The following is an 82,423-nucleotide window of genomic DNA, read 5'->3' on the forward strand; positions in this document are numbered from 1 at the left end:
CCCCGGCGCGCCCGGACCCCCTCCCGACGGGACCGGCCCGCCCGGGCGCCCCCCCACCCCCACCCCCCGCCGCGCCGCGTCCGAAGGCGCCACGTAGGGCGCCGCCGCCTCGGCCAGGATCGCGGCGCGGACCGGGTTGCCGATGTGGTGCCCCTCGACCCCGAAGGGCAGTTTCGTCGGCCAGGTGCCGCAGGCCACGGCGTCGACGCGCCGCGCGAACAGCTGGTTCACCCGGCCCAGCACGCCGTTCTGCTCGTGGATCAGCCGCGGCAGGCGCAGCATCGCCGCCGCCGCCATCGCCGGGATCGACGGATAGCCGCCGAAGCCCGCCACGACCGCCGGGCGGTCACTCCGCATCCGCCGCACCGCCGCACCGACGCCGCCGGCGATGCGGAACGGCACCGCGAGCTTCGCCAGCGGTCCGCCGCGGGCGAAGGTGGCGCTGGCCACCTCCTCGATCTCCACGGATTTCGGAAAGCCGCCGGTGTAGCGCGCGCCGCGGGCATCGGTCGACAGCCGCACCCGCCAGCCCTTCGCCAGCATCGCTTCGGCCAGGGCCTGCGCGGGGAACATGTGGCCCCCGGTGCCGCCGGCGGCGATGACGATGAGCGGGGCGTTCACCGCGCCGCTCCGCGCGCCGGGACTGCCGGCCTGCGCAGCGCGTCCACCGGCCCGGCCGGCGGCAGGCCAGGACCGCCCCGAAGGCCGGGGAGGCGTGCCGCTTCCCCGGTCATCGCACCAACGTCCCCAGACATCTCAGCGCCCCCGAGACAGGAGGATGTCGCCGATCTCGCCCTGGGGACGGGTCCGGGTGAAGGCCAGGAGCATCCCGACGGCGATCCCCCCCGCGATCAGCGAGGAGCCGCCATAGGACACGAAGGGCAGCGTCATGCCCTTGGCGGGCAGCAGCCGCACCGCCACGCCCATGTTGATCATCGCCTGCACGCCGAAGACGCAGGCAAGACCCGTGCCGGCCAGGCGGATGAACGGATCGCGCTCGCGCATCAGCCGCATCAGCGATCGCACGACGACCGTGGCGTAGAGCGCGATGATGCAGAGCACCAGGATCAGCCCGTATTCCTCGGCCGCGACGGCGATGATGAAATCGGTATGCGCGTCGGGCAGCGACCACTTCACCTGCCCCTCGCCCACGCCCACGCCGAGGAAACCGCCCTCGCGGATCGCGTCGGTCGCATAGCCGATCTGGGTCGTCGGATCGATGTCGGCGGAGAGGAAGCCGTCGATCCGGCGGGCGAAGTGCTCGGAACTCTCGTAGGCGAGCGTTCCGGCCCCGACCACCAGCACCGCGAGGCCCACCAGCAGCAGCATCGGCGCGCCGGCGACGAAATACATCACGCCCCAGGAGAACAGCACGAGGCAGGCCTGGCCGAAATCGGGCTGCATCGCCAGGAACAGGACCACGACGAAGCACAGCGCCGCCGAGAAGCTCTTGCCCGGAGGCCCGCCGACCTCCTGCGCCGCGGCCATCATCCAGGCCGAGACGACGATGAAGCCGGGTTTCAGGAACTCCGACGGCTGGACGCTGGCGAAGCCCAGCGAATACCACCGGACCGCGCCCTTGCCGAAATCGGTGCCGAGGATTGGAAGCAGCACCAGCGCGACGAAGGAGCCGAGGAAGCCGATCACCGCCAGCCGCCGCACCAGCTGCGGCGACATCAGCGTGGTCAGCCAGAGCGCGACCAGCGCGGCGCCGCCGAAGACGGCCTGACGCTTGACGTAATAGAACGGCTCGAACCCGTTGCGCGCGGCCAGCGGTGGCGACGAGGCGAGCCCGAGCAGCAGCCCGACCCCGAACAGAAGCAGGATGCACGAAAGCGACCAGCGGTCGATCGTGTTCCACCAGCGTGGAAGAATCGGTTCGCCGTCCTGCACGGGACTCGTGCCATAGACCATCTCAGTCATGGAAATGCCGCCTGCTGCCCTGCCCGTTTTCCGGGTCTGGCTGCAACACTAGCGCCCTTTCTCCCGTCACGCCAGTGTTTTGCGAATCGAGACCGCGGCCGGTGTTGCAGAAGGGTCGCCGCTTCCCGGCGTCACGGCGCGCCACGGCGGCCGCGGCTCCGCGACGCCGCAACGCCGCTGCCCCGGAAGGCGCCCGACCCGTGCCAAGGCCCGCTTCGTCGGCGCGAAGCGGCAGGGTCGCAGGCAGCGTGCGCCCCGTTGGCGCAACGCGGCAGGGTGGCGGTCAGGCGACCGTCCCGCGCCGCGCCGGCGCGCTGCGACGGCCTATGCTCAGGAGCGTTCGCGGACGATGCAGCGCGCCACCCTGCTCGGCTCTGCACCGTCCGCCCGGTGCGGAGCCGAACCGCCCGGCGGGGCCGCCCCAGAAGCCGCGGTCGTCGCAGGCCCGTCCTGGTTGCGAGCCATCGCGGACGGCGCATGGTCGCGCCATGGCCGGCCCGGACCTTGCGGGCCGCGTCGCACGCAGCGGCCTGCGGCGGCCACGGGCGCGGTCCGACGCCAAGCCTAGGCCGACATCGCTTCGCGCGACTGCGCCTCCCCCTCCTCCCCGACTGCCATGCTCCGGGCGTCCGAGAACAGGGCGACCGTGCGGTCGAGTTGCAGGGCCTCGTTCCTGGCGGCAGCGGTTGCCGCCGAGACCTCCTCGAACATGGCCGCGTTGCGCTGCGTGGAGGTGTCGAGTTCCGCAACCGAGGTGTTGATCGCCTCGATGCCGGTGGACTGGTCGACGGTCGCCTCCACGATCTCGGTCACGCGCTCCGCAACGGTCCCGATGGCCGCCTGGATCCGTTCCAGCGCCTCGCGGCTGCGCGAGACCGAGGAGACGCCCGCGGCGACATCCCGGGTGCTGCGGCCGATCAGCGTGTTGATCTCCTGCGCCGCGTCCGCCGAGCGATGCGCGAGCGCCCGGATCTCGCTGGCAACGACGGCAAAGCCGCGGCCCGCCTCGCCGGCGCGCGCGGCCTCGACCCCGGCGTTCAGCGCCAGCAGGTTGGTCTGGAAGGCGATTTCCTCGATCACCCCGATGATCCGCGCGATCTGCTCCGAGGACTCCTCGATCCCCCGCATCGCCTCCACCGTCTCGTCGGCAACCTCCCGGCTGAGGGCGGTCTGATGCTTCGCCGCCGCGGCCGCCTCCTCGACCGAGCGGGCACCGCGGGCGGTCGCCCGGACCGAGCGGGACATCTCGTCGAGCGCGGCCGAGGTCTGTTCCAGGGAGGCCGCCGACCGTTCGGTCCGCCCGGCCAGCTGCTCCATCGCCGAGGCGATCTCGCCCGAGACGGCGTTGATGTCGCGGCTGCTGCGGGAGATCTGTCCCATGACCGTGGCAAGCCGGTCCGCCGTGGCGTTGAGGCGGCGGGAGATCCGGCCGAACTGGCCCCGGTGCCTTTCGGACATCCGCGCCGTCAGGTCGCCCTCCGCGATCGCCTCGAGCACCGACGCGATGTCGCCCAGCCCGTCGCGGGCCGCGCGGTTGATGCCGTTGATGCTGTCGCAGAGCACGCGCAGCACGCCCTCCCTGCCCTCGATCCCGATCTGCCGGTCGAAATCGCCTTCGGCGCAGGCGGCGGCCACCGCCGCGATCTCCCGCGTGATCGCCTGCTCGTGTTCGCGCTCGGCCTCGAGCCGCTTCTGGCGGTCGAGCCTTTCGCGGTCCTCGGCCCGGCGCGCCTCCCGTTCGCTGTCGCGCTGGCGCCGCTCTTCCTGCTGCTCCCTTACGCGGAACTGCTCTTCCCGTTCGCGGCCGTCGGCGATCGACCGGCGGAAGGTATCGAGCGCCGCGGCGATCCGACCGATCTCGTTGTCGGTGGCATCCGGGAGCGTGGCGTCGAGATTGCCCGCCGCCATCTCCTCCGCCGCATCGGAGACCGCCAGGAGGGCCCGGCGGATCGCGTTGCCGACGCCCAGAGCAAGAAACAGCCCGCAGACGACGGCGCCGAGCGCGACCAGCGCCGACACCGCCGCGCGGATCCACTGCGACCTCCGGTGATCGGCCACGGTGGCAAGGATGTCGTCGGCGATCCGGTCCTCCAGCGCCTTCAGCATGTCGATCCGCTGTGTCTGGCCCTCGAAGAACTGGCGGCCGGTCACGCCGCCAGGCCGTTTCCCGGGGCCGGCCGACAAGGCCGCCTCGCGCATCCGTTCGACCGCCTGCGCGGCGTCGCTCTGGGCGATCTCGGCGAAGAGGCGACGGTTTTCCGGGCTTGTCCCCTCGAGGAAGGTCGCGAAATGCAGCTCCTGCCGGGCGATCAGCCGGTCGAATTTCAGGTAGGTCGGGATCGGGAACTCCGCCACCGCGAAGGCACCGGAGCCGACCGCGCGCTCGATCCCCGCAAGCTCCTTCGCGGCGAGGAACTCGGCGAAGGCGGACACCGCGCGGTAGACGTCGAGGTCGTTGCCGAGCCGCGCCGAGGCCGCGATGGCCCCGAGCATCCCGGTGTTGAGCCGGGTGTAGAAGCCGATCGCATCCGGCGCCGGAATTTCGAGCCGGTCGACCCGGGCGCGCACCTGGTCCAGCTCGCCCAGATCGGCGAGGATCGTCTTCAGCCGCTCCCGCATGGCGGGGTCGCGCGCGCGGTCGAGGAAGGTCCGGATCCGCCCCGTCGTGGCCGCGCGCAGGCGGTCGGTGTCCTGCCGCTGGCGCTTCAGATCCTCGCCGAACTGCGTGCCCCCGCTGGTCAGGAACACCGAGGTGGCGCCGCGTTCCTTCTGCTGTTCGTGCACCAGCGTCGACATCTCCGACGCGAGATCGACGGAGTCGTGCAGGCGACCGAGCGACAGCGCCTTCCCGACCTCAAGCTCCAGGATCCAGAGCGACAGGAACAGGGCGCTGAGCAGCGGCAGGGCGATCACCGCGTTCAGCGCGGTGCGGATCGGGCGATCCCCAAGAAATGTCCGAAGCATGATCGCGACCTCGACGATTGGTGTTCCTCCCGCCTACAGCACGAGTGTTCACCAATCCTTGACGCGCGGCGACATCGGGGGTCGCCGGGACGTTTCTGGCGGGCTGCCCGCATCCGCCCGCGGGCGGCGATCGCCCCGTGTCCTGCCCGCCGGGCGGCACGGCGCGGGAATCACACCGACCTCCAGGCAACGCAGCATTGCAGAAGGCGTTCACGACCCGTGCAGTCGGTTGATTCCTGTGTGGAAAAATGGTGGGTGATAACGGATTTGAACCGCTGACATCTTCGATGTGAACGAAGCGCTCTACCACTGAGCTAATCACCCAACGGGGCGGTCTTTAGCCGTCCTCGTCCGCGGGCGCAAGGGGGTCGTCGGGTTTCGGCATCGCGGACGGCTGGCGGATCTTCGCGACGACCACGGTGGCGTTGGCCTTGTTCATCGTGCGGTTGACCGAGACCTTTCCGAGCGGCGGCAGGTTCATCTCGCGCCCTTCGGCCAGCCCCTGGCCGAGGATCGCCAGCGCCGCCTCCACCGCCAGTTTCGCGTCCTTCTTCTTCAGCCCGGTGGCCACCGACACGGATTCGATCAGCTCGATCTTCTTCATCGGCGCGGCGGTTGCGACGGGGCTCACCTCCTCGACCACGGTCATGGGGGCGGTGCCTTTCGGCGCGTCGGGATCGAAGTCGTCGGTCATGTCGCGGGGCCTTTCGAATGGGTTGCGCGCAGCCTAGACCATCTCGTTGCACCTGTCAGGGGGGGGGCCGGAGCGGGCATCGCCGAATGGCGGGGACGTCAAACGCGAAAAATGGTAGCATCGCAGAGAGCTGACCAGATAGAGTCGATCCCGCCCGGAGATCACGATGGCTGAGCACACGCGCCACGATGCCTGGCAGGCCGGAGAGGCCTACGACGCCTACATGGGGCGCTGGAGCCGGCGGATCGCGCCGCTGTTCCTCGATCTGCTCGACCCCGCGCCACGGGCGGACTGGCTCGAACTCGGTTGCGGCACCGGGGGCCTGACCGGCGCCATCGTCGACCGGTGCGACCCGCGCCACGTGACCGCGCTGGAGCCGTCCGAGGGCTTCCTGCGCACGGCGCGCGAACGGATCTCGGCGGAGCGGGCGACCTTCGTGGCGGGCACGGCCGAGCGCCTCGCCACGCTTCCCGCGGCGGCGTTCGACCTGGCCGTGTCGGGGCTGGTGCTGAACTTCGTGCCCGACCGCCTGGCCGCGCTCGGCGAGATGCGGCGCGTGACCCGGCCCGGCGGCGCCGTCGCCTTCTACGTCTGGGACTATCCCGGGGGCGGCGTGGGGTTCATGCGGGCCTTCTGGACGGCGGCGGCGGCGCTCGACAAAGGGGCGGGCGACCTGACCGAGGACAGGCGGTTCCCGTTCTGCACCCGCGACGGCCTGCTCGACCTCGCGCGGGCCGCGGGGCTGACGTCTCCGTCCGTCGCGCCGCTCGAGGCGGCGTCGGTCTTCGCGGATTTCGACGACTACTGGCACCCGTTCACGCTGGGCACGGGGCCCGCCCCCGGCTATTGCGCCAGTCTTCCGGACGAGGCGCGCGCGCGGCTGAGGCAGCGGCTTTACGACACCCTGCCCCGGGAGCAGGACGGGTCCATCCGCCTTGGCCTGCGCGCCTGGGCCGCGGTGTCGCGCGCCGGATAGCTGCGGCGCGCGTTCACCGGACAAACGAAAGGGGGCGCGCCCCGCAGGACGCGCCCCCCTTTCCCTGCTCCGGCCGGACCGGATGTCGCGGCTCAGTGCGCGGTGGCGCCGGTGCCGCTTTCGCCCTTGCGCTCCAGCGCGGCCTTGGCGGCGGCGGCTTCCTCGGCGGCCTCGTCCCATTCGATGGGCTCGGGCTTCCGAACCAGCGCGTGCTCCAGCACCTCCGAGACGTGGGTGACCGGGATGATCGTCAGCCCCTCTTTCACGTTGTCGGGGATGTCCGCCAGGTCCTTCACGTTCTCCTGCGGGATCAGCACCGTCTTGATGCCGCCCCTCAGAGCCGCCAGCAGTTTCTCCTTCAACCCGCCGATCGGCATGGCATTGCCGCGCAGCGAGACCTCGCCGGTCATGGCGATGTCCTTCCGGACCGGGATCTGCGTCAGCACCGACACGATGGAGGTCACCATCGCCAGACCGGCACTGGGCCCGTCCTTCGGCGTCGCCCCGTCCGGCACGTGGACGTGGATGTCCAGCGTGTCGAACTTCGGCGGCTTCACCCCGATCTTCGGGCTGATCGAGCGGACATAGGACGACGCGGCGTCAATGGATTCCTTCATCACGTCGCCGAGTTTCCCCGTCGTCTTCATCCGACCCTTGCCGGGGAGGCGCAGCGCCTCAATGGACAGCAACTCGCCGCCCACCGACGTCCAGGCCAGGCCCGTGACGACGCCGATCTGGTCCTCCGTCTCGGCCAGGCCGTAGCGGTGCTTCTTCACCCCGAGGTATTCTTCGAGGTTGTCCGGCGTGATCACGACCTTGGTCTCGGCCTTGCGGACGATCTTGGTCACCGCCTTCCGCGCCAGCTTGGCGATCTCGCGCTCGAGGTTCCGCACCCCGGCTTCCCGGGTATAGGTGCGGATCATCTCCAGCAGCGCCTCGTCAGTGATCTCGAACTCGCCCTTCTTCAGGCCGTGGTTCTTGATCTGCTTGCCGATCAGGTGGCGCTTGGCGATCTCGGACTTCTCGTCCTCGGTGTAGCCCGCCAGCGGGATGATCTCCATCCGGTCCAGAAGCGGCCCCGGCATGTTGTAGCTGTTGGCCGTGGTCAGGAACATCACGTCGCTGAGGTCGTATTCCACCTCGAGATAGTGGTCCACGAAGGTCGAGTTCTGTTCCGGATCCAGCACCTCCAGCATCGCCGAGGCGGGGTCGCCGCGGAAGTCCTGGCCCATCTTGTCGATCTCGTCGAGCAGGATCAGCGGATTGGTCGTCTTCGCCTTCTTCAGCGCCTGGATGATCTTGCCGGGCATGGAGCCGATGTAGGTCCGACGGTGGCCGCGGATCTCCGACTCGTCCCGGACACCGCCGAGCGAGATGCGGATGAACTCGCGCCCCGTGGCCTTCGCCACCGACTTGCCGAGCGAGGTCTTGCCGACGCCCGGAGGGCCGACGAGGCACATGATCGGCCCCTTCAGCTTCTTCGAGCGCTGCTGCACCGCCAGGTACTCGACGATCCGCTCCTTCACCTTGTCGAGGCTGTAGTGGTCGTCGTCCAGCACCTTCTGGGCATGGGTCAGGTCCTTCTTGACGCGCGACTTCACGCCCCACGGGATCGACAGCATCCACTCGAGGTAGTTCCGGACCACCGTCGCCTCGGCGCTCATCGGGCTCATGTTCTTGAGCTTCTTGACCTCGCCTTCCGCCTTTTCACGGGCTTCCTTCGAAAGCTTGGTCTCGGCGATGCGCTTCTCCAGCTCGGCGACCTCGTTCTGGCCCTCCTCGCCGTCGCCCAGCTCCTTCTGGATCGCCTTCATCTGCTCGTTCAGATAGTATTCGCGCTGCGTGCGCTCCATCTGCGACTTGACGCGGGTCTTGATCTTGCGCTCGACCTGAAGGACCGACATCTCGCCCTGCATCAGGCCGAAGATCTTCTCCAGCCGCTCGGCGACCGACAGCGTTTCCAGCAGGTCCTGCTTCTGGCTGACTTCCACGCCGAGATGCCCGGCGACCAGGTCGGCCAGCTTGTCGGCCTCCCGCGTCTCCGAGACCGAGGACAGCGCCTCCTCGGGGATGTTCTTCTTCACCTTGGCGTAACGCTCGAACTCCTCGCCGACCGAACGGACCAGCGCCGCCACGGTGTCGGGATCGCCCGTCTCCTCCTCCAGGACCTCGGCCCGGGCCTCGAAGAAGCGGTCGTTCTGCAGGTATTCGGTGATCTTCACCCGCGCGCGGCCCTCGACCAGCACCTTCACGGTGCCGTCGGGCAGCTTCAGCAGTTGCAGCACGTTGGCCAGGACGCCGACGTTGTAGATGCCGTCGGCGGTCGGATCGTCCACGCCCGGGTCGATCTGGCTCGACAGCAGGATCTGCTTGTCGTCGGCCATCACCTCCTCCAGCGCGCGCACGGACTTGTCGCGCCCGACGAACAGCGGAACGATCATGTGAGGAAACACCACGATGTCGCGCAGCGGCAGCACGGGGTAGGAATGGCTCAGATGCTCGGTCATTTTTTTATCCCTTGTTAGCGAAAAGGCGCTTGTCCCGCTTCGCGGCAACGTAGTCCTTTTCCGGTCTCGGTCGAATATCTGGTATGCTGAACCGGTCAGTTCAACCACGTCCTGTGATTTCTGCCGGGCATCATGCCCCCGCGGCTGCGGGGCCACAAGGGCGTTGAGGACGGCGGTCCCGTCCGGCCACGGCAAATGCGGACAATGCGCTGGAATCGCGCGCTTCTTGTCGCGGCCGCGATCACACGGGGGCTGCGGCGCGATTCAGAGCGGAGGAATGTCGCCCTCGGCCCGCGCGGCGTGGAATCCGGCCTCCCATGCGGCGAACCCTCCCGCCGCGATGGCGTCGCGCATTCCCTGCATCAGGTCCTGGTAATAGGTCAGGTTGTGCCAGGTCAGCAGCATCCCCGAGATCATCTCCTGCGCCCGGAAGACGTGGTGCAGGTAGGCGCGGGAGTAGTTGCGGCAGGCCGGGCAGCGGCAGTCCTCGTCCAGCGGGCGCGGATCGTCCTGGTGGCGGGCATTCTTGATGTTCACCACACCGCGCCGCGTGAAGGCCTGCCCCGTCCGCCCCGACCGCGACGGCAGCACGCAGTCCATCATGTCGATGCCGCGCTTCACCGCGCCGACGATGTCGTCGGGCTTGCCCACCCCCATCAGATAGCGCGGCCTGTCCTGGGGCAGCTCCCCCGTGGCGTGGTCCAGACAGGCGAACATCGCCTCCTGCCCCTCGCCCACCGCAAGGCCGCCCACCGCGTAGCCGTCGAAGCCGATCCGCTTCAGCTCTGCCGCGCTCTCGGCCCTCAGGTCCGGCTCCAGCCCGCCCTGCTGGATGCCGAACAGCGCATGGCCGGGCCGGTCGCCGAACGCCTCCCGCGACCGCTCGGCCCAGCGCATCGACAACCGCATCGACTCCTCGATGCGCCCCCGCTCGGCGGGCAGCGCGGGACATTCGTCGAAACACATCACGATGTCGCTGCCCAGAAGCCGCTGGATCTCCATGCTCCGCTCCGGCGTCAGCTCGTGCCGCGAGCCGTCGATATGCGACTTGAACGTGACCCCCCGCTCGGTCAGCTTCCTGAGGTCGGCCAGCGACATCACCTGGAACCCGCCCGAATCCGTCAGGATCGGACCGCTCCAGTCCATGAACCTGTGCAGGCCGCCCAGCAGCGCCACCCGTTCCGCCGTGGGCCGCAGCATCAGGTGATAGGTGTTGCCCAGCAGGATGTCCGCCCCCGTCTGGCGCACCGAGGCGGGCAGCATCGCCTTCACCGTGCCCGCCGTTCCGACCGGCATGAAGGCGGGCGTGCGGATCTCGCCCCGCGGGGTCGAGATGACGCCGGTGCGGGCGGACCCGTCGGTGGCATTGAGTGCGAAGGAGAAGCGGTCGGTCATGCCCCGCCTCCTACTCCGCCGCCCGAAGCGGCGCAATCTCCACGCCCCCCGATCGAGACAGTTGATTTCCCCGCGGCGATGCCCAATCCTGAAGCTGACTTCCGCAACGTCACCCCGCCGCAAGGACGCCGCCCGTGCCCCGCATACCTCTCCTCACCGGCGCCGCGACCCTCGCCGCGCTCCTTGCCGCCGCGACGCCCGCCCTCCCCCAGGGCTACGGCAACAGCTACGGCAGCCCCCAGGGCCGCCCCGCAGCCCCTGCCGCCTCCGCCGACATCGGCGGCGTGCTGGGCGGCTTCCGCGACGGCACGGATCGGCTCTGCGCGAATGTCGACCCAGCCTACCGGGTCGACTGCGTCGCCGATTATTTCAACTGGCTCGCCGACCGCCTGCCGGCATCGGCGGAATTCGGCGAGGCCCAGAGCATCGTGCGCAACGCCGCGCGGCAACTGAACCAGGTCGCCCGCCAGAACGCCTCGCGCACGCAGGCCCCGGCGGTGATCCGCCAGAGCCGCTCGGCCTCGGCAAAGAAGACAAGCCGCCCGGTGGTTCCCGTGGCGCCGGAACGCCAGGCCGCCGCCCGCGCCGCCGCCGCCGCCATCGTGCAGGAGACCCGGACGCTGCTGCTGCGCGCCGCCGAGGGCCCCGCCCGCCGCAAGCTCGCCTTCACCCGGATCGCCGAGGCGGTCGGCGAGTCCCGGAAGATCCTGCTGCGCTCGACCTGAGGCACCGACCGGCGGTGTCGGGCCGGACCGGCAGAGCCGTGCAGACTCCGGTCTGGCCTTCGGAGCCGTGTTTTGCTGGCCCCGCACCCGGTTCCCCGCTAAACCCCGTCCAGCCCGAAGCAGCGGAAAGCGCCCATGTCCGACAGCCCCGCATCCCCCTTCCGCCTCGGCTGGGAAGAGTGGTGCGCCCTGCCCGCGCTGGGCCTTCCGGCGATCCGCGCCAAGGTCGATACCGGCGCCCGCACCTCCGCGCTCCACGCCTTCGACATCGAGCCCTTCGGCCCCGCGGCGAAGCCCAAGGTGCGCTTCGCCGTCCATCCGATCCCGGGCCGTCACGACCTGACCATCGCCTGCTCGGCCCTGATCCACGACCGCCGCGAGGTCACGTCGAGCAACGGCGAGACGGAGTTCCGCTATGTGATCCAGAGCGAGATCGCCATGGGCGGGCGTAGCTGGCCGGTGGAACTGACGCTGACCGACCGCGGCTCCATGGCCTACCGGATGCTGCTCGGCCGCCAGGGGATCGCCCCCGACATGGTGGTCGCGCCGTCGGAAAGGCTCTGCCAGCCCGAGCTGAGCTTCGACGTCTACAGCAGCGCGAAGGTCCGCGCCACGGCCCCCCGCCGGTCCCTCCGCCTCGCCATCCTCAGCCGCGAGGCGAAAAGCTACACCGCCCGCCGCCTCGTGGAAGAAGCGGAATCGCGCGGTCATACGGTCGAGGTCATCGACACGACGCGCTGCTACATGGCGATCAACGCGATCCAGCCGGAAGTCCACTACGACGGCAAGCGCCTGCCCCGTTACGACGCCGTGATCCCGCGGATCGGCCCCGCGCTCACGCCCTACGGCACCGCGGTGATCCGCCAGTTCGAGACGATCGGCACCCATTCGGTCAACGGCTCGGAAGGGATCATGGCGAGCCGCGACAGGATCTTCGCGCAGCAGGTGCTGGCCCGCTACCACATCGGGATGCCCGCCACCGCCTTCGCCGCCTCGCCGAAGGACACGGCGAACCTGATCGGCCTCGTCGGCAAGGCGCCCCTGCTGGTCAAGCTGCTGGACACAGGCCAGGGCGGCCCCTCGGTGCTGGCCGAGAGCCGGGCGGCGGCGGATTCGGTGATCGCCGCCTTCCGGGGGCTCAGGGCCAACTTCCTGGTGCAGGACTATCTGAAGGACGCCACAGAAAGCATCCGCTGCCTCGTCATCGCGAACAAGGTCGCCGCGTCGATCCGCCGCCCCCTGCCCGGCAGCGAAAAGCCCCTGGAAACCATCAGGTTGCGCCGCAGCGAGCGGGAGGCGGCCCTGCGCGCCGCCCGCGCCTTCAAGCTGGGATTCGCCACCGTGGACCTGCTGCGCACCGCGGAGGGGCCGAAAGTTCTGGACCTAAACGCGACGCCGGGACTTGAAGCCCTTGAAACCGCCAGCGGCCGCAACCTTGCGGCGCCGCTGGTCGATGCCATCGAAAAGCGCGTCCGCCCCGCCCCCGTCCGCAAGGGAAGGGCCGCCGCAACGGAGAGCTGATGCACGCACGCCGTCTTGTCCGCCTGCTGGCGCTGACCCTCGCCCTTCTCGTCGCCACCGCCGCCGCCGACACGGCCCGCGCGCAGGACACCGAAGCCTGGTTCGAGATCCCCGAGCTGAACGTCGGCCTGCCGCCCCCTGCGGATCACGTCGACCGGCGGACCGCCTATCACGCGATGGCGACCTTCATCGACACCCTGGCCGAGAACCGGGACGTGAGCGCGGCGCAGGTGCTGAACCTCGACGTGGTCCCCGAACAGCAGCAGCTGGTGCGGGGGCCGGAGCTGGCCCGGAAACTGGGCGAGGTGCTGGACCGCAAGGTGATCGTCCCCTGGCGCAAGCTCCTCGACCGGCCCGACAACCTGGATGCCGACGCCGGCACCAACACCGCCGCCGCCGGGCAGGCGCGCCGCTCGATCCTGATCGCCTACATCGACGGGCCGCGGCGCGAGGTCGAGATCCGGATGAACCGGGTCAAGACCCCCGAGGGCGACCCGGTCTGGGTCTTCTCGCGCGAGACGGTGTCGCTGATCGAGCCGCTCTACCAGATGCACGGCCCGACCCGGCTGGAAGAGATGATGCCCGACATCCTCCGCCGCGACTCGATCATGGGACTCGCTTGGTGGGAGTTGCTGGCGCTGCCGCTCCTGCTGCTGGTGGCCTGGCTTGCGGGGAAACTCAGCTACCGCATGTTCTCCTGGCGGTCGGAGAAGGCGAACCACCCCTGGGCCGAGCTGGCGCTCGACGCCATGCGCTGGCCCTCGGTGATCGTCGTCGTCTCCACCGTGCTGCTCTTCGCCACCCAGTGGCTGCTGGTCTTCTCCGGCCCGATCTCGGCCATCTTCAACCCGCTGGTCGTCGTCGGCTATGTCGTGGCCGTCGTGATGTTCCTGCTAAAGGTCATCGACACCGCCATGCGCCAGTTCGTCACCTTCGACATGGGCGAGCTGTCGAGCCACGACCAGGCCGACAACCGCACCCTCGCCACCGCGATGAGCGCGGCGCGGCGGGTGATCGTCATCCTTGCCACCGTGGTCTCGGCGGGCTTCATCCTGTCCGCGGCGCGCCTCTCGTCGATGCTGGGCCTGTCGCTGCTGGCCTCGGCCGGGGCGGTTACGCTGATCCTCGGCTTCGCGGCGCGCCGGGTGCTCGGCAACATCCTCGCCTCGCTCCAGATCATGCTGAACCGTTCGGCCCGGATCGGCGACCAGATCAGCTTCGAGGACCAGTGGTGCACGGTCGAGCGGATCCACTTCACCTATGTCCAGCTCAAGGTCTGGAACGGCGACCGGCTGGTGGTGCCGGTCGAACGGTTCATCTCGGAACACTTCCGCAGCTACACGCTCGCCGACTCGGCGCAGGACCGGACCGTCAGGATCACGCTCTCGCACCTTGCCGACATGGACGCGGTGCGCGAGGCGTTCGAGAGGATCGTGCGCGGACAGGAGGGCGTGACGGACCCGGACGAGGCGAAGATGCTGCTGGTCGAACACGATGCCTTCGGCCCGGTCGCGCGCTTCCAGTTCCCGGTGTCGAACCCCAACGACGGCTGGGATACGGAATGCGCGATCCGCGAGGAGCTGATGACCGCGCTCCAGTCGATCCAGGACAGCACGGGCCGTCCGACCCTGCCCCGCGCCGCCTTCGACCAGCCCGACGGATAGGGCGCCCTCCCGGCGCGCGCACTGGACCTTTCCCGGCGAAATCCTTATATCTTTGCTCAACTATTCCCGACGAGGACGCCATGACCGCAAATCCCGACACCCCGCTGGAAGGCGCGCCGCTGATCCGCCCCTCGACCACCGACCACCCGCTCTACGACCAGGTGGTGGAGGCCTGCCGCACCGTCTACGATCCCGAGATCCCGGTGAACATCTACGACCTCGGGCTGGTCTATACCGTCGACATCAGCCCCGAGAACGACGTGCTGATCCTGATGAGCCTCACCGCCCCGGGCTGCCCCGTCGCGGGCGAGATGCCGGGCTGGGTGGCCGAGGCGATCGAGCCGCTGCCGGGGGTCAAGACGGTGGACGTGCAGATCACGTGGGATCCGCCCTGGGGCATGGAGATGATGTCGGACGAGGCGCGGCTCGAACTCGGCTTCATGTGAGCCGTCGCAGAACCGTCACGGGGACGAGATGCGGCTGTCACACAAGGGCGCGACAAGGGGCGTACTCCTTTCAGACATCGCATTCGTTTCCGGAAAGGGCGGTCCCCAAGCCGCCCTCATTCCGTTCCGGCCTCCCTCTTGAGAGGGTGCCGCGAAGGGCCTAGGTTGAGAGCAGACCAGAAAGGACATCCCATGTTCGCGATCCCCGGAAAACAGGCCGTCACGCTGACCCCCGCCGCACAGCGCCAGATTTCCCGCCTGATGGCGCGGGACGGGCACAAGGGCCTGCGGATCGGCGTAAAGAAGGGCGGCTGCGCGGGCATGGAATACACCATGGACTACGCGACCGAGATCGACCCGATGGACGAGGTGGTCGAGGTCGAGGGCGCGCGGGTGATGATCGCGCCCATGGCGCAGATGTTCCTGTTCGGCACCGAGATCGACTATCAGACCTCGCTGCTGGAATCGGGCTTCAAGTTCCGCAACCCGAACGTGGCCGATGCCTGCGGTTGCGGCGAATCGATCAAGTTCAAGGAAGTGAGCGAGCTGGCCGCCGAACAGGGCGCTAAGTAGCGCCCTGCTCCCGCGCCCGCATGGCGTTGCGGGCGACGAAGGGAATCGAGATCAGGTAGGCCAGCGTGCTGACCGCCAGCGTCACCCAGGTATAGGTCAGCAGCGCAGCGATGAAGCCGATCACGGCGATCATCAGGTAACGCGCCTTTTCCCGCGCGATGGTGGTCTTCTTCAGCGACAGCGTCGGGATCCGGCTGACCATCAGCAGGCCGACGGCGACGATCCAGACGCAGATGGCGAATTCCGGCAGCGGCTCGTCCGGCGTGAGGTCGAAGGTGAAGGCCAGGTACATCGGCAGCATCACCAGCACCGCCCCCGCGGGGGCCGGAACCCCCACGAAGTAATCCGACGCCGGCGCCTTGTCGTCGCTTGCCGCGCGCGCGCCCACGTTGAAGCGCGCAAGGCGGATCACGCAGCAGACGGCGAAGATCAGGAGCGCGATCCAGCCCTCGTTGCGCATGTCCTGCAGCGCCCAGAGATAGACCAGCAGCACCGGCGCCACGCCGAAGTTCACGAAATCGGCCAGCGAATCGAGCTCGGCACCGATTTCGCTCTCGCTCTTCAGGATCCGCGCCACCCGCCCGTCGAGCCCGTCGAGGACGCCGGCCAGCAGGATCAGCCGCACCGCGCGCTCGAAATTGCCCTCGATCCCGAAACGCAGCGCGGTGAGGCCCGCGCAGATGGCCGCGAGGGTCAGCAGGTTCGGCAGAAGCTGGATGATCAGCATCTCCGACTTCGGGGATTTCTCGGGAAGCTGCTCGCTCATGCCGCACGTCCCTCGCGCCGCGCCTCGTCCGAGGTCAGGTCCGCCAGCACCGTCTCGCCCGCGACCATCGCTTGTCCCACCACGACCAGCGGCGCGACGCCCTCGGGCAGGTAGACGTCGACGCGGCTGCCGAAGCGGATCAGCCCGAACCGCTCGCCCGTCGCCAGAACGGCATCGGCGGCGGTGAAGCAGACGATGCGCCGCGCCACCAGCCCCGCGATCTGCACCACGGCGATCCGGCGGCCGTCGGCGATTTCCAGGCACAGCGAGTTGCGCTCGTTGTCCTTGCTCGCCTTGTCGAGGGAGGCGTTGAAAAACTTGCCCGGACGATAGGCCACCGTCTCGACCCGCCCCGCGACGGGGGTGCGGTTCACGTGGCAGTTGAAGACGTTCATGAAGACGCTGACCCGGGTCAGTGCCGTTTCGCCCATGTTCAGCTCGGCCGGGGGCACCGCCGGTTCGATCAGCGAGACGACGCCGTCCGCGGGGCTGACGATCAGGCCGGGCCGCGTGGGCGTCACCCGCACCGGATCGCGGAAGAAGTAGTAGCACCAGACCGTGGCGCCGACGCCGAGCCAGCCGAGCGGTTCCCACAGCAGGAACAGCACCAGCGCGATCGCCGCGAAGATCGCCACGAAGCGGCGCCCCTCGGGGTGCATCGGCTTGACGAAGGTGGACATCATGTTCATCGGCTGGACTCCTGCGCCGGCAAGGGGCGTCTCCGTCTCGCAGAAATCGGCGGCGCGCACAATGCGGCGCACCCTCTGACGCTGCGCCGATTTGCCCCGCCCCCGCGCACGCGCTATGCCTGAGGCAACGCACAGCGAAAAGGATGGACCCATGAGCACGCCCCGCAAACTCGCCGCCGGCAACTGGAAGATGAACGGCACCGCCGCCGAGCTGTCGGAGGTGAAGACGCTGCTGGCCGAGCAGGCAGCGCCGGGCTGCGACGTGCTGCTGTGTCCGCCCGCGACGCTGATCCACCGGATGGCGCAGGCGGCGGAGGGCAGCATTCTGAAGGTCGGCGGGCAGGACTGCCATGCGCGGCAGTCGGGCGCGCACACCGGCGACATCTCGGCGGCGATGCTGAAGGATGCGGGCGCGAGCCACGTGATCCTCGGCCATTCCGAGCGGCGCGCCGACCACGGCGAGAGCGACGAGGACGTGCGCGCCAAGGCCGAGGCGGCGCTGGCGGCGGGCCTCGTCGCGGTGATCTGCGTCGGCGAGACGCTGGAGCAGCGGGAGTCGGGCGCGACGCTCGACATCGTGGCGGCGCAGCTGGGCGGCTCGATCCCCGACGATGTTTCGGCCGGGACGCTGGTCGTCGCCTACGAACCCGTCTGGGCCATCGGCACCGGGAAGGTGCCCGAGACGGCGCAGATCGCCGAAGTGCACGATTTCATCCGCGCGCGCCTGTCCTCGCGCTTCGGCGAGGCGGGGCAAGGCGTGGCGCTGCTCTATGGCGGGTCGGTGAAGCCGTCGAACGCGGCCGAGATCTTCGCGGTGGAGAACGTGAACGGCGCGCTGGTCGGCGGCGCCTCGCTGAAGGCGGCGGACTTCGGCGCCATCGTCGCGGCCCTCTCCGACGCCTGAGGCCGCGCACCCCGCCTTGCGGATGGCCGCGGCGCAGGACTAAGCTCCGCGCGACCGCCCAGCCCCCTCACCCCGGCCCTCTCCCCGTGGGGGAGAGGGAGCCCCTCCCAGATCCACGAGGATTCGCCCGCGTGACCAAGACCGTCTTCATCCTGAACGGCCCGAACCTGAACCTGCTCGGCCAGCGCCAGCCCGAGATCTACGGCCGCGACACGCTGGCCGATGTCGAGGCCACCTGTTCGGAAGTCGCCGCCGCCTTCGGGCTGACGGTGCGCCTGCTCCAGAGCAACTGGGAAGGCCAGATCATCGACTGGATCCACGAGGCGCGCCACGAGGCTGCGGGCATCGTCATCAATCCCGGCGCCTTCACCCACACCTCGGTCGCGATCCTCGATGCGCTGAACACCTTCGAGGGGCCGGTGCTGGAGGTGCACATCTCGAACGTCCACAGGCGCGAGAGCTTCCGCCACCACTCCTACGTCTCGCTGCGCGCCGATGGCGTGATCGCGGGCTTCGGCGTCGAGGGCTATGCGCTGGCGACACGGCGCATGGGCAGCCTTCTCGGCGCCTGACTTCCATTCCCCTACCCCCGACAGGAAAGACACCGATGCAGAATCCCGAGAACACGTTCAAGGCCGCGCTGAAGGCGGGCCGCTCCCAGGTCGGGATCTGGAACTCGATCTCCGAGCCCTCGGTGGTCGAGATGCTGGCGGGGGCCGGGTTCGACTGGATGCTGATCGACGCCGAGCACACGCCGCTGTCGGACCTTGCCGTGATGCAGACGCTCCAGTGCGTCGCCGCCTATCCGACCGCGCCGGTGGTGCGCGTGGTGGCCAACGACACGGCGGCGATCAAGCGGCTGCTCGACATCGGCGCGCAGACGCTGATGGTGCCCTATGTCGAGACCGCGCAGCAGGCGCAGGCGGCGGTCGACGCCATGCGCTATGGCCCCGAGGGCGTGCGCGGCTTCGCGGGCCTGACCCGGGCCAGCCGCTATGGCCAGGTCGCAGGCTACGGGCAGACGGCGTCGGACCAGCTCTGCCTGCTGGTGCAGGTCGAGACGAGGACGGGGATCCAGAACCTCGACGCCATCGCGGCCGTCGACGGGGTGGACGGCGTGTTCATCGGCCCGGCCGATCTTGCCGCCTCCATGGGCCATCCCGGGAACACCGGGCATCCGGAGGTCGTCGCTGCCGTGGAAGGTGCGGTGGCGCGGCTGAAGGCGCTCGGGATGCCCTCGGGGTTCCTCAGCCTCGACGAGGCGATGAACGCGCGCTGCATCGAGCTTGGCACCACCTTCACCGCCGTCGGCGTGGACATCGCCCTGCTGATCTCCGGGGTGAAGGCGCTGCGCGCGCGGTTCTGAGGCTGCGGTGCAACTGACGGCGCGCCCCCCGCGCGGGCGGGCGCGTCAGAAGCCGACGTTCCCCGCCCCCTTGGTGCCGAGCATCGCCCGCGCCTCGTCGGCGCTCGCGATGTCGAGCGACAGCTCGGTCAGGATCGTGCGGATGCGGGTGACCATCGCCGCGTTGCTCTCGGCCAGCTGACCCTTGCCGAGGTAGAGGTTGTCCTCCAGCCCCACGCGGCAGTGGCCGCCCAGGATCGCCCCCATGGTGACGAAGGGGAACTGGTGCCGCCCCGCCGCCAGCACCGACAGGTAGTAGTCGTCGCCGAACAGCCGGTCCGCCGTCGCCTTCATGTGCATCAGGTTCTCGGGCTCGGCGCCGATGCCGCCGAGGATGCCGAAGATCGCCTGCACGAAGAAGGGCGGCTCGATCAGCCTGCGGTCGGCGAAATGGGCGAGGTTGTAGAGGTGCCCGACATCGTAGCACTCGAACTCGAACTTCGTGCCGTGGGCGCCGACCTCGGTCATCGCCCGCTCGATCTGGTCGAAGGTGTTCGACATGATGTTGCCGGTGGTGCGGGCGAGATAGGGCTGCTCCCAGTCGTGCAGGAAGGTGTCGATCTTCCGCCCCGCCCCGGCGATGTTGAAGTTGAACGACCCCATGTTCATCGACGCCAGCTCGGGCCTGGCCCAGTTGGCGGGGGCGAGCCGTTCGTCGAGGCTCATGCCCAGCCCGCCCCCCGTGGTGATGTTGAGGATCGCGTCGCAGCGGTCGCGGATCTCGGGCAGGAACTGCCGGAACAGCTCGGGGTCCTGCAACGGCCGCCCGTCCTCGGGATCCCGCGCGTGGAGGTGCAGCACCGCCGCCCCCGCCTCGGCCGCGCCGATGGCGCTTTCGGCGATCTGCCTCGGCGTCAGCGGCAGGTAGGGCGACATCGACGGCGTCGCGATGGCGCCCGTCACGGCGCAGGAGATGATGACCTTGTCGGCGCGGCGCATGTCGTTTCCTTCGGTGTCCGGGGGCCTTGACGCCCCCGGACAAGGGCTATCACCGGTCGGGCAGCGGCATCCAGTCCGGCGTGGCGACGTCGGCATGGGCGAAGGCGGGGATCTTGGCGCCCAGCTCCTCCATGTTCTTGATGTCGCCGTCGTTCAGCATGGCTTGCGTGATCAGCGTCGGCGGCACGATCACCTGCGCGCCCGGATCCTCGCCCGCCAGCATCATGGCGAGAGTCCGGACCGAGACCTCGCCCACCACCGCCGGGTTCGTCGCCACTGTCGCCGCCCAGGCGCTGTCGGGCTCGCGCATGGCCGAGATATCGGCGGTCGAGATGTCGGCGGAATAGATCTTGATGTCCTGGCTCAGCCCCGCCTCGTCCACCGCGATCTTCACCCCCTTGGCGAACTCGTCATAGGGCGCGAACATGACGGTGATGTTCGGGTTCGCCTGCAGGACCGAGCGCGCCTGGTTCGCCACGGAGTTGGCGATCGGGTTGTCGAGCGTGCCGAACTGCGCCACCTCCTCGATCCCCGGGTGCGCCTCCTTCACTTCCTTCCAGGCGACGTCGCGGCGGTCCAGCGGCGCGATGCCGGGGACATAGACATAGCCCGCCTTGAAGCTGTCGCCGTTGTCCTCGATAGCCTGCTCCAGCGCCAGCTTGCCCAGCTGGTAGTCCGACTGCTCGATCTGCGGGATCGCGTCGTTCTCGACGTTCACGTCGAAGGCGACGACCTTGATCCCCGCATCGACAGCCCGCTGCGCGACCTCCTTCATCGATTCCGTCAGTCCGTGCTGGATGATGATCCCGTCGACACCAAGCGCGATGGCCTGGTCCACCATGTCGGCCTGCAACGCCGCGTCCTGCCGGCTGTCGAGCACCCTGAGGTCGACGCCAAGGGCCTTGGCCTGCGCCTCGACCCCCGAGAGGTAGGCCTGGAAGAAGTCGCCGGTCGAGAGGTAGCGCACCAGCGCGATCTTCACCTCGCCGGGGTTGTCGAAGGGGGCGGGCATGCCTTGCGCGAAGGCCGCGCCGCCGGTCAGGGTGAGGGCGGTGGCGCCCATCAGCTTGAAGAACTGCCGTCTCAGGATGGTCATTCGGTTTCCTCCCAGTTGAACCATAATGTGAATGTCGCCCGTCAGCCTCTTGTTTTCACGGCATTTGACAGGGCGAAGGTGAAGACGAGGGCGACGACCAGCACCGCCCCCTTGACGAAATCCTGCGTGTAGTAGGGCGCGTTCATCATCGTCAGCCCCTGCAGCAGGATCCCGACGAACAGCGCGCCGATGGCGGTGCCGAAGGCGTTCGGCTTGGCCGCACCCAGCACCGCGAAGCCGATCAGAGCGGCGGCGACCGAGTCGAGCAGCAGGTTGTTGCCGCTCGCGATGTCCCCCCGTCCGAGCCGCCCCGCCAGCAGGATGCCCCCGACCGAGGCCAGCACCCCGGAGATCATGTAGGCGGCGACCTTGTAGCGGTTGACGTTAGCACCGGCGAGCGCGGCGGCCCGTTCGTTCGACCCGATGGCGTACATCATCCGGCCGTGCCTGGTGAAGGTCAGGAACACCCAGATCAGCAACCCTGCGGCGACGAAAACGACGACGGGCATGGGGATCAGGTTCTCGAGGATCAGGTCAAAACGGTGCCGCCCAAGCCAGAGGAAGGCCGGCGCGAAGGTGCCCTCGGCGGTCGAACCGTCGGGCAAGGTCATGCCGGTGGATATCGAGCGCCCCTCTGTCGGGATCCGCTGCGCCCCGATCAGCAGGAACATCATCCCGAGCGTCGCCAGCAGGTCAGGCACCTTGAACTTCACGATCAGCAGGCCGTTGACCAGCCCCACGACGGCTCCCATGACCAGGCACAGCGCGACGGCGGTGACGGCGGAAAGCCCGGTGACCACCATCGCGTAGGCCGAGAGCATCAGCGCCGAGGTGGCGACGGAACCGATGGAGAGGTCGAAGCCGCCCACCACCAGCGTGCAGGTCACGCCGAGCGCGAGGATGCCGGTGATCGCCACGGACTGGAAGATGAATACGGCGCTGCGGGGCCCGAAGAAGCCGTCGGCAAAGACGCTGAAGAAGATCAGCAGCCCGGCGAGCAGCGCAAGGAAGCCGTAGCGGATGGCGAGGCGGGTCATGCGGAGAGGTCTTCCTTCTGGTCCTGTTTGTCCGGGGCGCCCTGTTCCGAGACCTGTCCCGAGACCTGCGCGATGATCGCGGCGGTGTCTGCGGTGCCCCCGGCGTGTTCGCCGGTGATCGCGTGGTCGTGCAGGACAAGGATGCGGTCGGCGATTTCCAGCGCCTCGTCGAGTTCGGAGACGAAGACCAGCGTCGCGCGGCCCTTCGCCGTCTCGCGGATGCGGCGGCCGATGTCGCGGCGGGCCTGGATGTCGACGCCCTGGAAGGGTTCGTCCAGCACCAGCAGCCGGCACGGCTCCAACAGCCAGCGCGCCACGATGACCTTCTGCTGGTTGCCGCCCGACAGCGCCGCGATGTCGTCCCGTTCGGACCGGCAGACGATGCCGAGATCGCCGATCAAGTCCGCCGTGCGCCGCCGCTGGTGGCCCGCGCGCAGGAACGACAGGCGCGAGAACCGCTTCAGGAACGGCAGGGTCATGTTGCCGGTCAGATCGAAGGCCGGGATCACCGCGTTGTCCGCCCGATCCTTCGGGCAGAGATGGACGCCCTGCCGGATCGCATCGGCGGCGTCCTCCGGGCGATAGGGGCGGCCTTCCAGCCGGATCTCGCCGCCGGCGGATTTGCACAGACCGAACAATATCTCGGCCGTCCGCGTCTTTCCGGCACCGACAAGCCCGGTTATCGCGACAATCTCGCCCGCATGGGCCGCCATGGTGATCGCCGGCGCTCCGGGCCGCAGGCGCAGGCCGTCCAGCGTCAGCACCTCCGCGCCCCGCGCAGCGCCCGAGAGGTTCACATCGGTCATCGCGTGGCCCAGCATCGCCGTCACCGCGCCCTCGTAGTCCAGCGGTGCCGTCTCGAAGACGCCGGACACCTGCCCGTCGCGCATCGACACGATCCGATCCCCCACCGCGCGGATGTCCGAGAGCCGGTGCGAGATGTAGAGGATCGCGACCCCCGTCTCGCGCAGCCGCCGGATCAGCGCGAACAGCCGCTCCGCCTCCTTCGCCGAGAGCGACGAGGTGGGCTCGTCCAGGATCAGCAGCTTCGGATCGCGGGCCATGGCGCGGGCGATGGCGATCATCTGACGGTCGGCCAGCCCCAGCCCCGCGACCGGCGCCGTGACGTCCAGATCGAGCCCCATCAGCGCCGCCACCCGCGCCGCCTCGGCCCGCATCGCCTTGCGGCGGACGAAAAGCCCGCTCGCCGGGTCGGCCAACCGGTCGAGCAGCAGGTTCGACGCCACGTCCAGATCGGCCACCACGCCGTCGGCGATGGACTGGTGCACGGTCACGACGCCCTGCGCGATCGCATCGCTCGGCCCCTCGGGACGATAGGGACGCCCGCCCAGCGTGACGGTGCCCGCATCCGCATGATGAACGCCGCACAACACCTTGACCAGGGTCGATTTCCCGGCACCGTTCGCGCCCATCAGGACGGTGACCTTCCCGGCCGGAAGGGACAGCGAGATGTCGCGCAGCACATGGGTCGCGCCGAACGATTTCTTCACTCCCACGATGTCGCAGGCTGGGTTCATCTGGTCTCCTCCGCGGCCAACCGTATGCGGGGTTCGGCAAAAGTCAACCAGATTGACAACTGACGGATTTTGCCCTGTTCTGGACTCCCGAAGACGCTGGGAGGCACGGATGAAGGAAGGTTACGAGGCCCTGAACGAGGACACGCTGCGCGGCCGCATGGGCGCGATCGCCGCGGTGGCGGATCGGCTTGGCGGCGATCCGGCCGACTGGCAGGTGAAGGAGGTCGGCGACGGCAACCTGAACCTCGTCTTCATCGTCGGCGGCCCGGCGGGCAGCCTGATCGTCAAGCAGGCGCTTCCCTACGTCCGGCTGGTCGGCGACAGCTGGCCCCTGCCGCTCTACCGCGCCTTCTACGAGTACCAGGCGCTGACCCGGCAGGCCGCGCGCGACCCGGGATCGGTCCCGGCGATCCATCATTTCGACGAGGCGCAGGCGCTGATCGTGATGGAATACCTCTCGCCCCACGTGATCCTTCGCCAGAAGCTGATCCGGGGCGAGCGGGTGGACGGCCTCGCCGATTTCCTTGGCAAGTTCTGCGCCCGCACCGCCTTCCGCGGCTCCGAGCTTTCGATGGCGAGCGCCGAGAAGAAGGCCGATGTCGCCCTCTTCTGCGGCAACGTGGCGATCCCCGCGATCACCGAGGCGCTCGTCTTCACCGATCCCTACTATGCCGCCGACATGAACAACCACACCGAAGGGCTTGATCCCGTGGTGGAAAAACTGCGCAACGACGTCGCGCTGAAGGTCGAGGCGCAGCGGATGCTGCAAGGCTTCGCCTCGAACACCGAGACGATGCTGCACGGCGACCTGCACACCGGCTCGCTGATGTGCACCGATGCCGAGACCAAGGCGATCGACCCCGAGTTCGCGCAGTACGGACCCATGGGCTTCGACACCGGCATGCTGATCGCCAACCTGCTGATGAGTTTCTTCAGCCAGCCGGGCCACCGGAGCGGCGCGGAAATGACCGGGATGCAGGACTGGATTCTGGGCGTCATCGGGGACATATGCCGGGTATTCGACGCCGAGTTCCGCCACCTCTGGGTCACCGAGCGGACCGGCATGCTCTACCCGAAAGCGCTGTTCGAGGACCAGGGCCACGACAGCGCCCCCGCCTGCGACCGCGTGCTGCGGGATCTCTGGGCGGATGCCATGGGCGCCTGCGGGATCGAGATGCACCGCCGCTGCCTGTCCCTGGCCCACAACGCGGATTTCGAGGCGATTTCCGACCCGGCCCTGCGCGCGCCGCTGGAAGCGCGCAACCTGATGATGGGGCGCGAACTGGTGCTGAACCGGTTCGACCCGACGACCCCGGCAAGGATCGCGGAGATCGCCCGCCGCCACAACGAGGAGGACTTCCTGTGAAAGTCAACGGCACCCCCTATCGCTCGCTCTGGTGGAACACCGACGCCGAAGTGCTCGAGATCATCGACCAGCGCTGGCTGCCCCACGATTTCGTCACCCAGCCCGTCGAGACCATGGAGGATTTCGCGGACGCGATCACCGAGATGCGGGTCCGCGGCGCGCCGCTGATCGGCGCGACGGCGGCCTACGGCATCGCGCTGAAGATGGCGCTGGACCCGTCGGACACCTCGCTGGAGCAGGCCTGGACCTTCCTGAACGGCACGCGGCCCACGGCGATCAACCTTCGCTGGGCCCTGAACCGCTGCCGCGCCCAGCTGATGCCCCTGCCCGAGGACGAACGCGCCTCGGCGGCGCTGCGCCTCGCCCACGAGATCGCGGACGAGGACGTGGAGATCAACCGCGCCATCGGGCGCCACGGGCTCGAGATCATCAAGGAGATCGCGGCGAAGAAGGACGGCGAACCGGTCAACATCCTGACCCACTGCAATGCCGGCTGGCTGGCCACGGTGGACTGGGGCACCGCGACCTCGCCCATGTACCACGCCCACGATGCGGGCATCCCGATCCACGTCTGGGTGGACGAGACGCGGCCCCGCAACCAGGGCGCCCTGACCTCGTGGGAGCTTGGCAGCCACGGCATCCCCCACACCTACATCACCGACAACGCCGGCGGGCACCTGATGCAGCACGGGCAGGTCGACATGGTGATCACCGGCACCGACCGGACGACGCGGGCGGGCGATGTCTGCAACAAGATCGGCACCTACCTGAAGGCGCTGGCGGCGAAGGACAACGGCGTGCCCTTCTACGTCGCCCTGCCCTCGCCCACCATCGACTGGACCGTGTCCGACGGGGTGGTCGAGATCCCGATCGAGGACCGGAAGGAGCGCGAGATCACCCATGTCTGGGGCCGCAACGACGCGGGCAAGATCGCCGAGGTGCAGGTGACGCCCGACGGGACCCCCGGCGGCAACCCGGCCTTCGACGTCACGCCCGCGCGCCTCGTCACCGGCCTCATCACCGAACGCGGCGTCGTCGCGGCGGACGAGGCGGCGATGATCGAGATGTTCCCCGAGTTCCGCGCGGCCTCCTGAGCCATGCCGACCCGCCCGCGCGCCAGGGCCGAGGGCCAGATCGCCGAGGCGGCCTGGCTCTACTATCACGAGGACGTGAACCAGGGCGAGATCGCGCGCCGCCTCAACGTCTCGCGGGCGACGGTGGTGAACTGGCTGGCCGAGGCGCGGGCGAAGAACCTCGTGCGCGTGTCGCTGCGCCCCGAGGCGTTCCGCGAGCGGGAGCTGGCGCAGGATCTGGCGGCGCGCTTCGGCCTTGCCGCGGCGCTGGTGGTGCCCGCGGGGCCGAACGGCGAGGCGGCGGCGCTGGCACGGGTGGCTCGGGTCTGCGCCGACTGGCTGCCCGAGCTGATGCAGCCCGGCGACCGGCTGGGGGTCAGCTGGGGCGAGACGGTGTTCCTGGTCTCCGAGGCCGCCGAGCGCCGCGTGCTGCCCGACCTGACCGTGGTGCAGATGGTCGGCTCGCGGGCGACGCCTCTGGGCTTCGCGGCCGAGACCTGCTCGGCCAACCTCGCCCGCCGCTTCGGCGCGACCTGCATCAACCTGCACGCCCCGCTGGTGCTGTCCGATGCCGACCTCGCCGCGCGGCTCCGGGCCGAGCCGGTGATCGCCGAGCAGCTGGCCGCCATCGCCGCCTGCAACAAGACGCTGTTCGCCGCGGGCTCCTGCACGCTCGACAGCCACATCGTGCGGATCGGCGTGGTCAGCCCCGAGGGCCTTGCCGATTACGTCGCGCGGGGGGCGGAGGCGGTGATCTGCGGGCGCTTCATCGACGCCGGCGGGCGGCCGATCCCCGGCGAGATGGACGCGCGGATGATCGGGGTGGAGCTGCATACCATGCCGGGAAAGGACCATGGCATCCTTGTGTCCTCCGGCGCCGCCAAGGTCGCCCCGATCCGCGCGGCGCTGCGGGGCGGCTTCGCGACCCACCTCGTGACCTGCTCGGAAACGGCGCAGGGGTTGCTGGCGTGATGCCTTGAACCGGACCGCCCTCCGTTACACCTCGCCCCGAGGACAACCCCGCCGGGCGGAGGCCGGGCCAGCCATCTTCGCCGGCTCGACATGCCGCCCGCGCAGACGGTCCCGATCGGCGTGCGCCGAAGCGGGCTTGGAAACGGTAGGGCGGCGAAGACCTCGGCCAGGATGTCTCGGCCCGCCCGGCCCGTGACACTGCCGAAGCGCGACCTCGCACAGGCCGGATGCCATGTTCCGGTCCCCCGATCCCCTATCGGCATTGGCAGCGGCGGGCGCTCTGCCTAGACTGGTGCGGCACGGTGGCAAGGCGGGAGGGCCCATGACCGGCAACGTGATGTACCTCTACCCCTGGGATCTCAGGGCGGAAGGCACAGGCGACGTGCTCTCCCGCCTCGGCGACGCGGGCATCGACGGCATCGCGCTGGCCGCCGCCTACCATTCGGGCAGGTTCCTGCGCCCCCACGGCCCCCGCCGCAAGGTCTACTTTCCCGAGGGCGGCACGGTCTACTTCACGCCCGACCCCGGCCTCTACGGCCGCCTGCAACCCCGCATGGCCGAGGAGGCGCGGTTCTTCGACGGCTTTGCCGAACTCGCCCGCCACGGCGGCTTCGCCGTCGCCGCCTGGACGGTCGGCCTGCACAACAGCCGCATGGGCCAGCAGCACCCCGACCTCGCCGCCCAGACCCCCTATGGCGATCCGCTGTTCAACAGCCTCTGCCCCGCCCAGCCCGAGGTCAGGGACTACCTCGCGGCCCTCTGCCGCGACGCCGCGAACCAGCCCGGCGTTTCCGAGATCCTGCTGGAAACCCCCGGCTGGCAGGTCTTCCGCCACGGTCACCATCACGAGTTCGAGCTGATCGAGCTGCCCGACCGGGTGCAGCTCCTGATGGGCCTGTGCTTCTGCACGGCCTGCCGCGCGGGGCTGGAGCGGTGCGGAGTGGACGCCGACCGCCTGGCCGCCCGCACCCTTGAAGAGCTCGACAGCTTCTTCGAAACCGCCGCGCTGCCGCCGACCGATCCCTGGAGCGATCCCGACTGGCAGGGCTTCCACGACTGGCGCGAGGGCTGCGTCGCCTCCCTGGTGGGCGAGGTGCGCGCAGCCCTGCCCGACGGCACCCGCCTCGCCGTCATCCCGACGACCCGGAACCCGAACCGCCTCTGCCGCGCCGAGGGCAGCGACCCGGCGAGCCTCGCGCGGGCCGCCGACCGGCTGGAGGTGCAGGCCTACTGCCGCGGCGTCCCCGGGATCGTCGAGGACGCCGTCTGGGTGCGCGAGACAGCGGGCCCCGACGCGCGGATCGGCTTCGTCCTGCGGCCCAGCTGGCCGGACCTGACCGACGGCGGGCAGGTGCGCGAGGCGGTTTCGCGCCTGCGACAGCTGAACCCGACCTCCCTCGCCTTCTCAAACTACGGCCACATGCGCCTGCGGTCGCTCGACTGGATCAGGGCCGCCCTCGCGCCCTGACCGGGGTTCCGCTGCCGCGCCATCGCGCCGCTCCCCGCGCGCGAGGACCCGGCGCTCGGCACGCGCGACACGACGACATGCGCGGCCTGCGCCCCCCGCGAGGCCGCGCCTCCCGGCCCGAAATCCTGACCTCGCCCGGCAGCAAGGGACCGACGCCGCCGCGCACCGGCCACCTCTGCTCCCGTGGCCCCGGTCCGTCCCGCTGTCCCGACGATCCGTCCCCCCTGCCCCCCCCATCTTTGCTTTCCAAATATCCTCGGGGGTCCGGGGGCAGACAGCCCCCGGTCCGACGCCGGAAACCCGGGACGACCTCTCGGCGGGTGCGGGAGGCGATCCGCATGCAGTCGCCCCATCCGTGCAGCAGACCAGCCTTCGCCGCACGGGCGCGGCGTCACCCGCCCATCAGGTCCGGCACGATGGTGACGACCCAGGGGAACAGCGACAGCAGCACCAGCGCCCCGACCTGGATCAGCACGAAGGGGATGATCCCGCGATAGATGTGGCCGGTCGTGACCGAGGGCGGCGCGACGCCGCGCAGGTAGAACAGCGCGAAGCCGAAGGGCGGGGTCAGGAACGAGGTCTGGAGGTTCACCGCGATCATGATCGTCACCCATTTCGGATCCAGCGTGCCGCCGTAGATGACGGGTCCGACGATGGGGATGACGATGTAGATGATCTCGAGGAAATCCAGCACGAAACCGAGGAAGAACAGCACCAGCATCACCAGCAGGAACACCGACCACTCGTTGTCGAAGCTCTTGAGGAAGTCCTGGATATAGGCCTCGCCGCCGAAGGAGATCACCACGAGGTTCAGGAGCTGCGAGCCGATGAGGATGGTGAAAACCATCGAGGTGACCTTCGCCGTCTCGCGCACCACCGGCGTCAGCACGCCCCCGGCGAAGAGCACCCAGCAGGCGTAGAGCAGCCCGAACAGCGCGAAGAGGTACGCGGCCTGGGCGACGAGGTTGGCGATCACGTTCTCGGCCGTCACGACGTCCTGGTTCACGCGCAGGTCGAAGTTGATCCCGACCAGCAGCATTATGACCAGCGCATAGGACGACAGCACGATGATGCTGCCGGACCGGCCCTCGTCCCGGAGCTTGCGGTAGGCGGCCAGCATCAGCGCCCCGCCCGCGCCAAGCGCTGCGGCCGGCGTCGGGTTGGTGATGCCGCCAAGGATCGAGCCCAGAACGGCGACGATCAGCACCAGCGGCGGGAAGACGACGCGGATCAGCTCGTTCCGGGCCAGCCGGCGCCCGCCCTCGCGCAGGCCCCAGAAGACCAGCGCCAGCGGGATCAGCATCAGCACCAGCATGGTGCCGGGACTGGTCAGCGGCCCGACGAGGAAGATGTCGACCAGCACCATCAGGATCAGCCCGATCCCGCCCACCAGCAGCGGACCCGCCTCGGCTCCCGGCGCGACGCCGCGGGCGAACAGCAGCGTCAGCCCGAGAAGCGTCACGAGCGTGGCCAGCCCGGTGCCCACCGGCGCGGCGCCGGCGATCTTCTGCGCCCGCGCGGCGGCGATCTCCTCCTCCGTCAGGCTGTGGGATTGCTGCACGCCGCCCGCGTCGTCGATCGCCTTCTGCTCGGCCAGCGCCCGGTCCCAGGCCGCCTGCCCGTGCAGCTCGATCATCGCCGCCTGGCAGTCGGGCGAGACGTTCGTGCGCAGCGATGCCGTCTCGCCGAACTCGGAGAAGGACGAGACGCGCACGCCCTGGTCGCCGACCACGTCGAACTCGGCCAGCACCATCACGCCGACGATCAGCGCCACCGGCAGCGCGAGGAACCAGGTCAGCCCCTCGCCGCGGGTGATGATCTCGCCCGTGCCGCTGTCTTCCAGGTCGACGGCCGGGGCCTTGGACGGGTTGAACAGCGCATAGCCGAAGGCATAGAGGCCATAGAGCAGCGCCAGCAGGATGCCGGGCAGCAGCGCCGCCTGGAACAGCGTGCCGACCGAGACCACCGCCGGCTCGCCGAGGTAGGTCAGCGCGTCGGAACAGCCGAGGCTCTGCGCCCGGGCCTCCTGCGCGCGGGAATAGAGATCGCCCGCCAGGGTGCCGAGCAGCACGATCACGATGGAGGGCGGAATGATCTGCCCGAGCGTTCCGGACGCCGCGATCACCCCCGTGGCGAGTTGCGGCGAATAGTTGTTCCGCAGCATCGTAGGGAGCGACAGGAGGCCCATCGTCACCACCGTCGCGCCGACGATCCCGGTCGAGGCGGCGAGGAAGGCGCCGACGACCACGACCGACACGGCCAGGCCCCCCGGAAGGGGTCCGAAGACCCGGGCCATGGTGGTCAGCAGGTCCTCGGCGATGCGCGAGCGTTCGAGCGTGATGCCCATGAGCACGAACATCAGCACGGCGAGCAGCGTCTCGATCGACTGGCCGGCCAGCACCCTCTCGTTGATGCGGTTGACGATGAACGACAGGTTCCGGTCCATCGCCTGCAGCCAGCCGCCGTCGAACACCGGCTGGGCGATCCGCGGCAGGTCGGGGTATCGGAAGATCGAGATCGTGTCCTGCCTGACCCCGCTGTTCAGAAGGGCCGAGTATTCGGCCGAATTGTAGTCGATCGCCTGGTGGATCAGCAGCCCCGCCGAATCCAGCGCGGCAATGATGAAGAAGGCGATGACCCCGGCGCCGCTGATCGCGAAGGCCACCGGGAAGCCGGTGAGGATCGCGCCGAAGAGGCAGAGGAAGACGATCAGAAGACCGATCTCGACGCCGTCCAGTCCAAACAACATGGCTATGCTTTCCCTGCCCTAGTGGCCCTGCGCGGCCGCTTCGGCCGCTGCGTCCCCGGGGGCGTCCCGGTCCAGGTAACGCCCCTCGCTCTCCGGTCCTTCCTTCCACTCGAGGTAGGAGCGGTAGAAGAAGGCGACCGCCTGCAGGAAGACCAGGGCGGTGAAGAGCACCAGCAGGATCTTGAACAGGAAGTAGGCGTTGAAGCCGTTCGGCGAGAAGCCGATGGTCTCGACGTTCCAGCGGAAGGCCCGCGCCTTGCCCTGCACCAGCTGCTGGAAGCTGTCCGAGGCCGAGACCTTGGGCGTGACCAGCGAGCGCCACAGGAAGTACCAGGCGTACATCCAGGTCAGCACGGACGAAGCCATCATGAAGAAGATCGAGCCGAACATGTCGATCACCCGCTTGGTGCGGTAGCTGACCGCGGAATAGACGAGGTCGACCCGCACATGGCCGCCCTGCACGAAGGTGTAGGACACGCAGAGGCAGACGATCAGCGCGTTGTAGAGCTTAAGCTCCTCGCCGAACCAGCTGATATCCTTGGAGAAGGTCACGCCGACCCCGAAGCTGATCTGCGCCTCGAGGAAGATCCGCTGCACGAAGACGATGACGATCTGCTGCAGCACCATGATCAGCCCCGCCCAGGCCGCGATCCGCCCGACCGTGTTGGCGAAGCCTTCGAGACCGCGCACCACGGCCCACATGACCGCGTTCCGCCACAGCCCGATGCCGGTCAGCGCCAGGAAGGCGGTGAGGACGACGAAGAAGAACTCGGCCGAGGCGCCGTAGTAGATGAAGCGCATCACCGCCGCGCCGTCCGACCAGTCCAGCCAGAGGTGCGGGTGGGTCAGCGCATAGCCGAGGTTGAAGAACGACATGAAGACGTTCGTGATGATCCAGCCGATCCACTCCACGGCTCTTCTCCTGTTCGGGGCGGCAGTCGGCGGCGGCGGCCCTCCGGAGGGCGCGACCGCCGCAATGGCGCGCAGGCCCGCCGCCTTCGGGGCGGAGGGCCTGCGCGTCGGAGGCGCGCGGGATCAGCCCGCGGCCATCACCCGGTCGCGCTCGCGGCGATAGACGCCTTCCGAGGCCTGGATCCAGCCCGACGAGGATTCCATCGACTTCTGAACGCTTTCCGAGACCCGCTTGAAGATGTCGTCGGACATGTAGGCGTTCATCGTCTCGGCCGAGGCCTTGCCGAAGGCATCCCAGACCGAGGACGGGAACTCCATCACCTGCACGCCGCCGGCCTGGAGCCGCTGGAGCGCCTGGCCGTTCTTGGTCAGGAACTGCGCGAGGTTCCACTGGTGGCATTCCGACGCCGCCATCTCGATGATCTTCTGCTGCGAGGGCGTGAGGCTGTTGAACACCTCGAGGTTGGTCGCCACCGACAGGCCCGCGCCCGGCTCGTGGAAGCCGGCGGTGTAGTAGATCTTGGTGATCTCCTGGAAGCCCGCGCTCTCGTCCGCCCAGGGCCCGATCCACTCGGTCCCGTCGAGCGCGCCGGAGGCGAGCGCCTGGTACACCTCGGCGCCCGGCAGGTTCTGCACCGACGCGCCGAGCTTGCCCAAGGCCTCGCCGCCGAGGCCCGGCATCCGGAAGCGCAGGCCCTTGAAATCCTCGGGGCTCTTGATTTCCTTGCGGAACCAGCCGCCGGACTGGGCGCCGGTGTTGCCGCCGAGGAAGGACTTCAGGCCGAAGATCTGGCCCAGCTCGTCGTGGAAGTCGCGCCCGCCGTCGTGGTAGTACCAGTTCGCCAGCTCCTGCGCGGTCATCCCGAAGGGCACCGCCGTGAAGAAGGCATAGGCCGGGTGCTGGCCGACGAAGTAGTAGTCGGCACCGTGGTACATGTCGGCCTGGCCCGAGGTCACGGCATCGAACACCTCGAAGGCGCCGACGAGTTCGCCCGCCGCCTTCAGGTCGACCGTGATCTGGCCGTCCGTCATCTCGGTGATGCTGTCGGCCACGCGCTGTGCCGAATCGTGGACACCCGCCAGGCCGCGGCCCCAGGTGGTGACCATGGTCAGCGTGCGGCGGCCTTGGGCGTACATCGGTGCGGCAAGGGTGCTGGCCCCTGCGGTGGCGGCGGCCCCGAGACCGGCCTTTCGGATGAACGAGCGACGATCCATTGCGTGTCTTCCTCCCTGCGCGGCGCTTGGGCCGCAGATTTTTTTTGCGTCCGCGGGAACTTTCCGCGGCGTGCGCAAACCATAAGCAGAACGGGGCGGGCGGCAAAACGAAAAAATCGTCCGCGGGACGCAAAATCCGGCGCCCGACGAGCCGCGCCGCGCGCCGCGTCGGGCAACCGCGAAAGACGACGCTGCGTCACCTGCACGGGCAGGACGCCGGCCCGCCGCGATACACGTTAACGCTGCTTCGAATCCATGCTATGCAACTTATGGCTGATTTCTCAGCTCCACGCGGAATTATATTTCAATCCGCGCCGGTCATTTGAACTATTGGAGAACGATATGACCTCCTCTGCCCATGGTTTGACAGGGTACGATTCCTTCGTCCGCGAGTGTGCGGATACCCCCCGGCCCCCCCTTCCCCAGGCTTTCGGCCGTCTCGGCCAGCGCAATCCGCTGACCGGCCTCGCCCCTGGCGGCAACCCCTTCACCGACAGCAGCGTGGCCGCCGCCTTCACCCGCATCCTCGACCAGATGGAGGACACGACCGACGACGAGGACGGCGAGGCCGCGGCCGGGCTCACCTTCTTCGGCCAGTTCGTCGATCACGACGTGACGCTCGATGCGACCTCGGCCATCGGCAGCCGCATCGACCCGCGCACGATCAGGAACGTTCGCACCCCGACGCTGGACCTCGACTGCGTCTATGGCAGCGGCCCCGACGCGACGCCGCATCTCTATCACCCCGACCACACCGCGTACCTTCTGTTCGGCACGCAGGCCAACGCCTACGACCTGGCGCGCAACGCCAAGGGCACGGCGCTGATCGGCGATCCGCGCAACGACGAGAACCAGATCGTCAGCCAGTTGCAGGGCGCCTTCGTCTGCCTGCACAACATCGTCGCCACCGCGCTGGAGAAGGACGCAACGATGGTCCCCGCCGCGCTGGAGGGCATCCGCGCCCGCGCGATCCTCGACGGCGTGACACCGGGCGAGAAGGTGTTCCAGGCGGCGCGGCGGATCGTGCGGATGCACTACCAGTGGCTGGTGATGAACAGCCTCCTGCCCGCCTTCGTGGAAGGAGGCGTGCTGCACAAGGTGAAGCACGCGCTGGCCCACGGCACCCTGCCGAAGCCCTTCACGCCCGACAGCCCGGTGATGCCGATCGAGTTCTCCGGCGCCGCCTACCGCTTCGGCCACGCCACCGTGCGCAACGCCTATCACCTGAACGGCACCGTCGGCATGGTGAAATTGTTCGAGATGGGCCGCGACGAGTTCCGCGCGAGGAAGCCCGAGCTGAACGTCGAGTTCGCCCGCCTGTTCGACCTGCCGGGCTCGGCCGCCGCCCAGAAGGCGCGGCGGATCAGCCGGAAGCTCGCGGGCTCGATCTTCCACCTGCCCTTCATCACCGACCCGCTGATGATCGACGGCCACGCGCTGGGCCTTGCCGACAGCCAGAAGCTGCCGCACAGGAACGTCTTCCGAGACCGCTTCGCGCTGGAGCTGCCCTCGGGCCAGCAGATGGCTAGGGCGATGGACGTGCCCGAGATCCCCGCGCCGCAGGAGCTGCGCGACGAGGGCATCACCAAGACGCCGCTCTGGTACTACTGCCTGCAGGAGGCCGAAGGCCACGGCGGCAGGCTGGGCCCCGTCGGCGGCACCATCGTCGCGACGGTGCTGCTGCGCCTGCTCTACCTCGACCCCGAGTCGATCGTCTGCGCGACCCACGACTTCAAGCCGTGGCGGGAGCTGGGCGCCGAGGCCGACGGCACCTTCTCCCTCGGCCACATGCTGGCCTGCGTCGAGGCGGGGCGCGACTCGATCCCGCTGCGGGAGGAGTTGAAGGTCTGAGCCCCGATCCGGGCCATTTGTTGCCAACCGGCGCGGCCTTGGGAAAGGAAATGTCGCGGGAATGAGCCCCCGCGACATTTTTCTCCGCGATTGGCGGTTGACGCCCCCCGGGCACAGGCATAGTTTCGCGCGCACCGAAAGGGAGTCCCGCCGAATGACCGGCCTTGTCGTACTTGTAGGAAAAACGCGCATGGGCCTGTAAAGGACACCCACACGGTTCCCCATGCGCCCCCGAAGAAATCCGGGGGTTTTTTTATGCCCGACGCCGCCCCGCGGCGGGCTGAGCGGAGAGAGAAGATGAAGAAGTCGATGACCGGCGCAAAGATGGTGGTTCAGGCCCTGAAGGATCAGGGCGTCGAAGTGGTGTTCGGCTACCCGGGCGGCGCGGTCCTTCCCATCTACGACGAGATCTTCCAGCAGAACGAGATCCGCCACATCCTCGTCCGCCACGAACAGGCCGCCGTCCACGCCGCCGAGGGCTATGCCCGCTCGACCGGCAAGGTCGGCGTCGCCCTCGTCACCTCGGGCCCCGGCGCGACGAACGCCGTCACCGGCCTGACCGACGCGCTGATGGATTCGATCCCGATCATCGTCCTCTCGGGCCAGGTGCCGACCTTCATGATCGGCAACGACGCCTTCCAGGAGGCCGACACCGTCGGCATCACCCGCCCCTGCACCAAGCACAACTGGCTGGTGAAGGAGACCGACCGCCTGTCGGGTATCATCCACGAGGCGTTCCACGTCGCCCTCTCGGGCCGCCCCGGCCCCGTGCTGGTCGACATCCCGAAGGACGTGCAGTTCGCCAGCGGCACCTACATGCCGAAGGAGAAGGCGCGCACCGCCCACTACCAGCCGAGGGTCAAGGGCGACATCGAGATGATCACCGACCTCGCCAAGGCCATGGCCAAGGCCGAGCGTCCGATCCTCTACACCGGCGGCGGCGTCATCAACTCGGGGCCCCGCGCGACCGAGCTGCTGCGCGAGCTGGCCGCGCTCACGGGCTTTCCCGTCACCTCGACGCTGATGGGCCTCGGCGCCTATCCGGCCTCGGGCAAGCAGTGGCTGGGGATGCTCGGCATGCACGGGCTCTACGAGGCCAACATGGCGATGCACGGCTGCGACCTGATGATCAACGTCGGCGCCCGCTTCGACGACCGCATCACCGGCCGCGTGCAGGACTTCAGCCCGCATTCGCAGAAGGCCCACATCGACATCGACCCCTCCTCGATCAACAAGGTGATCCACGTCGACATGCCGATCATCGGCGACGTGGCCCACGTGCTGGAAGACCTGCTGACCGTCTGGAAGGCGCAGGGGTCGAAGACCAACGCCGAAGGGCTGTCGAAGTGGTGGAAGAAGATCGACGAATGGCGCGCGGTCGACTGCCTGAAGTTCGAGCAGACGGGCAAGATCATCAAGCCGCAGCACGCCATCGCCCGACTCGAGGCGCTGACGAAGGACCGCGACCGCTACATCTGCACCGAGGTCGGGCAGCACCAGATGTGGGCGGCGCAGTACATGGGCTTCGAGGCACCGAACCGCTGGATGACCTCCGGCGGCCTCGGCACCATGGGATACGGCCACCCCGCCTCGATCGGCGTGCAGATGGCGCATCCCGACGCGCTGGTCATCAACGTCGCCGGTGAGGCGTCATGGCTGATGAACATGCAGGAGCTCGGCACCGCGATCCAGTACCACCTGCCGGTCAAGCAGTTCATCCTGAACAACGAACGCCTCGGCATGGTGCGCCAGTGGCAGGAGCTGCTGCACGGCGAGCGCTATTCCCAGTCCTGGTCCGAGGCCCTGCCCGACTTCGTGAAGCTGGCCGAGGCGTTCGGGGCCAAGGGCATCCAGTGCGCCGACCCGGCCGACCTCGACGACGCGATCATGGAGATGCTGAACCACGACGGTCCCGTGGTGTTCGACTGCCTCGTCGAGAAGCACGAGAACTGCTTCCCGATGATCCCCTCGGGCGAGCCGCACAACAAGATGCTCCTCGGCGCCGCCTCGACCAAGGACGCCATCGGCGCCAAGGGCGCGGTGATGGTCTGAGCGTTCCGGCACCGGCCCAGCGGCCGGTGCCTTGCGCCGTTCCCAACGACTGACAGGAAAGAAAGCACCCCACCATGTCCCCGCTGAAGATCAAGAAGGGCACGTCGAAGCACTCCGCCTACGACCTGCGCGACCCCAATTCCGATGTCGTGGAAAGCCACACGCTCGCCGTGGTGGTCGACAACGAGGCCGGGGTGCTGGCGCGGGTGATCGGGCTGTTCTCGGGGCGCGGCTACAACATCGAGAGCCTGACCGTGGCCGAGATCGACCACCTCGGCCACCGCTCGCGGATCACCGTCGTCACCCGCGGCACGCCCTCGGTGATCGAGCAGATCAAGGCGCAGCTGGGGCGCATCGTGCCGGTTCACGAGGTCCACGACCTGACCGCCGAGGGTGCCTCGGTCGAGCGGGAGCTGGCGCTGTTCAAGGTGGCGGGCATCGGCGAGAAGCGGGTCGAGGCGCTGCGCCTTGCCGACATCTTCCGCGCCAACGTGGTCGATTCGACGCTGGAAAGCTTCGTGTTCGAGATCACCGGCACGCCCGAGAAGGTCGACGCCTTCGCCGACCTGATGCGCCCGCTGGGCCTGAAGGAAGTGGCGCGCACCGGCGTGGCCGCCCTGGCCCGCGGTACGGCCTGAGCGGCGGACGATCGAGGTCGAGGGCGCGGCGGCGCGGGCTCAGCCCCGCGCCTCGTCCATCAGCCGCCGCATCTCCCTGATCGCCGGGTCGAGCCCGCGGAAGATCGCCTCGCCGATCAGGAAGTGGCCGATGTTCAGCTCCATCACCTGCGGAAAGGCCGCGACGGGCTGCACCGTGTCGTAGGTCAGCCCGTGGCCGGCGTGGACCTCCAGCCCCAGCGAATCCGCGAAGGCCGCCATGTCGCGCAGCCGCTCCAGCTCGGCGTCGCGGGCGTCGAGATGCCCCTCGGCATGGGCGTCGCAATAAGCGCCGGTGTGCAGCTCGATCACTTCGGCCCCGATCCGGTGCGCCGCCTCGATCTGGCGCGGATCGGCGGCGATGAAGATCGAGACACGGCACCCCGCCTCGCGCAGCGGCGCGATGAAATGGGCCAGCCGGTTCTCTTCCCGCGCGACTTCCAGCCCGCCCTCGGTCGTCCGCTCCTCGCGCTTCTCGGGGACGATGCAGACGGCGTGGGGCTTGTGGCGCAGGGCGATCCTCTGCATCTCGTCGGTCGCCGCCATCTCGAAGTTCAGCGGCACCGAAAGGGTCGTCATCAGCCCCTCGATGTCGGCGTCGCCGATGTGGCGGCGATCCTCGCGCAGGTGGGCGGTGATCCCGTCGGCCCCCGCCGCCTCGGCGATCTTCGCGGCACGAAGCGGATCGGGCGTGCCGCCGCCCCGCGCATTCCTGACCGTCGCCACGTGGTCGATGTTCACGCCGAGACGCAGCCGTCCCTTCGGTTCGTTCACGCCCATCCTTTACCCCTAGCTTGAATGCTTCAGTCCCGCGCCGCCCGTGCCGGTGGTCTTGTGGCGGGCCGCCTCGACCGCCGCGCGGCGCTTTTCGTACTTCTTCTTCAGCCGCTTGATCCGCGCCTTCTGGTAGGCCGAGATCAGCGGCCGCGACGCCACATAGGACATGACCGCCGCCAGGATGCCAGTGGGAATGCCGCCGACGAGGTAGGGCATGAAGACATAGGAGAAGAAGCCGTGCAGGTTGCTCCACTGGACGGGGCGGCCGGTGAAAACCGCCTTGAGGTTGGTCCAGAGCTCGAGCGAGGCATAGGAGAAGGAGCTGACCACCGAGGGCAGCGGCACCCCGTGTTCGAGGCCCAGCATCCGGCTGCCGAGTTCGACCGAGACGGTGGCGATGATCGGGAAGGTCAGCGGGTTGCCGATGAAGGTGCCGAGAAGCGCCGCCAGGATGTTGCCCCGCATCGCCCAGGCCAGCCCCGCCGAGACGAGGAAGTGGAAGCCGAAGAGCGGCGTGAAGCTGGTGAACACCCCCGCGGCGATGCCCCGCGCGATCTTGTGGGCGGGATCCGGCAGGCGGCGCAGGCGGTGGATCACGTACCACCCCGCCCGGGTCCAGCCGCCGCGCGGATAGAAGAACTCGGCCAGGGCCTGGAGATAGGAACGGGGCGTGCGACGCTTGAACACCACGGTCTTGAGGTTCCTCTGCGAGGGTCCGGCGGCCCCTCAGGGTTTGCGTGTCAGGTCCCGGTGACGCTTGATTGTCGCCACATCGCTGTCGGCTTCAAGGGCAAGGCGCACCGCGTGCATATGTTCCACATCCCTGAGGTCCACGTCGATAATGAGGCGATAGAAGTCCTGTTTTCTGTCACTGAAGTGAAGATCCGAGATATTCGCCTTCTGCTCGCCGATCAGGCTGCAGATCCGCCCCAGAACACCGGCATCGTTGCTGATCGTCATGTCGAAGGACACGGTATAGACCGCGGCGTGGGGTCCGGCGTGCCAGCGCAGGTCGATCCAGCGGTCGGTCTCGTCCTGGTAGTCGCTCAGCACCGGGCATTCGATGGCGTGGATACGCACCCCCTGCCCGCGATAGGTCAGGCCGACGATCCGCTCGCCCGGCACCGGCTGGCAGCAGTTGGCACGCAGGAAGGTCTGGTCGGGCGCAAGGCCGACGATGGCGTGGCCCGCGTCGATCTCCTCGCCCGGCTTGGCGGTCAGCTCGGGATAGAGCGTCTGGACGACATAGCGGGCGCTGATCTCGGCCGCGCCCACCCGCGCCAGCAGCTCGTCGGAATCGGCGATGTGCAGGCGGCGGGCGGCGGTGGTCAGCGCCCGGTCCGACATCCGCTTGCCGACATGGTCGAACGCCACCCGCGCCAGTTCCAGCCCGAGCTTGATGAACCGGCCCCGGTCCTCCTCGCGCAGGCTGCGGCGGATCGCGGTCTTCGCCCGGCCTGTCGCCACGATGTCGACCCAGGTCGCCTGCGGCCGCTGCCCCTCGGCGGTGATGATCTCGACCGACTGGCCGTTCTTCAGTCGGGTCCAGAGCGGCACGCGGATGCCGTCGATCTTGGCGCCGACGCAGCTGTCGCCGATCCGGGTGTGGATCGCATAGGCGAAGTCCAGCGGCGTCGCCCCCTTCGGCAGCTTCACCACCTCGCCCTTGGGCGTGAAACAGAACACCTGGTCCTGGTACATCTCGAGCTTCACCGCCTCGAGGAAATCCTCGTGGTCCTCGGAGCTGTCCAGCCGCTCGGTCAGGGAGGCGATCCACTTGACCGGGTCGACGGCGAAGGGGTTCTTCACCCGGATCCCGTCCTTGTAGGCCCAGTGCGCGGCGATCCCCGCCTCGGCCACCTCGTTCATCTGGCGGGTGCGGATCTGCACCTCGACTCGCTTGCCGTCGCGCCCCGACACCGTGGTGTGGATCGAGCGGTAGCCGTTCGACTTCGGCTGGCTGATATAGTCCTTGAACCGCCCCGGCACCGCCCGCCAGCGCTGGTGGATCGCGCCGAGCGTGGCATAGCACTCGGCCTCGGTGCCGCAGATCACGCGGAAGCCGTAGATGTCGGAGAGGCGCGAGAAGGAAAGCTTCTTCTCCTCCATCTTGCGCCAGATCGAATAGGGCTTCTTGGCGCGGCCGAACACCTCGCCCTCGATATGCGCCTTGTCGAGCTCGATGCGGATGTCGCCGGTGATCTTGTGGATCACGTCGCCGGTTTCGCGCTGGAGCTTGATGAAGCGGCGGATGATGCTGGTGCGCCCGTCGGGGTTCAGCACCTGGAACGCCAGATCCTCCAGCTCGTCGCGCATCCACTGCATGCCCATCCGGCCGGCGAGCGGCGCGAAGATGTCCATCGTCTCGCGCGCCTTTTGGACCTGCTTCTCGGGCTTCATCGAGCGCAGGGTGCGCATGTTGTGGAGCCGGTCGGCAAGCTTCACCAGGATCACGCGAAGATCCTTCGACATGGCGATGAAAAGCTTGCGGAAGTTCTCGGCCTGCTTCGTCTCGGACGAGTTCAGCTGGAGGTTCGTCAGCTTCGTGACGCCATCCACCAGCTCGGCCACCTCGCGGCCGAACTTCTTCGACACCTCGGAATAGGTGGACTTCGTGTCCTCGATCGTGTCGTGCAGCAGCGCGGTGATGATCGTCGCATCGTCCAGATGCATGTCCGTCAGGATCACCGCCACCGCAACCGGATGGGTGAAATACGGCTCGCCCGAGTGGCGGAACTGCCCCTCGTGCATCTTCTCGCCATAGGCATAGGCCTCGGCCAGCTTCTTCGCATTGGTCTTGGGATTGTAGGTGCGGACCAGTTCGATCAGGTCGTCGGCAGTGGTCATCCGGTCCGCATCCCTGGCGCGCCTGCGCCTATTGCTGCCCCTGCGCTTCCATCAGGGCGCGCAGCAGTTTTTCTTCGCTCATGTCGTCTTCGGCGGGCTTGTCGGGCTGGCCGCCGCCCATGAGAAGCGCCATCGCGTCCTCCTCGGGCTCGTCGACCTCGATCTGGGTCTGGTGCGATTCGATCATCCGCTCGCGCAGGTCGTCGGCCTGCTGGGTCTCCTCGGCGATCTCGCGCAGCGACACGACGGGGTTCTTGTCGTTGTCGCGGTCCACGGTCAGCTGGGCCCCGGCGGTGATCTCGCGGGCGCGGTGGGCGGCAAGCATCACCAGTTCGAACCGGTTCGGTACCTTGTCAACGCAGTCTTCGACCGTCACACGGGCCATGGGATACTCCTGTTCGGAAGGGAAAGCCTGAGCGACAACGTTTAATACCGATGAAAAACCTTGACAACCCGATAGACCGGCGATCCAGGCAGATTCAGAGGGGTCGCACGGCGTTTTTATCGGCTTCGGGCAGCGCATCCACCATTTGCCGGACCGTCCTGCCGCTGACGGGGTGGATCCAGCCGGGCGCGACGTCCAGCAGGGGAATCAGCACGAAGGCGCGTTCCTGCATCCGTGGATGGGGCAGGATCAGCTCGGTCGGCGCCTGCAGGCGCTGCGCCTCGGGGGGAAGGTCCCGCCAGCGGGCCTGGGTCTCGGGATCGGGGCAGATCCGCCCGTCGTAATCCAGCAGGTCGATGTCCAGCGTGCGGGCACCCCACCGTTCGCGGCGCTCGCGGCCGAACCGCTTCTCGACATCGTGAAGCCTTTCCAGCAGCGCCGGGGCGGTGGAGCTTGTCCTGATCCTCGCCGCTGCGTTAACATAATCGGGGCCCGCGCCCGCCGGAAAGCAGGGAGTCGAAAAAAACCTGCTGACGGCACAAATTTCAATCTCGGGTCCGGCAAGCATTTCAAGCGCGGATTTCAGCGCGTTTTCCAGTGTTTGACCCGCAAGGGTTGTATTCGCGCCCAGTCCAAGCAATGCAGTTGCCGCAGCGTCTGTTCGTATAGCCAGTTGCGTCAACTCAGGAAAACCTTAGATAGCTCAGGACCCGGCTGGGCTTAGCACCACTCACTCACGGAAACCAGTTCACCGGGTCGTTAGAAGGATGACATTTTATGTTCTACCGGGACGAACGGCTTGCGCTGTTCATCGATGGATCGAACCTGTACGCCGCGGCGAAGGCGCTGGGGTTTGACATCGACTACAAGCTTCTGCGCCAGGAATTCATGCGGCGGGGCAAGCTTCTGCGCGCCTTCTACTACACGGCACTGCTGGAGAACGAGGATTACTCGCCCATCCGCCCGCTCGTAGACTGGCTGCATTACAACGGTTTCACGATGGTGACGAAGCCGGCGAAGGAATACACCGACAGCCAGGGCCGCCGGAAGGTGAAGGGGAACATGGACATCGAGCTGACGGTCGATGCCATGGAGCTTGCGCCGCGCGTCGACCACATCGTGCTGTTCTCGGGCGACGGGGATTTCCGCCCGCTGGTCGAGAGCCTGCAACGCTCGGGCGTGCGCGTTTCCGTCGTGTCGACGATCCGCAGCCAGCCGCCGATGATCTCCGACGACCTGCGCCGCCAGGCCGACAACTTCATCGAGCTCGACGAGCTGAAGGAAGTGATCGGGCGTCCGCCGCGCGAGCCGCGCGAGGACGACCGCCCGCTGCGCGAAGCGGCCGGCCAATAGGACCGGCCAAGGACGCAGGCCTGCACGGGACTGCCCAGAAGGACCGGACGGCGTGACCCTCCTCTGGTCCCTCGGCGGTCTTTTCGTCGCGGCCTTCGGCGCGGCGACCTTCCTGCCCTTCCAGTCCGAGATCGTCTTCGCCGCCCTCCAGGCCGAGGGCACGGCGCCGCTGTTCTGGCTGGTCTTCGTCGCCAGCCTCGGCAACTCCCTCGGCTCCTGCGTGAACTACGCCATGGGGCTCGGGGTCGAGCGGATGAAGGGCAGCCGCTGGTTTCCCGTGACCGAGGCGCAGATGGAGCGGGCGCAGAAGTGGTACACCCGCTGGGGCGTCTGGAGCCTGCTGCTCTCCTGGGCGCCGCTCGGCGACGCGATCACCCTGATGGCCGGCGTCATGCGCACCCCCTTCTGGTTGTTCTTCCTGCTCGTCTCCTTCGCCAAGACGGTCCGCTACGTCGTCTTCGCGCTGCTGACCGCCGGGGTCCTCAGCCTCTAGGCGGCAAGGCTGGACGCAGGGCGGGCGGTCCATTACCTGTGAACCAGCACTGACCGGAGCCACGCCGATGCCGAAGCCCCCCCTTACCCTCTACCTCGCCGCGCCCCGCGGCTTCTGCGCGGGCGTCGACCGGGCGATCAAGATCGTCGAGATGGCGCTCGAGAAATGGGGCGCGCCGGTCTATGTCCGCCACGAGATCGTGCACAACCGTTTCGTTGTCGACGGGCTGCGCGCCAAGGGCGCCGTCTTCGTCGAGGAGCTGGACGAATGCCCGCCGGACCGTCCCGTGATCTTCTCGGCCCACGGCGTGCCCAAGGCCGTGCCGCAGGAGGCGGCGCGGCGCGAGATGGTCTATGTCGACGCCACCTGCCCGCTGGTCTCCAAGGTCCATATCGAGGCGGCGCGCCACCACGAGAACGGGTTGCAGATGGTGATGATCGGCCACGCGGGCCACCCCGAGACGCTCGGCACCATGGGCCAGCTGCCCGAGGGCGAGGTGCTTCTTGTGGAAACCGTCGCCGACGTCGCCACCATCGCCCCCCGCGATCCCGAACGGCTGGCCTTCATCACCCAGACGACGCTCTCGGTGGACGACACCGCCGACATCGTCGCGGCGCTGAAGGCACGCTTCCCGGCCATCGTCGGGCCGCACAAGGAAGACATCTGCTATGCCACCACGAACCGTCAGGAAGCGGTGAAGGCGATGGCGCCGAAAGCCGATGCGATTCTGGTGATCGGCGCGCCGAACTCGTCGAACTCGAAACGTCTGGTCGAGGTCGGGCGCGGGGCGGGCTGCGCCTATGCCCAGCTCGTCCAGCGCGCCGCGGACATCGACTGGCGCGCGCTCGAAGGCATCTCCTCCATCGGCATCACCGCCGGCGCCAGCGCCCCCGAGGTGCTGGTGAACGAGGTGGTCGACGCCTTCCGCGACCGCTTCGAGGTCACGGTCGAAAAGGTCGTCACCGCCGAGGAGCATGTCGAGTTCAAGGTCCCCCGCGTCCTGCGCGAACCGGCGTGACCCCAAGGTGCCCCGCCCCGTCGACCCTGAGGCTCTCCCGACCCGACCGCTGAAAGCGGTGCCGCCGGGACTTGGGCCGGAGGGTGCGGACCTCGACCCGCAAGGACCAGCCGGGGCCCGGCCGTCGGCCCCCTTCGTCCGCGGCAACGGCCCGGAGGCGCGCCGCCCGTGCCGCACCCCTCCCGTCCCGGCCCGCGCCACGGGCAGCTCGGGCAGGAACGATCCACGGGCTTCTTCCTTGCCCCGATACTCCCCCCGGAGGCGTCCCGCCGTCACCGCCGCCCCGACCGTCGAGCCGCCGGGCGCAACGCCGCATCGCCCGGCCGCCGGTCGCCGCCGCCGGAGCGCCCTGCCGTGACGCGTCTCGCCGCACGCGTCGCGGGGCGGATCATCACCGGCTTCGCCTGGCTCATCACCGCCGTGCGCGCCGTGTGGCAGGGGTCCGCCCCCCTGCCCGACCAGCGCATCTACTTCGCCAACCACCGCTCGAACGGCGACTTCATCCTGATCTGGTCGGTCCTGCCCACGGTGCTGAGACAGCGCACCCGCCCCGTCGCCGCCGCGGACTACTGGCTGGCGGGCCCGGTGCGCCGATTCATCGGCCGCGACGTGTTCCGCGCCGTCCTGATCGAGCGCAACGCCGAGGACCGCCGCACCGACCCGCTCCGCACCATGCTGGAGGCGCTGGAGCGGGGCGATTCGCTGATCCTCTTCCCCGAGGGCACCCGCAACATGACCGAGTCACCGCTGCTGCGCTTCCGCAGCGGCCTCTACAACCTCGCCCTCGCCAACCCCGACGTCGATCTCGTCCCGGTCTGGATCGACAACCTGAACGGCGTCCTGCCGAAGGGCAGGCTCGTCCCTGTGCCGCTCCTTTGCACCGTCACCTTCGGCGCCTCCCTGCGCCTGGCGGACGGCGAGGACCGGCGCGCCTTCCTAGACCGCGCCGCCGATGCCCTCCTCTCGCTCGGAGCGGCGGCATGAGCGCGGCGGCCCAGGACCTCCTCCGCCTCCTCGCGGGCATCGGCCTGCTGCTCGCCGCCGCGACGCTGCTCGCCCGCCTGCTGCGCCGCCGCGCGGCCCGGGCGGGCGGCAGCGCGACGGTCGAGAACCTGAACGCGCGCATCGACGCCTGGTGGGGCATGGTGATCGTCCTCGGCCTCGCCTTCCTCGCCGGGCGCACCGGGGTCGTCGTGCTGTTCGCCCTCGTCTCCTTCGCCGCGCTGCGCGAGTTCGTGACCCTCTGCACCCGCAGCCGCGCCGATCACTGGGCGCTCGCCGCCGCCTTCTTCGTCGTGCTGCCCGCGCAATACGTCCTGGTCTGGCAGGACTGGTACGGGCTCTACACCATCTTCATCCCCGTCTACGCCTTCCTCCTGCTGCCGGTGATCGCCGTGCTGGAAGGTGACACGAAAAGCTTCCTCGTCCGCATCGCGGAGACCCAGTGGGCGCTGATGATCTGCGTCTATGCCCTGAGCCACGTCCCCGCCCTTCTCAGCCTGCGGATCACGGGCTTCGAGGGGCGCAACGTGCTGCTGATCGCCTGGCTCGTCGTGGTGGTGCAGCTCTCGGACGTGCTGCAATACACCTGGGGCAAGCTCTTCGGCCGCACCCCCGTCGCCCCGTCCCTGTCGCCCAGCAAGACCTGGGAGGGGCTGGTGGGCGGCGTCCTGTCCGCCACGCTCGCCGGCACGCTGCTGTTCTGGATCACCCCCTTCGGGGCGGCGCAGGCGGCGGGGATGGCCCTCGTCGTGACGCTCGCGGGCTTCTGCGGCGGACTGGTGATGTCGGCGATCAAGCGCGACAAGGGGGTGAAGGACTGGGGCCACCTGATCGCCGGGCACGGCGGCTTCATCGACCGGCTCGACTCGGTCGTCTTCGCCGCGCCGCTGTTCTTCCACCTCACCCGCTTCTTCTTCTCCACCGTCTGAGGCGCGCCATGGCCAACCGCCGCCCCCTGAAGAGCCGCAGCAGCCCCCTTGCCGTCCGCCTCGCACGGACGCTGGCGACGCGCGGCGTGACCCCCAACGCGATCTCGCAGGCGGGGATCGGCATGGCCGCGCTCTCGGGCCTGTCCTACTGGGCCGCCTGGGGCGCCGGGCCCCTCGCCGCGGCGGCGCTCCTGGTCCTCGGCGCGCTGTTCGCCCAGCTCCGCCTCGTCTGCAACCTGCTCGACGGGATGGTGGCGATCGAGGGGCGGCGCGGCGCCCCCGACGGCGCCTTCTGGAACGAGGTGCCCGACCGGCTGTGCGACCTGCTGATCCTCGGCGGCGCCGGGATCGCCGCGGGTCTGCCCTGGCTCGGCCTCCTCGCGACGGTGCTGGCGGTGATGACGGCCCACCTGCGCGAACACGGCCGGGCCGAGGGCGCCGCGCCCGACTTCGGCGGCCCCATGGCGAAACCGCACCGCATGGCGCTTCTGACCCTCGGCAGCCTCGCCACGGCGCTGCAAGTGGCGCTCACCGCCGAGCGCTGGCTGCTGACCGCCACCCTGGCGCTCGTCGCGCTTGGCACCGCGCTGACCTTCTGGCGCCGCGCCGCGCGGCTGGTCCGCTGGATGCGGGGCGGCTGAGACCTGCGCGCCCTTGCCCTCGCCCCCGCTTTGGCGCAGGTTGGCGCGGCCCCGAAAGTAGCCTTGCCCATGTCGCGATTCACCATCCCCCCCGCCGCCCTCGCCCTCGGCCTCGCCGGGTTGATCCCCTTTGCCTGGGGCGCGCTGACGCTGGTCTCCGAGGATCTCGCGACCTGGGGCATCTCCGCGCTCGGCCCCCGCTTCATCGGCCCCTACGTGCAGCTCCAGTACGGCACCGTGATCCTGTCCTTCATGTCCGGTGTGCTCTGGGGTTTCGCCACCAGGGCCGAGGGGCGCGAGGCCGCCACCGGCTATGCCCTGTCGGTGCTGCCCGCGCTCTGGGCCTTCTTCTTCGTCGGCGGCGGCCCGGTCTCGGCGGCGACGTACCTGATCTTCGGCTTCCTCGGCCTCCTCGCGCTCGACTGGACCTTCTGGCGCCAGGGCCTCGCCCCCGCCTGGTGGATGCAGCTGCGCATCCTGCTGACCGTGGTCGTCGTCGGCTGCCTCGCCGTCGGCGTGGTCTGAGCCGCCCCCACCCTCGAAATGGACGCACATGCCTGAGATCATCGCCTATACCGACGGCGCCTGTTCCGGAAACCCCGGCCCCGGCGGCTGGGGTGCCCTCCTGATCGCGAAGGACGGCGACACCGTCCTGAAACAGCGCGAGCTGAAGGGCGGCGAGCCCGAGACGACGAACAACCGCATGGAGCTTCTGGGCGCGATCAACGCGCTCGAGTCCCTGTCCCGCCCCAGCCGCATCACCATCGTGACCGACAGCGCCTACGTGAAGAACGGCGTGACATCGTGGATCCACGGCTGGAAGCGCAACGGCTGGCGCACCAGCCAGAAGAAGCCGGTGAAGAACGAGGACCTGTGGAAGCGCATCGACGCCGCCCAGTCGCGCCACGACGTGACCTGGGAGTGGATCAAGGGCCACGCCGGCCATCCCGAGAACGAACGCGCGGACGAGCTGGCGCGCGCGGGCATGGCGCCGTTCAAGCCCCGGCGCGGCGGCTGAGCCGCATCAGTCCAGCCGCGCAGGCAGGCCGAGGCCCCGCAGGATCTCCCCCGCCGCCATGGCGCCCTTCCCGGCCCGCTGCGCCCGGTCGATCCGGACCGCGCCGCTGCCGCAGGCCACGGTGAAGCCCTCCAGCACCGCCCCCGGCGCGCCCTCGCCCGCCACCGCTTCCGAGGCCAGCAGCTTCACCCGCTCGCCTGCGATCTCGCACCAGGCGCCGGGAAAGGGCGACAGGCCGCGGATCTGCCGGTCGACCTCCGCCGCGGGCCGCGTCCAGTCGACCCGCGCCTCGGCCTTGTCGATCTTCGCGGCATAGGTCACGCCCTCCTCGGGCTGCGGCTCCGCCACAAGCCGGTCGAGCCCTGCCAGCGCCTCCACCACCAGCGCCGCCCCCATCGCCGACAGCCGGTCGTGCAGCGCCCCCGTCGTCTCGGTCGCGCCGATCGGCGTCGCGCGCCGCAGCAGCACCGGCCCGGTGTCAAGCCCCGCCTCCATCCGCATGATGCAGACCCCCGTCTCGGCATCCCCCGCCATCACCGCCCGGTGGATCGGCGCCGCCCCCCGCCAGCGCGGCAGCAGCGAGGCGTGGATGTTGAGGCAGCCCCGCCGCGGTGCGTCCAGCACCGCCTGAGGCAGGATCAGCCCGTAGGCGACCACCACCGCGACGTCGGCCTCCAGCGCCGCGAAATCCGCCTGCGCCGCCGGATCGCGCAGTCGCTCGGGATGGCGCACCGGAAGCCCCAGCGCCTCGGCCCGGGCCTGCACCGGCGTCGGGCGGTCCTTCCTTCCCCGCCCCGCCGGGCGCGGCGGCTGGCAGTAGACGCAGGGAATCTCGTGCCCGGCGGCCACCAGCGCCTTTAGCACCGGCACCGAGAACTCGGGGCTGCCCATGAACACGATCCGCATGAGATGTCTCCTTCCTCGACCGCCGCCGGGATAGCGCCGCCCGACCCCGTGGTCCATGGCTTGCGGCGCCCTGTCCGCCGTGCCATCGGTGACCGGCAATCACAGGAGAGACCCATGGCAGAGATCACCCGCGCCCACACCGGCCCCCGCATGAGCCAGATCGTCACCCACGGCGACACCGTCTATCTCGCCGGCCAGGTCGGCAAGCCCGGCACCAGCGTCGCCGAGCAGACCCGCGACTGCCTCGCCCAGGTCGACAGCCTGCTGGCCGAGGCGGGCAGCGACAAGACGAAGATCCTGCAATGCGTGATCTGGCTGGCCGACATGGCCGATTTCGCCGCGATGAACGAGGTCTGGGACGCCTGGGTACCCCAGGGCCACACCCCCGCCCGCGCCTGCGGCGAGGCGAAGCTCGCCGCGCCCGAGTACCTCGTCGAGTTCATCGTCACCGCCGCGCGCTGATCCCGGCGTCTGGCGGGTCGAGAGTCAGGGAGCCTCCGGCGGGGATATTTGGGAAGCAAAGATGATCAAGGGAATCGCCCCCATCTTTGCTTCTCAAATATCCCCGCCGGAGGCTCCCGCACCATCCCGCTGACCCGACGCCGAAGACGAAGGCGCGCAGGCAGCCCTCAGCGCAGCTTGGCCGCCCGCTTCAGCAGCCGCTCGCGCTTCAGCCGCGAGAGGCGGTCGAAGTACATGCGCCCGTCCAGGTGGTCGATCTGGTGCTGCACCGACGTGGCCCAGAGGTCGACCATGTCGCGCTCCTCGACCTCGCCGCCCTCGTTCAGGTAGCGCACCGTCACCGCGCGGGGCCGCTCGATCACCGCCGAGACGCCGGGCAGGTTCGGCGAGGCCTCGTCGTGGGCGCGGGGGTGGATGGAGGCATGCAGGATCTCGGGGTTCGCCATGCGGATCGCGCGGCCCCGCGCCTCGGAGGCATCCACCACGGCGAGGCGCAGCATCACGCCGATCTGCGGCGCGGCCAGCCCGACGCCCGGCATCGCCTCCATCGCCTCGATCATCTCGGCCCAGAGCGCGCGGATCTCGTCGGTCACCGCCGCGACCGGCGCCGCGGGCGTGCGCAGGCGGCGGTCGGGCCACATCACGAAGGGGCGCGGGGTCACGTCGGGGCGGCCGAGTACCGGGCTTCCAACTCGGCGCGCAGCGACGGCGCCACGCGGTCGAAGATCACGAGGCCGTCGAGGTGGTCGATCTCGTGCTGCGCGCAAAGCGCGTCCGGCCCGTCGAGCTCCGCCTCGTTCACCGTCCCGTCGACACCCTGCCAGCGCAGGCCGATCCGGGCCGGGCGGACGATCGGCATCGGCGTTCCGGGGATCGAGAGGCAGCCTTCCTCGTTCTCCTCGGTCTCGTCGGAGGACCACAGGATCTCGGGGTTGACGCAGACCACCGGGTCGGGCGTCCCCTCCTTCCACGTGGTGTCCATCACGAACAGCCGGATCAGCCGCCCCACCTGCGGCGCGGCCAGCCCGCGGCCCGGCGCGTCGTACATCGTGTCGAGCATGTCCTGCGCCAGCGCCGCGAGGGCGGCATCGAAGTCGGTCACCGGCGCGGCGGTCTGCTGCAGGATCGGGTCGGGCCATTTCAGGATCTGCATCAGGGCCATCGGGTCGCTTTCGGGTATCGGGCGGGAATCAGGTCAGACGCGGGCGCGCTCGCGCTTCAGTTTCACCATCTTGCGGGTGATCATCTGGCGGCGCAACGGCTTCAGGTAGTCGATGAACAGCTTGCCGTCGAGGTGGTCGATCTCGTGCTGCACGCAGGTCGCCCAGAGCCCCGAGAAGCGCTCGGAAACCGTGGCGCCGTGGAGGTCCAGCCAGCGCACCTCGACCTCTGCGGGCCGCTCGACCTCGCCGTACTGGTCGGGGATCGACAGGCACCCCTCGTCGTAGACGCTCTTCGCCTCCGAGGTCCAGGTCACCTCGGGGTTGACCATGGCGAGGGGGCGCGGCGCGGCCCCCTCCTCCTTCACGCAGTCGAGCACGATCAGCCGCTGGAGCACGCCGACCTGCGGCGCGGCCAGTCCGATGCCCGGCGCGTCGTACATCGTCTGGAGCATGTCGTCGGCAAGCCTCCTGAGCTCCGGCGTGACCTCGGTCACGGGGGCGGCGGGCTTCTTCAGCCGGGGGTCCGGGTGGATCAGGATATCGAGCAGTGCCATGCCGCCGATCTAGTTCGCCGCGCCCCTTTGTGCAATATCCGACCCGCCGTGCCGGGCGGAACCCGGCGGGGCGGCGGCAGATCCGGGGCGGCGATTTTGCCCTTGTGGCTGGCGAAGACGGGAATACCCTCCGCGTGACATCCGAAGGAGGGCATTCCATGAGTTTCGACGAGATCATCGACCGCCGCGGCACCCACTGCGCGAAGTGGGACAAGATGGAGCCGATCTACGGCGTGCCGAAGGACGACGGGCTGGCGATGTGGGTCGCCGACATGGACTTCCGCCCCCCCGCCTGCGTGCAGGACGCGCTCCAGAAGATGGTGGATCACGGCGTCTACGGCTATTTCGGCGACGACTCGAAGTATCTCGCGGCGATCGCCTGGTGGATGGAGAACCGCCACGGCTGGCAGGTCGAGAAGGACTGGATCTTCACCACCCACGGCCTCGTCAACGGCACCGCCATGTGCCTCGAGGCGTTCACGCAGCCCGGCGACGGGATCGTCATGTTCACCCCGATCTACCACGCCTTCGGTCGGGTCATCACCGGCTTGGGCCGCCGGGTGGTGGAATGCGAGATGCCAATCGTCGATGGCCGCTACGCGCTCGACTTCGACGCCTGGGACGCGCAGATGGACGGCAGCGAGACGATGCTGATCCTCTGCTCGCCCCACAACCCCGGCGGCCGGGTCTGGACCGAGGAGGAGCTGGAGGGCGTCGCCGCCTTCGCGAAGCGCCACGACCTGATCCTCGTCAGCGACGAGATCCACCACGACCTCGTCTACCCCGGCAACCGCCACACCCCGATGGCGAAGATCGCAGGCATCGAGGACCGGCTGGTGATGATGACGGCGACGACCAAGACCTTCAACATCGCGGGCAGCCACATCGGCAACGTGATCGTCCCCGACCCCGCGCTGCGTGCGCGGTTCGCGGCGAAGGTCAACGGGCTCGGGATCTCGCCGAACAGCTTCGGGATGCACATGGCGACCGCCGCCTATTCGCCCGAGGGCGCGGTCTGGGTCGACGACCTGATGAACTACCTCGACGGAAACCGGAAGATCTTCGATGCCGGCGTGAACGCGATCCCGGGGCTGCGGTCGATGCCGCTGGAGGCCACCTACCTGTCCTGGGTCGATTTCGCGGGCACGGGCATGGCGCCGGACGAGTTCACGAAACGCGTCTGCGGCACGGCGAAGATCGCGGCGAATGCTGGGCCGACCTTCGGCAAGGGTGGCGACAGCTTCCTGCGGTTCAACATCGCGACGCCCCGTGCGCGGATCGAGGAGGCCGTGTCGCGCCTTCAGGACGCCTTCGCGGACCTGCAGTAACCACAAGCGCGCGCCCCTGCATGCACCGCCGGGGCGCGCGGCTCTGTCGCGCGGGTGCTACCGCCGCTCGGGCGGCCGCCCTTCCAGCCCGTCGGCCTCGGCCCCCTCGCCCTGCGGGATGCGCATCTCGAAGGTGCTGTCGACCACCGTGTAGTCGTAATAGCCCATGCGCGCGATCGGCCGGATCCTCGGGATGTCGAGCTTGCCCTCTGCCGTGATCACCGCGTCGTCGACATGGATCCGCATCACCCGGCCATAGACGACATCCACCATGCCCACGGGGCTGTCCCCCGGCAGGGTGTGGATGGCGATCAGGCGGCACTCGAAATGCGCGGGGCTTTCGGCCACGCGCGGCCCCGGGGCATCGACGCAGGCGGCCTTCGTCACCCCGGCCCGCTCGAACTCGTCCACCTCGGCAGGCAGCGCCATGGCCGAGATGTTCACCGCTTCGCGCAGGTCCCAGGTCGCCATGTTCCAGACGAACCAGCCCGTTGCCTCGGCGTTCACCACCGTGTCCTTCCTCCGCCCGTCGGGATACCGGTTGGCGGCGAACATCACCATCGGCGGGTCGAAGGTCAGGTTCTGCCACTGGCTGTAGGGGGCGAGGTTCGCCACCCCGTCCGGCGACACCGTCGAAAGCCAGCCGATGGGGCGCGGCACGGTGCAGGATTTGAACGGAGAGAACGGCAGCGGGCAGACGTCGGTTCCGGGCGCGTAGTGCATCAGAGGATCCCCGGCAGGTTCAGGCCATGTTCGCGGGCGCAGTCCTTCGCGTCCTCGTAGCCCGCGTCGGCGTGGCGCCAGACGCCGCTGGCGGGATCGTTCCACAGAACCCGCTCCAGCCGCGCCGCCGCCTCGGGCGTGCCGTCGGCGACCACCACCATGCCCGCGTGCTGGGAGAAGCCCATGCCGACGCCGCCGCCGTGGTGCAGCGACACCCAGGTCGCCCCGCTCGCCGTGTTGACCAGAGCGTTCAGCAGAGGCCAGTCCGATACGGCATCGCTGCCGTCCTTCATCGCCTCCGTCTCGCGGTTCGGCGAGGCGACGGAGCCGGAGTCGAGATGGTCGCGGCCGATCACAACCGGCGCCTTCAGCTCGCCTTTCGCCACCATCTCGTTGAACGCCAGCCCCGCCCGGTGCCGGTCGCCGAGCCCGATCCAGCAGATCCGCGCGGGCAGCCCCTGGAACGAGATTCGCGCCCGTGCCATGTCGAGCCACTGGTGCAGGTGCGCGTTCCCGGGGAACAGCTCCTTCATCTTGGCGTCGGTCCTGTAGATGTCCTCGGGATCGCCCGACAGTGCCACCCAGCGGAACGGGCCGATCCCGCGGCAGAACAGCGGGCGGATATAGGCCGGGACGAAGCCCGGGAAGGCGAAGGCGTTCTCCAGCCCCTCCTCCTTTGCCACCTGGCGGATGTTGTTGCCGTAGTCGAGCACCGGAACCCCGTCGTTCCAGAACTCGACCATGGCCGCGACGTGGACCTTCATGCTGGCCCGCGCCGCCTTCTCCACCGCCTTCGGATCGCTCTCGCGCTTTTCGCGCCATTCGCCGAGGGTCCAGCCCTGCGGCAGGTAGCCGTTCAGCGGGTCGTGGGCGCTGGTCTGGTCGGTCACGATGTCGGGGCGCACGCCGCGCCTGTGGATCTCGGGGAAGATGTCGGCGGCATTGCCGAGCAGGCCCACCGACTTCGCCTCGCCCGCCTTCGTCCAGGCGTCGATCATCGCCAGCGCCTCGTCCAGCGTCTCGGCCTTCTCGTCGAGGTACTTTGTACGCAGGCGGAAGTCGATGCTGTCGGGGTTGCACTCCACGGCGAGGCAGCAGGCCCCGGCGAAGACGGCGGCCAGCGGCTGCGCCCCGCCCATGCCGCCGAGGCCCCCGGTCAGGATCCAGCGGCCCCTGAGGTCGCCGCCATAGTGCTGGCGCCCCGCCTCGGCGAAGGTCTCGTAGGTGCCCTGCACGATGCCCTGTGTGCCGATGTAGATCCAGGAGCCGGCCGTCATCTGGCCGTACATCATCAGCCCCTTGCGGTCCAACTCGTGGAAATGGTCCCAGGTCGCCCAGTGCGGCACGAGGTTCGAGTTGGCGATCAGCACCCGCGGCGAATCGGCATGCGTGCGCACCACCGCGACGGGGCGGCCGGACTGGACCACCAGCGTCTCCTCCGGGCCAAGCCCTTTCAGCGAGGCAACGATGGTGTCGAAGTCCCGCCAGCTGCGCGCCGCGCGGCCGATGCCGCCGTAGACCACCAGCTCGTGCGGGTTCTCGGCCACGTCGGGGTGCAGGTTGTTCATCAGCATCCGCATCGCCGCCTCGGCGCCCCAGGTCCTGCAGGTCATCTCGGGGCCCGTGGGCGGGATGACGGTGCGGATGTTCTTGCGGTCGAGGTCCATGGTCAGGCTCCTTTCGCCAGATCGTTCTTCAGGGCGCCCGAGCGCGCCAGCCGGTCAAGGTTGGTGAGCAGCAGCCGCAGCGGGTGGCGCAGCGCCTCGGCGCGGATGCCGTCCCAGGCCCAGGGGCTGCGTTCGCGCATGTAGCCGCGTTGCGACAGCTCCATCTGGATCGCGTGGACGCCGACCTCGGGCTGGCCGTAGTGGCGCGTGGTCCAGCCGCCGACGAAGCGGCCGTTCAGCACCGTGTCCTCGGGCGGCAGCGGATCGGTCACGGCCGCTGTCACGGCATCGGCGCAGGTCGCGCCGTGGTTCGTGCCGATGCAGAACTGCGGCAGGGTGCCGTCGAACAGGAACGGCAGGACCGAGCGGATCGAGTGGCAGTCGTAGACCACCACCGCGTCGTGCGTCCCGCGGAGCCGGTCCACCTCGGCGGCGAGCGCGGCGTGATAGGGCGCGTGGACGGTGGCGACGCGCTCGGCGATCTCGTCGGCGCCGGGCGCCTGCCCCTCGCGCCAGATCGGATCGCCGTCGAAGTCGTTGACCGGACACAGTCCCGTCGTGTTCTGCCCCGGATAGAGCGACTGCCCCGACGGATCGCGGCCCGCGTCGATCATGTAGCGGTGCACCGCGCACTGCACCACGGTCACGTCGGCCAGGAGCCCCTCGTAGAGCCGCGCTATGTGCCAGTCGGTGTCGGCCAGCCCCTGCCCCTTCGCGTTCAGCCGGTCGAACACCGCGTCGGGCAGGTCCGTCCCACCGTGGGGCATGGCGAGGATCACCGGACCGTCGCCGCGCGTGACGCCAACCACCTTCATCGTCCGAGCTCCGGCAGGGCCACGCCGCAGGCCTCGGCCAGCGCACCCGTTGCCGCCAGCTGTGCGGCGGCTTCGAGGTCGGGCGCGAGATAGCGGTCCTCGTGCAGAGGTGCCACGTCCTGCCGCAGCCGCGCCAGCACCGCTTGCAGGGGCGCGCTCGTCCGCAGCGGCGCGCGGAACTCGACCCCCTGCGCCGCGCAGATCGCCTCGACCCCCAGGATGCGGTTCAGGTTGTCGGCCATCGGCCCGAGCCGCCGCGCGCCGTGGGCGGCCATGGAGACGTGATCCTCCTGGTTGGCGGAGGTCGGGGTCGAGTCCGTGACGCAGGGGGTGGCCATGTGCTTGTTCTCGCTCATCAGGGCCGCGGTCGTCACCTCGGCAATCATCAGGCCCGAGTTCAGACCGGGCTTGGGCGTCAGGAACGGCGGCAGGTCGTGGGACAGGGTCGGGTCGACCATCAGCGCCACGCGGCGCTGCGCGATGGCGCCGATCTCGGACAGCGCGAGGGCGATCATGTCGGCGGCGAAGCCCACCGGCTCGGCATGGAAGTTGCCGCCCGAGACGATCAGCCCCGCCTCCGACAGCACCAGCGGGTTGTCGGTGGCGGCGTTGGCCTCGATCTCCAGCGTCGTCGCGGCCTGCCGCAGCACGTCCATCGCCGCGCCCGTGACCTGCGGCTGGCAGCGGATGCAATAGGGATCCTGCACGCGGGTGTCGCCGTCGCGGTGGCTTTCGCGGATCTCCGAGCCGTCGAGGATCGCGCGCATCGCCGCCGCCGCCTCGATCTGGCCGCGATGGCCGCGCAGCGCGTGGATTTCCGGCTGCAACGGCGCGGTCGAGCCCATGATCGCGTCCGTCGACAGCGCCGAGATCACCAGCGCGCCCTGCGCCGCCCGCCAGGCGCGGAACAACCCGGCCAGCGCGAAGGCGGTCGAGAACTGGGTGCCGTTGATGAAGGCCAGCCCCTCCTTCGGCCCCAGCTCCAGCGGTTCCAGCCCCGCGCGGGCCAGCGCCTCGGCCCCCGGCAGCGTCTCGCCCCTGTATTGGGCCTCGCCGTGGCCGATCACGACCGCGGTCATGTGGGCGAGTGGCGCGAGATCGCCCGAGGCGCCGACGGAGCCCTGCGAGGGCACCACGGGCGTGACGCCCCGCGCCAGCATCTCCTGCAACAGCTCGACGAACGCCCACCGGACGCCGGAGGCGCCGCGCCCGAAGGAGAGCAGCTTCAGCGCCATCATCAGCCGCACCATGTTCGGCGCGATCGGCGCGCCGACGCCGCAGCAGTGCGACAGGATCAGGTTCCTCTGCAAAACCGCCGTGTCGCCGGGCGCGATGGCGACGCTGGCCAGCTTTCCGAACCCCGTGTTGACGCCGTAGACCGCCACGTTCCCGGCCGCGGCCGAGGCGATCCTGCCCGCCGCCGCCTCCACGTCCCCACGACAGGCGGGGTCGAGCCTTACGGCGGCGCCGGTCCAGAAGATCTCGGCGAGGTCGGCGAGGGTGACGGCGCCGGGGGTGAGGGTCAGCGTCAAGGTCGGCCTCCGATGATGCGGGCGTGCAGCGGGTTGAAACCGATGCGGTAGGCGAGTTCGGCCGGGTGCGCCACGTTCCACACGGCGAGGTCGGCGCGCATCCCGGGCGCGATCAGGCCGCAGTCGCGCAGGCCGAGGGCGCGCGCCGCGTGGCGGGTCGCACCGAACAGCGCCTCTTCCGGGGTCAGGCGGAACAGCGTGCAGGCCATGTTCATCGCCAGCAGCAGCGATGTCATGGGCGACGATCCGGGGTTGCAGTCGGTCGCCACCGCCATCGGCACGCCGTGACGGCACAGCAGGTCCACGGGCGGCATCCGCGTCTCGCGCAGGGTGTAGAAGGCACCGGGCAGGATCACGGCGACGGTGCCGGCCTCTGCCATGGCCTCCACCCCGTCCTCGCCCAGGTATTCGAGGTGATCGGCCGACAGCGCCCCCCGCGCCGCCGCCAGCTTCGCGCCGCCGAGGTCGGAGAGCTGCTCGGCATGGAGTTTCACCGGCAGGCCCAGCTCCGCCGCCACGTCGAACACCCGGGCGATCTGCGCGGGAGAGAAGGCGATGCCCTCGCAGAAGCCGTCCACCGCGTCGACCAACCCCTCGGCATGGGCGGCACGCAGCGCGGGGATGCAGACCCCGTCGATATAGGCGTCGGCTTCGGACCCCTGCGGCACCGCGTGGGCGCCGAGGAAGGAGGTGACGATCCGCACCTCCCGCAGCTCGCCCAGCCGCCGCGCCGCGCGCAGCATCGCAAGCTCGGTATCGGTGTCCAGCCCGTAGCCCGACTTCACCTCGACCACCGCCACGCCTTCGGCGATCAGCGCGTCGAGCCGGGGCAGCGCCGCCACCACCAGCGCGTCCTCGTCCATCGCCCTCGTGGCCCGCACGGTCGACACGATCCCGCCCCCGGCCCGCGCGACCTCTTCGTAGGTCGCGCCCTGAAGCCGCATCTCGAACTCCGCGGCGCGGTCGCCGCCGTGGACGATGTGGGTGTGGCAGTCGATCAGCGCGGGCGAGACCAGCCGCCCGCCCATGTCGCGGACCTCGCCATGGTCGCCGTCGGGCAGGTCCTCGCGCCCGCCCGCCCAGGCGATGCGTGCGTCCTCGATCAGGATCGCGCCGTCCTCGACCCCGCCGTGGGGCGCGCCGTTCGGAAGGCCGCAGAGCCGCGCGTTCGTCAGGAGCATGGAGGAGGCGCCTTGATCGGGGATCGGAATTGACGCTATTATGTATGTACATAAAAACCTGTCAAGCGGGGACGCGGCATGACGAGGATCTGGGCGGAACAGGCGCTGTTGCCGACGGGCTGGGCGCGGGACGTGGCGGTGGAGATCGGGGCGGACGGGCGCATCGCTTCGGTGACGCCGGGCGCGGCACCCGGGGGACAGCGCGTCGGCGCGCTGCTGCCGGCCCCCGCGAACCTTCACAGCCACGCCTTCCAGCGCGCGATGGCGGGCCTGACCGAACGGCGCGGCAGCGATCCCACCGACAGCTTCTGGACCTGGCGGCAGCTGATGTTCCGCTTCCTCGACCAGCTGACGCCCGGGGACGTGACCGCCATCGCCGCCTTCGTGCAGATGGAGATGCTCGAAGCCGGTTATGGCGCCTCGGTCGAGTTCCACTACCTCCACCACCGTCCCGGCGGCGCGCCCTACGGCAATCTCGCCGAGATGTCGGCGCGGATCGCCGAGGCGGCCGAGGTCTCGGGGATCGGGCTGACCCTGCTGCCCGTGCTCTACCGCTACGGCGGCTGCGACCTGCGGCCCCTCGGCCCCGGCCAGATCCGCTTCGGCAACGATCCCGACCGCTTCGCCCGCCTGCTCGACGGCGCCCGCGCGGCCCTCGCCCCCCTGCCCGCCGACACCGTGCTGGGCGTCGCGCCCCATTCGCTGCGCGCGGTGGACCGCGACGCGTTGAGGGACGTGGCAGGCATGGTGCCGGGGGGTCCGATCCACATGCACCTGGCCGAACAGGTGGCGGAGGTGGAGGAGATCGAGGCCGCCTGGGGCGCGCGCCCCGTGACCTGGGCGCTGGAGCATCTGGGCCTCGACGCCCGCTGGTGCCTGATCCACTGCACGCAGATGACCCGGGAAGAGACGGTGGCGCTGGCGCGGACCGGCGCGACCGCGGGGCTCTGCCCGCTGACCGAGGCGAGCCTTGGCGACGGGATCTTCGACGGGGTCGCCTACCTTGGCGCGGGCGGACGGATCGGCTTCGGCTCGGACAGCAACATCCGAATCTCGCTGGCCGAGGAGATCCGCCAGCTCGACACCTCCCAGCGGCTGCGCGACAGGACGCGCGCCGCGCTGGCGACGCCGGAGAGATCCACCGGGCGCCGGATCCTCGACGCGATCTGCACAGGGGGCGCGCAGGCGGCGGGGCGCGACGGCGGCACGCTCGAGCCGGGGCGGCTGGCCGACATGGCGGCGCTCGATACCGGGCACATCGACCTTGCCGGGCTCAGGGGCGACACGCTGATCGACAGCTTCGCCTTCGCCGGCGACAGCGCCATGGTGGCCGAGGTCTGGAGCGGCGGGCGGCATCTTGTCACCGGCGGCCGCCACATCCGCCACGACGCCATCGCCGCCGCCTACGGGCAGGTCGTGCGCCGCCTGCGCGCGGATCTCTAGGCCGTCGCCGGAGGCCGGCGGGGCGGAATTTGTTTCCGCAAGGTCACTTTTGTGATTTCATTCCGTTGCACGCGGGCGCTCGGCCCGGATTCAAAAAAAATCAATGGGAGGTTAGCCTTGGACGAGAAAACGATTGGAATCGGCGTGGTCGCGCTGGTGGTCGGCGTGGCCGTTGGATACGTCGCCGCGCCGAAGGGGCCGGACATGGCCGCCATCGGCAAGCGCATGGCCCAGACGATGGAACCGGTGAGCGCCGCGAACCAGAGCCTCGACGAGAAGCTGAGCGCGCTCGGCGACTCGATGGCGTCGCTGACCGAACGGCTGGACAGCCTCGAAGGCACCGTTCAGGACGCCGCCGCCAAGGTGGGCGAGGATCTGTCGGGCAAGGTCGACACGATGTCGGCGGACGTGAAGGACACGCTCTCCAAGCTCTCGGAGGGGCAGTCCGGCCTCGACCAGCGCATGGGCAAGCTGGTCGAGACCTCGGAGAAGGCGCACCAGGCCATGGCGGCGCAGCAGCCTGCAAGCGCGGCAGGAGGGTCCGGCGACGCGAAGGCGGCCGAGGGCTCGGGGAATGACACGGCCGACGCGAAGGCAGCGGCCGGGGAAAGCTCCGGCGGCGAGGGCGGCGCGCAGAAGGCCGCCGCCTCGGGCGGCAGCGGGTCTGGCGGCAGCGGGTCGGGCGGCGACGGCCTGCGCCCCGGACAGACCGGCGTCTACGGCGACGGCGCGGTGCGCGTCTTCGTCTCGCGCGTCGACGAGGAGGGCGGCGCGGCCCGGCTGAACATGAACGGCAGGAACATGATGCTGAAGGCCGGATCGTCGAAGGCGGTCATGGGCGGGGGCACCGACTGCCTCGTGACGCTCGACGGCCTGTCCGGCGGCGCGGCGCAGCTTTCGGCGCAGTGCGGCGCCGACATGCCCGAGCCGCAGGGCTATGGCGTGGGCGAGACGGCGATGCTGGGCGACGGCAAGGTGCGCGTCTTCGTCTCGGGCGCGGACGAGGATGCGGGCACGGCGCGGATCGCCGTCAACGGCTTCCAGACCCAGACCCTGAAGGCGGGCGACTCCGTCGCGATCCAGGACAGCACCTGCAAGGTCAGCCTCGACGGCTTCGACCGCGGCCACGTCAGCCTCGGCTACTCCTGCTCGTGACCGCTCAGGCGCGGGCCCCCTTGGCCGGGGCCCGCGCGATCCAGACCGTGTGCTTCGTGCCGCGGCGGCTTTTCCCGGCGGGCACGCTCTTGGCCTCGGTGTCGAACCCCGTGCGCTTCAGGCGGGCGGTGAAGGCGGGTTCCGCCGTCGCCGACCAGACCGCCAGCACGCCGCCGGGCCGCAGCGCCCGGCGCGCGGCCTTCAGCCCCGCCTCGTGATAGAGCGCGTCGTTGCCCGGCCGGGTCAGCCCGTCGGGGCCGTTGTCGACGTCCAGCAGGATCGCGTCGTACAGACCCTCGGCCTTGCGGATCAGCGCCGCCACGTCGGCGATCTTCAGATCGACCCGCGGATCCTCCAGGCAGTCGCCGAAGACCTCGCCCATGAACTCGCTCGCCCAACCGGCAAGCTCGGGCACGATCTCGGCCACCGTCAGCCGCGCCCCCGGCCCGAGGCCACGCTGCGCGGCGCGCAGGGTGAAGCCCATGCCGAGGCCGCCGATCAGCAGGTGCGGCGCGGCGCGGTCCCTCAAGGCGGCGATGGAGAGCGTCGCCAGCGCCTCTTCCGAGCCGCTGAGCCGACTGCTCATCAGCCCGTTGCCCCCGGTGACGCGGATCGAGAACTCGTCGCCGCGCCTCAGGAGCCGCAGCGTGTCGCCGTCCGGCGCCTTCGCCGTGGCAAGAAGGACCCAGGGCAGCATCTCCTCAGGCCCCCGCCGGGCCGGGCTGCGGCGCCATGAGCGCGGCGACGAAGATCCGGCTGAAGGCGTCGGCAAGGCGCGTCAGTGGCCGCCCGGGCCGCGACAGGAGGCAGGCGGGCACCGAGATCGCAGGATCGAAGGGCCGCGCGACCAGCGCCATGTTCGGCAGGAACGAGGCGGTCCAGGGGTCCACCACCGCCACCCCCGTGCCCGCCTGCGCCAGCACCGCGGCGGTATGGCAGTAGCGCACCTCGATCTGGGGAAAATAGCCGACCCCGGCCGTCTCGAAGGCGGTCTGGAGCAGAAGCCCCAGCCGCGAGGCGCGGTCGAGCCCGATGAAACCGTGTTCCGCCACGTCCGCGGGGTGGACCACCGGACACTCCGCAAGGGGATGATCCTGCCGCATCAGCGCGACCATGCGGCTGGTCTTCAGCGTGCGGATCTCGATGCCGGGATGGCTGTCGGTGGCGAGGCACAGCCCGATGTCGGCGGCGCCGATGGCGATAGCGTCGACCACGTTCTCCATCCGCCGCACGTCGTACTGGACCGCCACGCCGGGCCGTTCGGCCACGAAGGCGGCCAGCGCGCCGGGCACGATGGAATGGCCGAGCGGCGGCGTCGCCATGACGCGCAACTTGCCGACGGCGCCGCCGCGCAGGTCGCGGACGCGGGATTCGACGCTCCTGAGCTGCTCGAACAGCGGCTCGACCTCCTGGAACAGGCTCTTCGCCTCCGGGGTCGGGCGCATCCGCTTCTTCTCGCGCTCGAACAGCGGGAAGCCCAGCTGGGCCTCGAGCTGCTTGATCGCGGTCGAGACGGAGGGCTGCGAGATCCCCAGTTCCTCGGCCGCCGCCACCGTGGTCTGGTGCAGCATCAGCGTGCCGAAAATCTCCAGCAGGCGAAGCGACAGGTCGTTGCGGCGCGCGATCTTCATGGCGCCGTCATAGACGCTTTACAATCGCTTCGCCAGCACCGCCCCGAGAGCCATGGCGACCGCCGCCTGCGTCGGGTCGATCACCGGAATCCCGAGGTCCGCCTCCAGCGGCGCGCGGTGCACCGCCATGCCGGCGCAGCCCAGCACCAGCGCCTCGGCCCCGTCGGCCATCAGCGCGCGGCCGACCTCCTGGAGCCTTGCGAAGGTGCCCGATCCCCGTGCCGTCTCGTCCACGCTCATGTTCAGCGCGCGTTCGCCCGCGACGCGGTCCAACACCCCCATACGCCGCATGTAGAGGCGGTGGCGTTTCTCGGAGGCCGAGGAGATGCCGACGATGCCGATCCGGTCGGCCCGGGACAGTGCCGTCAGGACGCCGCTCTCCTGGATGCCGAACACCGGCACCGGAGCGACCGAGCGGCAGGCGTCGATGCCAGGGTCGGAATAGCAGGCGATGACGAAGGCGGAGGCATCGGCGCGGCGCTTGACCAGCTCCACCAGCGGCAGGATCACCTGGTCGGAATGGACCTGGTTCTCGATCCCGAAGGGCCCCTCCTCCAGCGTCAGGCACTCGATCCCCGGCCCGCCTGCGAGGCGGAACGGGGCCAGCGCGCGGTCCAGCCCCTCCGTCACCGCCCGGTTGGAATTCGGGTTGACGACGACGACGGGTCCGCTCACGCCTTCGTCTCCGGCATGATGCGGGCGCCGAAGTTGGTGTCCGGGTCCAACTCGACCGCGCGGTGGCCGGGGATGCCGGTCAGGTCGATCCGCTCGCGCGCGACATACTGCCCGTATCCCGGCTCGGCCTTCAGCTCGCCGCCCTCGACGATCCTCTGCCCGCGGGTCATCACGGTGACGGGCCAGCCCTTCACGGTCCAGCCGTCGAAGGGGGTGTAGTCCATGTTGTCGTGCTGGTCCTCGACCGTGACCTTGCGCGTCTCCTCGGGGTCCCAGATCGCGATGTCGGCGTCCATGCCGATGGCGATGCTGCCCTTCTTCGTCAGGCCATAGAGCTTCGCCGCGTTGCTGGCCGACAGCGCCGCGAACTGCTGGAGCGTGATCCGCCCGGCGTTCACCCCTTCCGAGAACAGCAGCGGCAGGCGCAGCCCGATCCCCGGCATCCCGTTCGCGATCTGCTTGAAGCTGGCGTCCGGTCCCTTGGCAAGCTTGCCGGAGTCGTCGAACCGATAGGGGGCATGGTCGGACGAGAAGACGCTGAACGTGCCCGCCTGAAGGTGCCGCCACAGCGCCTCCTGCGTGGCCACGTCGCGCAAGGGCGGCGAGCACATGAACTTCGCCCCCTCCATCCCCGGCCGGTCGAGGTCGTCGCGGGTCAGGAACAGGTACTGCGCGCAGGTCTCGCCGAAGATCTTGTTCCCGGCCAGCCGCGCGCCCTGCACCAGCGCGGCCCCCTCGGGGGTGGACACATGGACGATCAGCAGCGCCGCATCCACCAGCTTCGCCAGCGAGATCGCGCGGTTGATCGCCTCGGACTCGGCCAGCGCCGGGTGCGAGGGCGCGTGATAGCGGGGCTGGGTATGACCCGCCTTCACCAGCCGGTCGGAGATCCAGGCGATCATGCCGGAGTTCTCGGCATGGACCATGGTCAGCGCGCCGTTCTCCTTCGCCACCGTCAGGATGTCGAGGAACTGCCGGTCGTCGATCTTCATCAGGTCGTAGGTCATGAAGACCTTGAACGAGGTCACGCCGCGGGCGAAGGCCGCCGGAAGCTCCTCGGTCAGCACCTTCTCGGTCGGATCGGCGACGATCAGGTGATAGCCGTAGTCGATGACGGACGCCCCCTCGGCCCGGCTGTCGTAGAGGTCCAGCGTCTCGGTCACGCCCATGCCGCGGTGCTGCGCGGCGAAGGGAACGAAGCAGGAGTTGCCGCCGAACGCCGCCGAGATGCTGCCCGAGCGGTAGTCGTCGGCGGTCATGCCCCCGGTCGCGGATTCCTGCGCGATGTGGCAGTGCGCCTCGATCCCGCCGGGCAGCACCAGCTTGCCGGTGGCGTCGATGCTGTCATTTCCCTCCAGCCCGGTTCCGAGGGCAGCGATGCTGCCCCCGGTGATGCCGATGTCGGCCCTGTAGGTGTCGGCGGCGGTGACGATGGTGCCGCCCTTGATGACGAGGTCGAACATGCTCAGACCGACCGGATCGCGCCGCCGTCGCAGCGCATCAGGCTGCCGGTGACATAGCTCGCCTGTTCCGAGGCGAGGAAGGCGCAGACCGCGCCGAACTCCTCGACCGTGCCGTAGCGGCCCGCGGGGATACCCGCCTTCGAGGCCTCGCGCGTCTCCTCCAGCGTCTTGCCGGTCTTCTCGGCCGCGTTGCTGTCCAGCTCGTCCACCCGCTCGGTGTGGATGCGGCCCGGCAGCAGCATGTTCACCGTCACCCCGTCCGCCGCCACGTCGTTGCTGAGCGACTTCGACCAGCCGACGAGGGCCGAGCGGATGGCATTGGAGAGGCCAAGGTTCGGGATCGGCTGGATCACCCCGGACGAGCCGATGGTGATGACCCGGCCCCACTTCCGCTCGCACATTCCGGGCAGCAGCCGCTTCGTCATCTCGACCACGTTCATCACCATGGTGTCGAACTGGAAGGCCAGGATCTCGGTATCGGCGTCCACCATCCGCCCCGGGGGCGGACCGCCGGTGTTGTTCACCAGGATGTCGACGCCGCCCAGGATCTCCTCGGCCGCCTTCGCCAGCGTGTTCACCGCGTCCTTGTCGGTCAGGTCGGCGGTGATGAAATCGGCCTTCCCCGGCCCCTTCGCCGTGATCGCCTTCGCCGCCGCCTCCAGCTTGTCGCCGGAACGCCCCGTCAGCAGCACATGGGCCCCCTCGGCCGCCAGCGCCTGCGCGCAGCCAAGGCCGAGGCCCCGGCTCGACGACATGACCAGCGCGCGCTTTCCGCTCAGTCCCAGATCCATCAGTTCAACTCCCCCAGTCGCTTTTCCAGACGCGCGATCAGGCGCGTCAGTTCTTCGTGGTCGCGCGCGGTCATCGACGGACCGGGCGCGCGGACCTTGCTGGACGCGATAACCCCGCGCCGCTTCAGCACCTCCTTGCGGATGGCAAGGCCGAGGCCCAGCTGCTGCTCGTAGCGCACCAGCGGCAGGTAGGCGTCGAACAGGTCTTCCGCCCCGTCCACGTCGCCCGCCTTGTGCCGCTCCACAACCTGCACCAGCATCTCGGGATAGGCAAACCCGGTCATCGCCCCGTCGGCGCCGCGCTGCATCTCCTGCGCAAGGAACAGCGCCGAGTTGCCGGTGAGGATCGACAGGCGCGGCACGTCGCCGGTGCCGGTCTCGGCCCGGACCCGCGAAAGCTTCGTCAGCCCCGGCCAGTCCTCGTGCTTCAGCATGACGATCTGCGGATGATCGACGGTCAGCCCGAGGATCGTCTCGACCGAGACCTGCACCCCGGTGGTCTGCGGGTAGTCCTGGAAGCAGATCGGCGTATCGCCGAGCGCGGTGCAGACCTGCGCCATGTAGCCCTTCAGCTTCGCCTCGGTCACCATGCCGGGCTGCGGGGCGACCATCACGCCGCCGGCCCCGGCGTCCATCACCGTGTTCGTGAGCCGCGCCATGTTGTCGAGGCCGGCCGCCGAGACGCCGACGATCACGGGGACCCGCCCGTCGATCCGCTTCAGGATGTGGCTGGCGAAGCGCTGCGCCTCGTCCCCGGCCATCTTCGGCGCCTCGCCCATGATGCCGAGGATCGTCATGCCGGTGACGCCGCACTCGAGGTAGAAGTCCACCATCCGGTCGGTGCTGTCGAAGTCGATCGCCCCGCTGTCATCGAACGGCGTCGCGGCGATGATGAACACCCCCTCGGACTCTCTGTGGATCAGGTTGCTCAACGTGTCTCTCCCTTGGTCTTCGGTACGGCCGGGATCGCCATGGGGGCGATCTCGTCCAGCCTTGCATAACGGTCGGCGAACAGACGCGCGACCGGATAGTCGCCGTCTCCCACGGCGTCCCAGCGGACGCGCCAGGCGTCGGTGTCGATCAGCCCGTCGGCGGTGGCAAGCCCCACCGCCTGCCCGATCACGATGTCCCGCTCGGGGCTGAACTGGAGCGTGGTCAGGCGGCGGCACTCGATCGCCGCCGGAGCATCGGCCAGCCGCGGCGGCGCGACATGGGCCGAGGGCGCGGTGGCGAGGCCGAGCGCCTCGGGCTCGGACACGTCGGAGGCATAGGCGGCGGCGGTGCCCACCATCGACTCGGTCAGCGCGGGCGTCGCGATGTTCACCACGAACTCGCCGGTACGTCGGATGTTGGCGGTGGTGTCCTTGGGGCTGCCGTCGGGGCGGTGTTCGAGGCCGAGGACGACGATGGCCGGGTCCTGTCCGAAGAGGTTGAAGAAGGAATAGGGCGCGGCGTTGACCACGCCGGTCGGCCCCAGCGTCGTCACCCAGGCGACGGGGCGCGGGATCACCACGGCCGTCAGCAGCTTGTAGCGCAGCTGCGGCTCCATGGCGTTCAGGTCGAGGGACAGGGTCATTCGGCGGCTTTTTCCTCGGACGGCAGGATCACCCCGGTCTGGCCGGTGATGCGCCCGTAATGCTCGATCCGCCGGTGGCGGGCGAAGTCGAAGATCGTCGCCTTGCCGAAGTTGCAGAGGTCCATGTCGCAGGCATGCACGATCAGCTCGTCCCCCTCGCCCTTTGCGCGCGCCACGACGAAGCCGTTCGGATCGACGATGATCGAGCCCGCCATCAGCGGATGCCCGTCCTCGTCCCCCGCCTTGGCGATGGCCGCGACCCAAGCCGCGTTCTGGTAGGCCCCGGCCGTCACCGACAGCTCGGAGTGATAGAGCCGCTGCTCCAGCCCCTCGCGGCTGTCCTGGCTGTTCACCGAGGGCGTGTTGTAGCCCAGGGTTATCAGCTCCACCCCCTGCAGCCCCATCTCGCGATAGACCTCGGGCCAGCGGCGGTCGTTGCAGATGCACATGCCCATCCAGGCGTCGAGGTTGCGCCAGACCGGAAAGCCCAGGTCGCCCGGTTCGAAATACCGCTTCTCGAGGTGCTGGAAGGCGCGTTCGGTGTCGAACTCGCTGTGCCCCGGCAGGTGCACCTTGCGGTACTTGCCCACGATGTTGCCCGCCCGGTCGGTCAGGATCGAGGTGTTGAAGTGCCGCCCTTCCGGCGTCTTCTCGGCATAGCCGAAGGTGATGGCGATGCCGTGCCGCCGGGCCGCGTCGAACAGGGGCCGGGTGGCGTCGTTCGGCATCTCGGACTCGAACCACGTGTCGACCTCGACCTGGTCCTCCATGTACCAGCGCGGGAAGAAGGTGGTCAGCGCGAGTTCCGGGAACACGACAAGGTCGCAGCCCGCCCCCGCCGCCTGGTCCAGCAGCGCGACCATCCGCGCCACGACCTCGGCCCGGCTCTCGGCCCTCTGGATCGGGCCCATCTGGGCCCCGCCGATCACGATTTCCCGCATGTCGTCCTCCTCAACTGGCGATGCGCCGCTCGAACCGGGCGATCACGCGCACCAGCGGCCAGAGCAGCAACAGGTAGAGCCCCGCCGCCAGAACCAGCGGCGAGGCGTTGTAAGTGACCGAGCGCACGAGGCCCGCGGCGTGCAGCATTTCCCCGAGGCTCACCACCGAGGCGAGCGAGGTGAGCTTGACCACCTCGACCACGTTCGACAGCAGGTCCGGCAGCACGTTGCGCACCGCCTGCGGCAGCGTCACCCAGAGCAGCGTCTGGGCGCCGGTCAGGCCCGTGGACCGTGCCGCCTCGCCCTGCCCCTTCGGCACCGACAGCAGTCCGGCGCGGAAGATCTCGGCGAAATAGGCGGAGTTGTTCAGGAAGAAGCCGACGGTGACGGCGGCGAAGGGCGAGATCTTCAGCCCCGCGAAGGGCAGCCCGGCATAGATGAAGATCAGGAGCACCAGCGGCGGGGTCGCCCGGAACAGGTCGACGAAGGCGATGGAGACCCAGCGCACCGCCCGGTTCTTCGCCACCGATCCGATGGCGAAGACCAGCCCGCCGAGCGCGCCGAGGGGGATCACCACGGCGCAGATCAAAAGCGTGACGCCCAGCCCCTTCAGCACCAGCGGCAGCGCCTTGGCCATGATGTCGAGGTTGAAGAACTGCTGAAGGATCGCCTCCATGCTCAGGCCCCCGGCGGCGCGAAGCGCGCTTCCAGCCAGCGCGACGCGATGACGAAGGGCAGGAACAGGATGACATAGGCGACGGCGGCCAGCGTCAGCGGCGAGGCATTGGCCGAGAAGCTCTGCGCCGTCGTCGCCTGCCCGAGGATGTCGGGCACGCCGATCACCATGCCGAGCGCGGTCATCTTGGTGATCGCGATGGCGCGGTTGGTCAGCGGCGGGATCACCATGCGCAGCGCCTGCGGCAGCACCACATGGCCGAGCGTCCAGGTGAAGGTCAGCCCGGTCGACCGCGCGGCCTCCCACTGGCCCTTCGGCGTCGCGGTGATGCCGGCCCAGACGATTTCCTCCGCGAAGGCGGCAAGGACCAGCGTCAGGATCAGGAACAGCACGGTGAAGGAGGACAGCAGGACGCCCACGTTCGGCAGTCCGAAATAGGCGAGCAGGATCAGCACCAGCGGCGGCAGGGCGCGGAAGATGTCGGCGTAGATCACGATGGGGAGGGACAGGGCGGCGATCCTGTAGGCGCGCAGGCAGGCGAGCGCCGTGCCAAGGGCGATGCCCGCCAGCACGATCAGAACCGACAGCAGCACCGTCACCCCCGCGCCCTTCAGGATCAGGGGCGTGTATTTCGCAAGAACCGCGGGGTTCAGGAACTGGTCGAGGAACACCTCCATCGCGCCTACCCGTGGAAGCGCGAGAGGAACGCGCGGGTGCGCGCCTCGGTCGGGGCGCCGAAGACCTGTTCGGGCGGTCCCTGCTCGACGATCACGCCGCCGTCCATGAAGATGACGCGGTCGGCGGCATCGCGGGCGAACTTCATCTCGTGGCTGACGACGAGCATGGTCATCCCCTGCCCCGCCACGTCCCGCATCACGTCCAGCACGTCGCCCACCAGCTCGGGATCCAGCGCCGAGGTCGGCTCGTCGAACAGCATGACCGAGGGCTTCAGCGCCAGCGCCCGCGCGATGGCCACCCGCTGCTGCTGGCCGCCCGAAAGCTGCGAGGGATAGTGGCGGGCGCGGTCCGACAGGCCGACGCGGTTCAGCGCCTCGATCCCAGCCGCCTCGGCCTCGGCCTTCGCCATGCCCTGCACGCGGCGCAGCGCGAGGGTGACGTTGCCGAGTGCCGAAAGGTGCGGGTAGAGGTTGAAGGACTGGAATACCATCCCGATCCGCTGGCGCATCCGGTTGAGGTTCACCCCCGGCCCGGTCAGCCGGTCGCCCTCCACCAGCACCTCGCCGCTGTCGGGTTCCTCCAGCCGGTTGCAGCAGCGCAGCATGGTGGACTTGCCCGAACCCGACGGCCCCAGCACGAACACCATCTCGCCGCGCCGCACGTCGAGGTCGATGCCCTTCAGCACCTCGTCGGCGCCGAAGGACTTGTGCAGCGCCCGGACCGACAGGGCCGCCGCGTCCGCGGCGCCCCCGGAGGCTGCGACGGACGCCATGTCAGTTGCAGCCTGGGGTGTGGTCGTCCTCGACGTAACCGGCGAAGCCCGGCTCGCCGAAGCCCGGCTGCGGCGTCACGGCGGCCGAGCCCGGCTCGGGGATTGTGCCGAACCACTTCTCGCTCAGCGCCGCCATGGTGCCGTCGGTCTTCATGCACTCGATCACCTTCTCGACCGTCGCGCGCAGCTCCTCGTCGCCCTTCCTGAACGGCATCCCCCAGACGAGGCCGGTGGAGAAGACGTAGCTGAGTTGCAGCTGCGGGTTCTGCTTCACGGCCCAGGCCGACACGGTGTTGCCCGCGACGTTGGCGAAGGCGCGGCCCGACATCACCGCCTGGACCGCATCGGCGTTGGTGCCGTAGCTTTCGACCGTCCAGCCGACCTCGCCCTCCTTCTCGCGCGCCCAGCTGTCATAGACCGAGCCCTTGTTGACCGCGATCACCTTGCCCTCGAAGCCCTCGAGGTCGGTGATGTCCTCGGTCCCCTTCTTCACCACGAAGCCGAAGTCGGTGTTCAGGTAGCCCTCCGAGAACAGCACGCTGTCGGCCCGCTCCTTGGTGATCGTGGTGGGGGCGACGACGAAGTCGTAGGTGCCCGCGGCGAGGCCCGGCAGGATGCCCGAGAACTGGGTGGCGACGATGTCCATCTTCGCGCCGAGCCGTGTGCCGATCTCGTTGGCGAGGTCGATGTTGAAGCCCTCGACCCCGCCCGACAGCGACGGCATGGCGTGGGGCGCGAAGGTGCCGTCGACGGCGACGGTATAGGTCTTGTCCTGTGCCCTGGCGGCCCCGCCAAGGGCGAGCGCGGCGGCAAGGACGGCAATCGAAAGCTTGCAGTTCATCGTGGACCTCCTGTTGTCGTTTTCTTTGGTGTCAGCGTAAGCCGGGCCGGCGGCGCCGACCCAGTGAAGAATGACCGTGGCCTTATGAGATTTCCGATAGGATCATTTCTCGGCCCCATACCCGCTCACATCGCCGCCTCGACCAGGAACGGCCCCGGCTCGGCCATGGCGTCGGCGATGGCGCGCTGCAGCTCGGCCACGTCCTCGACCCGGCGGCCCGGCACTCCCATGCCCTTCGCGATCGCCACGAAGTCGAGCGCCGGGCGGTCGAGGTCCAGCATGTCGAGGGCGGAGCGGCCCGGATTGGCGCCGACGGCGAAAAGCTCGATCTTCAGGATCTCGTAGGATCGGTTGGCGAAGACCACGGTGGTCACGTTCGCCCCCTCCCGCGCCTGCGACCAGAGGCCCTGGATCGTGTACATGGCCGAGCCGTCCGCCTGGAGCGCCAGCACCGGACGCTCCGGGCAGGCGATGGCGGCACCAAGCGCGAGCGGAATGCCGTCCCCGATGGCGCCGCCGGTGAGCGAGATCCAGGAATGGGGCGGCGCGCCCTCGGTCTGCCGCCAGACGTCGCGCCCGCCGCTGACGCTCTCGTCCACGACGATGGCGTTTTCCGGCAGGGCGTTGGCGATGGCCGTGGCGATGGTCTCGGGCGTGATCGCGCCCGCCTGCGGCGCGGGGGGCAGGCTTGCGTGGCTGCGGTTCGCCTGCGCCCCCACCCGTTCGGCCAGGGCGGCGACGGCGGCGGGGCCGTCGCCGTCGCGCCCGGTCAGCGTCGCCACCTCGCAGCCCGCGGGCAGCAGCAGCGAGGGGCGGTCGGGATAGGCGAAGAAGGCGACCGGCTCCACCGTCTCGATCAGCACCGCCCGCCGGAACGGCTTCAGCGTGTCGAGCGCCATGTTGATCGGATACGGCACCCTGGCGATCCCCGCGCGCCCCGCCCCGCGGTCGAACCGCCGGTTCGAGGTCGGGGCCAGCGCCTTCGCCCCGGTTTGCGCCGCGATGCCCTGAAGCTGCGCCACCGCCTCGGGCGTCTCCAGCACCCGGCCGCTGACGAGGATCACGGTGTCGGGGCCGAGCATCCCTGCCGCCCTCTCGACCGCCGCCTCCTCCAGCGGCGCGAACTCCGGCGCGGCCGGCGGCGGCGCGATCTGCCCGCCCGCGTCCCAGCCGATGTCGGCGGGGGCGATCAGGGTGGCGACCTTGTTCGGCCGCGACATGGCGGCGCCGAGCGCCTCCATCGCGTCCGCGGCGAAGCTCTCGGGGCTGGTCGCGGTCTTCACCCAGTCCGAGAACGGGGCCGCCGCGCCCGCCACGTCGGCGGTCAGCGGCGCGTCGTAGTCGCGGTGGCGCACGGCATGGTCGCCCACGAGGTTCACCATGGGCGAGCGCGCCTTGCGGGCGTTGTGCATGTTCGCGCCCGCATTCGCGAGGCCCGGCGCGAGGTGCAGCAGCGTCACCGCGGGGACGTCCGCCATCCGCGCATAGCCGTCGGCGGCGCCGGTCACGACGCCCTCGAACAGCCCCAGCACGCAGCGCAGGAGCCCGGTGCGGTCGAGCGCGTCGACGAACTGCATCTCCGAGGTGCCGGGGTTGGCGAAACAGACGCGAACACCGGCGCCGTGGAGCGAACGGACGACGGATTCGGCGCCGTTCATGGGAGCTTGGTCTTTCATGTGTTTTCCTTCTGCCGCGCGGCTTCGAGCACCTGGAGGCGGCGGGTCAGCGCCTCGGAGGGCGGATTTTCGGCCGCCGCCTCGGTGGTCGGAGCGGTCTCGGCAAAGTGGCAGGCGACGCGGGCCTTGCCCAGAGGGCGCAGCACGGGGCGTTCGGTGCGGCAGCGCGCCTCGGCCAGCGGGCAGCGCGGGTGGAAGGCGCAGCCGGGCGGCGGGTTCAGCGCCGACGGCAGGTCGCCCTCGACCGGCGCGCTGGTCTTGCGCGCGGCGGGATCGGGTCGCGGCGCGGCGGCGATCAGCGAACGGGTGTAGGGATGGCGCGGCGTGGCGAACAGCTCGGCCACCGGCGCCTCCTCCACGATCCGTCCGAGGTAGACGACGGCGACCCGCGCCGCCATGTGCCGCACCACGGCAAGGTCGTGGCTGATGAAGACATAGCCGATGCCGAACTCGGTCTGCAAATCCTTCAGAAGGTTCACGATCTGCGCCTGCACGCTGACGTCGAGCGCGCTGACCGGTTCGTCGCAGACGATGAGCCTTGGCCGGGTGGCGAGGGCGCGGGCGATGCCGACGCGCTGGCGCTGGCCGCCCGAGAACTCGTGCGGGAAGCGGCCCGCGTGCCAGGGTTGCAGCCCGCAGGTTTCGAGCAGCGCATCGACCTTGCCCTTCACGTCCGACGAGGTGGCGAGGCCGTGGAGCAGCAGCGGCTCGGCCAGCGTCTCGGCCACGGTCATGCGGGGATTGAGCGAGCCGAAGGGATCCTGGAAGATGATCTGCATCCGCTTGCGCATCTCGCGCATGTCGGCGGCGGGCAGGTCCATGACCTGCGTGCCGTCCAGGCTGACCGTGCCCGCGGTCGGCTCCAGCAGCCGCAAAAGCGTGCGGCCGATGGTGGACTTGCCGCAGCCGGATTCGCCGACGATGGCAAGGGTTTCGCCCTCGTTCACGTCGAAGCTCACGTCGGTGACGGCCTGCACCGTGCCGACCTGGCGGCGAAGGACGCCGCGGCGGACGGGGAAATGCTTGGTCAGGCCCCGGACCTCCAGCATCGCGCTCATGCCGCGGCCTCGATCGGGGCGCGCCAGCAGGCGACGGTGTGGCCGGGGGCAAGCTCGGCAAGCGGCGGATCCTCGGCGCGGCAGTGGTCTGTGGCCAGCGGGCAGCGCGAGGCGAAGCGGCAGCCGCCGATCTTCGCCCAGGGCGGCGGAACGGTGCCGGGAATGGTGGCAAGGCGGCCCGCGGCGCTGCCGATGCGGGGCACGGCGGCCATCAGGCCCACGGTGTAGGGATGCTGGGGGTCGGAGAAGAGCGCGGCGGTGCTGGCACGTTCCACCACGCGGCCCGCGTACATCACCACGACGTCGTCGCAGGTCTGCGCCACGACGCCGAGGTCGTGGGTGACGAGCATCACCGCGGCGCCGGTGCGTTCGCGAAGTTCTCCCATGAGATCAAGGATCTGCGCCTGGATCGTGACGTCGAGCGCGGTGGTCGGCTCGTCCGCGATCAGCAACGCCGGATCGTTCGCCAGCGCCAGCGCGATCATCACCCGCTGCCGCTGCCCGCCCGACAGCTGGTGCGGGTAATCGTCGGCGCGGCTTCTCGGCGAGGGCAGCCCGACGAGGTCCAGCATCTCGACCGCGCGGTCGCGGGCGGCCTTGCGCGACAGGCCGGAATGGACCGAAAGGCTCTCCTCGATCTGCGCGCCGCAGGTGTAGACCGGGTTGAGCGAGGTCATAGGTTCCTGGAAGATCATCCCGATCTCGCCGCCGCGCAGCTTCCTCATCTCGGTCTCGGACAGCTTCAGGAGGTCGCGACCCTTGAACCGGATCGCCCCGCCCGCGTAGTGCCCCGGCGGCTGCGGCACGAGCCGCATGATCGAGAGCGAGGTCACGGACTTGCCGCAGCCCGACTCCCCCACCACGCCCAGCGTCTTGCCGCTGTGAAGCGACAGCGACACCCCCTGCACCGCCCGCTGCACGGTGCCGCCGATGCGGAACTCGACGGCGAGGTCTTCCACCTCGAGAAGCGGCGCGTGATCCATCTGCGGCTCCTGCAGGATTTCCCTGTGCGTGGTGCTCGGCGACCCCGTCACGTCTCAGCCCCGCCCATAGGTGAAGGGCGACGCCTGGTCGTGGGTCCGCCCGGCGAAATCGAGCGTCCGGAACGCCTCCTCGGCCCGGCGCTGCGCCGCCTCCAGCTTCTCCAGCGCGGCGGGCAGGTCGAAGGCCGGCACCTCGCCGTCGACGACGACATGGCGGCCGTCGACGAACACGTCCTTCACCGCCCGCTCGGCCGCGACGTAGATCAGCGAGCGGAGCGGATCGCGAACGGGCATCATCTGCGGATGGGTGATGTCGGCAAGGAACAGGTCGGCCTTCGCGCCCACGGCAAGCCTGCCGATGTCGTCGCGCCCGAGGATCTTCGCCCCGCCGGTCGTGGCCGCGTCGAAGATGTCGGAGGTGCGAAGGTCATAGGGGTTCCTCGACACCACGCGCGAGATGTAGAGGGCGGTGCGCATCTCCTCCAGCATGTTGTGGGGATAGGTGTCGGTGCCGATCCCGACCGGGATGCCGCCGCGGATGTAGCGGCCGACCGTGTTCATGGTGATGCCGCGGCGCTGGAACACGGTCGGGCAATGGGCGACGGCGGCGCCCGAGCGTTGCAGGAGGCCGAAATCGTCCGCCTCGGGCCAGAAGACATGGCCGTAGTCGTTCAGGAAGATGCCGTGGCCGATGATCGCGCCCGCCTTCAGCACCCCGAGGCTGTCGAGCCATTCGAGCGGGGTCATGCCGTGGCGGCGGGTGATCTCGGTGAACTCCACCACCGATTGCGCGGCGTGGATCTGGAACGGCAGCCCCCGCTCCTGCGCCAGGGCGAAGCTGTCGCGGATCAGCTCGGGCGTGCAGGTGTCGATCTGGGAGGGAGAGATCATGCCCGAGAGGCGGCCCGAGGGGTGGGCCATGGCGGCATCGACCGTGGCGATGGCCTGCTCCATCGCCGCCCTGCCCCCGTCGGCTTCCCATTCGTAGTTCACGACGTGGCCGTTGTCGGTGTACCAGCGCGCCGAGCGGTACATCGGGCTGACGATGCCCCGGAGGCCCGAGGCGGCGAAGGTGTCGATCCAGCCGTCCCAGGCGACGGAAAGGTCCACCAGCGTCGTCACCCCGGATTTCAGCAGCTCGCTGTAGGTGACCTGCACGCAGGCCTCGCGCCCCTCGTCGTCGCAGCGGAACAGCGGCATGTACTCGTAGAGCGAGGACATCCCGAGCCGGGGCGAGCCGAGTTCGTCCAGGAAGCCCTTGTTCATCGCCTCGGACGACGGATGCGAGTGGATGTTGACGAGACCCGGAGAGACAAGGCGGTTCGTGCCGTCTATCTCGGTCTCTGCCGGGCCGTCGTAGCGGCCGCCGACATGGGTGATGGTGTCGCCGTCGAAGGCGACATCGCCGCCGGTCAGGTACTGGTGGGAGCCTTGTTCGGCGTCGTAGGCGACGATCCAGGCGGCGTTGCGGATGACGGTGACGGGCATGGTGTGACTTTCGCGAGCGGATGTTGACGGGACTTCAGCGGCTGAGTGTCGTCCGGCGGTAACGGCGGGCAGCCCCCGACCGCCCCCCCGGGCGGGGGCTTCTCCCCCGCCCGCGGCCGGGGGCCTCCCTACCTTCGGAGCGGCCCGCGGTGGCTAGGTCGACCTGCGCCCGACCCAGAGACGGGCGCAGGTTCGCACCTCACTCCTTGAACTTCAGGTCCAGCCCCTTGTAGAGGCCCGAGCCGTAGATGTTGTGGGGCACCACGGTCTCGAGGTCCGTCGACTGGGCGATCACCATCGGCTCGTGGTAGAGCGGCAGCCAGACGGCGGCGTCCTGCACCAGTTCCAGCACCTCGCCATAGGCCGCGGCGCGGTCGGCGTCGTTGGTGGCGGTGGCGCCGGTCAGCAGCAGCTCGTCCGTCTTCGGATCGTTCCAGTTCATCCGGTTCGGCGTCGGCATGTTCTGCGAGCGGAAGTAGAGGTTCAGCGCGTCGCCCGACGAGACATAGGGGAAGGACATGCCGAACATGTCGAACTCCTGCGTGGCGAGCTTGCCCCAGGCGACGGTCGCGTCGAACGCCTGGATCTGCATGTCGACGCCGATCTCGCGCAGGTACGCCTGCACCGCTTCCGAGATCTTGCCCCAGGTCGAGCCGGCGAAGACATAGGCCACCGGCGCCAGCTTCACGCCGTCCTTCGACCGCACGCCGTCGTCGCCGCGCACCCAGCCCGCCTCGTCAAGGATCTGGTTCGCCTTCTCGGGGTCGTACTTCAGCAGCTTGTCGTCCAGGTCGTGGTTCCAGTCCAGCGCCTCCTGGCTGACGTAGGAATAGGCGGGCTGCACGACGCCGAAGAACAGATCCTCGGCCATCGCCTCCTGGTCGACGGCCAGGTTGATCGCGGTGCGCACGGCGGGGTCCGACACCGTCTCCTTGTCGATCTTGAAGCCCATGAAGTAGGTCCAGAAGGCAAGGTCGGACTGCACCACCTCGATCCCCGGCGACGACTTCAGCTGCTCCAGAGCGATGTAGGGGACATACTGCGTCACCTGGCTTTGCCCGGTGATGACGGCGACGGTGCGGGTGTTCTCCTCGGGGACGATCTGCCAGGTGATCTGGTCCATCGACGCCGGGCCCTGGTTCTTGTGGAACGGCGCGCCCCAGGTATAGCCGTCGTGCTTGGTGACAATCATCTTGTCGCGCGGCGTCCACTCGCCCCAGCAGAAGGGCCCGGTGCCGTTGAAGCCGGTGACGCCGAAATCGTCGCCGAGCGCCTCGACATTGGCCTGGTCGACGATGGTGCCGAAGCTCTGGGTCAGCTGGTAGAGCAGTTCCGAGAACGGCGCCTTCAGCTTGTATTCGACGGTGTAGTCGTCGGTCGCGGTCACGCTTTCCACCTCGCCCGCGCGCCAGGCGACCGGGGACTTGGTCTCGGGGTCGATCCAGCGGTTCATCGAATAGACCACGTCGGCGGCGGTCAGCTTCTTGCCGTCGCAGAAGCTGATGTCGTCGCGGATCCTGAAGGTATAGGTCTTGCCGTCCTCGCTGACCTCCCAGCTTTCCGCCACGCCGGTGTCGATGGTCTGCATGTCCGGCGCCAGCGACACCAGCGTGTCGCCGAGCATGAACAGCACCTCCGACGCGGCGCGCGAGGTGGTCTTGTGCGGGTCGTAGTTGTTGCTGTCGACCTCGCGCACGATGGTGATCTCGGCCGCCTGGGCCATGCCGGCGAGCGCCAGAAGCGCCGTCGTCGCCATCAGTCTCTTCATCTCGTTTCCTTTCCCTGTCGTTTTGCTGTGTGTCGTCTTGTGGTTGCCGGTCTCAGGACCTCAGCCGCGGATCCAGCACGTCGCGCAGCGCGTCGCCAAGGATGTTGGCGGCCAGCACGATGACGAAGATCAGCACCGAGGGGATCACCGCGATGTGCGGGGCGTAGAGCAGGAAGTCGCGCCCCTGCGCCGCCATCATCCCGAGTTCCGCCGTGGGTGGCCGCGCGCCAAGCCCGAGGAAGGAGAGCGCGGCGCCGATCAGGATGATCTGCCCGAAGCGCAACGAGATGAAGATCATGATCGACGAGATGCAGTTGCGCACGAGGTAGCGCAGGAACAGCGCCCCGTCCGACAGCCCGAGGGCGCGGCCGGCCTCGATGTATTCCTGCTTCATCACCGACACGGCAATGGAGCGGGCGATGCGGGCGCAATCCGGGATCGTCGCGATGGCCAGCGCCATCACCACCGGCGCGGCGCCGGGGCCCGAGACCGCGACCAGCGCGAGGCCGAGGAGGATCGCCGGGAACGAGAGCAGCACGTCGACGATCCGCATCACCCAGGGGTCGAGCCCCGGGCGGAAGGCGGCAAGCAGCCCCATGAGCGAGCCGAAGACGCCTCCGAGCCCGACCGAGACCACGCCGATGATCAGCGTCAGCCGGGTGCCGTAGAACAGCCGCGAGAGCATGTCGCGCCCCTGCCCGTCGGTGCCGAGCGGCCAGGTCCAATCGCCCCGCGGGCTCCAGGCCGGGGGCTTCATCACCGCCCGCGAACTGGCATAGGGATCGTGCGGCGCGATCAGCGGCGCGAAGACGGCGCAGAGCACGATGACCAGCAGCACCAGGGCCGCGACCAGTGCCGCGGGGTCGCGCAACAGGCGCTGCCACCAGGGCTGCACCGGGGCGGGCGCGTCGAGCGCGGCGTCCTCCACCGTGGTCATCGCCGGCCTCCTTCGCGCGACGGCGTGGCCGGGCGGGCGGGTGTCGCCGAAGGCGCAGGCGCCCGACCGGTCATGCCTGCACCCGCGGGTCAAGAAGGGCGTAAAGGATGTCGACCACCATGTTGATCAGGATGAAGCCGAGGGCGAGGATCAGGATCGCCCCCTGCGCCAGCGGGAAGTCCGAGGACAGGATCGCCCCCACCGCAAGCCGCCCGATGCCGGGATAGGAGAAGATGCTCTCCGTCACCACCGCGCCGCCGACGAGGTATCCGGCCTGGAGTCCGATCAGCGTCACCACCGGGATCAGCGCGTTCCGCAGCCCGTGCTTCAGGATCACCCGCGTCTCCGACAGCCCCTTGGCGCGGGCGGTCCGCACATGGTCGAGCTTCAGCACCTCCAGCACCGAAGACCGCGTCATCCGCGCCACGGGGCCGATGAAGATCGCCCCGAGCGAGAGCGCCGGCAGCGCGATGTGGCGCAGCCCCTCGACGGTCCAGAGCGGCCCGCCCCGCCCGATGAAGGGCAAGAGCCGCCACTGGACGCCGACGAAATGGATCATCATCAGGCAGATGAAGAAGATCGGCAGGGAAACGCCCGCCACCGACACCGCCATCACCGCCCGGTCGATCAGCGATCCCCGATACACCGCCGCCAGCGTGCCGAGCGCGATGCCGAGGGGCACCGACCAGACCAGGCAGGCGACCATCAGCTCGGCGGTGGGCCCGATGGCGGCCAGAAGCTCCGACACCACCGTCTTGTTCGAGATCAGCGAGCGGCCGAGATCGCCCTGCAGCACCCGCCCGAGATAGGAGAAGAACTGCACCAGAACGGGGCGGTCCAGCCCCATCTCCTGGCGGATCGCCTCGACCACGTCCGGCGTCGCCGTGGGCCCGGCCATGACGATGGCGGGGTCGCCGGGAACGAGGATCAGAAGGCCGAAGCCCAGCAGCAGCACCCCGAAGAGCACGGGGATCGAGATCAGCAGGCGGTTCGCGATCTGGGTCAGCACGCCTCAGCCCTCTCCCCGCTGGTATGCGACGCGGCCGCCGAGGATGGCGAGGTCGCAGCGCGCGGTCAGGATCGCCTCGGGCGCGCAGGTCAGAAGATCGGTGTCGAACACCGCGACGTCCGCCAGCTGCCCGGGCACGAGCCGCCCCTTGATCCCCTCCTCGTGGGCCGCATAGGCGGACTCGTAGGTGTAGGCGTTCAGGGCCTCCTCGATGGTCAGGCAGTGCTCCGGCCCGAGCACCGTGCCACGGTCGGTCTTGCGCGTCACCATGGTGTAGAGGTTGGCGAAGGGGTCGATCTCGACCACCGGGCAGTCGGTGGAGGCCGAAGGGTGGAGCCCCGCGTCGATCCAGGTCCGCATCGGGTGGCTCGCCTCCACCCGCTCCTTCTCGGCGATGGTCAGGTAGAGATCGCCGAAATAATAGAGGAAGGCGGGCTGCGGCGCGGGCAGGACGTGCAGGGCCTTCATCCGCTCCATCTGGTCGGGGCGCAGCCAGCCGCAATGCTCGATCCGGTGGCGGCGGTCGGGATCCGGGTGCGCCTCGAGCGCCGCCTGAAGCGCGTTCAGCACCTGTTCGATGGCGGCGTCGCCGATGGCGTGGATGGCGAAGCGATAGCCCTTCCGGTGGCCGTCCATCACCATGGCGTTCACTTCGTCGTCGGGGATGCAGAGCAGGCCCAGGTCGTCGGGATCGCCGCCGAGATAGGGCTTCGTCATCGCCGCGGTGCGCCCGCCGGCCGAACCGTCTGTGAAGATCTTCACCGGGCCGATGCGGAACATGTCGTCCCCGCCGCCCGAGACCACGCCCGAACCGTGGGCCTGTTCGAGGATCGTGCGCCCCTTGTCGCCCATCAGCGTCGCGTAGACCCGGACCGGCAGGCGGCCGGTGCGGTGGGCGGTCTGGTAGGCCAGCATCTCGGTCCAGCCGTCGCGGATGCCGACGGCCGCCTCCATGCAGGACGTGATGCCGCGCGACAGCAGGTCCGCCCCTGCCCGCTCGATGCTCTGCACCAGGGTCTCGACGGTGTTCTCGGGCAGCACGTCCATGATCGGCTCGCGCCCCGTCTCGGCGACAAGCCCGGTCAGCCGCCCGTTCTGCCGCTCGATCAGCCCGCCCGGCGGCGAGGGCGTGTCGTCGGTAATGCCCGCCAGTTCCAGCGCCTTCGAGTTGGCGACGGCAAGGTGGCCGCAGGTGCGCACGATATAAACCGGGTGATCCGGCGCCGCCTCGTCCAGCTCCTCGCGGAACGGATGGCGGCCGGTGTCGAGCTTGAAGTGGTCATAGCCGCGGCCCACCACCCAGTCGCCCTTCGGCGTCTCGGCCGCACGGGCGCGCACCGCGTCGAGCAGCGCCGCCAGGGTCGGCGCCGCCTTCGTGCGCAGATCGACCTCGGCCATGGCGGTGCCGTAGGGGATCAGGTGCATGTGCGCGTCGTTGAGCCCCGGCGTGGCGAGACGGCCGGCGAGATCGATCACGGTGGTGTCGGGGCCGGTCAGGGCCGCGATCTCGTCATCCGTGCCGCAGGCCAGCACCCTGCCGCCCCAGAGGGCGATGGACTGCACCGGGTCGAGCCCCAGTCCGCGCCAGATCTTGCCGTTCTTCAGCACCGTGTCGGCCTGGATGAGCGATGTCATTGTGATGCGTCGGCCCCCTTGCCGGGGCGGGGCACGGGAAGGCGCCCGCCGTCTGTCCTGCTGGTCATGGGGACGAGGAAACCGGGGGGCGCGACATCCTGTCAACCTCGGCACGTCCCGCAGGACAGACCGCCGCGGCCCGCAAGGGCTTGCGATCATGGGACAAATTCCTGCGACGCGGCGCAGCGGGACGGTCATTAATTATTCGATAAGAATATTCGTCGCCCGGATGATCCGCCCGGGCGGGGTCGGGTGCATCAAAATTCGGCAGGTCCCTACGGGGCCGGTGCACGAGACGGGAGAGGGGTGCGGGGGGGGGGGGGGGGCGCCCCCCCCCCCCCCCCCCCCCCCCGGCGC

General features: G+C 69.4%; 77 protein-coding genes and 1 tRNA gene. 28 read left to right on the forward strand and 50 right to left on the reverse strand.

What is annotated here, in order from left to right; translation table 11 throughout:
* From A7B20_RS09730 to A7B20_RS09750, 5 genes are all read right to left on the reverse strand, one after another.
* Positions 1–621, reverse strand: a 621-nt coding sequence (locus A7B20_RS09730; RefSeq protein ID WP_172960990.1) for a UDP-N-acetylglucosamine--N-acetylmuramyl-(pentapeptide) pyrophosphoryl-undecaprenol N-acetylglucosamine transferase, incomplete at its 3' end; no start/stop codon positions are given.
* Between the two features lie 135 nt (positions 622–756).
* On the reverse strand, positions 757–1,923 hold the full coding sequence (gene ftsW / locus A7B20_RS09735) for a putative lipid II flippase FtsW (protein ID WP_102108387.1): 1,167 nt from the start codon (positions 1,921–1,923) through the stop codon (positions 757–759).
* 564 nt (positions 1,924–2,487) lie between these two features.
* On the reverse strand, positions 2,488–4,887 hold the full coding sequence (locus tag A7B20_RS09740) for a methyl-accepting chemotaxis protein (protein ID WP_102108388.1): 2,400 nt from the start codon (positions 4,885–4,887) through the stop codon (positions 2,488–2,490).
* Between the two features lie 249 nt (positions 4,888–5,136).
* A tRNA-Val gene (locus tag A7B20_RS09745) sits at positions 5,137–5,211 on the reverse strand.
* A 13-nt stretch (positions 5,212–5,224) separates the two neighbouring features.
* The gene (locus A7B20_RS09750; protein WP_245866775.1) at positions 5,225–5,581 is read right to left on the reverse strand and encodes an HU family DNA-binding protein; all 357 of its coding nucleotides are present in this window, start codon (positions 5,579–5,581) and stop codon (positions 5,225–5,227) included.
* Between the two features lie 166 nt (positions 5,582–5,747).
* Here A7B20_RS09750 and A7B20_RS09755 point away from each other — a divergent pair, with 166 nt between their 5' ends.
* Positions 5,748–6,557: a class I SAM-dependent methyltransferase gene (locus A7B20_RS09755; RefSeq protein WP_102108389.1), complete on the forward strand. Its 810-nt coding sequence runs from the start codon at positions 5,748–5,750 to the stop codon at positions 6,555–6,557.
* Positions 6,558–6,649: 92 nt separating this feature from the next.
* Here the strand turns inward: A7B20_RS09755 and lon are convergent, their stop codons facing one another.
* Both lon and tgt read right to left on the reverse strand, forming a co-directional pair.
* Positions 6,650–9,064 (reverse strand): endopeptidase La, encoded by a 2,415-nt coding sequence (lon, locus tag A7B20_RS09760; protein ID WP_102108390.1) that lies wholly within the window; start codon positions 9,062–9,064, stop codon positions 6,650–6,652.
* Between the two features lie 264 nt (positions 9,065–9,328).
* Positions 9,329–10,459, reverse strand: coding sequence for a tRNA guanosine(34) transglycosylase Tgt (tgt, locus tag A7B20_RS09765; RefSeq protein WP_102108391.1), 1,131 nt, complete (start codon positions 10,457–10,459; stop codon positions 9,329–9,331).
* Positions 10,460–10,593: 134 nt separating this feature from the next.
* Here tgt and A7B20_RS09770 point away from each other — a divergent pair, with 134 nt between their 5' ends.
* From A7B20_RS09770 to A7B20_RS09790, 5 genes are all read left to right on the forward strand, one after another.
* On the forward strand, positions 10,594–11,184 hold the full coding sequence (locus A7B20_RS09770; protein ID WP_102108392.1) for a hypothetical protein: 591 nt from the start codon (positions 10,594–10,596) through the stop codon (positions 11,182–11,184).
* Between the two features lie 135 nt (positions 11,185–11,319).
* Entirely contained in the window at positions 11,320–12,705 is a 1,386-nt protein-coding gene (locus tag A7B20_RS09775; RefSeq protein WP_102108393.1) for a RimK family alpha-L-glutamate ligase, read from the forward strand.
* Positions 12,705–14,369, forward strand: a complete 1,665-nt coding sequence (locus A7B20_RS09780; RefSeq protein ID WP_102108394.1) for a mechanosensitive ion channel family protein — start codon at positions 12,705–12,707, stop codon at positions 14,367–14,369. The genes A7B20_RS09775 and A7B20_RS09780 overlap by 1 nt, the downstream gene beginning before the upstream one ends.
* An 80-nt stretch (positions 14,370–14,449) precedes the next feature.
* The gene (locus A7B20_RS09785; protein WP_102108395.1) at positions 14,450–14,815 is read left to right on the forward strand and encodes an SUF system Fe-S cluster assembly protein; all 366 of its coding nucleotides are present in this window, start codon (positions 14,450–14,452) and stop codon (positions 14,813–14,815) included.
* Positions 14,816–15,007: 192 nt separating this feature from the next.
* Positions 15,008–15,388, forward strand: coding sequence for a HesB/IscA family protein (locus A7B20_RS09790; RefSeq protein WP_102108396.1), 381 nt, complete (start codon positions 15,008–15,010; stop codon positions 15,386–15,388).
* Here A7B20_RS09790 and pssA read toward each other — a convergent pair.
* Positions 15,381–16,154: a CDP-diacylglycerol--serine O-phosphatidyltransferase gene (gene pssA, locus A7B20_RS09795; protein ID WP_102108397.1), complete on the reverse strand. Its 774-nt coding sequence runs from the start codon at positions 16,152–16,154 to the stop codon at positions 15,381–15,383. The two genes, A7B20_RS09790 and pssA, sit on opposite strands and share 8 nt — an antisense overlap.
* The gene (locus A7B20_RS09800) at positions 16,151–16,843 is read right to left on the reverse strand and encodes a phosphatidylserine decarboxylase (protein ID WP_102108398.1); all 693 of its coding nucleotides are present in this window, start codon (positions 16,841–16,843) and stop codon (positions 16,151–16,153) included. Before A7B20_RS09800 ends, pssA begins: the two co-directional genes overlap by 4 nt.
* A 151-nt stretch (positions 16,844–16,994) precedes the next feature.
* Here A7B20_RS09800 and tpiA point away from each other — a divergent pair, with 151 nt between their 5' ends.
* From tpiA to A7B20_RS09815, 3 genes are all read left to right on the forward strand, one after another.
* On the forward strand, positions 16,995–17,747 hold the full coding sequence (gene tpiA, locus A7B20_RS09805; RefSeq protein WP_102108399.1) for a triose-phosphate isomerase: 753 nt from the start codon (positions 16,995–16,997) through the stop codon (positions 17,745–17,747).
* A 131-nt stretch (positions 17,748–17,878) separates the two neighbouring features.
* On the forward strand, positions 17,879–18,319 hold the full coding sequence (gene aroQ / locus A7B20_RS09810) for a type II 3-dehydroquinate dehydratase (protein WP_102108400.1): 441 nt from the start codon (positions 17,879–17,881) through the stop codon (positions 18,317–18,319).
* A 35-nt stretch (positions 18,320–18,354) separates the two neighbouring features.
* Positions 18,355–19,113, forward strand: a complete 759-nt coding sequence (locus A7B20_RS09815) for an aldolase/citrate lyase family protein (RefSeq protein ID WP_102108401.1) — start codon at positions 18,355–18,357, stop codon at positions 19,111–19,113.
* 45 nt (positions 19,114–19,158) lie between these two features.
* On the opposite strand, the gene kce is transcribed toward A7B20_RS09815, so the two are convergent.
* From kce to A7B20_RS09835, 4 genes are read right to left on the reverse strand one after another with little or no spacing between them, the layout of a single operon-like run.
* Positions 19,159–20,091, reverse strand: coding sequence for a 3,5-dioxohexanoate:acetyl-CoA acetone transferase (gene kce / locus A7B20_RS09820; RefSeq protein WP_102108402.1), 933 nt, complete (start codon positions 20,089–20,091; stop codon positions 19,159–19,161).
* 49 nt (positions 20,092–20,140) lie between these two features.
* Positions 20,141–21,187, reverse strand: coding sequence for a substrate-binding domain-containing protein (locus A7B20_RS09825; protein ID WP_102108403.1), 1,047 nt, complete (start codon positions 21,185–21,187; stop codon positions 20,141–20,143).
* A gap of 41 nt (positions 21,188–21,228) precedes the next feature.
* The gene (locus tag A7B20_RS09830) at positions 21,229–22,224 is read right to left on the reverse strand and encodes an ABC transporter permease (RefSeq protein ID WP_102108404.1); all 996 of its coding nucleotides are present in this window, start codon (positions 22,222–22,224) and stop codon (positions 21,229–21,231) included.
* Positions 22,221–23,762, reverse strand: coding sequence for a sugar ABC transporter ATP-binding protein (locus A7B20_RS09835; protein ID WP_102108405.1), 1,542 nt, complete (start codon positions 23,760–23,762; stop codon positions 22,221–22,223). The genes A7B20_RS09830 and A7B20_RS09835 overlap by 4 nt, the downstream gene beginning before the upstream one ends.
* Positions 23,763–23,871: 109 nt before the next feature.
* On the opposite strand from A7B20_RS09835, the gene mtnK reads away from it, so the two are divergent.
* From mtnK to A7B20_RS09855, 4 genes are all read left to right on the forward strand, one after another.
* Complete coding sequence (gene mtnK, locus A7B20_RS09840) at positions 23,872–25,128, forward strand: S-methyl-5-thioribose kinase (RefSeq protein ID WP_102108406.1); 1,257 nt, start codon at positions 23,872–23,874, stop codon at positions 25,126–25,128.
* A complete protein-coding gene (gene mtnA / locus A7B20_RS09845; RefSeq protein WP_102108407.1) occupies positions 25,125–26,222 on the forward strand; it encodes an S-methyl-5-thioribose-1-phosphate isomerase in 1,098 nt (365 codons plus the stop codon). The genes mtnK and mtnA overlap by 4 nt, the downstream gene beginning before the upstream one ends.
* A gap of 3 nt (positions 26,223–26,225) precedes the next feature.
* Positions 26,226–27,173 (forward strand): sugar-binding transcriptional regulator, encoded by a 948-nt coding sequence (locus A7B20_RS09850; protein ID WP_102108408.1) that lies wholly within the window; start codon positions 26,226–26,228, stop codon positions 27,171–27,173.
* A 322-nt stretch (positions 27,174–27,495) separates the two neighbouring features.
* A complete protein-coding gene (locus A7B20_RS09855) occupies positions 27,496–28,641 on the forward strand; it encodes an alpha-amylase family protein (protein ID WP_102108409.1) in 1,146 nt (381 codons plus the stop codon).
* Positions 28,642–29,032: 391 nt separating this feature from the next.
* On the opposite strand, the gene A7B20_RS09860 is transcribed toward A7B20_RS09855, so the two are convergent.
* The 3 genes from A7B20_RS09860 to A7B20_RS09870 all read right to left on the reverse strand — a co-directional run bounded on the left by A7B20_RS09860 (position 29,033) and on the right by A7B20_RS09870 (position 33,517).
* Positions 29,033–31,390 carry a TRAP transporter large permease subunit gene (locus tag A7B20_RS09860; protein WP_102108410.1) on the reverse strand — a complete coding sequence of 786 codons (2,358 nt, stop codon included), beginning with the start codon at positions 31,388–31,390 and terminating at the stop codon, positions 29,033–29,035.
* An 18-nt stretch (positions 31,391–31,408) separates the two neighbouring features.
* Positions 31,409–32,266, reverse strand: a complete 858-nt coding sequence (locus A7B20_RS09865) for a TRAP transporter small permease subunit (RefSeq protein WP_109791155.1) — start codon at positions 32,264–32,266, stop codon at positions 31,409–31,411.
* A gap of 159 nt (positions 32,267–32,425) precedes the next feature.
* Positions 32,426–33,517, reverse strand: a complete 1,092-nt coding sequence (locus A7B20_RS09870; protein ID WP_102108412.1) for a TRAP transporter substrate-binding protein — start codon at positions 33,515–33,517, stop codon at positions 32,426–32,428.
* A 342-nt stretch (positions 33,518–33,859) separates the two neighbouring features.
* On the opposite strand from A7B20_RS09870, the gene A7B20_RS09875 reads away from it, so the two are divergent.
* The 3 genes from A7B20_RS09875 (at position 33,860) to ilvN (ending at position 38,058) form a co-directional block, all read left to right on the forward strand.
* Positions 33,860–35,368: a peroxidase family protein gene (locus A7B20_RS09875; RefSeq protein WP_157937651.1), complete on the forward strand. Its 1,509-nt coding sequence runs from the start codon at positions 33,860–33,862 to the stop codon at positions 35,366–35,368.
* A 297-nt stretch (positions 35,369–35,665) separates the two neighbouring features.
* Entirely contained in the window at positions 35,666–37,420 is a 1,755-nt protein-coding gene (locus tag A7B20_RS09880; protein WP_102108414.1) for an acetolactate synthase 3 large subunit, read from the forward strand.
* Positions 37,421–37,494: 74 nt separating this feature from the next.
* Positions 37,495–38,058, forward strand: coding sequence for an acetolactate synthase small subunit (gene ilvN / locus A7B20_RS09885; RefSeq protein ID WP_102108415.1), 564 nt, complete (start codon positions 37,495–37,497; stop codon positions 38,056–38,058).
* A 39-nt stretch (positions 38,059–38,097) separates the two neighbouring features.
* On the opposite strand, the gene A7B20_RS09890 is transcribed toward ilvN, so the two are convergent.
* The 5 genes from A7B20_RS09890 to folK all read right to left on the reverse strand — a co-directional run bounded on the left by A7B20_RS09890 (position 38,098) and on the right by folK (position 42,767).
* Entirely contained in the window at positions 38,098–38,856 is a 759-nt protein-coding gene (locus A7B20_RS09890) for a pyridoxine 5'-phosphate synthase (RefSeq protein WP_102108416.1), read from the reverse strand.
* 9 nt (positions 38,857–38,865) lie between these two features.
* Positions 38,866–39,543, reverse strand: a complete 678-nt coding sequence (locus tag A7B20_RS09895; RefSeq protein ID WP_172960991.1) for a DUF2062 domain-containing protein — start codon at positions 39,541–39,543, stop codon at positions 38,866–38,868.
* A 36-nt stretch (positions 39,544–39,579) separates the two neighbouring features.
* Positions 39,580–41,700, reverse strand: a complete 2,121-nt coding sequence (locus A7B20_RS09900; protein WP_102108417.1) for a RelA/SpoT family protein — start codon at positions 41,698–41,700, stop codon at positions 39,580–39,582.
* 28 nt (positions 41,701–41,728) lie between these two features.
* A complete protein-coding gene (rpoZ, locus tag A7B20_RS09905) occupies positions 41,729–42,085 on the reverse strand; it encodes a DNA-directed RNA polymerase subunit omega (RefSeq protein WP_102108418.1) in 357 nt (118 codons plus the stop codon).
* 94 nt (positions 42,086–42,179) lie between these two features.
* On the reverse strand, positions 42,180–42,767 hold the full coding sequence (gene folK / locus A7B20_RS09910; RefSeq protein ID WP_245866778.1) for a 2-amino-4-hydroxy-6-hydroxymethyldihydropteridine diphosphokinase: 588 nt from the start codon (positions 42,765–42,767) through the stop codon (positions 42,180–42,182).
* A 95-nt stretch (positions 42,768–42,862) separates the two neighbouring features.
* Here folK and A7B20_RS09915 point away from each other — a divergent pair, with 95 nt between their 5' ends.
* The 8 genes from A7B20_RS09915 to rnhA all read left to right on the forward strand — a co-directional run bounded on the left by A7B20_RS09915 (position 42,863) and on the right by rnhA (position 48,539).
* On the forward strand, positions 42,863–43,438 hold the full coding sequence (locus A7B20_RS09915; protein ID WP_102108419.1) for a LabA-like NYN domain-containing protein: 576 nt from the start codon (positions 42,863–42,865) through the stop codon (positions 43,436–43,438).
* A gap of 52 nt (positions 43,439–43,490) precedes the next feature.
* Positions 43,491–43,931, forward strand: coding sequence for a YqaA family protein (locus A7B20_RS09920; RefSeq protein ID WP_102108420.1), 441 nt, complete (start codon positions 43,491–43,493; stop codon positions 43,929–43,931).
* A 67-nt stretch (positions 43,932–43,998) separates the two neighbouring features.
* Positions 43,999–44,949, forward strand: a complete 951-nt coding sequence (ispH, locus tag A7B20_RS09925; RefSeq protein WP_102108421.1) for a 4-hydroxy-3-methylbut-2-enyl diphosphate reductase — start codon at positions 43,999–44,001, stop codon at positions 44,947–44,949.
* A gap of 354 nt (positions 44,950–45,303) precedes the next feature.
* Entirely contained in the window at positions 45,304–45,933 is a 630-nt protein-coding gene (locus A7B20_RS09930) for a lysophospholipid acyltransferase family protein (RefSeq protein WP_102108422.1), read from the forward strand.
* The gene (locus A7B20_RS09935; RefSeq protein WP_102108423.1) at positions 45,930–46,880 is read left to right on the forward strand and encodes a phosphatidate cytidylyltransferase; all 951 of its coding nucleotides are present in this window, start codon (positions 45,930–45,932) and stop codon (positions 46,878–46,880) included. The genes A7B20_RS09930 and A7B20_RS09935 overlap by 4 nt, the downstream gene beginning before the upstream one ends.
* An 8-nt stretch (positions 46,881–46,888) precedes the next feature.
* Positions 46,889–47,521 (forward strand): CDP-alcohol phosphatidyltransferase family protein, encoded by a 633-nt coding sequence (locus A7B20_RS09940; RefSeq protein ID WP_102108424.1) that lies wholly within the window; start codon positions 46,889–46,891, stop codon positions 47,519–47,521.
* A 69-nt stretch (positions 47,522–47,590) separates the two neighbouring features.
* Positions 47,591–48,046, forward strand: coding sequence for a DUF3429 domain-containing protein (locus A7B20_RS09945; RefSeq protein ID WP_102108425.1), 456 nt, complete (start codon positions 47,591–47,593; stop codon positions 48,044–48,046).
* A gap of 28 nt (positions 48,047–48,074) precedes the next feature.
* Positions 48,075–48,539 (forward strand): ribonuclease HI, encoded by a 465-nt coding sequence (rnhA, locus tag A7B20_RS09950; RefSeq protein WP_102108426.1) that lies wholly within the window; start codon positions 48,075–48,077, stop codon positions 48,537–48,539.
* Positions 48,540–48,545: 6 nt separating this feature from the next.
* Here rnhA and fmt read toward each other — a convergent pair whose 3' ends face one another.
* The gene (fmt, locus tag A7B20_RS09955; RefSeq protein WP_102108427.1) at positions 48,546–49,445 is read right to left on the reverse strand and encodes a methionyl-tRNA formyltransferase; all 900 of its coding nucleotides are present in this window, start codon (positions 49,443–49,445) and stop codon (positions 48,546–48,548) included.
* A gap of 114 nt (positions 49,446–49,559) precedes the next feature.
* Between fmt and A7B20_RS09960 the strand changes: the two genes are divergently transcribed.
* Entirely contained in the window at positions 49,560–49,907 is a 348-nt protein-coding gene (locus tag A7B20_RS09960; RefSeq protein ID WP_102108428.1) for a RidA family protein, read from the forward strand.
* A 167-nt stretch (positions 49,908–50,074) separates the two neighbouring features.
* Here the strand turns inward: A7B20_RS09960 and def (A7B20_RS09965) are convergent, their stop codons facing one another.
* From def (A7B20_RS09965) to def (A7B20_RS09975), 3 genes are read right to left on the reverse strand one after another with little or no spacing between them, the layout of a single operon-like run.
* Positions 50,075–50,548: a peptide deformylase gene (gene def, locus A7B20_RS09965; protein WP_172960993.1), complete on the reverse strand. Its 474-nt coding sequence runs from the start codon at positions 50,546–50,548 to the stop codon at positions 50,075–50,077.
* Between the two features lie 17 nt (positions 50,549–50,565).
* Positions 50,566–51,069: a peptide deformylase gene (gene def, locus A7B20_RS09970; protein ID WP_102108430.1), complete on the reverse strand. Its 504-nt coding sequence runs from the start codon at positions 51,067–51,069 to the stop codon at positions 50,566–50,568.
* Between the two features lie 33 nt (positions 51,070–51,102).
* Positions 51,103–51,624: a peptide deformylase gene (gene def / locus A7B20_RS09975; RefSeq protein WP_102108431.1), complete on the reverse strand. Its 522-nt coding sequence runs from the start codon at positions 51,622–51,624 to the stop codon at positions 51,103–51,105.
* A gap of 158 nt (positions 51,625–51,782) precedes the next feature.
* On the opposite strand from def (A7B20_RS09975), the gene A7B20_RS09980 reads away from it, so the two are divergent.
* A complete protein-coding gene (locus tag A7B20_RS09980; RefSeq protein ID WP_102108432.1) occupies positions 51,783–52,952 on the forward strand; it encodes a MalY/PatB family protein in 1,170 nt (389 codons plus the stop codon).
* A 57-nt stretch (positions 52,953–53,009) separates the two neighbouring features.
* On the opposite strand, the gene A7B20_RS09985 is transcribed toward A7B20_RS09980, so the two are convergent.
* The 5 genes from A7B20_RS09985 to hutI are packed head-to-tail and all read right to left on the reverse strand — an operon-like array spanning position 53,010 to position 58,870.
* Entirely contained in the window at positions 53,010–53,675 is a 666-nt protein-coding gene (locus A7B20_RS09985; RefSeq protein WP_102108433.1) for a flavin reductase family protein, read from the reverse strand.
* A complete protein-coding gene (gene hutU / locus A7B20_RS09990; RefSeq protein ID WP_102108434.1) occupies positions 53,675–55,342 on the reverse strand; it encodes a urocanate hydratase in 1,668 nt (555 codons plus the stop codon). Before hutU ends, A7B20_RS09985 begins: the two co-directional genes overlap by 1 nt.
* A 2-nt stretch (positions 55,343–55,344) precedes the next feature.
* Entirely contained in the window at positions 55,345–56,157 is an 813-nt protein-coding gene (gene hutG / locus A7B20_RS09995) for an N-formylglutamate deformylase (RefSeq protein WP_102108435.1), read from the reverse strand.
* Positions 56,154–57,689 (reverse strand): histidine ammonia-lyase, encoded by a 1,536-nt coding sequence (hutH, locus tag A7B20_RS10000; protein WP_245866781.1) that lies wholly within the window; start codon positions 57,687–57,689, stop codon positions 56,154–56,156. Before hutH ends, hutG begins: the two co-directional genes overlap by 4 nt.
* Complete coding sequence (gene hutI, locus A7B20_RS10005; RefSeq protein ID WP_102108436.1) at positions 57,686–58,870, reverse strand: imidazolonepropionase; 1,185 nt, start codon at positions 58,868–58,870, stop codon at positions 57,686–57,688. Before hutI ends, hutH begins: the two co-directional genes overlap by 4 nt.
* 78 nt (positions 58,871–58,948) lie before the next feature.
* Between hutI and A7B20_RS10010 the strand changes: the two genes are divergently transcribed.
* Entirely contained in the window at positions 58,949–60,313 is a 1,365-nt protein-coding gene (locus tag A7B20_RS10010; RefSeq protein WP_102108437.1) for a formimidoylglutamate deiminase, read from the forward strand.
* A gap of 117 nt (positions 60,314–60,430) precedes the next feature.
* On the forward strand, positions 60,431–61,468 hold the full coding sequence (locus A7B20_RS10015) for a hypothetical protein (RefSeq protein ID WP_102108438.1): 1,038 nt from the start codon (positions 60,431–60,433) through the stop codon (positions 61,466–61,468).
* 4 nt (positions 61,469–61,472) lie between these two features.
* Here the strand turns inward: A7B20_RS10015 and A7B20_RS10020 are convergent, their stop codons facing one another.
* From A7B20_RS10020 to A7B20_RS10115, 20 genes are all read right to left on the reverse strand, one after another.
* Positions 61,473–62,165, reverse strand: a complete 693-nt coding sequence (locus A7B20_RS10020) for a spermidine synthase (RefSeq protein WP_102108439.1) — start codon at positions 62,163–62,165, stop codon at positions 61,473–61,475.
* 4 nt (positions 62,166–62,169) lie between these two features.
* Complete coding sequence (locus A7B20_RS10025; protein WP_102108440.1) at positions 62,170–63,099, reverse strand: LysR family transcriptional regulator; 930 nt, start codon at positions 63,097–63,099, stop codon at positions 62,170–62,172.
* 18 nt (positions 63,100–63,117) lie between these two features.
* Positions 63,118–63,774, reverse strand: a complete 657-nt coding sequence (locus A7B20_RS10030; RefSeq protein WP_102108441.1) for an aspartate/glutamate racemase family protein — start codon at positions 63,772–63,774, stop codon at positions 63,118–63,120.
* On the reverse strand, positions 63,771–65,237 hold the full coding sequence (hydA, locus tag A7B20_RS10035; RefSeq protein ID WP_172960992.1) for a dihydropyrimidinase: 1,467 nt from the start codon (positions 65,235–65,237) through the stop codon (positions 63,771–63,773). Before hydA ends, A7B20_RS10030 begins: the two co-directional genes overlap by 4 nt.
* Positions 65,238–65,239: 2 nt before the next feature.
* Complete coding sequence (locus tag A7B20_RS10040; protein ID WP_102108442.1) at positions 65,240–66,028, reverse strand: SDR family oxidoreductase; 789 nt, start codon at positions 66,026–66,028, stop codon at positions 65,240–65,242.
* Positions 66,028–66,960 (reverse strand): dihydrodipicolinate synthase family protein, encoded by a 933-nt coding sequence (locus A7B20_RS10045; protein WP_102108443.1) that lies wholly within the window; start codon positions 66,958–66,960, stop codon positions 66,028–66,030. The genes A7B20_RS10040 and A7B20_RS10045 overlap by 1 nt, the downstream gene beginning before the upstream one ends.
* Positions 66,957–67,604: a flavin reductase family protein gene (locus A7B20_RS10050; RefSeq protein ID WP_245866785.1), complete on the reverse strand. Its 648-nt coding sequence runs from the start codon at positions 67,602–67,604 to the stop codon at positions 66,957–66,959. Before A7B20_RS10050 ends, A7B20_RS10045 begins: the two co-directional genes overlap by 4 nt.
* Positions 67,601–68,545: an N-carbamoyl-D-amino-acid hydrolase gene (locus A7B20_RS10055; protein ID WP_102108444.1), complete on the reverse strand. Its 945-nt coding sequence runs from the start codon at positions 68,543–68,545 to the stop codon at positions 67,601–67,603. Before A7B20_RS10055 ends, A7B20_RS10050 begins: the two co-directional genes overlap by 4 nt.
* Positions 68,546–68,555: 10 nt before the next feature.
* Complete coding sequence (locus A7B20_RS10060) at positions 68,556–69,221, reverse strand: amino acid ABC transporter permease (RefSeq protein WP_102108445.1); 666 nt, start codon at positions 69,219–69,221, stop codon at positions 68,556–68,558.
* A gap of 2 nt (positions 69,222–69,223) precedes the next feature.
* Positions 69,224–69,898, reverse strand: a complete 675-nt coding sequence (locus A7B20_RS10065; RefSeq protein WP_102108446.1) for an amino acid ABC transporter permease — start codon at positions 69,896–69,898, stop codon at positions 69,224–69,226.
* Positions 69,899–69,903: 5 nt separating this feature from the next.
* Positions 69,904–70,671, reverse strand: coding sequence for an amino acid ABC transporter ATP-binding protein (locus tag A7B20_RS10070; protein ID WP_102108447.1), 768 nt, complete (start codon positions 70,669–70,671; stop codon positions 69,904–69,906).
* 1 nt (position 70,672) lies between these two features.
* Positions 70,673–71,512 carry a transporter substrate-binding domain-containing protein gene (locus A7B20_RS10075; protein ID WP_102108448.1) on the reverse strand — a complete coding sequence of 280 codons (840 nt, stop codon included), beginning with the start codon at positions 71,510–71,512 and terminating at the stop codon, positions 70,673–70,675.
* A gap of 125 nt (positions 71,513–71,637) precedes the next feature.
* Positions 71,638–73,188 carry an acetolactate synthase large subunit gene (locus A7B20_RS10080; RefSeq protein ID WP_245866789.1) on the reverse strand — a complete coding sequence of 517 codons (1,551 nt, stop codon included), beginning with the start codon at positions 73,186–73,188 and terminating at the stop codon, positions 71,638–71,640.
* Positions 73,185–74,246, reverse strand: coding sequence for an ABC transporter ATP-binding protein (locus A7B20_RS10085; RefSeq protein WP_102108450.1), 1,062 nt, complete (start codon positions 74,244–74,246; stop codon positions 73,185–73,187). Before A7B20_RS10085 ends, A7B20_RS10080 begins: the two co-directional genes overlap by 4 nt.
* Positions 74,243–75,229 (reverse strand): ABC transporter ATP-binding protein, encoded by a 987-nt coding sequence (locus A7B20_RS10090; protein WP_102108451.1) that lies wholly within the window; start codon positions 75,227–75,229, stop codon positions 74,243–74,245. The genes A7B20_RS10085 and A7B20_RS10090 overlap by 4 nt, the downstream gene beginning before the upstream one ends.
* 54 nt (positions 75,230–75,283) lie before the next feature.
* The gene (locus A7B20_RS10095; protein WP_102108452.1) at positions 75,284–76,717 is read right to left on the reverse strand and encodes an amidohydrolase family protein; all 1,434 of its coding nucleotides are present in this window, start codon (positions 76,715–76,717) and stop codon (positions 75,284–75,286) included.
* A gap of 199 nt (positions 76,718–76,916) precedes the next feature.
* Positions 76,917–78,485, reverse strand: a complete 1,569-nt coding sequence (locus A7B20_RS10100; protein ID WP_102108453.1) for an ABC transporter substrate-binding protein — start codon at positions 78,483–78,485, stop codon at positions 76,917–76,919.
* A gap of 52 nt (positions 78,486–78,537) precedes the next feature.
* Positions 78,538–79,422, reverse strand: a complete 885-nt coding sequence (locus A7B20_RS10105) for an ABC transporter permease (RefSeq protein WP_102108454.1) — start codon at positions 79,420–79,422, stop codon at positions 78,538–78,540.
* A 70-nt stretch (positions 79,423–79,492) separates the two neighbouring features.
* Positions 79,493–80,431 carry an ABC transporter permease gene (locus A7B20_RS10110; protein ID WP_102108455.1) on the reverse strand — a complete coding sequence of 313 codons (939 nt, stop codon included), beginning with the start codon at positions 80,429–80,431 and terminating at the stop codon, positions 79,493–79,495.
* A gap of 3 nt (positions 80,432–80,434) precedes the next feature.
* Positions 80,435–82,066, reverse strand: a complete 1,632-nt coding sequence (locus A7B20_RS10115) for an amidohydrolase (RefSeq protein WP_102108456.1) — start codon at positions 82,064–82,066, stop codon at positions 80,435–80,437.
* Positions 82,067–82,423 lie beyond the last annotated feature (357 nt).

The sequence above is a fragment of the Oceaniglobus roseus genome, assembly GCF_002869745.1.
GTDB classification, from domain to species: domain Bacteria; phylum Pseudomonadota; class Alphaproteobacteria; order Rhodobacterales; family Rhodobacteraceae; genus Oceaniglobus; species Oceaniglobus roseus.

What these genes read in the sequence shown, in the direction of transcription:
- ftsW (WP_102108387.1), bottom strand. Translation starts at nt 1,923, where the DNA reads ATGACTGAGATGGTCTATGGCACGAGTCCCGTGCAGGACGGCGAACCG.
- A7B20_RS09740 (WP_102108388.1), bottom strand. Translation starts at nt 4,887, where the DNA reads ATGCTTCGGACATTTCTTGGGGATCGCCCGATCCGCACCGCGCTGAAC.
- A7B20_RS09750 (WP_245866775.1), bottom strand. Translation starts at nt 5,581, where the DNA reads ATGACCGACGACTTCGATCCCGACGCGCCGAAAGGCACCGCCCCCATG.
- A7B20_RS09755 (WP_102108389.1), top strand. Translation starts at nt 5,748, where the DNA reads ATGGCTGAGCACACGCGCCACGATGCCTGGCAGGCCGGAGAGGCCTAC.
- lon (WP_102108390.1), bottom strand. Translation starts at nt 9,064, where the DNA reads ATGACCGAGCATCTGAGCCATTCCTACCCCGTGCTGCCGCTGCGCGAC.
- tgt (WP_102108391.1), bottom strand. Translation starts at nt 10,459, where the DNA reads ATGACCGACCGCTTCTCCTTCGCACTCAATGCCACCGACGGGTCCGCC.
- A7B20_RS09775 (WP_102108393.1), top strand. Translation starts at nt 11,320, where the DNA reads ATGTCCGACAGCCCCGCATCCCCCTTCCGCCTCGGCTGGGAAGAGTGG.
- A7B20_RS09780 (WP_102108394.1), top strand. Translation starts at nt 12,705, where the DNA reads ATGCACGCACGCCGTCTTGTCCGCCTGCTGGCGCTGACCCTCGCCCTT.
- A7B20_RS09785 (WP_102108395.1), top strand. Translation starts at nt 14,450, where the DNA reads ATGACCGCAAATCCCGACACCCCGCTGGAAGGCGCGCCGCTGATCCGC.
- A7B20_RS09790 (WP_102108396.1), top strand. Translation starts at nt 15,008, where the DNA reads ATGTTCGCGATCCCCGGAAAACAGGCCGTCACGCTGACCCCCGCCGCA.
- pssA (WP_102108397.1), bottom strand. Translation starts at nt 16,154, where the DNA reads ATGAGCGAGCAGCTTCCCGAGAAATCCCCGAAGTCGGAGATGCTGATC.
- A7B20_RS09800 (WP_102108398.1), bottom strand. Translation starts at nt 16,843, where the DNA reads ATGAACATGATGTCCACCTTCGTCAAGCCGATGCACCCCGAGGGGCGC.
- tpiA (WP_102108399.1), top strand. Translation starts at nt 16,995, where the DNA reads ATGAGCACGCCCCGCAAACTCGCCGCCGGCAACTGGAAGATGAACGGC.
- A7B20_RS09815 (WP_102108401.1), top strand. Translation starts at nt 18,355, where the DNA reads ATGCAGAATCCCGAGAACACGTTCAAGGCCGCGCTGAAGGCGGGCCGC.
- kce (WP_102108402.1), bottom strand. Translation starts at nt 20,091, where the DNA reads ATGCGCCGCGCCGACAAGGTCATCATCTCCTGCGCCGTGACGGGCGCC.
- A7B20_RS09825 (WP_102108403.1), bottom strand. Translation starts at nt 21,187, where the DNA reads ATGACCATCCTGAGACGGCAGTTCTTCAAGCTGATGGGCGCCACCGCC.
- A7B20_RS09830 (WP_102108404.1), bottom strand. Translation starts at nt 22,224, where the DNA reads ATGACCCGCCTCGCCATCCGCTACGGCTTCCTTGCGCTGCTCGCCGGG.
- A7B20_RS09835 (WP_102108405.1), bottom strand. Translation starts at nt 23,762, where the DNA reads ATGAACCCAGCCTGCGACATCGTGGGAGTGAAGAAATCGTTCGGCGCG.
- mtnK (WP_102108406.1), top strand. Translation starts at nt 23,872, where the DNA reads ATGAAGGAAGGTTACGAGGCCCTGAACGAGGACACGCTGCGCGGCCGC.
- A7B20_RS09850 (WP_102108408.1), top strand. Translation starts at nt 26,226, where the DNA reads ATGCCGACCCGCCCGCGCGCCAGGGCCGAGGGCCAGATCGCCGAGGCG.
- A7B20_RS09855 (WP_102108409.1), top strand. Translation starts at nt 27,496, where the DNA reads ATGACCGGCAACGTGATGTACCTCTACCCCTGGGATCTCAGGGCGGAA.
- A7B20_RS09860 (WP_102108410.1), bottom strand. Translation starts at nt 31,390, where the DNA reads ATGTTGTTTGGACTGGACGGCGTCGAGATCGGTCTTCTGATCGTCTTC.
- A7B20_RS09865 (WP_109791155.1), bottom strand. Translation starts at nt 32,266, where the DNA reads ATGTCGTTCTTCAACCTCGGCTATGCGCTGACCCACCCGCACCTCTGG.
- A7B20_RS09870 (WP_102108412.1), bottom strand. Translation starts at nt 33,517, where the DNA reads ATGGATCGTCGCTCGTTCATCCGAAAGGCCGGTCTCGGGGCCGCCGCC.
- A7B20_RS09875 (WP_157937651.1), top strand. Translation starts at nt 33,860, where the DNA reads ATGACCTCCTCTGCCCATGGTTTGACAGGGTACGATTCCTTCGTCCGC.
- A7B20_RS09880 (WP_102108414.1), top strand. Translation starts at nt 35,666, where the DNA reads ATGAAGAAGTCGATGACCGGCGCAAAGATGGTGGTTCAGGCCCTGAAG.
- ilvN (WP_102108415.1), top strand. Translation starts at nt 37,495, where the DNA reads ATGTCCCCGCTGAAGATCAAGAAGGGCACGTCGAAGCACTCCGCCTAC.
- A7B20_RS09890 (WP_102108416.1), bottom strand. Translation starts at nt 38,856, where the DNA reads ATGGGCGTGAACGAACCGAAGGGACGGCTGCGTCTCGGCGTGAACATC.
- A7B20_RS09900 (WP_102108417.1), bottom strand. Translation starts at nt 41,700, where the DNA reads ATGACCACTGCCGACGACCTGATCGAACTGGTCCGCACCTACAATCCC.
- rpoZ (WP_102108418.1), bottom strand. Translation starts at nt 42,085, where the DNA reads ATGGCCCGTGTGACGGTCGAAGACTGCGTTGACAAGGTACCGAACCGG.
- A7B20_RS09915 (WP_102108419.1), top strand. Translation starts at nt 42,863, where the DNA reads ATGTTCTACCGGGACGAACGGCTTGCGCTGTTCATCGATGGATCGAAC.
- ispH (WP_102108421.1), top strand. Translation starts at nt 43,999, where the DNA reads ATGCCGAAGCCCCCCCTTACCCTCTACCTCGCCGCGCCCCGCGGCTTC.
- A7B20_RS09935 (WP_102108423.1), top strand. Translation starts at nt 45,930, where the DNA reads ATGAGCGCGGCGGCCCAGGACCTCCTCCGCCTCCTCGCGGGCATCGGC.
- A7B20_RS09940 (WP_102108424.1), top strand. Translation starts at nt 46,889, where the DNA reads ATGGCCAACCGCCGCCCCCTGAAGAGCCGCAGCAGCCCCCTTGCCGTC.
- A7B20_RS09945 (WP_102108425.1), top strand. Translation starts at nt 47,591, where the DNA reads ATGTCGCGATTCACCATCCCCCCCGCCGCCCTCGCCCTCGGCCTCGCC.
- rnhA (WP_102108426.1), top strand. Translation starts at nt 48,075, where the DNA reads ATGCCTGAGATCATCGCCTATACCGACGGCGCCTGTTCCGGAAACCCC.
- fmt (WP_102108427.1), bottom strand. Translation starts at nt 49,445, where the DNA reads ATGCGGATCGTGTTCATGGGCAGCCCCGAGTTCTCGGTGCCGGTGCTA.
- A7B20_RS09960 (WP_102108428.1), top strand. Translation starts at nt 49,560, where the DNA reads ATGGCAGAGATCACCCGCGCCCACACCGGCCCCCGCATGAGCCAGATC.
- def (WP_172960993.1), bottom strand. Translation starts at nt 50,548, where the DNA reads ATGTGGCCCGACCGCCGCCTGCGCACGCCCGCGGCGCCGGTCGCGGCG.
- def (WP_102108430.1), bottom strand. Translation starts at nt 51,069, where the DNA reads ATGGCCCTGATGCAGATCCTGAAATGGCCCGACCCGATCCTGCAGCAG.
- def (WP_102108431.1), bottom strand. Translation starts at nt 51,624, where the DNA reads ATGGCACTGCTCGATATCCTGATCCACCCGGACCCCCGGCTGAAGAAG.
- A7B20_RS09980 (WP_102108432.1), top strand. Translation starts at nt 51,783, where the DNA reads ATGAGTTTCGACGAGATCATCGACCGCCGCGGCACCCACTGCGCGAAG.
- A7B20_RS09985 (WP_102108433.1), bottom strand. Translation starts at nt 53,675, where the DNA reads ATGCACTACGCGCCCGGAACCGACGTCTGCCCGCTGCCGTTCTCTCCG.
- hutU (WP_102108434.1), bottom strand. Translation starts at nt 55,342, where the DNA reads ATGGACCTCGACCGCAAGAACATCCGCACCGTCATCCCGCCCACGGGC.
- hutG (WP_102108435.1), bottom strand. Translation starts at nt 56,157, where the DNA reads ATGAAGGTGGTTGGCGTCACGCGCGGCGACGGTCCGGTGATCCTCGCC.
- hutI (WP_102108436.1), bottom strand. Translation starts at nt 58,870, where the DNA reads ATGCTCCTGACGAACGCGCGGCTCTGCGGCCTTCCGAACGGCGCGCCC.
- A7B20_RS10010 (WP_102108437.1), top strand. Translation starts at nt 58,949, where the DNA reads ATGACGAGGATCTGGGCGGAACAGGCGCTGTTGCCGACGGGCTGGGCG.
- A7B20_RS10020 (WP_102108439.1), bottom strand. Translation starts at nt 62,165, where the DNA reads ATGCTGCCCTGGGTCCTTCTTGCCACGGCGAAGGCGCCGGACGGCGAC.
- A7B20_RS10025 (WP_102108440.1), bottom strand. Translation starts at nt 63,099, where the DNA reads ATGAAGATCGCGCGCCGCAACGACCTGTCGCTTCGCCTGCTGGAGATT.
- hydA (WP_172960992.1), bottom strand. Translation starts at nt 65,237, where the DNA reads ATGTTCGACCTCGTCATCAAGGGCGGCACCATCGTCACCGCCGCCGAC.
- A7B20_RS10040 (WP_102108442.1), bottom strand. Translation starts at nt 66,028, where the DNA reads ATGGATCTGGGACTGAGCGGAAAGCGCGCGCTGGTCATGTCGTCGAGC.
- A7B20_RS10050 (WP_245866785.1), bottom strand. Translation starts at nt 67,604, where the DNA reads ATGACCCTGTCCCTCGACCTGAACGCCATGGAGCCGCAGCTGCGCTAC.
- A7B20_RS10055 (WP_102108444.1), bottom strand. Translation starts at nt 68,545, where the DNA reads ATGCGGGAAATCGTGATCGGCGGGGCCCAGATGGGCCCGATCCAGAGG.
- A7B20_RS10060 (WP_102108445.1), bottom strand. Translation starts at nt 69,221, where the DNA reads ATGGAGGCGATCCTTCAGCAGTTCTTCAACCTCGACATCATGGCCAAG.
- A7B20_RS10065 (WP_102108446.1), bottom strand. Translation starts at nt 69,898, where the DNA reads ATGGAGGTGTTCCTCGACCAGTTCCTGAACCCCGCGGTTCTTGCGAAA.
- A7B20_RS10070 (WP_102108447.1), bottom strand. Translation starts at nt 70,671, where the DNA reads ATGGCGTCCGTCGCAGCCTCCGGGGGCGCCGCGGACGCGGCGGCCCTG.
- A7B20_RS10075 (WP_102108448.1), bottom strand. Translation starts at nt 71,512, where the DNA reads ATGAACTGCAAGCTTTCGATTGCCGTCCTTGCCGCCGCGCTCGCCCTT.
- A7B20_RS10080 (WP_245866789.1), bottom strand. Translation starts at nt 73,188, where the DNA reads ATGAAAGACCAAGCTCCCATGAACGGCGCCGAATCCGTCGTCCGTTCG.
- A7B20_RS10085 (WP_102108450.1), bottom strand. Translation starts at nt 74,246, where the DNA reads ATGAGCGCGATGCTGGAGGTCCGGGGCCTGACCAAGCATTTCCCCGTC.
- A7B20_RS10090 (WP_102108451.1), bottom strand. Translation starts at nt 75,229, where the DNA reads ATGGATCACGCGCCGCTTCTCGAGGTGGAAGACCTCGCCGTCGAGTTC.
- A7B20_RS10095 (WP_102108452.1), bottom strand. Translation starts at nt 76,717, where the DNA reads ATGCCCGTCACCGTCATCCGCAACGCCGCCTGGATCGTCGCCTACGAC.
- A7B20_RS10100 (WP_102108453.1), bottom strand. Translation starts at nt 78,485, where the DNA reads ATGAAGAGACTGATGGCGACGACGGCGCTTCTGGCGCTCGCCGGCATG.
- A7B20_RS10105 (WP_102108454.1), bottom strand. Translation starts at nt 79,422, where the DNA reads ATGACCACGGTGGAGGACGCCGCGCTCGACGCGCCCGCCCCGGTGCAG.
- A7B20_RS10115 (WP_102108456.1), bottom strand. Translation starts at nt 82,066, where the DNA reads ATGACATCGCTCATCCAGGCCGACACGGTGCTGAAGAACGGCAAGATC.